Genomic DNA, 115,343 nt, shown 5'->3' with positions numbered 1-115,343 from the left:
GTATTGCGCGAATTGCTTGTTTATTGGGCGGTTGAACCGGAATCGCCTATTAAATAGGCGAACGGTGAATTTAGCTATTGCGTTTAGGTTTGGGTATCTATAACATGCGCAGCATCGGACGCGGGGTGGAGCAGTCTGGTAGCTCGTCGGGCTCATAACCCGAAGGTCGTAGGTTCAAATCCTGCCCCCGCAACCAATTTCCAATTTACTTCTAGTTCTGGGCTGTAGCCCTTCTCTCCTAAGCTTTTTAAATACTCAATCAAAATATGTTGCAGCTGATCTGGCGCACGGTAAATAATTTGCGAGCCATCAAGATTGGCAAAATTACCACCACCACTGGCGCGATAATTATTGGTAATCACCACGTAGTCTTGCTCGTCGTGAATCCCGTCAGTTGTTGAAACCCGTTGCCCAATCTTTTGAGTAGGATCAATGACATAACTTAATCCTTTAAAGGTATCAAACTGATAAGACGGCACTTCTTTATTTATCCAACTCCAGCGATTGTCGGGTTGCCCACGTTTTAATGCTTCAGCTGACTCTTCTAACCATTGTTTCAACGCCACACCCTTTATTTTAACTACTTCAAGGGTATTGGGGTAACGATAGAGATCGCCAATATCACCCAGTGTTACTGCGCCCTGTTCAATCAATGTGTAAGCATCATTGGCGTCCAAGGCTGCATGAAACGGAGCCGCTGCACTGAAGCGTGGTAAGTTATGCCAAGCTGGGTTCGCAGCATGAACATAGCGTTCGATGTACCACAGTTGTGCATCATGAATCAGTTGCATGGCTAATGTAGGTTGCAAACGGGCATATTGTTGACTCAAAGCCGCCTGCGTGGTGCCTACGGGTTGCTTCATAAAGGCTAAGGTTGCCGTGTGCGCCGATGCTAACATCTGATCGACTCGCACATCGCGCGTTACGCCAACTTGAAGTACCGATGATTGGTGCGACTCAACGTGCCATGTTTTGTGGCTTGCATCAAAGCTCAACGCAAGATCAATCACACCCAGATACTCGCCATGAACACCAGGTTGAACCGCTGGAATCCCAAAAATAGTGCCCTTTTCACTATCCACATGAGCGAGTTGATCATACACCGAGGTGCCGGGGAATAATTCGTGCTGGTGCCCAAAAATAATCGCGTCAACGCCCTCTATCTGAGCCAGTTTCCATACCGCTTGTTCGCTGTCGCTGGCTATCTCCGAATGTTTCGGCATCCCGGTATGGGCAACCAACACGATTAAATCGGCGCCGGCAGAGCGTGCTTGCTGGATTGCTCGTTCCGTAGCACCATGCATCGACTCAACCTGCACATGCTCAGCTAAATGATGGGTATCCCATTGCATGATTTGCGGCGGTAACACGCCGACCAAACCAATCTTAAGAGCAACCCTACCTTCGCCAACAGGCATATCCCTTTCAATGATTGTATAGGCGCGATGATTTAGTCGCTGTTTGGCGTAATCTGATTGTGCGATTAAGTTAGCACTGAGGATTGGCGCATCAACCCCATTATATGCTGCCGCTAAATAGTCGAGACCGTAATTAAATTCATGGTTACCCAAATTTGCGGCGTCATAGTCGAGGTAATTTAATAGCTCTGCGAGTGGAAGTTTGGCCTGCTGTTCACTTTGCGCAACCATCCAGTCAGTAAACGGCGAGCCTTGAATAAGATCGCCATTCTCAATTAAAACACTGGCATCAGCTTGTTGCCGGGCTGCGTTAATCAGCTCGGCTGTATAAGCCAGCCCTTTGTGCTCATAGCGGTCGGCAAAATAATTGAATCCAGTAAAGTGCCCATGCACGTCGCTGGTCGCAAGTATGCGCAATGTATTTGTGTGGGGGGGCGCAGCCGAGGTCATCGTTGTCATACAAAATAGACCGGTCAGAACAATGGATTTACGCCACATGAACTAAGCTTGACGCAGGTTATCTGGCTGTTGGTGCGTATCGGCAAAGGCGGATTGAAGCCGATTAGGCATCACCTTGATAACGTCATATTGATTTAAGGTTTTAATATCAGACAGCGGAAACTTATCAGCTAAAACCATGCACTCAACGAATTCACTGTCGGTCGTGCATATGGCACACAATACGTCGGCGAGTCCCGAGTTTAATCGCACCAATGTACCTACGGTTAACGCATAGTTTGGCGTTACGTCTGCAGTTTGGAAATACCAGCTTTGTGGCATCTGTGGCCGGCCAAACTTTTGGTAAATAGTGTGGTTTAACGCAGCTTCAAGTATTGTTTGCGGGCTAAGTCGATGGTGCTCATCAAGAGCGTCAAAAAAGCTCTGAAAGTTTGCTGCATCTTCTGTTGAAAACGCAGCATTTAACGCATGCAACGGCACCAATCGCGACGCCTTGTAGGGCGCTGTATGCACCAGCCCCTGATCCAGCTCAATTTGCAATTGTTGTTGGTCTGGATCATAAATCCAGCGCCATTGTTGTGTAGCGTGCACGTCATATCCTTTTCGACAGATTCTTACGATTAAAGTATCTAAATGCGTACCAATTTACAAGCTGTTGACAATATCTCTCACTAATCGCGGACCGTGATAAATAAATCCGGTATAGATTTGTACCAAACTTGCACCAGCCGCCAATTTATCTTTTGCTGCCTGCGCACTGTCAATACCGCCTACTGCAATAATCGGTAACTGCCCTTGGCTATGTTTCGCTATAACTTTCACAACGTGGGTACTGGCCTCAAACAAGACCTTACCACTTAAGCCCCCTGCTTCATCAGCGTGCGGTAAACCAGAAACAGCTTCTCGGCTAAGTGTGGTGTTGGTGGCAATTACAGCATCAATATGATGTTTCATAAGAGCATCAGTAATTGCGCAGATACCTTCATCGGTTAAGTCCGGCGCAATCTTTACTGCGATTGGAACGTAACGGCCATATTGACGATGCAGGTCAGCTTGCTCGTTCTTTAAAGCTGCTAACAGTGAGTCCAATGCACTACCATGCTGAAACTCACGCAGCCCCGGGGTGTTCGGCGATGAAATATTCACCGTTATATAAGCTGCAAACGCATACACCTTGCGCATACAGTGCAGATAATCTTGTACGGCCTCAGTTTCAGGTGTGTCTTTATTCTTGCCAATGTTAATACCTAACACACCACTGAATTTCGCCTTTCGCACCTGTTCAATAAGATGGTCAACACCTAAGTTGTTGAAGCCCATTCGATTAATGATGGCTTCTTTTTCCGTTATGCGAAACAGACGAGGCTTTGGATTTCCCGGTTGCGGGCGCGGTGTTACGGTACCCACTTCAATAAAACCAAATCCCATCTGGGCAAAAGCATCGATACACTCTGCGTTCTTATCGAGCCCAGCGGCTAAGCCTACCGGATTAGGGAACTCAATGCCCATAACGGTTACTGGATGGTGTGTCACGCGCTGTCGCCACGCCACTGAAAACGGTGTATGGGCAAACTTTTTAAGTAAATTTAAAGTCAGGTCATGTGACTGTTCAGCATCCTTACTGAACAGCCATTTACGCATGAGTGCATACATAATTATGAATTTACCGACGTGCAGTTATGATTCAGTAACATCAGTTCACGTAAAGCAACCGAGAATTTAGCAAACTCATGGGTTTTGGTGGTACGGAAATCAGACAACATGACCAACCACCGATCTACATACACTTTGTTGTCACTTATCCATGTATCGAGAACGGCCATGGCGTCTTGTTTGGTATCACCCGCCTTCAACATGCTCATGGTGAGTGAGCGCTGTTGCCAGTCAAGTTCTTCACGGAATGCAGCTCGAGCAAGCGCCTGCCAATGGTTATCAACCGGCTGGCTGTTAATTTGGTCAAGGAACCAATGCAACGAAACGCGTGAACCGAGGTTAAAGTATGCCTTCGCAACAGTACCAACTTTACGGCCCGTTTCATGTGAAATGTCGGCCAAGTCGAGTGCTGAGAACAAGGTGGTTAGAATCGCAATGTTATGGGCCAGTTTTGCTGGCACACCTTGCGCTTGTAATTTATCAATTTGCTTCTCGATTTGCACACGTTCGTCATCAACCAAGTAACTCAGTACGTTTTTGCGTAAGTCATCAAAGCTCGATTTATAGAAATCGATTTGTTCCTGAATAGTCGCCAGGCTTGGATTGCGATGGCGCAAGAACCAGCGTGTAGAACGGCGCACAACACGGCGGATTTGGAATAACATGCCATTTTGTACGTCAGCTGGAATTTTGTTGTTACACGCTTCAATTTGTTCCATTAATGCGCGTAAATCAAAGCATTCGCGAGCAACGACGTAGGCTGAAGCAACTTCAGCTTCAGTTGCGCCCGTGGCGTCTACCTTACGGTATACGAAGTTCGGGCCCATATCGTTGACAATGTTGTTCGCCAAACGGGTTGCAATGATTTGGCCGCGCAATGGATGGTTTTCCATGGCTTCAGCGTATTTTTCTTGCAGCGGTTTCGGGAACGCATTGATCAATGAGCGCGCATGGAACGGGTCTGACATGATTGCATCATCAAGCAACTGTTCTTTCAGAACCATTTTGCCATAGGCAGTTATTACCGCAAGTTCTGGGCGTGTTAGGCCTTTTCCTTGCGCCTGACGCTCAGCTAATTCATCGTCATCTGGTAAAAACTCCAGAGCACGGTTTAACTGCCCTTCGCGTTCTAAATGGTGAATAAAACGCTGTAATTCTTTGATTTGATCGGCACCACGAATTGCTGTTACTGAGATTGATTGTGACTGACGGAAACAATCTTTGATCACGATTTGTGATACTTCATCAGTCATGTCATATAACAGTTGATCGCGTTGTTTACGCGTTAAATCACCGTTTGCAACCAAGCCGTTTAACAGAATTTTGATATTAACTTCGTTATCCGAGCAGTCCACACCGCCAACGTTATCAATGGCGTCAGTGTTAATACGGCCACCTGTGCGGGCGTATTCAATACGGCCGAGTTGGGTAAAGCCTAAGTTACCGCCCTCACCCACAACTTTCGCACGTAATTCTTTACCATTGATGCGCAGTGCATCGTTGGCACGATCACCCACGTCGCTGTCGCTCTCTTTGGTGGATTTAACGTAAGTACCGATACCACCGTTCCAGAACAAATCAACGTTAAGCGTCAAAATGGCTTTGATCAATTCGTTCGGCGTGAACGTCTTCTTCTGCGTATTGAATAACTTCTTCATTTCAGGCGATAGCTCAATTGCTTTCGCGCTACGCGAGAAGATACCACCACCTTCGGAAATCAGTGATTTGTCAAAATCTTCCCAAGATGAACGTGGTAGCTTGAACAGACGTTCACGCTCAGGATAGGTTTTTTCAGCACTTGGATTCGGGTCCACAAAAATATGTAAATGGTTAAATGCACCAACTAAACGTGTGTGTTTAGATAGCAACATACCGTTACCGAATACGTCACCCGCCATGTCACCCACACCTACCGCGGTAAAGTCAGTGGTTTGACAATCAATGCCCATTTCACGGAAATGACGTTTAACCGATTCCCACGCGCCACGTGCGGTAATACCCATCTTCTTATGGTCGTAACCAACAGAACCGCCTGACGCGAATGCATCGCCCAACCAGAAGTTGTATTCTGCGGATATACCATTGGCGATGTCTGAGAAAGTTGCTGTACCTTTATCTGCTGCAACAACTAGGTAAGTGTCATCTTCATCGTGGCGTACAACGTCTTTCGGTGGCACCACTTCGCCACTCACAATGTTATCGGTAATATCTAACAGTGCACGAATAAAGGTGCGGTAGCAGTTTTTACCTTCTTCAAAAAATGCCTCGCGTTCCTCTGGTAAGTTTTTGCAGAAAAACCCGCCTTTTGCTCCAACGGGAACAATAACTGTGTTTTTAACCTGCTGCGCTTTAACCAAACCAAGCACTTCGGTGCGGAAATCTTCACGACGATCAGACCAACGCAAACCACCACGAGCAACCTTGCCGCCGCGCAGGTGAACACCTTCCACGCGTGGTGAGTAAACAAAAATCTCATACTTCGGCAATGGCAGTGGCATTTCCGGAATCATTTCCGGCATAAATTTCACCGAGATGTATGGTTTTTCATTGCCCTGCTCGTCACTTTGGAAGAAGTTGGTGCGCAAAGCAGCCAAAATGAGCTCAACATAGCGACGAATGATGCGATCATCATCCAAGTTCGCTACGTTTTCCAATTCTGAATTGATACGTGTTTCAAGCGCTTCAATTTTCTTGTCGCGGCTTTTCTCTTTCGGATCAAATTTAGAGTAGAACAGCTTCACAATAAGTTTAGCTATCAGCGGATATTTACTGAATGTGCTCTCGATATATGCCTGGCTAAACGTGGTACCAATTTGGCGCATGTATTTTGCGAACATGCGTAAAATGATTACCTGCCGGCCAGTTAACCCTGCACTTAAAACTAAACGGTTGAAGCCATCATCTTCATACAAACCATCCCAAACCTTTGCAAAGCCGTTCTGGAATAAATCGCGGCTCGCTTCAAGGTCGAGTTTGGCGTTGCTGTGCAGCATCTGGAAATCAAGTATCCAGAACAAGCTGCCATCGGTCGTTTTAATCTGGTACGGGCTTTCACCAATAATCCGCAGACCAAAGTTTTCCAGCATCGGCAATACGTCAGACAAATGAATTGGCTCGTCTTTGTGGAATAGTTTTAAACGAATTTTCTTACTGGTTTCATTTTCTTCACGCGAACGATAAAACAGCATGCCCAGTTTGTGATCGTCATCCAGCGCTTCAATTTGTGCGATATCTGCAATCGCAACCGACGGTAATACTTCTTCTTTATAAGCTCGCGGGAACGCATTGGAATAGCGCTTGTTTAAGGCGTTGGCTTTTGCTTCACCAAAGGTGCTGCTTAAAATGCGCTCAAAGTTATCTTCCCATGTGCGGGCTGCTTCAATAAGGTTTTGTTCAAGTTCTTTCACGTCAATGTCCTGTACGTGTTCGCCGAGGCGCACGGTGTAATGAGTTCGGGCTAGCGATGATTCCGAAAAGTATGTGGTGAAATCCACATCACTGGTGCCAGCTAGAGTGCGGGCGAGAATTTGCTGTGTTCTTTGTCGTAACAAGGTGTTGTAGCGCTCTTTAGGCACATACACCATGCATGATGCGAATCGACCAAAAATATCACGGCGCACAAAGACTCGGGTCATGTCGCGCTCTTGCATTTGCAGAACACCTAAACCCACTTCCAATAAGTCATCTTCCGGTGCTTGCACGATCTCATCACGTGGATAAGTTTCTAAAATGTTTAACAGTGCTTTTGCGGCGTGTGAGTTTGGAGCAAAACCAGACTCTTCCATGACCCGTCTAATTTTATCGCCAACCAGCGGCACATCGCGTGCGCTATTGTTGTAAAAGCTGCTTGAGTACAAACCAATGAAGCGGTCTTCGCCAATAACTTTACCGTTTTTATCGAACCGCTTGATACCAATGTAATCGCAGTAGGCAGGACGGTGAACGCGAGACTTGGTGTTGGTTTTTGTTAACAAGAGTAAACTGTTATCAAAGGTCAGATCGCGCGCAACTTCCGGCAACGACGACACCAAACGCTCTTTATTGTTTGCACTTTTTCGCATCAAACCAAGGCTTGAATCAGCCACTTGACGAATTACGTAGTCACCTTCTACCGGTGCTAAGTCGTAGCGGCGATAACCCATTAACGTGAAGTTATCCTTCGCCAACCAACCTAAGAAGCGCTGTGCTTCTTGCAATTGCTTCTTATCACCTGGGTAATTAATGTCACTCAGGCTTGCTGCTATTTCACTTAAACGGTCACGCATGGGTAACCAATCCGATACGGATAAGTTAATTTCATCCATGACTGAGGCAAGCTCTTTCTTCAAGGTAGCGATAGCTTCTTTGCTGGTTTGGCGATCCACTTCAATGAGGAAAACCGTATCCACTTCGTTATCTTCGTTGCGGGTACCTGCTTTAAGAAGCTCAGTAATTTGATTCTTTTCGTTTCGCTTATGGCTGATGGGTAGATGCAGAAGCAAGTGCGAAGTAATACCTAAGCGCGACAAGGCCATGCGAATTGAGTCCACCATAAACGGACTATCCGATTGAATGATCTCGATAATCGTATGGGCAGACTCCCAGCCGTGGCGAGGCACTTCTGGGTTGTAAATTTTGATGAGCGCTTTTTCGCCAGGATTGTAGTCGTTAAACGTATGCCACAAGCCCATTACCGCACCATACATGTCGCTGTCGTTTCGCAGCGAGAGATCATCCGGTGAGATATTGCGGAATAACCTCATCGCAAAATCTTTGATTAAATCGGCTCGGTCGGTAGCGCGTTGCTGAATCAGCTCAGCCACCTTCTGCAAAACAACGGGAATCTGGCCTTCGCCAAACGCATTCATGATGGTGTCCTTTTACGTGATAGGTATTACGAAGTTGTGATAGTTGCTATAGGCCGCTATCACCCAACGAAATAATTGCCATCATTGTCGGACATTTAGGTTGGTTATTCAATGCTTATTATCACGAAAAAACCAGTGTTCAGACCACGGTTTTCGGGGTCTGAACATGATTATGATGATGCTTTGCATGATTATTACAAAGCCCGCCAAATTCAGCCTAATCTGTTGCTAGACTTTGGCTTATTTTTTCATCTAAATCGGAGGCCAAATTTGGTAATTTATGCAACGCTTCAAGTATAGCTTTCATCTGTTGCTGACGTTGCTCATCGTAACGGCGCCATTGGGTTAATGGTGTCACAAGGCGCGCTGCAACTTGTGGGTTCTTCGTGTTTAAGTAGCTGATCATATCCGCCATTAACCGATATCCAGCGCCATCAGCACGGTGAAATTGCACCATGTTACGCCCAAAAGTAGCATACAAAGCGTATTGACGATTTGGATTATCGCGATTGAAGCGACTATGGTCTTTCAGCGTTGCAACGGTTTCCACAACACCAGCATGCGGCGCTCCGGCTTGAATCGCAAACCACTTATCCAGAACCAGCGGATCATTTTGCCATTGTTGCTCAAACGCATCCAACAACTGCTGCTTGCAGTCTAAGTTAAGATGCACCGCAATTTGCAGCGCACTTTGCTGTGCAGTCATGTTGTCGGCTTTTGAAAAATAATCGGCAACTTCCGCACTGAACTGCGCCGGCTCACTCAGGGCAAGATAGTAGAGTGCAGTATGCTGCAAGCTTCGATTGGCTATCGCTGAACCACTCAACTGATAGGATTCTTGCTTACGCTTTGTCCAAATCGCTGTAAATTCGTCATGTAAACAGGTTGCAATTTGTTGGCGCAAGCTATTTACGGCTTCATCAATGGCTGCCAAAGGTATATTTCGCGTGAAGTATTCAGCTATTTCCTCCACCGTTGGCGGCGTTACCACCAGTGATTTTAATGCTGCATCTAACGGTGTGGCTGCCATATCCTGCAAAGCTTTCGCCACTGATTGCGGCAGTTCGAGCGTGTGCTTATTGCTTACAGCATCGAGAATTAATTTGGTGTAAATATGTTGTGCAGCTTCCCATCGGGTCACGTCCTGTTGCGCGTTAGCAAGCAACACAATGCTGTCGGAAAAGTCTTGCTCGAATTGCAATTTCACCGGAGCACTGAAGTTCTCAAGCAGCGCCAACACTGGTGCTTCGTCGACATTTTCAATCGTGAGCTGTTCGGCCTGCTGAGTGAACTCAAATAACAAACTGCCCGACTCATGATGACGAAGCTGTGGATGTTGCATCGCCATCAGTCGACCACTTGCAGTATAGGCACTGAGTAAAATTGGAATATGCACCGCCTGCTTTTCCACTTGCCCCGGTGTTGGTGGTGTTTCCTGCGCAAATGACAAGGTTAATGTTTTAGCCTTAGCATCATAACTCTGGTTGACTTTAACGGTCGGGGTACCAGCTTGACTGTACCATCGCTGGAAAATGCTTAAGTCAGTTTCATTCGCGTCTGCCATGGCAGCCACAAAATCATCACAAGTAACAGCTTGGCCGTCATGACGTTGCACATAAAGTTTCATGCCAGCTTGAAAGCCCTGCTCGCCCAGTAAAGTGTGCAGCATACGAATAACTTCGGCACCCTTGTTATAAACCGTAACCGTATAAAAGTTATTCATTTCGATAACTTTGTCGGGACGAATCGGATGGGCCATAGGGCTGGCATCTTCATTGAACTGATGGGTGCGAATAATACGAATTGCATCAATGCGGTTAACAGCCCGCGAGCCAAGGTCTGAACTGAATTCCTGATCTCGGAATACTGTTAAGCCTTCTTTTAAACTCAGTTGAAACCAATCACGACAGGTAATTCGGTTACCTGTCCAATTATGGAAATATTCGTGCCCTATCACCGATTCAACATTTAAAAAGTCCTGGTCGGTTGCTGTTTTTGCATCGGCCAGCACATAGCGCGAGTTAAATACGTTTAGACCTTTATTTTCCATTGCCCCCATGTTGAAGAAATCAACAGCGACAATCATATAAATATCTAAATCGTATTCGAGGCCGAACCGCTGTTCATCCCAGCGCATTGATCGTTTTAACGCTGCCATGGCATAGTCAGCACGCTTTAAATTGCCGTGATCAACAAATAACTGCAATAAAACTTCACGACCACTTATTGTGGTGTAATGGTCTGTTAAAACCTCAAAATCGCCAGCAACTAAGGCAAACAAATACGCTGGCTTGGGATGCGGATCATGCCAACGCACCCAATGCGTTCCGTCTGCATTATCGCCTTGAGCTACAGCATTACCATTGCTTAATAGATAGGGATAAGTTTGTTTGTCGGCGGTAATTGTCGTCGTAAAAACAGCAAGAATATCCGGTCTATCCAGATAATAGGTAATACGCCGGAACCCTTCTGCTTCACATTGTGTGCAGAACGCCCCACCCGACTTATAAAGCCCCTCTAGGGCCGTATTGGCAGCAGGATTAATGGTATTGACGATAGTTAACTCAAACGCTTCACTTGGTACAGCCTTAAGCGTTAGTGCTTTATCGTCAATTTGGTAATCCTGTTCGGTCAAGCTCTGGCCGTTAATTTTAACGCTTTGTAACGTCATGTGCTCGCCATGTAAGCGTAACTCTGTACGCGCAGCAAGCGGCTCTACCTGCATGCGATTGGTCACATGCGTTCGAGTATCATGCAGATAAACAGTTAAATCGACCGAGGTGATACGAAACTCCGGAGCTTGATAATCGCTCCGAAGCTTTGCCAGTTGTGCAGTCATAATTACCTATAAAATTGTTTAATTAAGCGGTTTTCGGTGCTGGCAAACGCAGGATGCGGATGCCTGTATAAGCATAAACCAGTGCTATCAGCGGTGTTAACCAGTTAAAGAAGGCAAAAGGTGCATAAATCCATGGACTCACGCCTAGCGCGCCCATCATGAATGCACCGCACGTATTCCAAGGAATTAAAGCCGACGTTAATGTTGCGCTGTCTTCCAGCGTACGTGAAAGCACACGCGGATCTAATCCGCGCCGTTCGAATTCCTCGCGATACATACGCCCTGGTAAAACAATAGCCATGTATTGGTCGGCAGTCAGAATATTAGCCCCGAAACAAGTAAATAATGTCGCGCCTATCAAGCTGCCTATTGATTTCACGTACCCCAATATACCTGCGATAAGACGTTGCAATAAGCCAAGCTTTTCCATAATGGCGCCGAAGGTCATGGCGCTAAGAATCAGCCATACCGTATTGAGCATGCTTGACATACCGCCGCCGCTAAGCAGCTGGTCAAGATCTTCAGAGCCTGTTTCTACGGTTACGCCGTCTGAAAGTGCGCCCCAAATAACTTTAGCGGTACCAACAACAGACTCATCGCCACCCGCTATTTGAGCTACCATTTCTGGCTGAAATATAACGGCCCATGCGCCACCAAGCAAGGCACCAAAAAATACCGTTGGCAAGGCTGGCTTGCGCGTTGCGGCCAGATACAACAGTACCAATAATGGTACCAGCATTACCCAACCGATATTAAAGGTGTTACGCAGCTCTAATTGCATTTTCTCCAGTTCTAAAAGACTTACCGAACTGTCAGCGTTAAAGCCTAAAATCAAAAATATAACCAAGGTTATGATAAATGCTGGCCCTGCCGTGTAGGCCATGTAGCGAATATGTGAGAATAATTCCGAACCTGCAACAGCGGGTGCAAGATTGGTGGTATCGCTTAATGGCGACATTTTATCACCAAAGTATGCGCCTGAAACCACGGCACCTGCGGTAATTGCAGGCGATAAATCCATTCCCGCAGCAACGCCCATTAGCGCCACACCGATGGTTGCAGCCGTGGTCCACGAGCTACCGATAGCCAGAGAGATGATTGCACAAATCAGCGCTGATGCAGCGTAGAACCAACTTGGGTTTAGCAGTTCAAGGCCGAAATAAATCATGCTGGGTACGGTACCAGCAAGTAACCAGGTTCCGATAAGTGAGCCCACAGCAAGAATAATCAATAGTGCACCCAGAGCGACCGTAATCCCCTCTTTAATGCCGTCTTCAATTTCCGCCCATGAAAATTTATTATAAAACCCAATAGCTATCGCTACACCGGCGGCAATCCATAAAGCGATTTGATTGGGTCCATAGGATGAGTCTTCGCCAAACAAAAAAACCGACAAACCAAGCATCACGATAAGTGCGATTAGCGGCAGTGATGCTTGCAGGATTGTTGGAGTACGTTGCTCCAACGTTGTATTGTTTTGCATAATTATTCTCTAATTCAAAAAATTAAAACTGAATAATACCGATCAGTTGTAAGAAAATCAGAACAATTGCTATCGGTGCCAACCAGCGCACGATAAATTGCCATAGTTGGAATACCTTCGGGCTGGTATCAAGCTCATCACTACTATACGCCGATTTCATAACCCAGCCTGCGAAAATAGCAAGCAACAGGCCACCAAGAGGCAGTAACACGTTGGATGTGGCGTAATCTATCACATCAAACAATGACGTAAGGTGCTTGCCAGGAACGTGCCAGTCAATCTGCGTCCAACCAGCACCGCTGAAGCTATAGATGGTAACTTGACCCAGTAACCAGAGCGTGAAGCCTGCCGCCATGGTGGCTGGCCAACGACTCAGCTTAAACCGTTCTTCCATAAAGGCCACCGCAGATTCAATCATGGCGATTGCTGAGGTGAATGCTGCAATTACGAGCATAATGAAGAAAATAGTACCTAACGCATTACCCGCTGGCATTTGGCTAAACGCGACTGGTAGGGTCTGGAATATCAAGCCGGGACCCGCTTCAGGGGTAAGTTGACTGCCAAAAACAATCGGGAAAATAGCTAACCCCGCCAGCAATGCCACCAGAGTATCTGCAAGTGCCACCCATAACGAGGTTTGTACAACGGAGGTCGACTTTGACAAGTAAGCACCATACATAATCACTACGCCCGACGCGAGCCCAAGTGAAAAGAATGCATGCCCAAGCGCCAACATCACACCGTTAATCGTTAATTCGGAAAAATCTGGCGCAAACATGAAGTCTACAGCGGCTGCGAAATCACCAATATATGCAGCATAGCCCGCTAACCCGATGAGCAAAATAACCATGGCGGGAAGCAACCAGGATACAGCGCGCTCTAAGCCGTCTTTAATACCGTTACCAACAACCAATACCACGCCCGCGATAATCAGGCCGTGCCATAAGGTCAGGCGTGCTGATGAGCTGACTAAATCGCCAAATACCTGATCGATTTCAGCTACGCTAGCGCCGGCAAAGGTTCCACTTGCAGCTTCGTACACATAGGCCAGTGCCCAACCGGCAATAACCGCATAAAAGCTCAGCACCAAGAAACCTGTCGCCATACCAACCCAACCGGTTACCTGCCAAGCTTTATTTCGCCCTGATTCTTGTGCCACGTGGCGCGCCGCATAGCCTGGACTGTGCCGGCCTCGGCGACCGATAATAATTTCGGCGATCATGATTGGAATACCGATACCAGCAATACATAGCAGATAAACCAGCACAAAGGCTCCACCACCGTTTTCGCCAGTAATATAGGGGAATTTCCAGATATTCCCTAAACCAACAGCGGCAGCAGTTGAAGCTAATATAAACAGTAAACGACTCGACCAGCGACTCGCGATAGAGGGTGACTCATGCATGAATGTTGTTGTTCCGTGTTTTTTGTAATTATTATTTAGCTATGAAAAAGCCGCATAATGCGGCTTTTTTAGCTACTTCGTAGATAAGTTTAATTCATCGCAAGCTTATGTGCATCAATCAATGCGAGGCTCAAGGCTACCGTTTCTTGTAAGTACGGATCTTCCAACTCGATATCTGTTGGAATATCATCAACTTTTTCAACAGGTTCCATTCCCAGACGACTCAAGCGAGCGTTTGCGCGGTCGAGTTTTTCCTGTTCCTCGCGCACTTGTTCTGCTTTGCGTTCGTCAAGAACTAAGCTAACCCACTTACGATCTTTGTCACGCTCATAGGCTTCAATATCTTCAAATACAAACTTAAACTCTGGATTTTCTTTCACCCGAGCGTCGAGCTTTTCCTGCCACTTTTTAAACTGACTTGACGGAATTAAATCAAGTGGCTCGTAAGAAGCTGCCGGCAATTTATCCCAAGGCAACGCATTCTCTTGGCTGCTTTCACCAAACTCTTCTGCATCAATCATTGATGGTAACTGAAGGTCTGGCGTGACACCACGCATCTGCGTGCTACCGCCATTTATGCGGTAAAACTTAGCAATAGTGAACTGCACACTGCCTAACGGGTTTTCGTAATTATCAAATGGGTACATTTGCAACGCGCGGTGGTGCTGCACAGTTCCTTTACCGTAGGTGTTTTCCCCAACGATAACCGCGCGTTGATAATCCTGCATCGCCGCAGCGAAAATTTCTGAAGCCGACGCACTGTACCGATCAACCATAACGACTAATGGGCCATCGTAAAATATTTTCCCGTCACGATCGCCATTAATATCGCGACGTTTGCGGCCATCAAGTATCTGAACAACTGGTCCCTTATCAATGAACAAACCTGACAAAGAAATCGACTCAGACAATGAACCACCGCCGTTACCGCGTAAGTCAATTACGAGCGCTTCAGCTTTTTGTTGTTGCGCCTCGCTGATTAATGTTTCGACATCACCAGTTAGCCCATTGTAAAAGCCAGGAATTTCAATAACGCCAACTTTACGTCCTGCGTATTGCCCTTCCTCTGGCGACTCAATTTCTAACTTCGCAGCGCGGTCTTCCAATTTGACTTTATCGCGAACAATTGCAATTTCTTTCGGCTGGGCTCCTGCACTCTGGTTCGCTTTCAATACTTGCAGACGAACTGTCGAGCCTTTCGGGCCTTTAATGAGTTCAACAACTTCATCGAGACGCCAACCAATCACATCAACAAAATTCTCGTCGTCACCTTGCGCAACGCCAACAATTTTGTCATCAACAGCTAGCTCGCCGCCGTTATCAGCCGGACCACCCGGAACCAAGCTACGAATGACGGTGTAGTCATATTCAGCCTGTAAAACGGCGCCGATGCCTTCAAGCGACAAATTCATGTTTTGCTCAAATCGCTCCGCGTTGCTCGGCGATAAATAGCTTGTATGCGCTTCAACGCTACGCGCAAAAGCATTCATGATTGTTTGAAATACATCTTCACTATTGGTTTGCGTTAAACGCTTCAGCGCGTTGTTGTAACGCTTACCCAAGGTTTCTACAACCTCAGGCCATTCTTTACCTGTTAAGGTTAAATTTAGCGCGTCGTATTTAACGCGCTGACGCCATAATTCATCCAATTCGGATTCCGTTTTGGCCCAAGTTGCTTCTTCGCGATCGAAGTGATACTTATCGCCAGCCACGGTGAAGTCGAACGGTTGCTCTTCGTCAAGCAACGAAAGTGCGTAACTGTAACGCTCAAAACGACGATTCAACGACTTTTCATACAACGAATAAGCCGCATTAAGCTTGCCCGTCAAAATCATGTCATCGAAAAGCTGTTGATATTCTTGCGCTTGATCGACATCGTCCTGCAGCAAAAACATTTTGCTGTAGTCCAACATGTCAATATAACGGGATAAAATTTGCGATGACAGCTCATTATCGAGCTCCATTTGCTTGAAATGGTCACGCGTGAAAAACCGAGCAACACGGTGGCTTGCAACACCATGTTGTTCTTGTGGTTTAAGTTGCGGTAATTCATCCGGCGAGTGAGCCGGTGGAATGGCTAATGCTGCGGCCGAAAGGCCAGCGCTAAGCGAAACCGCAAGTGCAAATTTAGAAATCACGCGCTTGGTCATACTTCACTACTCCTATTTCGTGACAAATACGGCGTTTACATTCACTTTGACCGTCAGGCCGTTTTGAAGTTGCACATAAATGTCATCGCGATCAATTTCAGTCACTTGGCCAGCTATTGGCGACAGGCCTGCTTTAACCTGAACCTGCTGCCCTACCCGCAACTGATCACCCTTAACCGCTTGTAAATCGAGTTTTGGAGTGGCTGCAGGTTTCGCCGCCACAGGCTTTTTGGCGGGCCGTTTCGCCCGTGCCTTTCGCGCTTCCTGGTTGGCTGGTTTTGCAGCCTTAGCTTGCGCAGCTTGTTCTTTGCGCTTTGCTGCAGCACGTTCAGCTGCAACAGCCTTCGACTCGGCTAACGTTTGTTCAGCGTGCTGCTGATGTTCTTCTTCTATAATACCTGCGTCAGCACCATCGAGATCAACTCGCTGTACACCGACTTTCACACTGCGTAGATACCGCCAGCTATTGGTATAGTGCCGTAAGGCTGTTCTTAGCCGTGTTTTACTTACCGTATCATCGTCAACTAAACGTGCAGCAAGATCTTCAAAAATACCAATTTTTAGGGGCTTAGCGTCACCTTCAACGGTAAAGCATTGAGGAAATTTTTCAGCTAAATAGGTAATTACTTCTTTCGTATTCGTTAACTTTTTAACGTCAGTCGTCATCGTCATTAAATTCCTGCTGACGCACGTCAGCTAGTTGCTCCATGATATACGCTTGCATTTCTTCACTATCGAGTTCAAGAAGCTCGGGGTTTTCTATCCAATCAAATAGTGTGCGGCGTACAACTTCTTCTAATTGCTCTATGGTATCTTCGGCATCGCTAAACTCGCCAATGTAATGCAACATCTCATTCATTTGATCCGTCGCCGCTTCTTCTTCACCTTCAAAGAAGCGCATGTCGAGGTGACTTACTAAGTACGCATAAATATCAAATTCACTATACATAAAATCGCGTCTGCCTGCCCTACTGTGACCAATTAAGTTGTTCGATAAATCGGCCGATACGCGTTAAGCCTTCAGCATCCGCTTCAGAGAACCGAGCGACACTAGGGCTATCCAGGTCAAATACGCCTACAACTTCGTTATTAACAATCAATGGCACGACAACTTCAGAATTAGAAGCTGCATCACATGCAATATGACCAGCAAAGGCATGCACATCTTCAATGCGCTGGGTTTCACGCGTAGCAGCTGCCGCGCCGCAAACACCGCGACCAAAAGCAATACGTAAGCATGCCACTTTACCCTGAAATGGGCCTAACACCAAGGTTTCCGGTTCACGGGTCAGGTAAAAGCCGACCCAATTGACATCATCTAATGCTTCATACACGAGTGCGGAAATGTTGCTTAAGTTCGCAATTAAATCAGGTTCGCCGGCGGTAATTGCACGGGCTTGTTCAAGCAATAGGTCATAATTTGTGGTTTGCATGGGCGTGACTAAGATGCCTCACTTGAAGAATTCAACGGGAAACTTGCGATAGTATCTGCTGGCTTAATTTCAGCTTTCATATCGCGCTTGCTACGTGTGACGAGTTGACCGTCAGCGCCAATCCGAAATGCTTCGTCAGAGGGCGTGTAACGAGCCTGATAGGCCATCACCAGCTGTATGGAATGTTCGCGTTGTTGCTCTGTAAGCTTAACGCCGTCCGGCCATTTACCCAGCTCAACCGCTTGAACCAAACGCTCAAAAGTTTCAGGTGTTATTGATGAAAGCAAATCATCAAACTGCATTAACTACGTTTCCTTTTGATAAAAACCAATCGTACACGGTTTATGACAAACCATATTAAACCAACAATCATTAAGCCATAAGAAACTTTGGCTGGCCAGGTTTCTGGTAACGGCTGTTGAATGAAATAGTACGTAAATGCTGCAATTGCAATTAATAGCGCAAGCATAGACTGACCAACCAAGCGTTCACGCTTGCTTGCCATTACACGTTGCCATTCCCGTTCGAGTTCTTCACCCGATAAACCTGTCAGCTTAAAATCACAATGTGGGCAGTTTGTAGCTTTGTCAGACACCCGCTTACTGCATGAGGGGCATTGAATAAGCGCCATGTAAACCTCGTTTACGTTTCTGTTGAATAAGGCAATATAAGGGATTTTGCTCTAAATTCAAGCGGCCGCCCCCCTATAAGTTACAGAAAGACCCGCCGCAGCGGGTCTTTCTAAGTATTAACAATGCTTATTTTTCAGTATCTTTTTTGCTTTTTTCAGCATCAAAGTCTTGCCAGTAAGCTTTTACGGTGTCTTTCATTTCTCGCCGCAACAAGAAAATACCAAATAAGTTTGGCAGGGTCATCAGTACGATGGCCACGTACGACATGGTCCATACCAGCGTCGTATCAGCGAATGACGCAACGAAGAAGCCTGCCACGTAGATAATACGGTATGGCATAACGCCGCGTTGGCCAAAAAGATAAACTACTGCGCGGTCACCGTAGTACGACCATGCTATTGCCGTTGAGAATGCAAACAGCATCAAGCTAATCGGTACAATGTATTCACCTGCAGGACCTAAAAAGCCCATACTGAACGCTTTTGATGTTAGCGCCGCTGAGTGAATCAATGAATCACCGACAATGACAATATCTTCTTTGCGCAACTGCCCATCCTCGATACGTAACGTACCCGTGTATGGGTCTTCGCCAGCAACAATGAAGCGCACATTTTCCGCAACAGAACGCGCATGCAGCATGGTGTAACCATTGCTAACTGCTTCACCGTCTCGCACTTGGATGGCACCAGTAAACTTCTCAATGGTGTTCTCGTCAGTGTCATTTAAATAATGATACAGCGCTTCACGGTCTGTTTCTTTGGCGTCAGAATAATTACCCGCAACAATCTCGAGGTCAGTACGCGAGAAAATGTTCTCGTGTTTTTGCGACCACACGCCAGATGAAAGGATAACCAAACCGGTTAACGTACAAATGATGATGGTATCGATAAACGGCTCGAGAATTGACACCATACCTTCAGAAACCGGCTCATCTGCGCGCGCTGCAGCGTGAGCTATAGGTGCTGAACCTTGCCCTGCTTCATTTGAAAACAAGCCACGATTAACGCCACGGTTGAATGCATAAGCAAAGGTTGCCCCCAGGAAGCCACCGGTTGCAGCAGAACCCGTAAAGGCATTCGTAAATATTGATGCAAACGAAGGGCCAATCTGATCAAGGTTAAAAAAGATAACGCTCAACGAACCGAGTATGTATAACACACCCATGATTGGCACTATCTTTGACGTTACTGCAGCGATGCGCGAGATGCCGCCAATGATTACGAGCGCTAACAATATCGAAAGTACACCACCAACAATCATCGGCTCAAAACCAAAGCTCATTTCCATACTTTGAGCAATGTTGTTGATTTGCGGCATGTTGCCGGTACCAAATGAACTAATGATGGTCGCTATTGCAAAAATTACCGCCAACCATTTCATGTTCAAACGGCGGTCCATGTAATACATAGGGCCGCCAGCCATAGTGCCGTCTTCAGTTTGTACGCGGTATTTATGTGACAGCGTGACTTCCACGAACTTCGTTGTCATCCCTAAAAACGCAGTAATCCACATCCAGAATATTGCTGCCGGACCACCTAGGAATATGGCCAGCGCAACACCACCAATATTACCGGTACCGACGGTACCCGATAGTGCTGTTGACAATGCTTGGAAGTGGCTGGTGTCACCTTGTGCACCTTTTTTATCAAACTTCCCAGTTACAACTTTCCAGGCGTGGCCAAAAAATCGAATTTGTGGAAAGCCAAGGTACAAGGTAAAGAATATACCAACACCAAGCAAAATATATGGGAAGTACGCTGCAGACCCCAAATAGCCATCGAGCAGCAGTAAAAAGTTATTTATCGCTTCCAAGGTGTCCCCCTTGTCGAGTTATTATTGTTGTTGTTCACGTTCAAGCTAGCGTGCGCGACCTAGTCGCGCAAGTTATTTCCGATAGCATAGATAGCACTGACCACATCAGCGCCGAATTGTTGGCTACGATTCGCTGACCAACCGAAGTCGGCATCAGGCAAGTTGGCATTATCTTTAAACGGCATCTCTAAAGTAAATGCTAAACAGTTGAAACGCTCGCTAACTGCGTTACTTGCAACCGTTAAGTTGGCCTCACCCGGTTTATCAACCTCATAACCGTATTCAACTTGAAACTCTGGCGTAATAGACAGCAATACCTGCTTAAACTTTTCACCGAGTGCATGCGTGCGGTCGTTGTAGCTTGGTACACCTTCGCAGCCCGCTACAAAGTTATAGGGTAGTGCTTCATCGCCATGCACATCAAGGTAGAAGTCAACGCCAGTTTCCTGCATAGCATTGAGCACATAGAATACTTCAGGGCTCTTCTCGAGCGACGGTTCAGCCCATTCACGGTTTAAGTTCACGCCAACCGCATTGGTACGTAAATGCCCACGCACGCTGCCATCAGGATTCATGTTTGGCACCACATAAAACACGTTATTCTCTAATAACTTACGTGCTGCTGCATCTTCATCATCCAACAATCGGCTCAGAAAACCTTCCATAAACCATTCGGCCATGGTTTCGCCCGGATGTTGCCGCGCGGTAACCCAAATTTTAGCTTTATGTTCCGCAGGTTCACCAATCACCAATAAGTTCATGTCACGGCCGTCTAAGGTTGGCCCAAGTAGTACATGTTGGCATTCGATCGATTGCTGTGTCCACTGAATCAGGTCTTGATGGCGTTCGTATGAATACGGTGTGAAGTAAGCGTAATAAACACTTTCTTGGTCTGGCGTGTGACGAATAACAAGCTCTTTGCCGTTATATTCTGTAGGCACACGAAACCAGTTTTCGCGGTCATAAGACGCTAGTGCTGAATAGTCTTTCCAACCATCAGGATACGCAGACTGACCAGCATTAGTGATATGCATTACGTGCTCAAGGCCCGGTTCGCCGTAGAGTTTAAAATGAAACCACTGATAAAAATCAGATTGATTGTCCTGGCGAATGGCTAATTGGATTGAACTGGCCTCATTGGCCTCGATAACTTCAATATTGCCGCTATCAAATTGCGCAGTTATAAACATGAATTCCCCTATTCCTGAAAAAACAAAAGCGCCCCTAAAAGGCGCTTTTGATAACACTATTTTATTTTGGTAAGTTCAGCAACTGCTGCCCTGCCATCTGCTCAGCCACACGTACCACCTGACAACTATAACCAAACTCATTGTCATACCAAACGTATAGAACTGCGCGATCTTCATCAACGATGGTTGCTTGTGAATCGACCACACCCGCGTAACGCGAACCGACGAGGTCGGTAGAAACGATTTCGGTTGATGCGGTGTAATCAATTTGCGCTTGTAATTCGGAATGCAGCGCCTGATCACGTAAAAAAGCATTGAGCTCTTCTTTATTGGTTTGCTTATTAAGGTTTAGATTCATAATCGCCATGGATACATTTGGCGTTGGTACACGAATGGCATTGCCGGTTAGTTTACCCGCAAGCTCAGGCAACGCCTTAGCAACCGCTTTCGCTGCGCCGGTAGACGTTAACACCATGTTCAACGGCGCCGAACGACCGCGACGGTCTGCTTTATGGTAATTATCAATTAAGTTTTGGTCATTAGTGTACGAGTGTACAGTTTCAACGTGACCATTACGGATACCATATTGATCATTGATGATTTTCAATACAGGGGTAATCGCGTTGGTGGTGCAGCTTGCCGCACTGATAATTAAATCATCGGCCTTGATGTCTGCCTGATTCACACCAAATACCACGTTTTTAATGTTGCCCTTGGCTGGAGCAGTCAGAAGAACTTTTTTTACACCTTTAGATTTAAGGTGTAAACCAAGCCCTGCTTCGTCGCTCCAAATACCTGTGTTATCAATGATAATCGCGTCATTAATACCATACTGAGTGTAATCGACTTGGTCTGGCCCGTCAGAGTAAATCACTTTGATACTGGTGCCATTTGCTTTAATTGCGCTGTTTTCATGGTCAACCGTAATCGAACCATTGAATGGGCCATGAATTGAATCACGACGCAACAAACTTGCACGCTTTTCAAGGTCGCCGTCACGTCCGCCGCGCACCACAATGGCACGTAAACGCATTTTGTTGTTGCTGCCGTTACGCTCAATTAATAATCGCGCTAACAAGCGGCCAATACGCCCGAAACCATAGAGAACCACGTCTTGCGGCGCAATTTCATCGGCTTTATCAACAATATCAATCAGCTCACGTTTCAAATAAGCCTCAATGCTGTCGCCCTTGCCTGCATCTTTGTGCAAGTAATTGAACGCGAGTTTGCCTAAGTCAACGCGCGCAGGCGCAAGTTTCATTTTGCTTAGTGCTTCGATAAACGGAAAGCTCTCACGTAAGCGCAGCTTAACACCCTCATGACGGCGAATTAGACGATGCGCCTTGATGATGTTAATCGTATCGACATTAAGTAGTGAACGACCATATACCAAAATCTCGACACCGTAGTTACGGTACAGGCGGCCAATAATTGGCTGCATCATTTCGGCATATTCTTGGCGCTCCTGCCAACTAGCTAAGGTCAGATCCTGTTGCTGATCACTCATGTGGTTACCTTTATGTTACGTGAATTTGACGGTTGCATTAAATCAGGCGGGTATTGTACTGAAATACTCCCACGAGCGCCAGAATCTATGTAACTCCTGTTCAGGCATGGTATAATTTTCGACAAAACAACAGGAGTATAAATATGTTACGGCGCACTAAAATCGTTACCACACTCGGCCCTGCAACTGACGACCCACAAGTACTTGAGGCACTCATTAAAGCAGGTGCAAATGTTGTTCGACTTAATTTTTCGCATGGCGTTGCTGCGGATCACGAGCGCCGCGCTGCTCAAGTACGCGAGATTGCACAGCGTTTAGGTATTCACGTTGCTGTGCTGGGTGACCTTCAGGGGCCTAAAATTCGAGTCGCAAAATTTGAAAGTGGCGCTGTAACTCTTGATGTTGGTGATGTGTTTGTGCTCGATGCAGAACTTGAAACCAATGCCGGCAATCAACAACGCGTCGGTATTGACTACAAAGAGTTACCCCAAGACGTCAACGAAGGCGATATCCTGTTACTTGATGACGGTCGCGTACGGTTGCAAGTTGAAGACGTGAGCGGCGCGCAGATAACCACAACTGTTACGGTTGGCGGTAAACTGTCCAACAATAAAGGCATCAACCGACTTGGAGGCGGCCTTTCTGCGGCGGCCTTAACTGAGAAAGATTATCAAGACATTGTCACTGCGGCGCGAATTGGTGTTGATTATTTAGCCGTGAGTTTCCCTCGCAGCAGTGCCGACATTCATGAAGCCCGCCGTTTACTTCGAGCTGCCAATGGGCGTGGTTTGATTTGTGCCAAAATTGAACGTGCAGAAGCCGTTGCCACAGATGCGGCGCTGGACGATATCATTCGCGCATCCGATGCGGTTATGGTGGCGCGCGGTGATTTAGGTGTGGAAATTGGCGATGCACAACTGGTTGGTAAGCAAAAACGAATCATCGAACGCGCGCGTCAATGCAATAAGGTCGTGATTACCGCCACGCAAATGATGGAGTCGATGATAGAGAGCCCGATGCCAACGCGTGCAGAAGTGATGGACGTTGCCAATGCGGTGCTTGATGGTACCGATGCAGTGATGCTCTCAGCCGAAACCGCAGCTGGTAAATACCCTGTTGCCACGGTTAAAGCCATGGCCGAAATCTGTTTGGGTGCTGAAACTCACCCAAGTGTGACGATTGATAAACATGATTTGGATGAAACCTTTACCTCCATTCAAGAGGCGACCGCTATTTCAGCAATGTACGCAGCAACCCACCTGGCTGGCGTGAAGGCTATCATTGCGTTAACTGAGTCAGGCTCTACGGCCAAACTTATGTCGCGTATCAATACCAATCTGCCAATATTTTCGTTATCACGACATGATGAAAGTCGTGCGCGCTGTGCCTTGTATCGTGGTGTCTACCCCATCGCTTTTGATTCAACCAAAAGTGAGCCGCAGAAACTTGTTCACGATGCGGTGAATGAAATTAAATTACGAGGCCACGTGGTGCCGGGCGATTTGGTTATTCTTACCCACGGTGATGTGATGGAAACCGTCGGTTCCACCAATACGTGCAAAATTATTGAAGTAAAATAATCGCTTTTAATTCTCCGGCCCTTGCTGGCGAAAGTGTTCATTTAATTCCTGCATGTCTTCAATATATCCGTCCAGCTTCGCCAGAACCCGGCGACGCTGGCGGTCAGTTAACGACTGTTCAAGCTTTAATATCAACGAGAGTGTCGCATCTTGATTGGTTTGTATGCCTGCCTTCAGTTGTTCTGAACGCAATTGTTGCGGTTCAAACATGAGCCTATCAAGTTGGGCGGCAAATCGCTCTGTATCTTGGCGAATCATCAAGGTTTCCTGAAACGACGACTGCCACTTTTCATTATAATCCAGCCATAACGCCCTGGTTGGTAGCCGCTCTGAAACCCAACTACGAATCAGCCTTTCTTGCAATGGGGTAAGCTGGCCTAACCAACTCCGAGCATTCTTCTCTGCCCGCTTCCGAGTCCGCTGAACAAGCTCTGAGTCATCGTACTCAGCAAGCTCGTCACGTTCTTCTTGCTGGCGTTCGTTTAACTTTTGCATTAACTGCGTTACTTGTGCATCACTTAGCTCAGGTAATAACTCCAATGCGTAGGGCCGCAAGCCGCTGAGCATACGTTGCCAAGCCACAAACACCTGTTCATAAACCGCAATTAGACTGGCCTCATCAAGCTGTTTATCGGCCACTTGATCACGCAACTGTTGTAACTGTTCGGCGTAAAAAGGTAATTCGGAAGTCGCATGCCAATAATGAAGGGATGTTATTGCGGTATCAACGCGCTGTTCTTGTTGTTCGTTGAGCTCAACGTAGTCATCGAGTTTCCACTCAACCAAAGTATCGGCAAAACGGTAGCCGAGCTGGCTTGAGCAGGCACTCAACAACAAGACTAAAGTTACAGCGACTAGCATGACTGCATAGCGCATAAGTTCGCTCCGTTAAGAGTTTAGAATTAACTTCTTGATGCGATCTTTGTAACTGCGGCTAACTTTTAATTCTTTACCATTGCGTAAAATAATGTGGTATTCGCCGTTTTGGCGACTGCACAGCTTTTCAACATGTTCCATATTAACAATTGCCGAGCGATGAATACGTTGAAAGCGCTGTGGGTTTAATTCTTCCTCAAGCTCTTTCATGGTGCGCCGCAAAATGTGCGTTTCATTACTTGCATGAATACACATGTAATCGCCAGCTGCATCAACCCACTCTATCGAATTAATCGCTACCCGTGTTATTTCACCACTTTCTTTAATCGCGATATGTTCAGGATAACGCGCTACCCCAACATCTTCACCACTAGCCAAGCGTTTTAAAATGTCTTCGCAGTCTTCACCGGTCGCATCGGCGAGTAAGTTTAAAATACGGTCTTGTTGAACTTTTTGTTCGCGGGCCGCTAAACTTTTTTCAATCCGCAGAATGCTTTGCGCCAAGCGCTCGTTGTCTACCGGTTTTAACAGATAGTCAATGGCTCGCACTTCAAACGCCTTAATAGCATATTGATCGTAGGCAGTGACAAATACGATAAGAGGCATTTTATAGCCATGAGCTTGAACTTCCCGAAGTAGCTCAAAGCCATTCATGCCAGGCATCTGAATATCAAGGAAGACTAAATCTGGCTGTTCTTTACCTATCATCACCAAAGCTTCACGAGCACTTGGGCACTCTTGCAATAATTCAATATTTTCAAATTCTTGCAGTCGTACCACTAGCCCACGACGGGCTAACGATTCATCATCAACAACAAGAGTACGAATTTTGTGCGTCATGCCTGCTCTACCTGCTCTAACGGAATACGAATTTCAATACGAAAACCACGTGGCTTGTTAGCTGTTAATGTAAATGAGTAGTTCTTTCCATACAAGGCCTGTAATCGTTCTCGTGTATTCGCCAGCCCAACACCGCCAGCTTTAGTCAGTGTTTCAAGCGGCTTGGTGCAGCCTGGGCCGTTGTCTGCGACGGTAATTAATAAATCTTCGCTAAAGCGCTGTGCGCGGATAGTAATTTCACCACCCTCTTCTAATTTAGCAATTGCGTACTTGATTGAGTTTTCAATTAAGGGTTGCAAAAATAAGCTGGGAACCAGTGCTTTTTGCACATCTTCATCAATTTCGAAGTTCACCTGCAGGCGTTCGTCAAAGCGCACTTTCTCGATATCTAAGTAAAGCCGAAGCGCGTCGAGCTCGCGTTCTAATGGGATTTTTTTAATCGGTTCATTATCAAGACTGAAGCGTAAAAACAGGCTCAACTTCGACATCATCCGGTTGGCGAGCTCATTTTCTTTCACCAAAATAAGCGTTGAAATCGCATTTAAGGTGTTGAATAAAAAATGTGGGTTGAGTTGGTAGCGCAACATTTTTAATTGCGCCTGATGGGCCATCGACGTCGCCATCAAGGCTTTCTCTTTTTCGTCTTGCAGCATTTGGTAATATTTAATTCCGAAATACAGCCCGCTCCAACTCAGCATGATGTAGAACTTGGCAATGGTATTTTTAAAATAAAACCAGTTACTGTCAGGGCTAAATCCAAACTTATAGATTTCCCAATAGGTTGCGTTATCAACCACAGCCCATAACGCTGCCGATATATAACTTGCGGCCAACACCACGATAATCAACAACCACGGGCTTGCGTCCCAGATGCGGCGGTACAAATAGCGCAACGGAACAGTTAATAGAAAGCCCGCATAAGCGCCGAGTAAGAGTATTAACGCGTAAATATCACGCATTTCGTGCATCAACGAGCCAATATAATGCACTAACGCGTAACCGCTCCACCCAGCTGCCTGCAGCACCCAGAAGAACCGATTGCGATCATCAAGAAGTGTTTTCCAATTATTCAACATAAAGCCTCAATTGAGGTTAAATCATTGCTGTTAGTATACCGTGTTAACGCCCGTAAATAACGCTCTTCATCGCACCTGAATAGCTATATAGCGCGCCCAACGCGTGCTAAGATATTTAACAAACGCTAATACTAGGGCGAATGATTCACCCATCGTCGCTGCACGAGGAACCTTATGCTTCATTATCGAATTCGCGTCAAAAATGCTAATGCGCACATCTTTGCTGTTGCCATTGAGATTCCGATTACAAAACCGCAAGACTTCGTTAGGTTGAGTTTACCCGCTTGGATTCCTGGCAGTTATATGATTCGTGACTTTGCTAAAAACATCAGCGATCTTCGCGCGGAGCAGCAAGGTACAGCTTTAAAGGTAAACCATTGCGACAAGCAAACCTGGCAAATTGACGCACCTGAAGTGGGTATGCTGCTTATTAGCTACGAAGTTTATGCCTTTGATTTGAGTGTACGTAGCGCCTACCTTGACCAGTTTTGGGGGTTCTTCAACCACTCAAGTTTATGCATGGCCGTGGCTGGGCGCACTCAGGAAGCGTGCCGCGTTACCGTAGAAGCTCACGACGGTTGGCACATAGCAACAGGCATGCAGCGTGAACAGGGGCATCGATTCGGTCCGGGGGAATTCCGTGTCGACAGCTATGAGTCACTCATAGATTACCCGGTATTGATGGGACCACTAGATATTCACGAATTTATTGCTGGCGGCGTAAAACATGCTTTGGTATTTGCTGGCCGTCATTATGGCGATGTTGATCGTATATGTCGCGATCTTGCAGCTATCTGCGAATACCAAATCGAATTATTTGGCCACGAGCCACCTTTTAAAGAATATCTGTTTTTGACCATGGTTGTCGGCAAAGGTTTTGGGGGGCTGGAGCATCGCAACTCAACGGCGCTTGTCTGCAGCCGCAAAGATTTAGTCTTACCAGGCAAGCAAGGGAACGACAATGACTACCGCACATTTCTAAGCTTATGTAGCCATGAATACTTCCACAGCTGGAACATCAAAACGCTGAAACCAAAAACCTTTATCCCTTATCTATTGGATCAAGAACATTACACCGAACAATTGTGGTTCTATGAGGGCGTTACCTCCTACTATGACGACTATGTGCTGCATCAAGCCGGATTAATCGACTCAGGTGCTTATTTGACATTGATTGGTGAAACCATGGCGCGAGTACAGCGCGGTGCTGGTATTGACCGACAAACAGTTACAGAATCAAGTTTCCATGCCTGGACAAAGTTTTATAAACAAGATGAGAACTCACCTAACAGTATTGTCAGTTATTATGCCAAAGGCGCGCTTATTGCGTTATGTCTGGATTTAACGTTGCGATTGGAGTCTGGCCATCGAGTAACCCTTGCACAAGTCATGCATGACTTGTGGCACCGCTACGGTAAAACCCTGGAAGGCACTGACGACGACACAGTGCAGACGTTCATTCAGACAACCTATGGTATTGATGTTTCAGGTTTTTTGCAGCAGGCATTGTACACCACACAACCGCTGCCCACGATTGAATTGCTCGCCAAGTTTGGTGTGTCGGTGAAAAAAGACCAAGGTGCGGACGACAATAGTTTTGGCGGTAAACCCGCCACAGCGCGATTGCCCGTTGCTTTAGGTGCTAAATATAAAGCCTCCAGCAATGGACTGGAATTATTAGTTGTGTTCGCTGGTGAAGCTGCACAAGAGTGTGGGCTAAGTGCCACAGATCGGATTATTGCTATCGATAACTTACAGATAACCGATAGCAATATTAAAGAGATTTTCGAGCGCTATCGGCCTGGTGACCAGGTCACCGTGCACGCCTTTCGACGCGATGAACTGATAACGCTACAACTTACCTGGCACGCTCCAAAACCTACTAGCTATCTACTAAGCGTTAGCGATCCGCAGCAGGTACAGGGCTGGTTGCGGTTGCAGAAAAATGCTCGATAACCAAGGCTGGGTCTAACCGTTCATGGCGCCAGTTAATGCGCCAGTCAAGGTGAGGCCCTGTGACACGACCGGTGGCACCAATTTCGGCAATTTTTTGACCTTGTGCGACTTCATCACCAACCGCTGCATGCAACTTGTGCAGATGAATATAAGTACTGGTAACGCCATATCCATGATCGATAATTAACGTGCCACCGGAATAAAACAAATCATTTTCGGCTAGAATCACTTTACCTGACCAGGGTGCTAACACGGGGCTACCTGTCGGCGCGGCAATATCGAGGCCAAAATGTGGGTTACGCGGTGTGCCATTAAAAATACGCTGACTGCCATACACCCCACTAATTCGGCCTTGTGCCGGCATTTTTACCTGCATTAAGAAATCGGTGCGATCGCTTAGCGCGTTATTTCGTGCTGTCCACACCTGCGCAGCTTCGCGTTTGGCGCGTTGTTGCTGTTCAGGATCAGGTGTAACCGTTTGTTGCGGCACACCATCAACACGGTCAATCTTGTACTGTCGCGGTTTTATCTCAAGCGTTTTCTTGAATGCCCGCCCATGATGGTCAAATAAGGTAAGTTCTTGGGCGCCATGCTGCTCGCGACCAAAGCCAAACACCACCTGCCCCTCTGGGGTTATGCGCAGTGGTTCGCCATTAAGTTCAACCCGTTCCGCAGCGTGCACGTCACCAATTAATAAAGAGCCCGAGGTTAATGCACCGCGGATATCGATATCAGGTGTAACCGGTTGCTCGTGAGCCTGAGCCGTTGATGCAATGGCTAGCATTGCCACCAGTAGTTTACGCATAGCCAATAGCTCCCTTGCCAACCCCTTCAAAGCCGGTAACTTTTACCGAAGCGTCAGGCTGTTGGTGTTTAATTTTTTGCGCCAAGTAAGTCGCAATGCACTCCACCGTGGAATCTGTTGGAATGGTATAGTTTTCGGCTTTCGGAACAAGCAACTCGAACAAGCCTTGATCGGCCGTATAACTGTACGCCACGTGCGTGGTTGGACTTAGCTGTTGGCTATGTTCGGATAGCTGTAACACATTGAACCCCACGATATCTTCTTCGGATCCCAAGTATATATCCTGCCAAGTCGTCGCCCAAAATTGCTCAAGGGTGGTGTCTCGCTGATCATTGAGGGCAATATAAATACGCGATCGGTGGCCGTGTGCAATGCGTTGGCAGTTGCCATCGTGCTTTTTCAGACCATGGGTATAGTGATAAAACGCACCGGGAATTTCCTCAGCGCGCAGTTGCAATTCCAAACCCTGCACGTTATCTGGCAGCTCTCGTTTTATCACAGCCCGTAAATAATCGGTGATACTTGTCATGGTAACTTGCTGCGCATCGATAAACGCGAAGGCATCTGCGGGACAAAACAAGTGAATTGACCGGTTGTTCGGCCGCATGAAATCAACCCAATAGCTATTGCCATCTTCGTGATGGCTGACTTGGGTGTATTCATGTTCAGCAGGAACCGCTAATTTGTGGTCAACCGCACTATCAATAATGCGCTTGATTTGCTTTTTAACTCGGCCAAAATCAAGCACCATAGACTGCTCATTCAGTGAGCCATCTAAAACAATATCAACAATCCAACTTTCACCAACCATTCCGCGCTCTGGGCACAGGTATGAGAAGTCGATGACGGTCAAATCGTTTACAAATAACTGCATAGTTCTCTCGATTAAATGATTCTCATAGCAACATTACGTGAAAGTATACCACTACCTATCACTGGGCGATAACTTTGATAAGCACCAACCAGTCGTAAATTAGCTTCGCGCTTAACAACAGCAAAGCCAAACCCATCGCACGATCTATCCAATGACTGACGGCCCACATGCGACGATAAAACGGTGGCCAAGTGATGAGCGTGGCTAAAAAAGAGAACCACAGCCCTGTTGCAATGGCCATGTACATGCCATACCCAACTTTTACCGACGTTGGCGTAGCAGGTGCAATAACCGTGCTGAAAAGGGCTAGGAAAAAGAGCGTGGCCTTAACATTCAACCCATTGGTTAGAAAGCCAACCCGGAATGCTTTAAGTGCCGTAATACCCTGCGTAGGTGCATTTGAATTGTTTGGCAATGGGCCGCGCGGTTGAGCGCGAATTGCCTGCCAGCCCAACCAACCCAAATAGCCTGCACCAACCAAAAGGAGCAATCCGTATACCCATGTGTAGCGGTGAATAATTAACGCCACCCCAAGTACGGAATAAGCAACGTGCAAAAGTATTCCTGTGCCGATACCTAGCGCGACCCAACGCCCAATGCGCCCGCCATAACTAATGCTGTAGCGTGTGGTTACCGCGAAGTCAGGCCCGGGGCTTGCCACAGCGAGAAGGTGCAAGGTGGCGATAGTTAAAAATTCTGCCCAATAGATTGCTAAATGTTCCATTGTGATTTACTTTTAGTTAATTAAACTTGCACCAAGGTTATTCAGATGGCTAGCGAAAAATCACCTTCACTCAATGCATTACGGGTATTTGCCGTTGCGGCTCATGCCGATTCATTTAAACAAGCTGCGCAACAACTTGGCGTATCACAATCGAATATTACGCGACAAATCCAAGCGTTAGAAGAGCAATTAGGTACACGGTTATTTCAGCGCGACAACCGTGTTCATGCGTTAACCCCAGCAGGTGAAGCATTAGCACCTGATTTATTGCGCTTGTTTAAAGAGCTTGATCGCACCGTTGAGCGTACGCGTCATATTGGCGATAGTGAATTAACGACACTCCGGATTGCGCTGCCCGAGAGTTTATTACGTTGGTGGTTATCAAGCCGACTGGCAGAATTCTATGCGCTGTATCCGCATATACAGGTTCAGTTTAATACGGTACCGCTGTTTCCTGACGCCAATGAGCAAGCGAATATCTGCGCACAACTTCAGCACGAACAACTGGATATGGCCATTCATTATGGCCATTTGCGCGACAAGGCTCTAAAACAAGTCGCTCTCTATACACCGACGTATGTTCCGGTTGCGCCTACTCAAAGTGACAAAGCTTTAGCATCGCGACCTTGGTTAATTGACGTGAATGCCCCCTACTGGCGTCATTTTAAAAAAGCACAGGCGCATTTGGCGAAGCAATTGAAAACCCGTCCGGTCGGAAATAGCAATATTGCGGTGGATTTAATCCAGGGTACTGACCAAATTACGCTTATTGATCAACTATTTCTTGCTCACCCGCAACTGCGTGACTATGTCAAACATACCGAATACCAAGTAACCCTGCCTGAGCCAGTTGCCTTAACACTTAAACAGCGGCAACGGCAGCCTGTTGCGCTTGTTGCGTTTGTTAAATGGCTTGAAGCACGTTTAGCTAGTTCATTGGCGGGTAATGTTCGGCCAAGCTAACACTGATACCTGTGTGGGTAACCACCCGCGCATGACGACGGTTTAGTTTTCGCGGATCAGAGACACCGCATGAATGGGCGATAATATTCACACCATATTCCAAAAACTTATGGTAATTGGCAACCCGAACGCTCTTATCGGCAGGGTCTAAGCCCTGCTGCAGACGTTTATCATGCGTTGTTACACCTGTTGGGCAGGTGTTTTTATTACATTGCATCGCTTGAATGCAGCCGAGCGAGAACATAAAACCGCGTGCTGAAACCACGAAGTCAGCGCCAATCGCTAATGCCCAAGCTACATCAGCCGGAGTTATCATTTTTCCTGAGGCGATAACCCGAATACGATCTTTAATACCACTGGCGGCAAGTTTATCAATCAGTATCGGTAAACTTTCAGACAGCTTTAACCCAACGTAGTCCATGAGCGGTTGCGGCGCTGCACCGGTGCCACCATCCGCACTATCAAGCGTAATAAAGTCAGGCGCACTACTTGGTCCGCGGGCGTTAATGGCGGCAACGAGCTCATCAATCCAGTTGGGCTCACCCATGACAAATTTAATACCCGTAGGCTTCCCGGTTATTGTGCGTACACGCTCAATGAAATCGAGAAGCTCTTCGTTATTTTTAATCTCCGGATGCCGATTGGGTGATATCGAGTCTTTGCCTACGGGTATACCGCGAATTTCCGCAATTTCTTGATTTACTTTAATGGCTGGCAGAATACCGCCTTTACCTGGCTTAGCGCCCTGACTTAATTTAATTTCGAACATTTTTATCCGATCATCACTCGCCAGTTGCCGAAGCTTACCTTCGTGCAGTGCGCCAGAGCCAGTTCGTACGCCATACTTGGCGGTACCTATCTGAAACACGATGTCGCAATCACCCGCTAAATGATAGGGGCTTAATCCGCCCTCTCCGGTGTTTAGCCAACACCCAGCTAATTTTGCGCCCTTCGATAGTGCGGTAACAGCGACCGGTGATAATGCGCCGTAACTCATGCCGGAAATGTGGAAATAACTGGTCGGCGAATAAGGTTGCTCACAATCAGCGCCGATAGTGACCGGTTCAGGATGCGTTTTTTCTTCTTCTTGGTGTGGGTAGGCACTGTTAGCAAAGATTATCGTACCGTTTTTGGTTAAATCGCGGGTGGAGCCAAATGCAATAGTCCGGTCTGCGTTTTTTGCCGCACGGTACACCCAGCTGCGTTGTGAACGGTTAAACGGCATTTCTTCGCGGTCCATTGCGTAGAAATACTGTCTAAAAAATTCACCAAGATGTTCAAACATATATCGAAAACGCCCAATAACCGGGAAGTTTCGACGTATGGTGTGGCGTGTTTGGCGCTTATCAACCACGTACATAACAATAACAGCACCTAGCCCAACTATTAGCAGCAATACAAAAAGTGCAACCAGCCATTGTGCCAGTATTAATAATGTTCCCATCCACCCTGCTGCTTCCATAGTCGCTGCCTTGTTTGTTTGCGTTAATCGTTCAAGCTTATACTACAACATATAAAAAGCCCTCGGATTTAGCGAGGGCTTTAGTAAAAAAAAGCTTTAATTTCCGACACTATCGGGATGTTTGATCGCGTTAAAAACCTCAGCAAAAGTTGTTGCTCGCGGATATAAACGAATGGACTCACCCGTTACAGCCATTATCTTAAGAGAAACGGCGATACCACTAATACGGTTGTCGGTTGTAATTACAATAAAATCAGAACCTGCCGCTTGCATCGTTGCGGCAATGTCACCAATTTTGGCGGTTTTAATTTGTTGAGAACTTAACACCGGGATTTGGCTAATCGGGCGCATTAAGTACCCAACGGTTAACTCATGCCATGGCAGTTGCAATAAATTGGCAATCACACCACTGTGGCGGCCGTGCAGCTCGCGGGCCATGAGCACACCAACAACCTGTCTGTTGTCGTCTATTACAACGCCATAACGCTGTTCAGACGCATTAAATACCGATTCAGCTTCCAGTACAGGCATCTGTGGAGTTAACAGTACCAATGCGTTGTCATGCAGTTCATCAACAATGTAGCGTGCGCTTTGATGCCAATCTAAACGTTTCTGACGCAATTGTTCTTTGGGTAGCGGCAAAAAATGCGTGTGTGGGGACGATTCCCAATGTAATGCGTGGAATTCGGACATAACTCACCTCAATACTGATTGATTAATTTTGTACTTAAAATAATTAAATCAATCGAGAATTGGCGGAGCTCTGGCCTGGTTAGAAGAAACAATATAACTGAAGGCCGCAACCGCAGTACCAATTTCGAGTTGGTGAGAGTGAGTACTTTGGAACGGGTTCGCGTGTGTTAATAAAGCATAATCGGGCTCATCCAGCGAGTTGCGCTCGGATGAAACATTCAACTCAACGGCGGTTTGCTCCAGGTGGTAGCCGTCAACAGCACTAATCTCTGCCCGTGGCGCCAACCACAGCAAGGAAAATATGACTGAGACAATCCCAAAGCGTAACAAAGCCACGGCTAAACCGAATCTGTTTGTATGATGTAGTAAAGATATGGGTGGTTTAGATGTTTGACAAGCGTCAATAAAAAATAAATTGCAGAGGAAGTGGTGCCCGGGGCCGGACTTGAACCGGCACGCTGTTACCAGCGAGGGATTTTAAATCCCTTGTGTCTACCAATTTCACCACCCGGGCACATACTGTATTACCTGAGGTCTCTCAATGGAGGCGGGTCCCGGAGTCGAACCGAGATCCACGGATTTGCAATCCGCTGCATAGCCATTCTGCCAACCCGCCACTGAGTTTGGAGCGGGAAACGAGATTCGAACTCGCGACCCCAACCTTGGCAAGGTTGTGCTCTACCACTGAGCTATTCCCGCATCCAGTGCTGACGCATTCTACTGTCTATTTCGGCAAGGTCAACGACTTTTTCGCCTGAACACGTCTGTTTGCCTATTTTTAATCCACTTGGCTTAAATCTGACCATGCTGCGCGCAAATATTCGCCCATTGACCACAGTGTTAGAACAAAAGCTGCATAGAGCAATACAGTTGCCGTTACGATTACAAAGGTGTTGGCTTCCCAAATCAAGCCACCAATGGCCACCATTTGTGCAATCGTTTTGTATTTACCTAAATTTGATACTTTAACCTGGTCGTGTCGGCCAATCTGCGCCATCCATTCACGCAATGCTGAAATAACCAGTTCGCGGCTGATAATTGTTAATGCAGGTATACTTATCCACCACGTCGCATAGTGCTCAACAACAACTACCAGCGAGGCTGCAACCATCACTTTATCGGCAACTGGGTCTAAAAAAGCTCCGAACTTGGTAAATTGATTAAATTTACGCGCAACCCACCCATCAAGTGCATCCGTAAACCCAGCCACGGCAAACACGAAAGCGGCCCAAAAATGGGCCTCTTGGCCAGGTAAATAATAGATAATCAGAAAAACCGGAATCAATAAAATCCGGAAGCTGGTCAAGATGTTAGGAATATTCCACATCAGCACTATTGTCCTCTATTCATCACGAAATGCATGGTAGATAATTTCTGCCAGTTCGCGACTAATTCCCGGTACTGCAGTAAGTTGCTCAATACTAGCCTGTTTTACTTCCTGTAATCCACCTAGATTTTGCAATATTTTTTGTCGGCGCTTGGCGCCAATTCCAGGAATATCTTCAAGTTTTGATGAACGACGAACTTTAGCCCGACGTTGGCGGTGCCCGGTAATCGCGAAACGGTGCGATTCGTCACGAATATGCTGCACCAGATGCAATGCAGGCGCATCGCCCGCTAATGGAACTGTCGCGTGGCTGCCCGCCAAAATCAGCGTTTCCAGCCCTGGTTTGCGTGACTCGCCTTTCGCAACACCAATAAGTAATGGCGGGCGCACACCTTGCGCATCGCCCCAATCGTTAAAATAAGCTTCTGCTTGCGCCAGTTGGCCTTTGCCACCATCAATAAATAAAATATCAGGTATCGCAGCCTTCCCTTCGTCGCTTAAGAGAGCAGCGTCGAACCGTCGCTGTAAAGCTTGCGCCATGGCTGCGTAGTCATCGCCCGGCGTAATCCCCTTGATATTAAAGCGGCGATAATCTGATTTTTTCGGTCCCTGCCGGTCGAATACCACACACGAAGCAACAGTCTCTTGACCCATGGTGTGGCTAATATCAAAACATTCCATGCGCTGTATGGGGTGTTCAAGATCCAATACCTGTTCAAGCTGCTTTAGCCGCAGAACCATCGTGTTTTCTTGATTTAATTTACTTTCTATCGCATTCAGCGCGTTCTTTTGTGCCAGCACTTGATATTGCTTTCGCTCACCGCGAACGCTATGGGTCATGCGAACATTCTGCGCAAGCGCTTGCTCAAGAATCTGTAAATCGTGTTCAGGATCGAGTACCTGTGCCGCATTGGCTTCCGGTAAAATAATTTCACGTGGTAACCGCCGGCCAACTTGGTCATTCAAGTAAAATTGCAGCATAAACGCGAGCAAAATTTCAGAATCTTCAGTATTCGGCGGCACTTTGGGGAAGTAGCTACGGCTACCTTGCACCGCACCTTCGCGAATAAACAATAGATGCACTGCGGCAATTCCACCACGCCGTACAAACCCGATAACATCAAGTTCTTGTTGATTACCGGTAACAGCATTGCGTTCCTGCACTTTGCGCATCGCAGCTATCTGATCGCGGAACCGCGCTGCGCGCTCGAAATCGAGCGTTGTGCTAGCCTGCTCCATACGCGCAACTAACTGATCAATAACTTGTTGATTCTTGCCTTGCAAAAATGCTTTAGCTAAATCCACCTGCTCTTGGTATTCCCCGTCTGTGCAGTAGCCTTCCACGCACGGGGCTAAACAGCGCTTTAACTGATATTGCAGGCACGGGCGGCTGCGGGCTCGGTAATAGGAGTCTTCACACTGGCGCACGGGAAACAACTTTTGCATGAGTCGCAGGCTTTCTCGTACCGCCACACCGCTTGGGAATGGCCCAAAATAGTCACCTTTCTCTCTGCGCGTGCCGCGATGAAATGCTAAACGTGGGTGCGAATGATGGCTCACAAATATATAAGGATATGACTTATCGTCACGCAGCAACACGTTATAGCGTGGCCGGTACTTTTTAATAAAGTTGTTTTCCAGGATAAGCGCTTCGGCTTCGGTATTGGTTACCGTGACATCCATTGATGAAATTTGTTTTACCAATGTTTGCGTTTTGGGGCTGTCGACATTTTTACGAAAGTAGCTGCTAACGCGCTTTTTTAAGTCTTTGGCCTTACCCACATAAATAACAACACCCTCACCATCGTACATGCGATACACGCCAGATTGATGGGTCAGGTGTTGGATAAATGCTTTAGCATTGAATACGGAGTCAGTCATACCTTTGCGATTGGTCGATTTCAACAAGCCCTGATTGTATCGCAAGATGAGTCAATTCAACATCACCCGCTACACCTAGCTTCTGAAATATTCGATATCGAAAGGTATTTACTGTTTTACTGCTGATATTTAAATGCTTCGCAATATCAACCACACGAATGCCGCGGCCTAACATTTGCGTGACTTGAAGCTCTCGGTCACTCAGTGACTTCATTAAACGTCGGAAATTTTGCGACCGTGGGTTTTTAGCCAAATACTCAGCCACAGCACTGGCCACGTACATCTGGCCTCGGCTAGTATTCGCGCAGGCGCGTTCAAATTCCTCATAACTCGCATTCGCTAACAAAAACGCATCCACTGTGTGCGTATTGCATTGAAAATCGAGTACGTCCTGGAAGTTTTCCGCCCACAATATGAGTTGCAAGTCATTGTATCTTCGGTGCAGTCTTCGCCAACTTTCAATTGTCCCATCACCTGCGAGTCGACTGGATAAAATAACAGCTGCAAACGGATGATTTTTCACTTCATCACGTAATTCATTTATGGTCGAAACACTCGCTACTACGCGGTATTTTTTATTGCCCGAACTTAATGTTGTGTACATCCCAGATCGCAACAAGTCGCTCGGTATTGCAATGATAAAGTCGGTCATGACGACACATTCCTTGTGAGGTATCCCCTAGTGACGAATTCACTAGGTGAGTTCAGGTATGACCTATTTGTGAGCTAAAATCAATAACAAATTCATCGAATTACAGTATGATCATTAAATTTCTTACAAAATGATCAATGATTAACCAAACACCGTCACAGTCTGTCGGCTTATGGCGACTAACTTTGCTTCATCGTCCCAAATATGCGCATGCGTATGACCATATCCGTGTGCGGCATAATCGATATACGCAACATACTGCCACCAGTCGTGCGTGCTCTTTTGAGTGTCCAAAGGTTCTGGGAATTCAATTGTCCACGTTAATGAACTCGCCGGTGCTGGTTGCTGCAAATGTGGTAATACGGCTGGTGGCCAAGCATCAACCAAACCTAATAATAACCCGATAGTAATTGGCCGCTGTTCTTTGCGATAGCGCATCCAACCGCCGAATTCGCGCGATGTATTGCCTGAAAAAGGTAGTCCACCCACTGAAACAGCGTAATCATAATGCTCGGTGAACTCAGGCAGAATACTTACCTTGGGAAATTCCGCGCCCAGTTCACGGCTTGGTACATTTGCCTGAAGTGTGTCAGTCACTTGCACTGCGGAATCCCGTGATCGGCCATAGCTCGCTAAAGCAGATAGCACCACGGCGTCATCCTGAAGAATTTCAACAGCTATCTGAGTTACGTTCTTGCCTTCACGAAGAATACGCCGAACTAACGTCGCTTCACCGGGTTGCACGGGGGCAACAAAGGAAACGGTAAATGCGCGAAGGTCTTGTTCAGCACTGGCACCATAATGTGCATGTTGCCAGGCAATGGCTGCAGTAATACCGCCAAACAATGCGCGGCCCTGCCCCCATCCGTCAGGCAGTTGAATTAATTGCTCCGCGGCTGGCGTAATCTGGCTAAGTATCTCTGAAAACTGCATGTAACCTCCTTGACTGCATGATTCGGTATTCTAGCAGACGCAAAACGAAAAAAGCCCGCTCAAATGAGCGGGCTTTTCGAATGTGGCGGAGAGAGAGGGATTCGAACCCCCGGTGGGCGCGAACCCACGCCTGATTTCAAGTCAGGTGCATTAAACCGAACTCTGCCATCTCTCCGCGGTCTGTAAGGTGTGTGCCTCAAGACGAAGCGAATGATAAAGAGCTGAAACACGCTTGTAAAGGAAAAATTTAAACCAAATGGTTCGTTTGCTGTCATTTTATACAATCAGGCATGAATTTCGCTTGAAAACATTGCCTTTGGTACCCATTTATACGGTACACTCTAGGTGATTAACTTATTCGCTGAATAAGTCATTGAGAACAACACGGAGATATACATGAGTAACCAAGCTCACATTTCTACCGCTCAACGCGGTGAAACAGTTTTACAAACGAACAAAGTTTTGCGTAATACCTATATGTTGCTCGGTCTGACACTTGCATTCAGTGCATTGACTGCATTTTTGTCTGCCAGCATGGGGTTACCTCACCCAGGCTTCATCATTACGCTGGTCGGTTTTTATGGCTTATTGTTCCTCGTTCATAAAACCGCCAACAGTGCAGCAGGCTTAGTCTCCGTGTTTGCCTTAACAGGGTTCATGGGATATACCTTAGGCCCAATTCTTGGTTCAATCAGTGCCATTGGTCCGGCTGGTGATCAAATCATTATGACCGCACTTGGTGGCACCGCATTAACCTTTTTTGCCTTGTCAGCCTATGTGTTAACAACCAAAAAAGACATGTCATTTCTGGGTGGCATGATGACCGCGTTGTTCGTTGTGGTGTTGGTTGCCTTTGTTGCGAATATCTTTATGAACGTGCCGGCATTGAGCTTAACCCTGTCAGCCCTGTTTATTTTGTTTTCAGCAGGCGCCATTCTGATGCAAACCAGCGCCATCATTCATGGTGGTGAGCGCAACTACGTGTTGGCGACAGTAACCCTGTACGTTTCTATTTATAATATTTTCGTAAGCCTACTGCATATTTTAACTGCGTTCGGCGGCGACGAGTAAAGGTAACGTTGTGGCACGGATAGTTATTGCATTACATGCCGCACCTGCGGCTGACGTTCCGGCCCAAAATCGCAGCCTGTTAGCGTATCACTACGCACAGGCTGCGCTTGTTTCCGGCCATCACATTGATATGGTGTTTTTTTATAGCGCCGCTGTTGTGCACGCGCAGCAACCCGCCGAAACCCAAGCCGTTGCGCTATGGCAGGCATTTGCACACGAGCACAATATCCCTCTGGTGATTTGTAATACCGTTGCCGAAACAGGGTATAACATGAATGTCGATGAGCTTGTGGCACCCTTTCAAAACGGTGGTCTCAGCGAGTTCTCGATGGCTGCGGCTGCAGCAGATCATGTGATTCAGTTTTAACCTCGCGGACCCTAACCATCATGACACTCGCTGTAATTCAAACCCAAGCAAGTGATAGCCAAACAGCCTGGCATGGTCAGGATATGTTATTGGCACTTGCTAGCATGGATTTAAACCCGCAACTTATACTTACCGGTCATGGTATTGATTTATGGCTGCACAACGGTGATAACCAGCAGAATAAGCGTTCATTACACAAGCGCTACGCCATGTTGGAGCTATTCGATTGCCCGGCACCATGGGTTCATGAAGATGAACTGTCAGCGCGCGGCTTATCAGAAGATGATTTTATTGCTGCAATCAACGTGCTTGACGCCGATACCTGGCAGGCAAAAATCGCGCAATTAACCAAAGTACTTACCTACTGAGCGCCTATTATGATTGATTCTGTACCTGATACCCAGCCAGCGCCGGTGATGCTTGTGAGAACTTGGCCTAACCAAGAATGGCTTCAACGTTGGCTACTGCCAAACACCACATTGATTTTAAGCGAGCACGCATTATTGAATGTTGTTGCTAAGCCAGAATTGGTTGAACAATTGCCGGTTACGCCGTATGCCCTGCATGCAGAGCTGCAGTTACTTAATATTGACGAGTTACCTGCTACGATTGTTCAACTTGGCTCTGCACGTTGGGTTGAAATGACGCTTGAGGCAAGCAGTTACATGGTTTGGGATGAGCTTTGCAATGTTTAAGTTTAACGGTCGCGAGTATCAAACGGATAAGCACGAATATCTGGCTCATTTCGATGAATGGTCGCCCGAATTGGCGGAATATATCGCGAGCCTGGAAAACATCGAGCTGACTGCTGCGCATTGGGAAGTGGTCAATTTTGTCCGCGAGTTTTACCAAACTTACGATACCAGCCCCGCCATGCGGGTATTAGTAAAAGCCATTGGAAAAAGCTTAGGGCCGGATAAAGCCAACAGCATTTATTTGTACAAATTATTCCCTAAGGGGCCAGCCAAGCAAGCGACACGTATAGCGGGCCTGCCCAAGCCCGCCAAATGCATTTAGACAGCCCCGAAAGCTCGCAGCGACGTTATTCCGCTGCGATTCGAGTAACCCCGCCCATGTATGGCTGCAAGGCCACCGGCACGGTCACAGAGCCATCTTCTTGTTGATTATTTTCCAATAGTGCAACCAAGGTACGGCCAACCGCTAAACCCGAACCGTTCAACGTATGCATCAGTTCTGGCTTGTTTGCACCTTTACGACGGAAACGTGCCTGCATGCGACGGGCCTGGAAATCCTGCATATTTGAGCAAGAGCTGATTTCCCGATACTTTTCCTGGGTTGGCAACCACACTTCTAAATCATACGTTTTCGCAGCGCCGAAGCCCATGTCACCCGTACACAACAGCATTTTTCGGTAAGGTAGCTCCAATAACTGCAGTACTTTTTCGGCATGCCCTGTTAGCTGTTCCAACGCGTCCATTGAGTCTTCTGGCTTCACCAACCACACCAATTCCACTTTATCGAACTGATGCTGACGAATTAAACCGCGGGTATCACGACCGTGCGAGCCAGCTTCGCTACGAAAACATGGAGTATGCGCGGCATACTGCAGGGGAAGCTGGTCTTCATCAGCTATTTCGTCGCGCCAAAGATTAGTTAATGGCACTTCTGCTGTGGGGATTAGCGACAGCGCGACCTGATTTTCTGTAGCGCCCTGCACATGAAATAAATCCTCACCAAACTTCGGCAACTGCCCTGTTCCGAATAACGTGTCATGATTCACCAAGTACGGCACGTAAGTTTCTTGATACCCGTGTTCTGTGATGTGTAAATCAAGCATAAATTGGGTTAGCGCACGGTGTAGCCGCGCTATTTGCCCTTGCAAAACAACAAAGCGCGCACCCGCCAACTTAGAACCCAGCTCGAAATTCATACCGTCGTTAATGGCACTTGCCACGTCAACATGATCGCTTGGCGCGAAATCAAAACGGCGTGGCTCACCCCAACGGCTTACTTCCTGATTATGATCTTCATTTGGCCCCAAAGGCACTGATACATCAGGAAGGTTAGGCACACCAGCGATAATTTGCTGCAGCGCATCCTGCACCGTTGCTAACTCTGCTTTCGCCGAGTCAAGTTGGGCACCTAAATCATCAACAGCGGCCAACAATGGCGCAATATCTTCGCCTTTCGCTTTCGCTTGACCAATTGATTTCGAACGGGAATTGCGTTCAGCCTGCAAGGTTTCAGTACGAACTTGCAAGTCTTTGCGCTGCTGCTCTAAGGTTTCTAAGCGTGATACATCCAGTTCATAACCACGTGTGGTTTTGAGGCGTTCTGCCGTTTCAGCGAGTTCACTACGAAATAACTTAGCGTCTAACATGAGTTTCCCAATCGATTAAATTTATGACTTCAGCCACAGCGCCAACAGCACCGCAGCAATACATCCAAAAGCATTTAAGCAGGCATAGACCAGCGCTTTTATATAATCGCCTTGCTGCGCAAGTAATACCACGTCCAGCGAAAAGGTTGAAAAGGTTGTAAAAGCACCTAAAACACCAACACCTAAAAAGAGCCAAAGTTGTTGGTTTGGCTCTGCTTGTTGGTATTGCGTAGCAAATAACAAGGCCAACAAAAATGAGCCCGTTATGTTAACGATTAGCGTCGCGAAAGGAAATATTTTGCTGAGATTAATTAACCACATTCCCATGCCGTAACGTGCCACGGCGCCAATCGCCCCGCCCGCAGCAACCCAGAATAAGTTAATCATCATCGCCTCGCTGCCAATCACTGTTTTGATGTTGTTGCTGCATCCACTTTAATTTTTCGTGCAGTTGCTTTTCTAGCCCGCGCTCAGTTGGAACATAGAGCTGTGTGTCTGCAATTGCACTTGGTAAATAGCGCTCGCCAGCCACAAAGGCGCCCGGATAATCGTGCGCATACCGATAGTCTTTACCATAGCCATCCGCCTTGTGCAGCGCGGTTGGGGCGTTGGTTAAGTGTTTGGGTACTGGTAAATCTGGATAATCTTCTGCGAGGCGTTTCGCGTGATTAAACGCTTGATACACTGCGTTGCTTTTGGGTGCCATTGCACAGAATATAATGGCCTGCGCAATCGCCCGCTCGCCCTCGGCTGGCCCTACCCGTGTAAAGGTGTCCCATGCATTAAGCGCCAGTTGCATGGCTCTCGGATCGGCATTGCCGATGTCTTCCGAAGCGATAGCCAGTACACGACGCGCCACAATCAATGGGTCACCACCGCCATGCAGAATGCGTGCGTACCAGTACAAGGCACCGTCGGGTGACGACCCACGCACTGACTTATGCAACGCCGACAGCAGTTCATAATAGGCATCGCCCTGCTTATCAAACAACGCCTGCCTTGAACCAACGGCTGCTTGTGCCAGTTCTAATGAAATCACGTTATCGGTGGCTGCATCCGCACATATTTCTAAAAAGTTCAAAACACGCCGGGCATCACCTGCCGCCGCATGAATCAGAAAATTCCGTGCGTTATCACTAAGCTGCAACGGGCGTTTGCCGAGCCCTCGTTCTTGATCAGTTAATGCTTGCGATAAAACCTGTTCAATTTCTATATCGGCAAGCAGTTGCAAGCGATAAACACGGGTTCGGGACAACAAAGCATTATTGAGCTCAAATGCCGGATTTTCTGTGGTTGCACCAACAAAAATGATGGTGCCGTTTTCAATATGAGGAAGAAACGCATCTTGCTGGCTTTTATTAAACCGATGCACCTCATCAACAAACAACACTGTGCGCTGTTGATGGCTTGATGCTCTCTGCTTTGCGGCGTCAATGGCAGCGCGAATGTCTTTTACACCTGCCGTAACAGCACTAATTCTGTCGAGTACTGCAGCGCCGCTCATGGCCACCAGTTCTGCGAGCGTGGTTTTTCCAGTTCCTGGTGGGCCCCAAAGAATCATTGAATGCAAAAGCCCCCGGCTAATTGCTTCATAAAGCGGTTTGCCAGGGGCCAATATATGTTGTTGCCCAATATATTCGTTTAGTGCTGTTGGCCGCATGCGTGCGGCCAACGGCCTAAAGTCAGGCTCCAATTCGAATTCGCCGTTAGCGTTGGTCATCCAGATCAATCCCTTCCGGCATGTCGAATTTAAAGAGTTTACCGTCAAGTGCTTTATTGAGATGAACCTGCTCTAAATCAATGGTGCTAATCTGACCTTGCCCATCATCAAGAATAATGCGCTGCAACTGAGCCGGTGCGCCCTGCTCGGCAAACACCAACTGCAAACTTTGGGCGCTTGCTGCGCCTGCTTTAGGCTGCAGTGAAAAGCTGTTGGCTTCGCTCTTTACATCGTAGTCGCGCCAAGCTTGACTATCGCCATCCAGTAACAGCAGCAAGGGGCTCTGCGCCACTGCTTCAGACTGGTTGTATACCGTAACTTGCTCCACAAATGGATTGTAATACCATAGGTTCTGGCCATCGGCGACCATCAAGGTTTCGTCGGGTGCGTCAGTTTGCCAATACAATAGATTGGGGCGAGCAATTGCCATGCGCCCATGCAACTGCTGCACTAATTCGCCATTTATATCCGTCACCTGTTGACTAAAATCGGCTTCTAACGTGGTTAAACCTTCCAGACGCTGCAATAATGCCTGGCGGTCGGCTTCACCGGCTTCGGCCGGAAACCAAGTTGCCGTAACCAGCGTTGTTACCGTAACGCCAACAGCTGCTAACAATTTCAATGCGTTCATGTTGTGTATTCCATTAACTTCAAATTAATCGCGCGGTGGACGCGGCGCGAGTACTTCGCGTTGACCGTTATTACCGGCACTACTAACGACACCGCTGGCTTCCATTTGTTCCACAATGCGTGCTGCGCGGTTGTAACCAATTCTAAATTTGCGTTGCACGCTGGACACTGAAACGCGACGCGCTTCAGTAATAAAGGCAACGGCCTCGTCGTACAATGGATCGCTTTCTTCGTCGCCCAGATCAAGTTGCTCGCCTGGCAGCAAACTGTCTTCGTCAACACCGCCTTTGAGAATTTCATCTAAGTAATTCGGCTTACCGCGTTTTTTCCAGTCCGCAACCACGGCATGTACTTCGTGATCATCCACAAAAGCGCCATGCACCCGCGTCGGCACGCCGCTTCCCGGTGGTAAGTACAGCATATCGCCCTGCCCTAACAACTGGTCAGCACCGGGTTGGTCCAAAATGGTGCGTGAATCAATTTTTGATTGCACCTGAAACGCGATACGCGTTGGAATGTTGGCTTTAATTAACCCGGTAATCACATCAACTGAAGGCCGCTGCGTAGCCAAAATTAAATGAATACCAGCTGCCCGAGCTTTCTGAGCGATACGTGCTATCAATTCTTCTACTTTTTTACCGACAATCATCATCATGTCGGCAAACTCGTCGATAACAACGACAATGCTTGGTAATTTCTCTAAGTACGGGGGTAATTCGTCCATCGAATCACCCGGTTTCCAGATTGGATCGCGCAGCGGCTCGCCCGCTTCTTTGGCGTCCATAACTTTCTGGTTGTAGCCTTTTAGATTACGAACCCCAAGCGCAGACATGAGTTTATAGCGACGTTCCATTTCGCCCACACACCAACGCAAGGCGTTGGCCGCGTCTTTCATATCGGTGACGACTTCGGTTAATAGGTGCGGAATACCCTCATAAACCGATAGCTCAAGCATCTTAGGGTCAATCATGATAAGGCGAACATCTTCAGGTGAGCTCTTATAGAGTAAGCTCAAAATCATCACGTTCACCCCAACCGATTTACCTGAACCTGTGGTACCCGCCACCAGCAAATGCGGCATTTTAGCTAAATCGACCACTACCGGTGCACCAGAAATGCCCTTCCCTAGTACCATCGTCAGTGGCGATTGGCTTTGCTGGAACACGTCACATGCAATAACCTCACTGAAAAACACGGTTTCACGGGATTTATTCGGCAGCTCAAGGCCCACGTATGACTTACCTGGAATAACTTCAACCACGCGCACCGAGATTGCACTCAGCGAGCGCGCGATGTCTTTGTCTAAGTTCGAAATCTTAGAAACCTTTACACCCGGCGCTAAATCAAGCTCAAAGCGGGTAATAACGGGGCCTGGCTGAACGTTGGCAACCTTCACTTCCACGCCAAAGTCTTGCAAGACGGCCTCAACGGTTTCACTGATCTGCGCAAGTTCTTCTGGTGTCAGCGGATTACCGGTTTTATTGGGCCGATCTAACAGCTCGATTGACGGTAAAGGGTCAACTGATAATTTGATCGGTCCATCAGTATCTTCGTCGTCATCGTCGCTAACATCTGCGGCAGGTTTTTTAGCCGCAGTTGGTTTTGGTGCAAAGCGCTCTTCATTTTTGCCTTTGGCCTTTGGCGCAGGCGCACTATCGACAAAGAAATCTGGGTCATCATCGTCCAGTGCATTAATAGACAAATCCAGATCCAGCTCCGGCTCTTGCCGAATGGTGGTCGCTGGCAGCGTTTTCTGACTAGGTGACAGTGCTGCTGGCTTCTGTGCTTTGATATCTGGCGAGTGTGGCTGTTCACGCGAGCTATTGTACGACTTCATGCGGCTGACCAAACGCTTGGTTAGTTGAATCAGGCCCAGCGTGCCAGCAATGGTTACTTCGCCAAGTTTATCGGCTAGCCAAATCCAGGAAATGCCCGTAACTAAGGTTAACCCGGTACATAAAAACGTTAGCAATAATAAGGTGGTGCCAATGACATTAAAATACGGCAACAACGACGTACTGATAACATCACCAACCACGCCGCCGGCAGAAAATGAATAAATGTCATTGAAGTTTAACGAGGCCAGCGCCGAACTGCCAACCAGAGTGAGTACTAAACCAATAAGGCGTAGCCCTACCGCTAGATAGTCAAGTTCCAGCAACCGATGCGGCTGGCGAAACATCATGTAGCCCATCGCAGCGAGACCAAAAGGGATTAAATACGCAACAAAACCAAATGCAAACAGCAACGCGTCAGCAAACCACGCGCCAATTGAGCCCGCAGCATTATGGATGGTGCCTTCGTAAGCCGTTTGCGACCAGCTTGGATCAGCTGGATTGAAGCTAGCCAGCGCTAAAAATAGAAAAATTGCAAACGCGCCACATAGAATCAGGCCAACTTCGAGTACCCGTTGGACTCCGCTCATGCGCTTCTCCAGCTTGGTGATTGAATGACCATATGGTTGCGTATTCCCTAATGTTCTGATGTTACGATATTTGTTTTTGTTAGTGCTAAGCATTGTAACGTGGTTAGCAGGGTTATTCAGCTATTTATACCACCTTTTCTTAACCTTTAATGAGAACCTTATTATCATCTTTTACCTCTTCCATCACCACATAGGTGCGCGACTCGTTTACGCCTGGCATGGTAAGAATAGTTTCGCCAAGTAATTTCCGATAGGCAGGCATGTCGGGCACCCGCGCTTTAATCAGAAAGTCGAAATCACCCGCGACTAAGTGGCACTCCAGAATTGCCGGTGTGCGCCGCACCGCTTCACTAAACTCAGCAAATGCGTCTGATGACGTTCGGGTCAGTGTGATTTCAACAAATACCATCAAATTTGCACCGAGTTTGGCAGGGTTAATTCGCGCATGGTAACTGTCAATCACTCCTTCACGCTCAAGCTTGCGTACACGCTCATTACACGCTGTTGGGCTTAAGCCTACGCGCTGCGCCAGATTAACGTTACTGATACGCCCGTCGTCCTGCAAAATTCGTAAGATCTTCCGGTCTATTCTGTCAATAGTTATTTCTACGGGTTCTTCGGCATTAAACATTGTTTTTCTCTATTACGAGGCTTTGTAACCTATTTATAGACTATAAATTGATATAAAAAAAGTACGAAACACACCTAGCTTATCATCTATAATTGCCGCCGTTAACTTATCGTGTCTTGCTGACTCGGTATCATTGATTACCACACGTAAAATTGGAGAAGCACAACCATGCTGATTGGTGTACCTAAAGAAATTAAAAACCACGAGTATCGCATCGGCCTAACCCCTGCCGCGGTTCGCGAATACGTTGCACACGGTCACCAAGTCATGATTGAACAAAATGGCGGTCTGGCTATCGGCTTCACCAATGAAGATTATGAGCAAGCCGGCGCAACCATTATTGCTGACGCCAAAGAAATTTTCGCTAAAGCGGAAATGATCATTAAGGTAAAAGAGCCGCAGCCACATGAGTGTGAGCAATTGCGCGAAGGCCAAATTCTTTATACCTACTTGCATTTAGCACCAGACCCAGTGCAAACCGAGTTACTTGCGAAAGCTGGCGTAACCGCAATTGCCTATGAAACGGTAACTGACCGTAACGGCGGTTTACCACTATTAGCACCGATGAGCGAAGTTGCTGGGCGTATGTCCATTCAAGCGGGCGCGCATCATTTAGAAAAAGCTAACGGCGGCAGCGGTACGTTGCTTGGTGGTGTGCCTGGCGTTGCACCTGCGAAAGTTTTAGTTATTGGCGGCGGTGTTGTGGGTACTCAAGCTGCGAAAATGGCAGTTGGCATGGGCGCTGAGGTGACGATTTTGGATCGTTCGCTGCCGCGTTTACGCCAAATCGATGACATTTTCGCGGGGCGTGTAAAAACCATTTACTCTACCGTTGATGCAATTGATGTGTTCTCGCGTGAAGCCGACCTTGTTATCGGGGCCGTACTGATTCCTGGCGCAGCAGCGCCAAAATTGCTGACCCGTGAACATTTGCAAAACATGAAGCCGGGTTCTGTTGTGGTTGACGTAGCTATCGACCAAGGCGGTTGTTTTGAAACCTCAAAAGCAACCACCCATCAAGATCCAACCTACGTTGTTGAAGACGTTATTCACTACTGTGTTGCAAACATGCCAGGTGGTGTTGCACGTACCTCCACCATTGCACTTAATAACGCAACGTTGCCATTTGGTCTTGCGTTAGCAAACAAAGGCTTAAAAGCAATGGCAGATGACCCGCACCTGTTAAACGGCTTGAACATGCATAAAGGTAAAATTACTTATAAAGCAATTCATGACGATTTAGGCGCGCAGCTTGGGCTTGACTATATTGACCCAATGCAAGCAATCAAAGCGTAGTCAGTTCGCGCAAACGTAAGCCGGATTGATTTATTGACAAGACCCGTGGAGGATTTCCTCCGCGGGTCTCTTGTTTCAAAGGCTTGTAATCCATACAATCACCCCCATAGTCAATCTACGCTAGCGTAAAAATAAAGAACAACGGAGTATTACACTTATGGCTGAAGCCAAACATTGCCGTCTGCTCATCTTGGGTTCAGGTCCGGCCGGATATACCGCAGCCGTTTATGCTGCGCGCGCAAACCTTAATCCTGTCATGGTGACCGGTATGCAACAAGGCGGTCAATTGACCACCACCACCGACGTTGAAAATTGGCCAGGTGATCCTGAAGGGTTAACCGGCCCTGACTTGATGGTTCGCATGCAGAAGCACGCTGAAAAATTTAATACAGAGATTATCTTCGATCACATTAATCGCGTTGATTTCTCCAGCAAACCGCTCAAACTTTTTGGTGACTCTGGCGAATACACCGCTGATTCAGTGGTTATTGCAACTGGTGCGTCGGCAAAATATTTAGGCTTGGATTCAGAAGAAGCATTTATGGGCCGCGGTGTTTCGGCCTGTGCAACCTGCGATGGCTTTTTCTATCGTAATCAGAAAGTGGCTGTTGTCGGTGGCGGTAATACCGCTGTTGAAGAAGCTCTTTATCTTGCTAATATTGCCAGCGAGGTTCACGTCATTCACCGTCGTGATACATTCCGTGCTGAAAAGATTTTGGTTGATCGTTTGCACGACAAAGCGAAAAACGGCAACGTAACATTGCATTTAAATAAGACACTCGACGAAGTGCTCGGCGATGACGCCGGAGTAACTGGCATTCGTATTAAAGATACCCAAAATGGCGCATTATCAGAACTCGATGTGATGGGTTGTTTTATCGCAATTGGGCATCAGCCAAATACTGGCATTTTCGCTGACCAGCTCGAAATGCAAGATGGTTATATTGTGGTTAGCTCAGGCTTACACGGTAATGCCACAGCAACCAGCGTACCCGGTGTATTTGCTGCAGGCGACGTAATGGACCACATTTACCGTCAGGCGATTACATCAGCAGGCACAGGCTGTATGGCCGCGCTTGATGCTGAACGCTATCTTGATGGTTTAACCAAGGCGTAAACCAACGCGCCCAAGGAGCTCTGGTGCTGTTCGAACTGAATCCGGATTCGGTAAAGTTTCCATCACCAGAGCTTGCTCTTGCTGAACCCAATGGGTTGCTCGCCTTTGGCGGCGATTTATCGGTAGCACGTTTGGTTGAAGCCTACCATCAAGGCATTTTCCCTTGGTATGGCGATCACGATCCTATTCTGTGGTGGAGCCCTAACCCACGCACCGTGATCACCCCATCAAGTTTACATGTCAGCCGTTCAATGCAACGGTTTTTAAAACGCACCCCCTTCACCGTGACTCTTAATCACGCCTTTGAACAGGTGATTCATGCGTGCGCTAAAGTGCATGGTGAGGCTGGACGCGGCATCTGGATTCATCCTGAAATGATGCAAGCTTATATAAACCTCCACCACCATAAGCACGCGCACTCGGTAGAGATTTGGTCAGGCAAGGAACTGGTCGGCGGGCTTTATGGGGTATCCGCGGGCTCGGTTTTCTGTGCCGAAAGCATGTTTCACACGCAAACAAACGCCAGTAAAACCGCACTGATTTGCTTTGCCAGGTATTTTTTTGAGGCCGGCGGTGCACTTATCGATGCACAAATTAGCAATTCACATACGGTGAGCATGGGCGCCCATGACTTACCGCGTACCGAGTATTTACGGCGTTTGCAGCAGCACGAAGGCGCTCTGCGTAAGAATTTGTGGACACCGGCAACGCTTAAAGCCTGATGAAAGGCGATAAGCAGTGGCAATTATCTGCAAAAACGGCTAAAATTCTGGCCACTTTTAGCGCGACACCTCCGTTTGATGTGTCGGGCACACTATAAATTTGCGAATTATTCGCACAACCAGAAAATTTATCGAGGATTTGAATGGCAAAAGAAGACAGCATTGAAATGCAAGGCACGGTTTTAGATACCCTGCCAAACACAATGTTTCGCGTTGAACTAGAAAACGGTCACGTGGTGACTGCTCATATTTCTGGCAAAATGCGCAAGCACTATATTCGCATTTTAACCGGTGACACTGTGACTGTGCAGCTCACCCCATACGACCTAACGAAGGGTCGAATCGTCTTCCGCGCGCGTTAATTCAGATAAGCTCGCGGTTCAACCCGTTGTTGAACCGCGCACTTCTCGCTCTTCCACTTCAAGCGCCAATTCATCGTTTACAACGCTTACGTTTACTGAACCACCTTGAGCTAACTTGCCAAATAATATCTCATTGGCCAGTGGTTTTTTCAGGTGTTCTTGAATAACGCGGGCCATTGGCCGTGCGCCCATGGTTTTGTCATAGCCTTTCGCCGCCAACCAACTAATTGCTGCTGGCTCAAGCTCCAGTGACACATGCTTTTTATCCAGTTGCGCTTGCAGTTCACAGATAAACTTATCAACCACCTGCTCTATCACGCTTTGATTCAAGTGATTAAACCAAACAATGCTGTCTAAACGATTTCGAAACTCTGGTGAGAAGGTTCGATTAATCTCCACCATTGCGTCAGGCGCATGGTCTTGTTGCTGAAAGCCAATCGACTGCCGCACAGTTTCCTGCACGCCCGCATTGGTTGTCATCACTAAAATCACATTACGGAAATCGGCTTTACGCCCATTGTTATCCGTTAACGTGCCGTGATCCATGACCTGCAACAGAATGTTATAGATATCGCTATGCGCTTTCTCGATTTCATCCAGTAGCAACACACAATGTGGGTGTTTAATAATAGCTTCAGTGAGTAAACCGCCTTGCTCAAATCCGACATACCCTGGAGGGGCACCAATAAGGCGACTCACCGCATGCCGTTCCATGTATTCGGACATATCGAAGCGTTGAAACTCAATACCGAGTACTTTAGCCAACTGTTGTGTGATCTCGGTTTTACCGACACCGGTTGGGCCTGCAAATAAAAACGAACCAATTGGCTTATGCTCCTGGCTTAACCCCGAACGCGACAAACGAATTGCAGCGGTCAGTTGATCGATTGCCTGATCTTGACCAAACACGACCAATTTCAAATTACGGTCTAAGTTCTTAAGTATTTGCTGATCACTACGCGACACCGACTGCTCAGGAATCCGCGCAATCTTGGCGATGATTGTTTCAATGTCCTGAACACCAATGGTTTTCTTACGCTTTGACGGTGGCAGCAACCGCTGACTTGCGCCCGCCTCGTCCAATACATCAATGGCTTTATCGGGCAAATGGCGTTCGTTAATGTAACGCGCAGACAGTTCAGCGGCAGCCCGAATAGCCGGTTGCGTGTAGCGAATGCCGTGGTGTGCTTCGTAGCGGTCTTTCAGGCCTTGCAAAATTCGTGTGGTGTCATCAACTGATGGCTCAGCCACATCAACTTTTTGAAAGCGCCGAACCAGCGCTCTATCTTTCTCGAAAATATTTTTAAACTCGGTGTACGTGGTGGAGCCGATGCATTTCAAATCGCCACTGCTGAGCAACGGTTTGAGAAGGTTCGATGCATCCAATACACCGCCGCTAGCCGCACCAGCGCCAATAATGGTGTGAATTTCATCAATAAACAAAATGCCCTCAGGTTGCTCGGACAATTCCTTCAGCAATTGCTTAAACCGTTTCTCAAAATCACCACGGTATTTCGTGCCAGCCAATAACCCACCCATGTCTAAAGAGTAAATAATGGCATTCTCCATAACTTCGGGCACTTCTTTATGCACGATACGATAAGCTAAGCCTTCGGCGATAGCTGTTTTACCCACACCGGCTTCACCAACTAATAATGGATTATTTTTCCGCCGCCGGCACAATATTTGAATGCAGCGTTCTAATTCATTGTCACGGCCAATTAAAGGGTCAATTCGCCCTTCTCGTGCACGTGCATTTAAATTGGTACAAAAGCGTTTTAAGAAGCTTTGCTGCTCTTCGGTTTGGGACTCTATAGTCTCTGCATCGCTGCTATCTGATTGGGACGATTCGTCATCAATTTTGGTCAAGCCATGTGAAAGATAATGCACCACATCTAACCGAGTAATGTCATGCTTATTTAACAAATATACCGCATGTGATTCTTGTTCGCCGAAAATGGCAACCAACACATTGGCACCAGTCACTTCACTGTTACCGGACGATTGCACGTGAAACACCGCGCGCTGCAACACCCGTTGAAAACCTAAGGTTGGCTGTGTATCGGTATCAGCGCTTTCATCATCAAAACTCGGTGTGCTGCGCTCAACGTAGCTCAGCAGCTCTTGTTTTAATTGCGTAAATTCAAGCCCACACGCGCGCAGCGCTTTTGCAGCCTCAGGGTTATCCAGTAAAGCTAATAGGAGATGCTCAACAGTCATTAACTCATGACGGTGATCACGAGCCAGACGGAACGCATCGTTCAGTGTTATTTCTAGCGCTTTATTTAACATGAGCTACCTCTTAAATGGCCCAGTTTACAGCTGCAAAGCATTAGGCTTTCTCCATAGAACATAACAATGGATGGTCATGTTCCCTTGCATACTGGTTCACCTGCACAACTTTAGTTTCTGCAACTTCAGCAGAGTAGACGCCACAAATTGCGCGCCCTTTGTAATGAATCATTAGCATCGTATCCGTTGCACGCTCTTGATCCATCCGAAAAAATTTAATCAACACTTCAATGACAAAGTCCATTGGTGTGTAGTCATCGTTGTTTAAAATCACCTTGTACATTGGCGGCGGCTGTAACTTTTGCTTTTCAGCAACACGTTCACTGCCTTGCTGGTGACGATCTGTCATGCTCATGATGACCCTTTACTTATATATAGTAGTTATTTAAATATTTGGCTTAAAAATTTGTGAGTTCTGTGAAAAAGCCCTCAAAAAAACCGCAATTTGGTCACAAAACAAACAAAAAACGCCTTGACTCTCACCAGAACTCACCTAGAGTAAAACATGGTGTTAACAAGGCGACATTTCAAGTGCACAAACACCGTCGTTTTCGTTAGCAACCATTCTAACAATAACTAAATTTTAAATGCAGAATAAAGGATGTAGAAGTATGGCAACCGGTAAAGTGAAATGGTTCAATAACTCGAAGGGTTTTGGCTTTATCGAGGCAGAAGATCGCGAAGGTGATATTTTTGCACATTACTCAACCATTGATATGGAAGGCTATCGCACACTGAAAGCTGGACAAGATGTTGAGTTTCAACTCGAAGAAGGCCCAAAAGGTCTTCATGCAACCAACATTATTCCGGTGCAAGGTAGTAAATAAACCACCCTCCGCACCAAATAAAAACGCCGATTATACTTTAGGGTACAGTCGGCGTTTTTTGTTGATCAGCTGTCAATGCCAAAATAACGACGCAATTGTTCACGTAAGTTAGGCGGCGTGCCATGCACCGTGAGTTTGTCTGTGTGCGGATCATACTCAACGCGACCGCCCAATAATTCCTGGTCAAACCCCAAACTAAGCCCACCACCCTGGCCTTGAAACTTCACCAATTTACGTAATGTGGTTCTATCGGTACGAATTTCGTCGGGTAACGGTTGTGCTTGTGCCGCACTAAAATCAGCAAAGCTGCGCTCGGCAGGTACCGCCTCATGCAATTGCTCAGATAAGTCTTTAACGCGCACCGGTTCATTGTTTTGCCATGAGTTGTCACAGATGTCATACACTGATTTACGTAATGCCGTTGCTTGCTCAGTGGGCATTTCAGCCTCTTTTACGTACTGATGAAGGCTATCCACCAACTGCTGCGATTGTTTCTTGGCATTCAGGCCTTCGGCGCAGCCAAGAAAATCGAGAAAGAAGTCAGAAACTTTACGCCCCACGCGCCCCTTAATAAATGAAATGTACGTGGCCGAATCTGGGTCTTCTTTCCACTCAGTCAAATTAATTGTTGCAGCCAGTTGTACTTTGCTGATGTCCAGCTGAGAAGAGCGATCGACCGATAAGTCAGGTGCAATAGAAACGCCATCTTTACTCGGCAAAAACGCAACCACGAGATAGTCTTGGCCAAGCTCTGTATAGCTCGCAATAACCAAAAATCCATCTTCCAAAATACCGTAGTGTTGCAATTGCTGATGCAATATTTTCGCGGCTTGTTGCGAGAATGCGACAAACTCTTCGCTGCCCGAACGCCATGCTTGCAAACAGTTGGGAAACTCACTGATTTGATGGCTTTCTGCATCGTCATTTTGCGGGTCAATAAAACGCGCATACCCTTTACTCGGCTTCGCGTTATAAACGTCGGTTAACTCACTAAGTAGTAACCCAACCTCATCATTAATCGCTAGCGTCGCAGGCGCCACGCGCAGTCCTATCTGCCCATCATTGGTGTAAAATTGATGAATAATGCTATGTTTCACATCAGCTTGCATGTTATCTCGGTGTCCTCTGTCAATCCCTGTGGTACTATGGCGGCTAGTTTAACATGTTGAGAATTAAAACCATGCCGATTGTTTCTAAATACGATGCGAAAACCCAGCAGCAGCTACTTGACGAAGTTATGGATGTATTGAGTCAACACAATACGCCAAAAGATTTAGCCTTAATGACCCTCGGAAATGCCGTGACCAATATCATTAGCGCGAACTATCAGCCGGAAGATGCTTACAAGGTTGCTGAACAATTTGGTAAAGTGCTGCTACAATCGATGGAAAAACAAGCATAAAGGTTCACACAACGCATGAAACAACGTAAGCAACGCCGCGATAAAATTGCCCGTTTAATCAGTTGGGGACACTGGTTTACGTTTTTTAATATCTTGCTTGTACTGGCCATCGGCACTTTATACATTGAAGCAACCGAAGCTCCCGGTAGCGCATTAGGTGTTATTTACTTAATACTGAACTGGATTGGCCACTTCGCGTTTCTACCCTTTATTGTTTTCATTATTCTGATTTTCCCATTCTGCCTGATGGTGCCTTTTTCGCGCATACTTCGCGGTATTGCAACACTGGTCGCTTCATTTGGGCTAATCGCGCTGGTTGCAGATGCACTGTTTTATCGTCAATACGGGTACCATTTAAACACCTACTCGCTTTCGCAACTCGCCACCGACGCCGAAACAGCATTCGCCGGAGCAAGTTTCCTAATCCTCATTGGTATGCTTCTAATATTTGTGGTGTTGCTGATCTTTGAATTAGGTTTAGCCAATATCGCCTGGAAGCGTCTTGACCGGTTGCAGGAGAAACACTGGGGCAATGCCTTCAGCGCAGTATTTGTGTTGTGCTTTCTAGCGAGCCATAGCATTCACGTTTGGGCTGATGCGGTGTTCTATACCCCTATCACCAAACAAGACGACATGTTTCCATTAAGCTACCCAACCACGGCTAAAACCTTAATGAGTAAGCATGGTTTGCTGGTTGAGCAGCGGCTTGAAGCCACTGAAAGTCTAATTCGCACCGGCACCTCCATTGACCTGATGTATCCAACACGTGCATTACAGTGTGCACGCGTGTCAGAAGCACCGAACACGCTTCTGGTTGCTTTAAACAAGTTGGATACCGATACGCTACGGGCATTGCAGGCAGAGTTTCCTGCGCTGCGCGAATATACATCTACGGTAATCGGGCACCCGAATAGTCAAAGTGCCTTGTTTGAATTGATTTATGCGCTGCCCGATTTGTATCAACAGCCTATTCATGAAGCAAATAAGCAACCCGTTTACTTCTCTACATTACGTGATTATCGGGTTGAGTTTACCCTTCAAAATTATTCAGAAACTCAGCTATTGCCCGCACCTATCGCTGAGTTCAATGCATTTAACTTGCCTGAGCCCGCTGCCTTTATCGGCTTAGCGGTTGACGACACGTTAAGCGAGGATGTTACGCGCGTTATTCGTCGCCAATTGCAACAAAATAGCCAGGTTATTGTTGTTGGACTACAGCCTGACGCGACAGCACAAAAAGAAAGCTTCGCCACTGATGCTATGAAGGTTACCTTACTTCACACCGACAATTTGGCCTTACACGCGCAACCATTAGTATTACTCACCGACCTCATGCCAACCGTGTTGAGCGGTTATATGAATTGCGTCGATAACGCCGATGCCTATTCAATCGGTATCAACCTGACCGATGAACAGCGTCGTATGCCAGTTATGACCAGTTTTGGCCATGACTTGGTGGTTTATGACGAGCAAATGACGTCAATTATTAAAGCCGACGCAAGTATCCGTACCTTTGATAACGTCGAATTGAAGTTACTTCCAGGGGTATCACCGGCCACCCCAGTTTTGGTTGACGGAATTCGCAAGCTCAAGCGCTTTAGTCGAGATAAGGACAACGAGTAAGTTGCACAATAAAGCAACAGTCAGTGCGGCGCGGGCTTGCCTATTTCGCATTAATCAGTAATATAGCGGGCTCGGTCGGCGTGTGGCGCAGCTTGGTAGCGCACTGTCATGGGGTGTCAGGGGTCGGAGGTTCAAATCCTCTCACGCCGACCAATTCATACAAAAAAGGGCTCGATACTAAGTATCGAGCCCTTTTTATTTGCCGCATATGCCAACAACTATTCCGCTAACCATAAACCATTTTAACTTTGGCTCCAGAAGCCTCGGCATAACTCGGTTACGTCGCGTACACAAGCCTGCCGCTGTGCGTCACGCACGAAGCTACGCTGGTTTAAACTTGACCACTGCGGATTGCGGCGTGCCAATTTTAAGCGTGTCGATAACGCTCTTAAAAATTGCTCTCGCAGCTTCGACGACTGAGTAACCATTAACAGCGCTTGCGAACCGTGGCCGCGGGTTGCCAGTTGTTGCAATAAGTTCATTTGCCGCAAGGTAAGCAATTTAAGAATTTCATCGTCAACAATCAGTTCGCGTTCACCTTTAAAATGTCCGACGAGTTTTTTGCCATAGTGCGTCCACCCCTGCCAGGCACCACCAATAGCCGCACCTATAGCTGTTCCGGCACCTAAGCTTGCCCCACCAACCATTAAGTCCAGGCCGGCACCTATTGCGGCGCCACTGCCTAAGCCAACACCTGCTTTAATGCCGAATTCTTTTAGTGTATCAATTTCAAATAGGTCATCTTTCCACTGCCCCTCGTTCAGCCGCAGTTGTTGCAACCGTACGTGTTCCAGCCGAAATGCATAAAGCGCCAGCATTTCCGTTACGCAATTGCGTTCACGCCGTTTCACCAGATTTTGCATCGATTCAATAATCGGTTTCAGTTGCGCATCGTCGGTTTTTGGCTTTACCTGTTCATGAAAAGCTGCAACATCAACCAACAGTTCAGCTATTTGCGTTAAGCCTGTATCTAATCGTCTTTCGCGTTGCAGCTGGCGATAATCCGCGAGCTGCTCAAGTTGTTGGTGAAAGCCCGGTACAATGGCGCTTAGACGGTTGAATAAAATCGATTCGCCACCGTCGGGCGGGCTCACCGCATCAAATTCAATATAAGCGTGCAAATTCACCTTCGTCAGCGCCAGCTTCCATTGGTTAACATGATTAGGCTTTTGCGCGGTGAAATTTAGAATCGGTAAAATAGGTTTACCACAACGTGCAAGCACGCTTAGCTCATCTTGATACTTCGGTAAAACCGGATCGCGCACATCAATGACATACAGTGCTGCATGGCATTTTAATAACTGACGTAATACTTTAGACTCTTGCTCAAATTCATGCCCAGCAGCCATTGTATTCAAAAAGTGGCGAACCTGAGCCGGGCCATCGTGACGGAAGTTTGACTCACTTTGTACCAAGTGTTCGTACAAATCAGAGCCGGCTTCCAATCCTGGCGTGTCAAATAAACGAATCAAGGTTTGCCCATCAGCCTCAACGTCAATACTGGTTACTTCACGGGTTGTGCTGGGGCGCGAATCAACCTCACCAAACTGACTGTCATGCAGCAAGGTGCGCATTAACGATGTTTTACCCGTATTGGTATGCCCAACAACGGCAAGCATGAGTGCGTTTATTGATTCCATACAACGCCCTCCTCTGTTAGGCCATCTTGCCAATGTTTAATGCGCTGTTCATCGGCGCGTTCCGTAGTAACCAATTGTGCATCAACATCCGTACAATACTGGCGCAGCAAGGCGATAAATCGCAATGCGGCGCGATCGGGGGTCAATTGGCCATTCACGCGAACTGTTAACTTCGCAACCGGATGCTCCGAAAGCCGCTCGAGTAATTGTTGCTTTTCTTCCGTGCGTGCAATCACACCACCAAACCACGGTTCCGCCTGGTGTTTACGCAACCAGTGTTGGTCCGCTTCATGATCAAGACTAATAACCAGCTCACCATGGCCCGGTTCTGGCGTGCGCTGCTGTACATTGTACATACCGGAAACATCACTATCGGCGTCCACCAGTTCGGTTGCCGCTGAAATGGTTAGTTTTCGTATAATAGGTGCGTAACCGGGCAACGTCAGATCAATTTTCATACGTCGCACACGGGCTAATAGCAGGATAATTGCCCCCACTAAGAAAATCGCTCGCCAAACGACGCCATAAATAATCACACAGCTGAGTAGCCAACGCCCTGCCGATAGTTGCGCGGAGGCTTCGGGACTATCCCACAATGCCTGTACTGAGGGGGCATCAATGCCAAACATCGACGGTAGAAAGCCGATTACACTCACCCAAGTTTGCAAGGTGTCCGCTGGCCAAATTGTTGTAGCCCACGTAAACACATACGCACTGGTGCTAAGGTGGAAAAACAACACGAACCAAACCATTAACATGAATAAGGTCCAGTAGCCGTGCGTTAGCGCTGCGCCTGCCGGTTTGGTTAATCGATATTGGTTTGCAATAGTCAGCAAGGTGTTGTTGAACTGTTGGTTGTAATCGCGCTGACCAATGTGTTCTAAACCCCACAATGAAATGCGCCCGACCCAGCCAAAGCTATCTTTAATCAACAAAGAAACACACCATAGGAAGAACAAAATCACGTGCAAGCCCAATAACATCATTAGGGCGTAACTTAATGAGATGGGTTCGGCGACGGTTAGGGTACCACGCACCAAAGCAACAGCACCAAGCACAGCCAGTAACGACAGTACAATAGCGATAAGGCGGCGGAAATGATCCCAAAGTCTGAGTTGATGGACGAGCCCAAGTCGTGCTGCCAAGAGCTCAGCCCGTTTGAAAACCCGCTGTTCCATAGTTGGAAGCTGCCGAGCTTGCTGTTCTATTGCGTCGGCGCGTTGAAAGCCATTTTGCAATTCATGACGACGGACAAGCTCCGCCATCCAAACTGAACGAAATCGAGAGAATAATTTAAGCATTGAACCGCTGTCTACTTAGCTAATGTGTGGTTTTATTAATTATTATATTGTGTTTATTTAACCTGAGAAGCAGCAGTAATACAACGGCTGATTAAGTCTCTTTGCGAACCAAGCGATCAAAGTTGCGTGCGCTGACGGCAACTTGCTTCAGACAAGTCATGGTTAACGCTGACATAGTGATCATCAGGACACACGAGTTTCTTGGTACCCTTCTTCTTGGAGGGTGACATTTGCGTGAGCTTCACCGCCCAGTCTGAAAGGTTCACCTCTGGCGTGATGTCTATCTGCTGGTCGCGGTTATAATATTGGAACGCAACACCGGCAAAAATAAGAAGCAACAATAATCTGCGCATGGCTATTTCCACCTATTTTACTGGGCTCACTCGAGCCTCGAGGCTATACAACGGACAAAACGTAGCATTGAGTCTAATTAATTCTCGCAGTTTGCACCGTAAATTTACCGTAAATTCCGTGTAAATAATCGCCAACAAGCCCTTGCCACCTCGGGTTTCGGGCTATTCAGTCAGAAACCCTCCGGATTGCCGCGCCCAAAGTGACGCATACAAGCCACCGGCTGCCAGCAATTCTTCATGGGTACCCTGCTCTACAATGCGCCCCTCGTCCATGACCACCAGCCGGTCCATTGCTGCAATTGTTGATAACCGGTGGGCAATGGCGATAACAGTTTTACCTTCCATGAGCCGATAAAGGTTTTCCTGAATTGCTGCTTCGACTTCCGAGTCAAGCGCAGAGGTTGCTTCATCGAGGATTAAAATCGGGGCATCTTTGAGCATAACACGGGCAATCGCAATACGTTGACGCTGCCCACCCGAAAGCTTAACACCGCGCTCGCCAACATGTGCATCAAGGCCGTGACGGCCTTGCGAGTCTTCCAAATCGGCAATAAATAAATCGGCCTCGGCTTTATGCGCCGCGTGTGCAATCATCGCTTCTGTCGCGTCAGGGCGGCCGTACGCTATGTTACCGCGTACAGAACGGTGCAGTAGTGATGTGTCTTGCGTTACCATACCAATATGCTGGCGCAGACTTTCTTGCGTAACGCTGGCAATGTCTTGGCCATCAATAGTAATCCGGCCGTCATTCACTTCATAAAAACGTAACAGTAGGTTGACCAACGTTGATTTACCGGCACCCGAGCGCCCTACCAGGCCGATTTTTTCACCGGCACGAATATGCAAATCAAGGTCACGCAATACGGGTTTATCTGCGCTGTAATAAAAGTTGACGTGTTCAAACGCAATATGACCTTCACGAACAACCAGCGGCTTTGCGTCTGGCTTGTCTTGAATATCTTGCGGCACTGACACGGTCTTAATGCCGTCTTGCACCGTACCAATATTTTCAAACAAAGAAGAAATTTCCCACATAATCCATTGGCTCATCCCCCACAGGCGTAACACTAAGCTAAGCGCCACAGCAATTGCACCCACAGTAATCAAGCTTTCCACCCACAAGTAAATAGCCAGAAAACCAACGCCAAACAGCAGCGCTGAATTCAGCAAATACAAGCAGGTATAAAGCTTCGTCACCAAGCGCATTTGACGATGCACGGTGCCTAGAAATTCGCCCATCCCTTCTTTAGCGAAGGTTAATTCGCGTTGGGCGTGAGAAAACAATTTCACCGTTTGAATATTGGTATAGCTATCGACAATTCGCCCAGTCATGATAGAGCGCGCATCGGCTTGATCCGCCGCCACCTTCCCCAAACGCGGCACAAAATAACGCAATAACACAATGTATATTGCCAACCAAACTAATAATGGTATCGCTAAGCGCCAGTCAGCTGCGCCGACAATAACCACAGTGCCAATGAAATACACGGTCACGTAGTTCAAAACATCAAACAGTTTGATAACGCACTCGCGCACGGCAAGCGCTGTTTGCATGACTTTGGTTGCTATACGACCAGCAAATTCATCTTGATAGAAAGTGACCGATTGATTCAGCAGATATTTATGCACCAACCAGCGAATGCGCATCGGGTAATTGCCCAGCAGCGACTGATACGTAATAAGTGAGTGCAAGATAACCAGCGTTGGCAAACCAACCAACACCACCACAGCCATGCCGGTTAAACTCCAAAATTGTTCCTGTACAAAGGTTTCACGGTTCTGTTCAGAGAGCCAGTCAACGATGCTGCCGATAAAACTAAACAGCCACACTTCCGTGACCGCAATAAGCATCATCAGCGCGCCGGCCGACAGAATATAGGGCCACGCCCCACGGCTATAATGCAGGCAAAAGGCCACCAATGTTTTAGGTGGTTGCTGCGGCGTGCCCTCTGGGAAAGACTCTAAACGTTGTTCAAACCAACGAAACATGGAATATCCTTAATTGCAGGTTAAACGTAAGAAGCTAGACTTTGGTCGTATGTCGGTATTAACTGACATTGAAGTACCATTATGCAGTTATTGTTGTACCAATAATAAACTAAAAAGGGTAAAGCCATGAATGCAATTATGCTGATGTTACTCGGTTTAGGTGCGATGTTTTTAGGTTATGTGTTTTATTCAAAATATGTTGCCGAAAAAATATACAAACTTGACCCGAACTTTCGAACGCCTGCACACGAGTTTGAAGACGGTGTAGATTTTGTTCCGACTAATAAATACGTTCTATGGGGCCATCACTTCACCTCTGTAGCAGGCGCCGCGCCAATTATCGGCCCCGCTATTGCCGTTATTTGGGGTTGGGTGCCAGCCTTTTTATGGGTGATTTTCGGTACAATCTTCTTTGCTGGGGTGCATGATGCAGGCGCTATTTGGGCATCGAACCGCAATAAAGCACGCTCTATCGGTGCATTAACTGGTGACGTAGTCGGCAAACGCTCACAAAGCTTATTCATGATTGTCATTTTCCTTGTGTTGCTGATGGTAAACGCAGTATTCGCAACCGCAATCTCTGGCTTGCTCATTAACTTCCCAAGTTCTGTTGTGCCGGTTTGGGGCGCTATTTTTGTTGCCTTAATTATCGGTCAGTTTATTTTCCGCAAATGGATGAACCTGGGCACGGTTTCAATTATCGGTGTTATTGCCTTGTATGCCCTGATTTATGCGGGCCCTGCAATGCCAATTTCACTGCCGGAAACAGTTTTTGGTATTTCTGATAATGCGCAGTGGATTTTGGTTTTGTTCATTTATGCTGCAATTGCATCGTTACTTCCGGTATGGATGCTGTTACAGCCGCGCGACTACATTAATGGTTTGCAGTTATTTATCGGTTTGATTTTGGTGTACGGCGCGGTGCTATTGAGCGGGCCTGAGCTGGTTGCGCCAGCGTTTAATACCAACACACCGGAAGGCACACCGAGTTTAGTACCCTTGTTATTTGTGACAATTGCGTGCGGCGCTATTTCAGGTTTCCATGGACTCGTAGCCTCAGGCACCACATCTAAACAACTTGATAAAGAAACTGATGCACGATTTGTTGGCTATTTTGGTGCTATCGGCGAAGGTTCCCTGTCATTAGCCACCATCATTGCCGCAACGGCAGGTTTCGCAACCCTTGCCGATTGGCAGGCGGTTTATCACAGTTTTGGACAAGGCGGTGTTGCCGCGTTTGTGCAAGGCGGTGCAAACATTTTGCAAAACGGTATTGGTCTCGATGTCGACATAGCACAAACATTACTGACGGTAATGGCTGTTTTGTTTGCTGGAACGACCATGGACACCGGCCTGCGTTTACAGCGCTATATTTTCCAGGAATGGGGGAATATCTATAACATTCGCTGGATGGAAAAGGCGGCACCGGCCACTCTTCTCGCTGTTGCGTCGTGCTTACTGTTAGCCTTCGGTGCTGGTGGCGCAGATGGTTCAGGTGGCCTGTTGATCTGGCCGTTGTTCGGCACCACCAATCAACTATTAGCTGGATTGACCTTACTGGTTATAACCACCATGCTGGTGAAGTTGGGTCGCCCAATGTACGTGACGTTATTACCACTCCTGTTTTTATTGGTAATGACGATTTACGCGTTGTTGATTCAACTTATGGGCTTCTACCAGAAATCTGATTGGTTCTTGTTTAGCCTTGATTTAATTGTGCTGATTGCGGCAATCTGGATTGCATTAGAGGCTGCTAGCACACTCACGCGTTTACGTCGTGAGAACAAAGCTAACGCTGTTGAAGAGCAATAAGGTAACGTTTGATATGAAGATACGTGCAATTACTGAGTGGTTAAAAAAGGCAAATGACTACGCGACCAACGTGTATAACGCGCCCTATCGTTCAGCCATTGCACGCGCTAAGCGGGATGAGGATGACCTGTTCATGTTATTGGTTTTCTCCGAACTTATGGGCGTACCGAATCCCGCTTCTTATTACACGCTTGAGTTGCAACCTTTGCTACTTGAGCGCTTTCACGACTGGCATTTACGCATGGGTATGGAACACTCCCCGCTTGATGGCTTTCGCTGCTGCTAAAAGAAGTACCGTTCATGTTTAATTTACAGAGCAAGAATATTGTGTTCGTTGGCGGTAAAGGCGGTGTTGGTAAAACCACAATTTCGTCGGCTATTGCTTTGCAGCAAGCAGACTGCGGCAGACGCGTACTGCTTGTGTCGACCGACCCGGCCCATAGCTTAGCTGATGCCTTCGACCAAAAAATTGGCGACACCGTAACCCGTGTCGCTGCGGGCGTCGACGCATTGGAAATTGACCCCGACCGGGAGGTCGAGGCCCATATCGCCCGTGTAATGCGCACTATGAAACGTTTCAGCAAGCCGGATATGTTTCCTGAAATTGAACGCCAAATGCGCCTCACCCAGCAGTCTCCCGGCGCGCAAGAAGCCGCATTATTAGAACGCATTGCGCGCCTGATTGATGAAGCGCCTGCAACCTACGACATCGTTATTTTTGATACTGCACCAACGGGGCATACCCTGCGTTTATTAGCGCTGCCCGAAGCGATGGCGGCGTGGACACAGGGGCTATTGCGGCAAAGCCAAAAAGCGAAACAACTCGAAGGAGTGCTCGATCACCTGTCGCCCAAAGCAGGCAAAGATATTGCGAATCCAATGGCAGACCCTGCCAAACACGAAACCGCTAACATGGACGATCGCACAGCAGAAATTACCGAGACCTTACTTCAGCGTCAGCGCCTGTTTCATCGCACGCGTCATGTGCTCACCGACACCGAAAAAACTGCACTGGTTTTCGTACTGACCCCAGAAAAGTTACCCATTCTTGAAACTGGGCGAGCTGTGACTGCATTAAAAGCAGAAAAATTGCCAATTGCCGGGTTAGTGATTAATCGGAATTTACCGGCGGAAGTCGACAGTGCGTTTTTTGCACAGCGGCGCCAGCAAGAAGGTATTTACCGCGCCGAAATCGAACAGCAATTTGCCGACTTGCCGCGCGTTTATTTGCCGTTATTCCCAACCGATTTGCACGGCCTTGATGCCTTGCAAAAGATAGCGGCTGAATTACCTGACAAATAAAAAAGCGCGCTAACTATACGTCAGCGCGCTTGTTTCTGGTTACAGATAGCGACAACGATTACTCGCCGAATGCTCCTGCAGCCCCTGGATAGACAACTGGGCTTTCAAAGCCATCCTGGCTTACACTTGCGACGCCGAAGAAATAGTTATCAATAACCACATTCTCTAAAGTGAACTCGGTTACATCACCCGCATAACGGCTAAATTCCCAGTTCGGTGCATCGGTATGGCGCCAATAGACACGATATCCTTTAATTAAGTCTTTTTCTGCCGCACTCGGTGCAGCCCAACTTAAGGTTGTATTCGGGCTAACAGCACCAGCAATTTTAACTTGCGCTGGTGGGCTTGGTGCCCATGCCATTCCGGCTAATGATACGGCGTTTAGCGCGGTCAGCTTTGCTGCATAATCAAAATTTACCCCGTCGATGGTGTCGCCATAAGCAATACCATCTTCAACCCGTATATCCTGGTGCTGACGATTGTAGTTCTCATTGGTTTCCATGATCCGCACACCTGGATAGCCCAAGTCATTGAATGGACGATGATGTCCGCCACGTGCAAAGCGATCAAGGCGATAAATCACCATGGTGTCCAAATTTGGAATGTAACGATCAGCCATCCAATCAATATAACGGGCGACATTACGACTAGGCGAATCAACTTCGCCACCCATGAAACGTCGACGACGAACATCTTCAGGAGTTTCGTCCTGACGGGTGCCTTCGGCAAAAATACGCGCGGTGGTGTTATTAATAACGCCATTAATCCCTTCAATATTGCCAATCATGTCATTGTTTAAGACCGCTTTTATACGCCAGCCGTCTTTTTGCGCCTGCTCGGCCATGATCTTGCCGCCGAATAAGCCTTGTTCTTCACCAGCCAGAGCGGCGTAAACGATGCTACCGGCAAAATCATATTTACTTAAAACGCGAGCCGCTTCCAACGTGCCAGCAACGCCTGAGGCATTGTCGTTGGCGCCCGGAGCATCTGAGGTATAGTTCATAATGTCGGTAACGCGCGAGTCGATATCACCCGACATGATGACGTAGCGTCCGGGGTCTACTGTGCCCTTCTGTACAGCAATAACGCTAACCACTTCAACAGGATCAGGAATACGCGGTTCGCCAGAAATGACACGCGACTGATAATACACCTCTAAGCAGCCTCCGCATTCGGCTGAAATTCGATCAAATTCCGCCTTAATCCAGCGCCGCGCGGCACCAATCCCGCGGGTATCTGATTCAGTTTCAGACAATGTATGGCGGGTACCGAAACTGACAAGTTTCTTAATATCGTGTTCAATGCGCTCTGCCGAAACGGCCGCTTGAATGTCATGTAAAGCCTGTTGATCAACATAATCAACATCAGCGTGCGCAGAGCCAATAAACAAGGCTGCTGCTGCCGAAGGCAATAACGCCCATGGAGTGAACTTCATGAATACTTCCTCTAGTTGGTCAAGCCTGAATAACGTACTATACCTTTATACGTCACTCATTCATGAGGAAGCAACCATGAAAGCTGTAGGTTACGAGCACTGTGGGACAATTGACGCAAAAAATGCGTTAGTTGACGCCGTAGTTCCAGACCCGGAAATCGGGCCCAATGATATTTTAGTCGCAGTCTATGGTATTGGGGTGAACCCCGTTGATACCAAAATACGTTCGCGACGCGAGCCAAGCGCGGAACAGCTTGCAATTTTAGGCTGGGATGCAAGCGGAACGATCTTAAGTGTTGGTGAAAATGTTTTCGACTTTAAAGAAGGCGATGATGTTTGGTATGCAGGCGCGTTGACGCGACAAGGTAGCAATGCACAGTATCAAGTTGTTGATGCGCGTATTGTCAGTAAAAAGCCGCAAACCCTAAACTTCGCCGAAGCCGCGGCCATGCCACTAACTTTCTTAACGGCATGGGAATTACTCTTTGACCGCTTTCGTTTAAACCGCGATAGCTCGGCGACACTGCTGATAACGGGCGCGGCCGGTGGCGTTGGTTCTGCAATGCTGCAATTGGCTAAGCTGTGCACTAATATCACCGCAATTGCGACAGCTTCACGTGCCGAATCGCAGCAATGGGCGACCGACATGGGCGCTGACATTGTCATTGATCATACGCAGCCCCTCACTGATCAACTTCGTCAGCACGGTATTGAACAGGTGACGCACGTAGCAAGCCTGACCCATACCGATCAGCATTTTGCCGCACTGGTTGAGTTGCTTGCGCCGCAAGGTCACTTTGCGTTGATTGATGACCCGGAACAGCCGCTTGATATCAAACTCATGAAGCAAAAGAGTTTGGCGTTGCACTGGGAGTTTATGTTCACACGGTCGTTGTTCGAAACGCCTGACATGCACCGCCAAGGGCAAATTTTACATGAAGTGGCCGAGCTAACTGATGCCGGTAAGTTGGTAACCACCATGACCTCGCATTTTGGCGAGCTCAATGCGGAGAACCTACTACGCGCTCATCGTCAACTCGAATCCCATAGCACTATCGGCAAAATAGTATTAGACGGTTATAACCTGCCCTACGATTAACAACGTTGGGTTATTTGCAGTCGTCAGTGGTGAAGCGAAGTTCAAATAACTTCGCTTCATTACGATCTAAATAACGAATCTCCAAAAAATCTGCATTTTCGCGGTAGTAGCGCAATGAATCGCTGCTGCAAAACGCACTTCGCATGGGGGTTTCAAGCTGTTCACGAATGCTCTCTATGTCATGTTGATAACGATCGACACCAACCAAGCTGTAAATAAAGCGCATTCCGTAATTGCTCACCTCAGCCCGCTCGAATCGGGTTTGCCGATCAAGCAATTTAGGTAAATCACGATTCAGCTGGCCAGAGCGTTCCAGAAGCTCCTGATACAAATGGTTACGATTCTTTGTTGAATTGGCAGCCCCCCATTGCACCGCAATAATTATCGCGATGCTAACGACTACCAAGGCCGAAAAACCTATGAGTAACTGGCGTTTAGTCGAGATTGTCATAAACTTAGATCCATTATCTGCACCATTTTTATTGATTGCACGTATCGAAAATATCGTCGTTACTCACTTACAAACATACATGAATGTATGTATAATTATCGCCATCAAAAATCATTAACAAAGCACGAGGTATTTCCATGCAACAACGTTTTCGTAAGCCGTTGTTCGTATCTGTTTTAGCAAGTTCTATATTACTTGCTAGTTGTGGCGATGCTGAGCAGGCCGATTCTGGCGCCGCCCAGCAACAACAAATGACCGTGGGCGTCGTAACCATTGCCAGCCGTAGTGTTGATTTAACCACTACTCTTCCGGGTCGCGCAAGTGCGTTCCGTGTGGCCGAAGTTCGCCCGCAAGTAAACGGCATCATGAAAGAGCGCCTGTTTGAAGAAGGCTCAATGGTTACTGCTGGTCAGCAGCTGTACCAAATTGATGCCGCAATGTACGAAGCTGAGCTGGCCAGTGCTGAGGCTGAAATTGCCCGTGCCAAAGCTGCCGTTAAAGCGAGCAAGTCGCGTTTTGAACGCAGCAAAGGCCTTTTGACTGATAAAGCCATTAGCCAACAAGATTTTGATGAGGCCGAAGCGGCCTACTTACAAGCTGAGGCGCAGTTAAAAGTTGCGGAAGCAAACCTGTCACGCGCCCAACTTAATCTTGAATATACCCGCGTTAAAGCGCCGATATCTGGGCGTATCGGGCGTTCACAGCTTACCGAAGGGGCGTTGCTCAGTGTTGGTCAGGCACAAGCTTTAACCACCATCACCCAACTTGATCCTATTTATGTCGACATTGCACAAAGCACCAGCGATTACCTTAAGTTGCAGGCAGCAATAACTGATGGGCGCATCGTTACTGATGACGACAACCGCGCTGAAGTTACAGTTCGCGTTGGTGAAGACGGTAACTATAGTACGACCGGCGAACTCCTGTTCAACGAAGTAACCGTTGATCCGCAAACCAGCGCGATTACGCTACGTGCACGTTTAGAAAATGCGAATCACGCTATTCTGCCGGGCATGTATGTGCGTGCAGAAGTTGGAACCGGTGCTTTACAGAATGCTATTTTGGCACCGCAAACGGGTGTAACCCGTGACCCACGCGGCCGCGCCATTGCTTTTATCGTTAACGAAAAAGGCGAAGTGGAGCAACGATACTTAACCGTCGAGCGCACCGTCGGCAGTGATTGGGTTGTTACGGACGGTTTACGTGTTGGTGACCAAGTTATTGTAGAGGGCCTGCAAAAAATTCAGCCCGGTATGCCTGTCAAAACTGAAGAAGTGAAGTAAATCATGGCAAAGTTTTTTATTGATCGCCCAATATTTGCTTGGGTAATCGCGATTGTGATCATGCTTGCAGGTGGGCTTGCGGTAACGCAGCTCCCTATAGAGCAATATCCTGAAATCGCGCCACCTTCTGTGCAAATTAACGCCAGTTACCCAGGTGCCACTGCGGCCACCTTGGAAGAAAGTGTTACACAGGTTATTGAACAGAATATGAATGGTATTGATAACCTGAAGTATTTCTCTTCAACCAGTGATTCTGCAGGTAATGCCAGCATCACCCTGACCTTTGAAGCTGGCACCGACGCAGATATTGCGCAGGTTCAGGTGCAAAACAAACTGCAACTTGCCCTGCCCTTGTTACCACAAGCCGTGCAAGACCAAGGCTTAGTTGTCGCCAAGTCAAACAACTCGTTTTTGCTGGTTGCCGCATTAATATCTGATAACCCGGACATCGACCAAATTGACTTGGGCGATTACATTGCCAGCAATATGCAAGACCCGATTAGCCGCACCAAAGGTGTTGGTAATGTGCGCTTGTTTGGCGCGCCTTATGCAATGCGTATTTGGTTAGATCCGGATAAGCTTGTGCGATACAACATGAGTACGACGGATGTCGTGCTGGCGTTGCGTGAACAAAACAACCAAGTGGCAGCTGGCCAAATTGGTGGCACCCCGGCGGTTGAGAATCAACGCTTAACGGCGTCAATTATTGCGCAAACGCGCCTTGAAACCGTGCAGCAGTTCAACGATATCTTATTACGTGTAAACCCAGACGGCTCAAAGGTTACCGTTGCCGATGTCGCGGAAGTTGAACTCGGCGGCCAAAGCTATGGCACAGTTGCGCGCTACAACCGACAACCAGCCAGTGGCCTTGCGGTAAACTTAGCTACTGGCGCGAACGCACTAGATACCGCTGAAGCGGTGAAAGCAAAGTTGGCTGAGCTGCAACAGTTCTTCCCAGAAGGCGTAGAGATGGTGATTCCCTATGACACCACGCCTTTTGTAGAGATATCGATTCAGGAAGTGGTCAAGATTCTGTTTGAAGCGGTTATCTTGGTATTTATCCTGATGTTTATTTTCTTACAGAATTTACGCGCCACGATTATTCCATCATTGGCGATTCCAGTGGTGTTACTCGGTACCTTTGGCATCATGTCGGTGCTTGGGTTCTCAATCAACACCCTGACCATGTTTGGTTTGGTACTCGCCATCGGCTTATTGGTGGATGATGCCATTGTTGTCGTGGAAAACGTTGAACGCTTAATGAGCGAGGAGAAACTCTCACCACGCCAAGCCACCATTAAATCAATGCAACAAATAACCGGTGCCTTGGTTGCTATCGGTCTGGTTATGGCAGCTGTATTCGTGCCCATGGCATTCTTTGGTGGCTCAACCGGTGCGGTGTACCGTCAGTTCTCAATTACCATCATCTCTGCCATGTCGTTATCGGTGTTGGTCGCGATAATCTTTACGCCGTCGCTGTGTGCAACCATTCTTAAGCCTCTCGATCATAACCATGAACCTAAAGGGCTATTAGGCTGGTTTAACCGCATACTGGAACGCGCAACCAACAAATACACCAACTCAGTGCAATCAATCATAAAACGCAGCGTACGCTTTGTGGTGATTTACTTGGCACTTGTGGTTGTTGTGGGCTTCCTGTTTACGCGTATGCCAAGCTCATTCATCCCGAATGAAGACCGCGGCGTATTTTTAACGCAAATGCAATTGCCATCCGGTGCCACGCAAGAGCAATCGCGCGAAACTATGACGAAAATAGAGGACTACCTTCTTGATCAAGCCGAAGGCGTTCGCTCAGTCTTTTCCGTTGTGGGTTTCAGCTTTAGCGGCCAAGGTCAAAACTCAGGGTTAGCGTTCGTGCGTTTAACCGATTGGGATGAGCGCACCTCACCTGAGCTACAAATTGATGCAATTATTGGCAGTGCATTTGGCTACTTTAGTCAAATTCGTGAAGCCATGATATTCGCATTTAATTTACCATCCATTCCGGAGCTCGGCACCGCCAGTGGTTTTAACCTGTACCTGCAGGACCGTGGTGGACTTGGTCATGAAAGTTTATTAGAAGCACGCAATCAGTTGCTGGGCATGGCTGCTCAAGAGCCGATGCTGGCGGGTGTGCGTCCGAATGGCTTAGAAGACACCTCGCAGCTGCGTATTAATGTGGACTATGAAAAAGCAAAAGCACTTGGCTTGAGTATTAGCGACATCAATGCAACCTTGTCGAACGCCTTTGGTACCACCTACGTGAACGATTTTGTGGACCGTGGCCGCGTTAAAAAGGTTTACATGCAAGGTGTTCCAGAAGCCCGCATGACCCCCGATGACATCGGAAAATGGTATGTACGCAATGCCAGCGGTGACATGGTGTCGTTTGCATCATTCGCTGACACCGAGTGGGACTTTGGCCCACAACGGCTCGAACGCTATAACGGTGTTCCGGCTATGAATATTCAAGGCGAAGCAGCGCCAGGCTATTCATCGGGTGATGCCATGTTAAAAATGGAGCAGCTTATTGGTCAGTTACCTACTGGCATTGGGTATGAATGGACAGGTATTTCCTTAGAAGAGCGCACGTCGGGCGATCAAGCGCCATTGCTATATGCTCTGTCGCTACTCATTGTGTTCTTGTGCTTGGCAGCACTTTATGAAAGCTGGTCGATTCCGTTCGCAGTTATGCTGGTAGTACCGCTCGGTATTTTAGGTGCGGTTATTGCAGCTACCCTGCGCGGCTTGGAAAACGACGTGTATTTTCAGGTTGGGCTATTAACTACTGTTGGGGTTTCAGCCCGTAACGCGATTCTCATTGTTGAATTTGCGAAAGATTTACAAGCCCAAGGTAAAGAGTTGCTGCAAGCAACCTTGGAGGCCGTGCGCTTACGCTTGCGTCCTATCCTGATGACCTCATTGGCGTTCACCTTTGGCGTGTTGCCACTGGCGCTATCTACCGGTGCTGGTGCTGTGAGTCGTCAAGCGATAGGTACGGGCGTCATCGGTGGTATGCTAGGCGGTACGATACTGGCCATCTTCTTCGTACCTTTGCTGTTTTATATTGTGCGGCGTAATTTCCCACCGAAGCCGCCGTACGAAGACTAGCGGCTTTCAATAGGAACGTGCTAAGGTTGAGTGGTGTTTCATCACTCAACCTTTTTTATGCTGCATCGTTATTTTGTGATTATGTTGGCGCTCGCAGCTGTGCTGCTTGGCGTGCAACTGCCCAACTTCATTACCCAATATCAACAGCGCTTAGATGCGCAGTTGACTGAAGCTATGGTCTACTACAAAGAATATCAGCGCATTGCTGATACCTACCTAAACGGCGACATGAATGCTTTGATAAAAATGCATGAGCAGAGTGATAATCCCGTATTCAAAGAAGAAGCCACACCTATTCGCGAACTCATTCGACGCGTTGACCTCTACCGTCACGAGCAGCAACAATTGTCTCAGGGGTATTTAAAGCAGATTTGGTTTATTGCTACGGCAGCAAACCCAGAAATGCGCGACAACACTTGGCGGATGTATAGCTTTAACGTGCCGCTAACACGTCAGGCGGTGTTTACTGGGATTATTGCGGCACTGGTAGCTGTATTGGCTTTTGATGGCTGCTGGGGCGGTTGTAAACTTGCCTATCGACGCTGGGCCCGGCGACGTGAGAAACGCCACCTCCACCGACACTCCCGTTAACGGCGCTTACGTGTGGCGTCATCTTTAACTTCGTATTCACCTTCAATAACACCGTCGTCTTGACGATTACGTTGGTGTTCACGTTGTTGCTGATAATGCTGCTGAGCTTGTTTTTGTGCTTCGCGGGTCGCTTTGGTGAACTGCCACATTTGTTTCATTTGGCGGCGCTTACGCCACATCAGCGGTAATAATAATATCCAGCCGAACAACAGCAGTATTAAACCCATCGCTAAACCGACAAGCAATAACATACCGAACAGCAACCAACTGAGAATAACCATGAGCGGATTCGCCCCAGGTTGCGGCTTAACTTTTTGCTGCCATTGTTTAATGTAGATCAACATAGATAACCACTTTGTTCGTTAAAAGACCACGCCTATGAGTACTATATTGGGATCATTTAGGCTCAGACAAGCGTTCACTGCGTCGATCTTGTAACAATTTGAGAATGATGCTGGTTAGATTGACAATATTGAATACAGTTCCCGAAACACTCCCAACAACTATCGCGTAAGCTAAGCCGAGTAGTTCTGCAAGTAAGAACCAGCGGCGAATGCGGGTTGGATCATTTAATACAATGGAGCCAACGGTAAAGATAATCGAAGATATATAAGCTAATAGCAGCGGTATAAGCGGTTCTTGATTGCTCAACTCCCAACCAAAAAAAATGATATTTATTGCAACGAAGCCCCACAAAACAATGGGCCCACGCCAACGCAGTGCAATCACGTTACGCACCACCGCCATTGCCGTCACTACGCCGCCTGCTACCGCACCCAGCATAAAGAAATGCACAGACAAAGCGCCTAAAGCGCAGGCACTGACCATGCGATACCGATTCGCGGTGGTCTGCCGGTAGGCGATAAAATTAGCGATTAACGCAAGTAATCCAAAAAATTCAGCTATAGATATCACAGTTCACCATAAAAAAACGGTAATGAAAGCGTGTTGCCTCCATTACCGCCAGAATTACACGAATAATTACTTACGGTCTTCTGCACTCGCGTCACGAATGCCGCGAAACTCATTGCCCGAATACCAATTTGGCCAGTCGTCGCTATTCGCTAACTCGTTCCCTACCCAGTAATAAAGCCATAAGTCTTGCTGCACACCGCGCAAATCCCACTCCGGATCGAACTCATCAGCGGGTTTGTGATAAGCCACTTGCACATATTCGGCGCGCTTCTGCTTACCATATTCTTCACCAAACTCAATGTGGTCGTTGCCGCCTTTCGCATACAGCATAGGCACACCACGTTTCGCCAGGTTAAAATGATCTGAGCGATAAAATGAACCGGCTTCTGGTGTTGGCTCAGGTGCAATATAACGGTCCTGGTGCTCAACGTATTTGGCCAGATACTCTTCCATTTCAGAGTTACCATGCCCGACTACAACCATGTCTTTCATTGGGCCGTATACGTTAAGCACATCCGTATTGATACCACCAACAGCTTTACTTAGTGGCAACATTGGGTTGTCCGCGTACCAATCCGAACCCAATAAGCCACGTTCTTCGGCAGTTACCAAAACAAACACCACTGAACGCTCAGGTTGCGGCTGGCTTGCAAAAAATTCAGCTAAAGCCATAACCCCAGCGGTTCCGCTTGCGTTATCTTGCGCGCCATTAAAAATGCCATCATCAGGGTTTACCGGGTCAACGCCCATGTGATCCCAATGCGCCATGTAAATAACGTGTTCTTCCGGTTGTGACTTACCTTCGATATAACCAATTAAATTCGGTGAATCGAGGTAATCAAATTTGGTCGTAACACTTAACGACATACCCGTTTCTAACGGAACTGGCGCGAAGTCAGGTTGTTGCGCGGCGGTACGCATCTCATCGTAGCTGCTGCCAAGGCGCGCAAACAATGCGTCAGCACTTTCCTCGGTAATCCAACCTTCGATAGCAACGCGGTCCATGTTTTTGTTGTCACGCGCTAAATCGAAGCGCATCGGCGAACCACCAGCAATAACGCCCCAACCGTAGCCTGCCGGACCCGTTTCATGAATCACAATTGCGCCAGCTGCACCTTGACGGGCCGCCTCTTCAAACTTGTATGTCCAACGCCCGTAATAGGTCATGGCATTGCCATTAAATACTTCAGGATCTTGCGTGTCATAGCCAGGATCGTTTACCAGCATCACTACCGTTTTGCCTTCAACATCGAGGCCTTCATAGTCATTCCAGCCAAACTCTGGTGCCACAATACCGTAGCCAACGAAAACCATTTCGCTATCCGTAAGTTCAATCTCTTCTTGAACACGTGGGCTCCAGGCCATCATTTCTGTACGGTAATCAAAGGCTTCTAAATCGTCGGTATTAAAGTTCATTGCCGACACTTGCGTTGGCAGCATGCGTACTAAAGGTACCGGTTGCTGGTACGAATTATTTTCAGCATCGTAGGGTTTCAGCCCCCACTCGCGAAATTTTCCTTCCACAAATGCAACGGTTTTCTTCTCGCCTTCTGAAGCTGGCGCCCGCCCTTCAAATTCGTCAGAACTTAGAGTTTGTAAATAGTCGGTATAGTTTTCATTAAAGCTATACGGGTCGACATTTGCGTGCGGCTGCTCGGTTATCTGATTTGTTTGTTCTGCTGGGCTGCACCCAGCAAGTATAAATCCTGCTGCAGCCAACACCGAAAGGTGTTTTGTCATGTTATTCCCCTTATTCACAGCGTTTAAATTTACGCCCTAGATTTATGTTATAGCGTTCAAAATAGCCTTTGTTTAGCTCAACCGCACTGTAATACGGCACGCCTGGACGGTAGGCTGGACACAAATTCGGATCAATACTCGGGCAAGGCTCCATCGTAATAATGGAGACAATTTCCATATCTTTGTTTAAATATGCGATATCTAACGGAATCCGAGTGTTGTACATCCAGAAGCCAGCGCTGCCTGGGCGTTCATCCTGGTAACGAAACCACATACCGGCGTGGGCCGCTAACTCATCTCGCGCCATTAAACCACGCGCGCGACTGTCAAATGTGTCAGCAATTTCAACCTGAATACGATGATCATGCCCTTCGATACACAGCTCGGTCGTTGCCGCTGCGTGAGCAAACCAAGGTAACAGCAGTATTCCTATCCAAAATGGTTTCATAGGTCACCTACGTAATGACTATCTTATTAGCAGACTTAGTATCGCCTGAATGGCGCCAGAAAAAAAGGCAAAAAAAAGCCTCCAACTAAGGAGGCTTAACGGGAGCGACGATCACTTACTCAATAGTTACGATGGTTACCGTACCATCAGCGTTTACCGTCACATTTTGCGCACTGACAAAATTAATGGTGTCATCAACTTCAGGATCATCTGAAGTGTCGCAGGTCCAAGCTACCGTATAATCACCAGTAGCAACGAAACCGATTTCAAAGTTATAAGTGGTTGCGCCATCAAAGGTCACCCCAGTTGCAGTATAAGGTTCTGCTGCTTCGCTACCGCCAAAGTCCGCCATGGTGTCAAGCGCAACGTCGGCACCTGAATAAAGGTACACTGCCGCAACTGACTCGCTGGTATCCGCCGGTGCTACTGTGCACTGGTTATCAATCAGGAGCGCTTCAGCCAAAGTGCCTTCAATATGCCCAACTTCCATGTTATCAACTAAACGTACACCACGTGGCTTAAGAAAATAGCCTTCTTGCCCTACTGGATTAACCAACGCCTGGCGCAAATCAAATTCAATGGTGTAAGCAACATTGCTGCCCGCATCAAGCGTAAAGCTATCGAACTTCAATTCGTTTGAAGGTACTGACAATGGAATGCGCGTATCACCTACCAGTACATATGAGCCTTCAGCCATTTCTAAGCGCAATTGACCATAGTTACCAGCAGGTACTTCAACGCCAGCAAGCAAGTCTTCGGAATCAGAACCAGTGAACTCAAATAAGTTAATGCCGCGGGTATTCGGAATCACATCGCCGTTAGCATCCAGACAGGCATCGTTCGCCTCAATGGTGTTGTTATCTTCGCCAATGGTAAAGGTTTGCGGCCCTTGCGCATTCCCTACTAGCTCGACACTGTGAAAGCATGCCCAAACTTCATCAGCGGCATCCACAGGCGCATCACTAATCGCCAAACTAAACATTGCTGTATTTGAGTCGTCTGAATCTGAGCCACATGCAGCAACCAAAGTTGATGCTGCAATCACCGCAGCCAATGCCGTAAGTTTTCGATTTGTTAACATAAATCACCTCTTTGATTACGAAAGTTGCATTAGGTATAGCATAACGCGACGCGCTAGATAAGACTTTTACTTGCCCTTTACCTGCTTTGATGGCGAAACGTGCATTCATGTTAAATTCGATGTACGAGCTACCAGAATCATTGATTGTGTTCGGAATCCAGCTTAAAGTAGCCCAATTGATAAAGCCAACATGAAGACAACATGACCCAACAAAACGCAGAGCTTACGTCGCTGCGCCCTGCTCCACATGCTATATCGAAATTGCGTTGCGTAACTGCTATTGGCGGTGGTCACGGGCTTGGCCGCGTATTGTCCACGCTCGCTTTTTTAGAGCGCCGATTAATTGGCATCGTGGCCACAACGGATGATGGTGGTGCCAGCGGTATGTTACGCCGTAGTCACGAATGTATCGCCTGGGGTGACATTCGAAACTGCCTGTCCCAACTGGCTCAGCACCCTTTGGCGGCAGACGTGCTCAATTATCGTTTTTCCTCAGAACATGAGTTACACGGCCACAACTTGGGCAATCTATTGCTGTACACGCTTGATCAAGTGAGTGCGCGGCCGTTAGACGGAATTCAATTGCTGAGTCGGTTGTTGAATATCAATACCCGCTTGTTACCCATGTCAGAAATGCCGGTAGATTTGGTCGCAGCGACACATGACGGGCTGGAATGTTTTGGTGAATTACATGTTGATGGGTTGCTGCATATGCCCCAAAAACTCGCCTTGTCGCACCCCGTAACCGCAACACCCGAGGCGCTAGCCCACATTCGCCGCAGCGAACTTATCATTTTAGGCCCAGGTAGTTTTCTAACTTCAGTAATGCCGCCGCTGTTGGTGGACGAATTCGCGCAAACCATCGCAGATAGCAAAGCACCGGTCATATTTATTGATAATCTGGCTGCGGAAAATAGTCCGGCGGGCGAACTATCTGTCAGTCAGCGCTTGCAGTGGATGACGGAACAGCTCGGCATGCCGTTAGTTGATGCGGTGATAACAAATCACCCCGACCAACAACTCAATATGCCGGTGTTTAACCACGTAAATGCTGCTACCGAAGCACCGCAACGCCATGAACCGAATTCATTACTTGCAGCGCTCAATGCTGCAGTAACGCACTTTAGTTAAGGAATCTCTATGCGTTTTAAACAGTTAATTGCTGCCTCTTGTGTTTTGGCAGCCCTACAACTCCCGGCTCAAGCACAGTCGCTCGGGCTTGATGTCATTTACGACAAAACCGTACCTACCTTAGAACAGGCGCTCGGATATCCTGCGGGTTCACGTATCAGTAGCCCCGATGCCATTGAAGGCTATTTTAAACAATTAGCACAAAGCTACCCCGATCGCGTAAAGCTTGAATACTATGGCAAATCATGGGAAGGCCGTAACCTCTACTATGTCGTGATTTCAAACCCAACCCACATTGCCAATTTTGCAGAATATCAGCAAGGCATGAAACAACTGAGCGCTGCTGACTCAACCAAAGCATCAACCGCACAGAATCTCATTAAAACCCTGCCAGCAAGCGTTTGGCTGTCTTATGGCGTGCATGGTAACGAAATATCTTCGCCTGAAGCCGCTATGTTAACTGCATACCACTTGGTTGCTGCCACCGACGAAGCGACCAGAAGTTATCTCGATAACGCCATGGTGTTCATTGATCCTGTGCAAAACCCTGATGGCCGCTCGCGTTTTGTGTCGCGCTATTACATGACGACTGGGCTTGAGCACAGTGCTGATCGCAACTCAGCTGAACACAACGAGCCATGGCCTAGCGGTCGCTCAAACCACTACTTATTTGATCTTAACCGTGATTGGCTAGCGTTAACGCAACCGGAAATCAGTGGTCAAGTAGATGCGTTACTCGAAAACATGCCACTGGTCTTTGTTGATTTACACGAGATGGGTGGTGATACCAGTTACTACTTCACACCTGAAGCAGACCCGTACAACCCATTAATAACGCCGAAACAACGTGAAACTTTATGGGCCATTGGCGAAAACAATGGGCGTTGGTTCGATCAACGCGGCTATGACTATTTCACCCGTGAAATTTTTGATGCATTTTATCCTGGCTATGGCGCCAGTTGGCCACTTTATCACGGCAGCATTTCCATGACTTACGAAATGGCTTCTGCCCGTGGTCACGTATTTCGTACCAAAGACGGCGAAATCTTAACCTACGGTGATGGTGTTCAACGTCACTTCGTTGCTTCCATGGCAACCATTGAAAGTGTTGCACAGCAACGTCAACAATTGCTGCAAAACTTCTGGAACTACCGCGAGCAAGGCATCGAATTAGGCAAAGAAAGCAAAAAGCGTGTTTATCTGTTCTCTGGTCAAAACGATGCAGCGGGTACCCAACGGCTTTCAGGCTTGTTAACCCGCCACGGCGTTGAAGTTCAACAGGCCACCGAAGCCTTTAATGTGTGTGGGGTTGACTACCCTGCTGGTAGTTTCTGGGTCGATTCCGCGCAACCAGCTCACTATATGGTTCGCACGTTATTAGACCAGGAAATTGCTATGGACGACGATTTTATTGCTGAGCAAGAGCGTCGCCGCGCCAATAACTTACCCGATGAAATATACGATGTAACGGCTTGGTCGTTACCGCTCATGTTTAATCTTGAATACCAAACGTGTAACCGGGTTCCTCGCGCCGACAGTATGGTGGCTTCACGCGACCTAATTAAGCCGGGTAAAGTTATCAATAAAGACGCGCAAGTCGCGTACATTGTGCCATGGGGCGACATGAACGCTGGCCGTTTCCTGACTGCCGCTTTGCGTGCTGGCAATACCGTAAAACGTGCCGACATGGCGTTCACCCATAAAAGTGGACAACGCTACCCTGCCGGTAGCTTGGTTCTGACTCTTGCCGAGAACCCAGAGCTGGCGTCCAACATTGAACAAATGGCGGCCACCACTGGTGCAACCGTAATTGGTGTCGACAGCAGTTGGGTAACAGACGGCCCAAGTTTCGGTTCAAACAATACCAAGCGTGTTCACGCGCCGAATATTGCGATGCTGTGGGACGAACCGGTATCGAGCCTCAACGCTGGACACACCCGTTTTGTACTTGAGCAACAATTCGGTTATCCAGTCACCGCAATGCGGGCGAAGCAGCTCTCTGCAGCCGACCTCTCGCATTACCAAGTACTGATTGTACCGAGTGTGTACGGTAAATTGGATGCGGCATTTGGTGAGCAAGGTAACGAGAACATCACCAAATGGGTTGAACGCGGCGGTGTGTTAATCACGCTTGGTAATGCAACCCAGTGGGCCGTTGAAGGTGACTTGTTAAGCAGCGCACTTGAGCGTGTCATTAGCGAAGACCCTCAAGGGCACGGTACCGAAAAGCGTGTTGATGGTTTGGTTATTGAGTCCAAAGAACAACTCATGCACTACATTACGCCAGATGCTGCTGATCCGTACTGGACATCAGGTGTTCTGACCAATCTCGATGTGGACCAAGAACATTGGTTGAGCGCTGGTGTGAAACCAAACTTAGTGAGCATTACGGTTGGCAATCAAATCTATCGCCCGCTCAGCATTGAGCATGGACGTAACATTGTGAGCTATTCAGAAGACGTTTTAGCCAGTGGCTACTTGTGGGCCGAGAACAAGAAGCAGTTGCAATATAAGCCTTACTTAATGTGGCAACCGCGTCAGAAAGGTATGGTCATTAGCTTTACCCAAGAACCAACTTATCGCGCATATTTGGATGGTTTAAATGTGTTGCTGTTGAACGCAATATTCGGTGGTGCCGCTCACGCGACACCACTGCGTTAATCGTGTTTTAGGTTAGGTTTCTTTGTCGGCGCCAATGCGCGATGCAACGGCGCCGCGCTGATCTTTATATTTTGCGTCTTTACGCTTGCTGTAAGGGCGCAAACAATCTTTATCAAGTAATTCAAAGCTCAACGCACCAATTTTCATGAGTGGGCGCAATGCTAATGGTAACTTTCCGCTATTAAAGAACTCCAATACCACCTGCCCTGACCAGCCCGGATCAATCCGGTGCGCTGTTACGTGTACCATCAAGCCCAGACGTGCCAACGATGACCGACCATCGAGCCAACCCACCATATTCGCTGGTAGGGTTACCGACTCGTGCGTTACTGCCAAAGCAAATTCACCAGGATGAATGAAGAAGGCTTGATCAGGGGTTAAAACAATCGCATCACTCATAACCGATTTAATCGCGCTATCAATTTCTTCGCGAGGCCCGCTGATATCAATGAAGGCCGCCGCATGGTCCTGCAGCACCCTAAACTCATTTCCTAAATGGATATCAACCGTTACCCCGCTAATATCTTCCGACAGCGGTCGAGGCTCTAACCCGATGCGACCATCGTCGAGGTATTCTTCTATTTGACCATCCGTTAAACGCATGAGGACAAATTCTCCTTGTTATTATTCTAAGCTGTGCGCTTTTTGTAGGCTTGGCGATAAAGCTCTACTGCCAATTTATAGGCACTGTCTTTCATCAACTTGCTTAATGGCGCATCGGGTTGCGCGGCAACGAGTGGCTTACCTTCGTCAAGACCAGCACGTATGCGTGCATCTAAAGGCCACTGCCCTAACAACGGCACGTGCTCACGCTCAGCAACGCGAACGCCACCATCAACACCGAAGATAGCATCTTGATGTCCGCATTGACTACACTGATAGTAACTCATATTTTCCAACAAACCGGTAATTGGCACTCCAACTTTACGGAACATGGTAATGCCCTTTTCAGCATCAGCCAGCGCGACCGTTTGCGGGGTGGTGACAATTACTGCGCCAGTAATCGGAAGTTTTTGTGCAAAAGTAAGCTGAATATCACCGGTACCTGGTGGCATATCAACAATCAGGTAGTCGAGTCGCGGCCACTTGGTGTCGCGGAATAATTGTTGTAACGCAGCGCTCGCCATCGGACCACGCCAAATTGCTGCGTCTTTGGTATCCGTGAGGTAGCCTAACGAGCTTGCCCAAATACCGTGCCGCTGATGCGGGATCATTTTTTGCTGGGCGTTAATTTCCAACTTTTGCTCTTGCCCGCCCAGCATAGTGGGCAGCGACGGACCGTAAACATCCGCGTCCAAAATACCGACATTGGCACCAAGCTGTTGCAACGCCAGCGCCAACTGCACGCTGACAGACGACTTACCCACACCACCTTTTCCGGAAGAGATCACAATCACGTTTCCGAAGGTCATCGGCAACTCGGGTTGGGAATTCGGAAGTTTTTCGATTGCTAATTTTAGCTGCCATTTGAACTGGCCTAAATCGGCATCGGCACGCAACGGTTCGAGCACACGCTCATCCGCTGCGAAGGGTAAGGTTAACGTCGCATTTTCGGCGTCGATACTCACCCAGCTAGCTGGAATAGGTGCTGTCCATTCAGGCAGATGCACACGTTCCAGTGCAGCAGTAAGTGCCTGTTCCGTAATTTGGGGCGCGTTCGACTTCGGTGTAGCGGTGTCGGGGCTTTTGGATTTTTTGAAACGACCAAACATTAATTTCTCCCGCAACTGGCATGAACCCCGCATGATACGGCTAGTTCGGCTGGATTGCCAGCGCTGATTCAGGTACACTTCAAGGCTTTCAGCAACTCGGAATTAATGGATAAATTCATGCCGACAGCAACCCGCAAAATACTGGTGACTAACGCACTGCCATACGCCAATGGCCCGATTCATATCGGCCATATGTTGGGCTATATACAAGCTGACATTTGGGTGCGCTTCCAAAAACTTCGTGGCCATGAATGCCACTATGTGTGTGCTGATGATGCACACGGCACCCCTATTATGCTTAAAGCGCAGCAACTTGGTATTGCGCCGGAGCAAATGATTGCCGAAATGAACGCTGCTCACCAAGCGGACTTTGCTGACTTCCATGTTGCGTTTGATCACTACCATTCAACGCACAGTGATGAAAATCGCGAGCTGGCTGAACTCATCTACACCCGCTTGCGTGATCATGGTTACATTAAAACCAAAACCATCGAACAGCTATTCGACCCAGAAAAAGAGATGTTTCTGCCTGATCGTTTCGTAAAAGGCAGCTGTCCGAAATGTGGTGCTGAAGACCAATACGGCGACAACTGTGACGTGTGCGGCGCGACTTATGCACCAACCGAACTAAAGAACCCTAAATCTGCTGTGTCGGGTGCCACACCCGAGCTGCGCCAGTCTGAACATTACTTTTTTGATTTGCCAGCATTTGAACAAATGCTCAAAGAATGGACCCGCTCCGGTTCATTGCAAGACGAAATGGCAAACAAACTTAATGAATGGTTTGAATCAGGTTTGCAAATGTGGGACATCAGCCGTGATGCGCCTTATTTTGGCTTTGAAATTCCCGATGCACCCGGCAAATATTTTTACGTCTGGTTAGACGCGCCGATTGGCTACATGGGCAGCTTCAAGCACTATTGCAACACCACAGGCAAAGCTGATTTCGACAGTTACTGGCAGGTTGGTAGTGATGCAGAGCTTTATCATTTTATTGGTAAAGACATCATCTATTTCCACAGCCTATTTTGGCCAGCCATGCTCAAGGGCGCTGACTTCCGTCAGCCAACCAATGTATGGGCGCATGGGTTTATTACCGTGAACGGCACCAAAATGTCGAAATCGAAAGGCACCTTCGTTATGGCTCGCACCTATCTGGATCATCTTGATCCCGATTATCTGCGTTACTATTTTGCAGCCAAGCTGACCAATCGTATCGACGACCTTGATCTTAATCTCACCGACTTTGCCCAGCGCGTGAACGCTGATTTGGTGGGTAAAGTGGTCAATATCGCCAGCCGTTGTGCTGGATTTATTAGTAAAAAATTCGATGGCAAACTGGCGGATACAATTACCGACACGAGCCTGATTGATGAATTCAAAGCTGCCGGCGAAGGTTTTGCCCAAGCTTACGAAAAACGTGAATTTTCAAAAGCCATGCGCGACATTATGGCGCTTGCAGATAAAGCGAACTTCTATATTGCCGAAAAAGAACCATGGCAATTGATTAAAGACCCAACCAAAGCTGCGGAAGTACATGAGATTTGTTCAATTGGCATCAATTTATTCCGCCTGCTCATGATTTACCTCACCCCAGTGGTGCCAGCCTTAGCTGAGCGCGTTCAAACATTTTTGAATGACTCATTCACCTGGGAAAGCCATCAGGAAACTTTATTGGGCCACAGTATTAGCCCATTTAAAGCGCTCTTACAACGTATTGAAATGGATAAAGTAAACGCTATGATTGATGACTCAAAAGCACAAAACGAGACAGCTCCAGCCGTTACCAGCAACGGCGAACTAGAGCGCGACCCAATCAGCGCCGAAATCAGCTTTGACGATTTCGCTAAAATTGACTTGCGCATTGCACGTATTGCCAACGCTGAACACGTTGAAGGCGCCGATAAACTGCTAAAATTAACGCTCGATATAGGTGGGGAAACACGCCAAGTGTTTGCTGGCATCAAGTCTGCCTATGATCCAGACAAGCTTATTGGCCAACACACCGTCATGGTTGCCAACCTCGCCCCGCGCAAAATGCGTTTTGGCATGTCAGAAGGCATGGTGCTTGCAGCTGGCCCTGGCGGCGAAGAGCTCTATATTCTCAACCCGCACGATGGTGCTAAACCAGGGATGCGTGTCAAATAATGGTTGCCACCGTTCACCTGCATGCAGGAAAAGAAAAATCGCTACGTCGCTTGCACCCGTGGGTGTTTAGCGGCGCAATCGCTCGCGTAAAAGGCCAACCGAATGCCGGTGAAACGGTATCCATTCATAGTGCAGAAGGTGATTGGTTAGGCTATGCCGCCTGGTCGCCACAATCGCAAATCCGGGCGCGCGTATGGAGCTTTAATCAAGGCGAAACCATCAATGCGGACTTTTTCAATAAGCGCATCGCCGGTGCAAAAGCATTACGTGATGGCCTGCAAATAAATAGCAACGCCTATCGTGTAGTCGCCGCCGAAGCCGACGAACTGCCAGGTGTCACAATCGATAAGTACGACAACTGGTTGGTGTGTCAGTTATTGAGTACTGGCGCTGAGTATTGGCGCGATGCCATCGTTGCAGCGTTGCGTGCTCACTTTCCGCAATGCAATATTTATGAACGCTCTGATGTTGACGTGCGCCGCAAAGAAGGCTTAGAGCCGCTGGTTCAGGTTTTGTATAGCGCCGATGGTGAACTTCCCCCTGCTACGTTGTGGATAGAAGAAAACGGCTTACAGCTCGGTGTCGACATTCAATCCGGTCACAAAACCGGCTACTACCTTGATCAACGCGACAGTCGTGCTGCCATTCAAAAGTATGTGCAGGGCAAACGCGTGCTCAATGCTTTTAGTTATACCGGCGGCTTTGGTTTGTATGCGGCTGCAGCGGGTGCAGAAGAAGTCGTTAACCTTGACGTTTCAGCACCGGCACTTGCGCAAGCAACACTCAATCATGAGCGCAATAACTTGCCTGTGGCAAACTTGGTTAACCGCCAGGAAGATGTATTTGAGGCACTACGCAGCTTTCATCAGTCTGGTCAGAAATTTGATGTTATCGTGCTTGACCCACCAAAATTTGTTGATAGCAAAGCGAACTTAACCCGCGCATGTCGTGGCTACAAAGACATTAATCGGCTTGCTTGTATGATCCTGAAGCCTGGTGGCACCCTCTTCACGTTTTCATGCTCAGGCCTGTTATCCGGTGATTTATTTCAAAAAGTAGTGGCTGACGCAGCGCTGGATGCCAAGCGTCCGTTGCATATTATTGAGCATTTATTTCAGGGTGCTGACCACCCTGTGCGTACCAACTTTCCCGAATCGCTTTATTTAAAGGGTTTGGTACTTCGCGGCTGAGTCCGTTAGTATTGTTTGTATATAATGACTCACGAAATATCTCGCAATAAGGTGGTTTAGCATGAGCACAGCAACAATCTTCGATAAAATCATCGCGAAAGAAATTCCGGCTGAGATTGTTTATGAAGACGAACTCAGCTTGGCGTTCAAAGACATTAACCCGCAAGCACCCGTGCATTTGCTGATTATTCCCAAGCAACGCATTGCAACCATCAATGATCTTGAAGAACATGATCGTGAGCTGGTTGGCCACCTGTATATCGTTGCCGCGCGTTTAGCGCAGCAATTTGGGTTTGCCAAAGACGGCTATCGTGTCGTTATGAACTGCAACGAAGACGGTGGGCAATCGGTGTACCATATTCACCTCCACTTGCTGGCTGGTGTAACAATGGGCTGGCCGCCGTTCGCCAATAACCGCCCTAAACAATTAGGTTAGCCATTATGGCACGTCCACCATTCAAAAAGCCTAGTGCGGCGGAATTAAAGCAACGTCTTTCTGAAATGCAGTACTATGTTACGCAGCAGGATGGCACCGAACCGCCTTTCCAAAATGCTTACTGGAACGAACATCGGCGCGGAATTTATGTTGATGTGGTTAGCGGTGAGCCGCTCTACTCGTCTAACGACAAATTTGATTCAAGTTGCGGCTGGCCGAGTTTCACCAAAACCATTAGTGAGAACGCAGTTGCTACGAAAGATGATCGGAAGTTCGGCATGGTTCGTACGGAAATTCGCAGTGCTCAGGCTGATTCTCATTTAGGGCATGTGTTTGACGACGGCCCACTCCCTTTGGGTACACGGCATTGCGTGAATTCCGCTGCAGTAGAATTCATTCCACTTGAAGAGATGGAAGCGCGCGGTTATGGCGACTGGATCGCTCACATTCAGTGAACGATCCTGCCTTAGTTTACTTATTGCCGGCAGCAATACCTTCCCGACGCGGGTCGGCGCCACCATACAAGCGCCCATCGGACAGCAAGCTAATGCCATGCAGGCCGCTATTTAAGTCTTGTACGCGCACCTGATGCCCTCGCTGGCGCAATGCTTCGGCTAACCCCTCTATTTCAGTATTGCGCTCCAAGCTGGTCGCCCCGTTTAAATTCGTCGCGTGCGGTAAATCGATAGCTGCCTGCATATCGAGATTCCAGTCTAATAGTGCAACCAATGTCTGCGCAACATAATCGATGATGCGCGCTCCGCCGGGTGAACCTAAAGCGTGTAGCGGTTGCCCTTCGTCATTAAACACGATCATTGGCGACATTGAACTGCGTGGCCGCTTGCCTGATTCAACCCGATTTGCGACGGGTTTTCCGTCAACTTCAGGAACAATTGAAAAGTCAGTGAGTTGGTTATTCAGTAAAAAACCGGCCGCCATCACACCTGAACCAAAGCCCATTTCAATACTGGCTGTCATTGAAAAAACGTTGCCATCCGCATCCACAATACTCACGTGGGTGGTATTCGGTAACTCGGGCGATTGATCGTCGGCGTAAGTGTGTTCTGTGAACACGCCTGCTTCAGCCGCGCCCATATCACGCGTGCTAATTAGCTGCGCACGTTCACTCAAGTAGCGCTTGTCGAGCATCGCGTTAATCGGTACATCAACGAAATCGTTATCGGCAATGTACCGATTACGATCGGCGAATGCCAAGCGTGAAGCTTGGGTAAAATGATGCACCGCATTTTCAGAGTTAACCGCCCATTGCCCTACTGGGAAGTTTTCTAAGATGCCGAGAATCTGCAGCACGGTAATGCCGCCCGAGCTCGGTGGCCCCATACCGCAAACCTCATACACGCGATACTCAGCACAGACTGGTTCACGCAACTTCGCGCGATATTGCATGAGATCATCGTGCGTTAATTTACCGGGGTTTAATGGCGCGTTCTGTACCGCATCAACGATTGCATCCGCAACGGGGCCCTGATAAAAACCATCCGCGCCATTGGCCGCAATCAAGCGAAGCGTATGCGCATATTCCGGGTTCTTCTTAATAGTTCCAGCCACTAAGGGCTCACCATTTGGATAAAAATAGTCTTTACCTGGTGCCATCGCCAGCAGACCCGGACTAAGTTCCAACTCAAGCAAACGTTGCAGTCGTTGCGATACAACAAATCCATTCTCGGCAGCATCAATAGAGCTGGCGAATAGGTTCTGCCAAGGTAATTTACCCCATTGCGCATGCGCCAACTCAAGCCCACGAACAATCCCTGGGGTACCCACAGAGCGCCCGCCAGTTACCGCATCCATAAAACTTTCTGGCGGTTGGCCTTGTGCATCTAAAAACAACGCAGGGGTTGCACTTAAAGGTGCCGTTTCGCGCGCATCAATAGTATAAAGTTTCTGATCAGCAGCATGCCAATACAAAATAAACCCACCACCGCCTAGCCCCGACGATTGCGGTTCAGTTAGCCCAAGCATCGCTTGCACAGCAACGCCCGCATCAATAGCGCTACCACCTGCCGCAAGTATCTGCTCACCCGCTTTAGCGGCGGCAGGCGTGGCTGCAGCGGCCATATGTTGGGTTGCATACACGCCGGACTTCTCGGTAAAGCCAGTGGCAGCCTCTGGGTCAGTTGCAGTATTTTCTGTTTCTGATTTGAATTCTGTTTTTGGTTCGGGGTGCGCTGCTTGTTCAGTGCACCCAAAGAGTGCAGTAGAAAGCACGAACAAAACGAAAAACAACATGTAGCGCATTGTTATTATCCTTATACACGGCAAAATATAACGCGAACGTTTACAGCGAAAGTCATAACCATCTATCATACGTAGACTCACGCTATTGAACAACGATAAATCCCAGAGGATACGCATGTCAGAACGCCTTCAAGTTATTATTTGTGCGCTGGTTATCGCCACAATTGCACTGTGGTTGCCCTACTACCAACTTGAAGCTGGCTCGCTATTGAACCAGTATGACTATGCACGCTCAGAGGTCTGGCAGCAGCCATGGAGAATTCTCACCGCACATGTGTTTCATCTCGACGCAACGCACGCCATTTACAATGCAGTGGGGTTACTCATTGTCACGGGTTTATTTGCCCAGCATTTTACTGTGCGCACTTGGTTCAATGCTCTCGCCATCATTGCGTTGGTCTGTGTTGTCACCGTTTGGCTTGTTGGTGTACCGGAGCACTTTGTTGGCCTATCGGGGCTGATTCACGGGTTATTATTAACGAGCTTGCTGTTGGAATGGTCAAAACAAGGTTACGCCAAAACTGATTGGCTGCCACCGTTAGCAATCGGCCTATTGAGCCTCAAGGTTCTATTGGAAATATTTAATCTCATGCACAGCAGCGTACTGTTAAGCGCAGGCGACGAATTTGGGTATATTCATTTAGGTGGCTTACTCGGAGGTATTATTGCATGGCGCTTACATAGAAAACGCCTGGCTTCAATTGCAGCACAACCGAAACCAGACGCGTCAACACCACCCAACGACTAAAAACCTGGTTACAGCACAATACGCTCTTTGTTTAAATCAAGCATACGCGGACCAATTCCTTTCACTTGCATCAATTGGTTGATGTCAGTGAATTGACCCAATTGATTGCGCAACTCGATAATGTCTTTGGCACGCTTAATGCCAACGCCTGTTAACCCATAAGCCAGCTGTTCAGCATCGGCTGTATTGATGTTTATTGGGTTAACTTGGCTTACCGACTGCACAGGAGCGGCAATTAAAGGGGCTGCTTGTAATGGTGAAATCAGTACCAGCGGCGATAACATTGAAGCAAAAATTAATGTCTTCCGTAACATAACACTCTCCTAATTAACTAAAATGTTGCGGCGCTTATAGCGCCACATACCATGCAAGATCAATAAGTTCGTGCATGGTTAGGAGTGTATCTGCTGGTACAAAATGTAGCTAAGAAATATTACGGATTAAGCCGTCAGCGATTGATTAATCGCATGTAGTGCTGCTACTGGGTTATCTGCCTGCGTTATTGGCCGGCCAATAACCAATACTTCAATACCTAACGCAGCCGCTTCAGGTGGCGTCATGATGCGACGTTGATCGCCCTGCGCAGCACCCACCGGACGAATACCTGGTGTAACCCGAATGAAGTCATGACCACATGCATCAGCAATAGCTTCCGCTTCCCATGCTGAACAAACCACGCCGTCAAGCCCGGCCGACTTCGCCAACTTAGCCAAATGCAATACATGTTGTTTGGCGGAACTGTTAATGCCGATTTCTAGTAGGTCGTCTTCGGTCATGCTGGTCAATACCGTCACGGCAATCACCAACGGTGGATTCGGCATATCGGCGACGGCTTCGCGCGCAGCTTCAAGCATGCGTTTACCGCCGCTGGCATGCACGTTAACCATCCAAACACCGAGCTCAGCTGCGGCACGCACCGCCTTTTTCACCGTGGTTGGAATATCGTGGAATTTCAAATCCAAAAATACTTTAAACCCGCGCTTTACCAGCTCGCGAACAAAATCAGGGCCTGCGCTGGTAAACAACTCTTTACCTACCTTTAAACCACATTCTTGCGGTGACAATTTATCAATCAAGGGCCAGGCTGATTCTGCATCGGCATAATCAAGTGCCACAAATACGGTTGTTTGCGTTGTCATTTACTCTCCATCTAAACCAATAATAGGCTTAATCTCACCCCACGTACGGCACGACGGGCAATGCCAATACAAGGTACTTCCTGAAAACCCACAATGCCGACAACGGTACTTCGGCCGCTGTTTCATTTGCTGTTGCACCATGCGTTGTAGCATTTTTAAACTATCACGGGCTTTACCTATGTCTGCCGCGCGAATATGAAAGTCCATCAGTTTATGGAAACCCTTCATGGTTGGGTTTTCCATCAAGGTGTTCTGCACAAATTGCTCGGCCGCTTCAATGCCGTTTTCACGTGCAATCATTTCCGACAACATCACTGCCGCAGAGGTTGAATGGGCACTTTTTATACACTTATGCAGAAACTGAATCAAACCACCAACGTCGTCCAGTTCATCGTAACAAGCTTTTATAAGCGGCAAGGCTTCACTAATAAATTCAGGATCTTCATCTAAAATACCAACCAATAATTTTTGTGCCTTGCGATACGCACCTTGGTTGTACCACATACGCCCTAAGGCCAATGCTGCGCGAACACAATCAGGGTCATGTTGGCGGGCTTTAAGGTAGTATTTTTCCGCGTGTTCAGTGTCATTTTGACGTTCGGCAAGCTCACAATACAATTGCGCAACCAACACTTCGGCACTGCGATCGTAACGCATTAATTTCAGCGCAACTTTTATCGCTTTATCCCACTCATGAGTCGACTCATACAATTCCAGCAAGTGACGTTGGCATGCCTCACGAAATTGTTTATCGCTCTGCAAAGCCAGCAGCATTTCTTCAGCACGGTCATAAATGCCCGCAGCTAAATAATCCAAGCCAAGTTCGAACATCGCCTGACGTCGCTCTTGCTCACTAATCGCCGGACGCGAGGTTAAGTTTTGATGAATTTTTATGGCGCGATCAAGCTCACCGCGGCGCCGGAATAACTTGCCGAGGGCCCAATGTGTTTCCAACGTATCGGAATCGACATCAAGTAACTCGATGAATAAATCGACTGCTTTATCGGGTTGATCAGAGAGGAGTAAATGAAGACCCGTAACATACTGACGCGAGAACTGTTCTTGCTCTTGACGGTTTTCATTGCGAACGCTGTTACGCCCCATGAACCAACCATAGGCAGCTGCAACCGGAAGCAGAAGAAACAGTAGCTCTAACATTACGGCGCGCTCTTAGAACTCACCAATTGTTTTTTCACCTTGCGCAGATCACGTCGTAACATGAGTTGCGCACCGAGCATGCTTAATAAACCAATAATAAAGCCTAGCGCTAAAAATATCGCAGCCAAGGCAGCTACGCTTACTTGCTGCTGTACCACAATAAAATCAACGTCAATTACGTGCTTATTGAGCGCGCCAAATGCCACTGCAATCAGAAATAGTACAATCAAAGGAAGGCTAACAAAAACGAATCGAATCATATTCTTTCCTGTCTCGCGCATATAAAAAAACGGCATGCTTACTATAGCATGCCGTTCTCGTTAACTCGACGTTAAAATTATCCGATATTATCGACCCGCTCTCGCAGTTCTTTGCCCGGTTTAAAGTGCGGCACGTATTTACCATCAAGCTGCACTTTTTCACCAGTTTTCGGATTACGCCCTTCACGTGGTGCCCGATAATGCAGTGAGAAACTTCCGAATCCACGTATTTCGATACGCCCACCAGAGGCCATATACTGCGCCATCTGTTCGATAAGCTCCTTCACCGCATCTTCAACCTGACGCGGAGAAAGCTCTGGGTACAACTTCGTTAACTGGGAAATCAGTTCCGATTTTGTCATCACATGCTCCTCTACTAATGCGTCAATGCCTTCAGGTTCACATAAAGCGTGTATTAATCGTCGCTTTTAGCCGCCTTGAAAGCTTCAGCCATTGCGTTAGTGAAGTCAGCATCGTCTGACTGCTTGCTGTTCACTGTATCAAGAGCTTCTTTCTCTTCAACTTCGTCTTTAGCACGAATTGACAGGCTTAAGGTACGGTTCTTACGGTCAACGCCCATGAAACGAGCTTCAACTTCGTCACCAACTTTCAATTCAGTGGTTGCATCTTCAATGCGCTCACGTGAAATATCAGCAACTCGAACATAACCTTCAACGCTATCACCTAGCTCAACTTTGGCACCTTTGGCATCAACTTCGATGACCTTACCTTTAACAATAGCACCTTTTTTGTTGGCCGCTAGGTAATTGTTGAACGGATCTTCTTCTAATTGCTTAATACCTAACGAGATACGCTCACGCTCAGCGTCAACTTGTAGAACTACAGCAGTAACTTCTTCGCCTTTTTTGAAGTCGCGAACCGCTTCTTCGCCAGTAGCGTTCCAGCTGATGTCTGACAAGTGAACCAAACCATCAATACCGCCATCAAGACCGATGAAGATACCGAAGTCAGTGATTGACTTGATCTTGCCTGAAACTTTGTCGCCCTTGTTGAAGTTCTTCGCGAACTCTTCCCACGGGTTAGCTTTACACTGTTTCAAACCAAGTGAAATACGACGACGTTCTTCGTCGATTTCAAGAACCATAACTTCAACAACGTCATCCAAGTTAACAACTTTAGAAGGATGTACGTTTTTGTTGGTCCAATCCATTTCAGATACGTGAACCAAACCTTCAACGCCTTCTTCGATTTCAACGAAGCAACCGTAGTCAGTTAAGTTGGTCACACGACCTGTCAAACGATGCCCTTCAGGGTAACGTGCTGCGATATCAGCCCATGGATCAGCGCCTAATTGCTTCAGGCCGAGTGATACACGAGTACGTTCGCGATCGAATTTCAATACTTTTACATTGATTTCGTCGCCAACATTTACCACTTCGCTTGGGTGCTTAACGCGCTTCCAAGCCATATCAGTGATGTGCAACAAGCCGTCAACGCCGCCTAAATCTACGAATGCGCCGTAATCAGTCAGGTTCTTAACGATACCCTTAACTTCTTGGCCTTCTTGCAGATTTTCAAGCAGTTCATCACGCTCTGCACTGTTCTCAGTTTCAATCACTGCACGACGTGAAACAACAACGTTGTTGCGCTTCTGGTCAAGCTTGATAACTTTGAACTCTAATTCTTTGTTTTCCAGGTGTGTCGTTTCACGAACTGGACGAACGTCTACCAATGAACCTGGTAAGAACGCACGAACGCCACCTAAATCAACAGTGAAGCCACCTTTAACTTTACCGCTAATTAAACCGGTAACAGTTTCTTGGTCTTCATAAGCTTTTTCCAGCTGTAACCAAGCTTCGTAACGCTTCGCTTTCTCGCGTGACAAGATTGTTTCGCCGAAACCATCTTCAACCGCGTCAAGAGCTACATCAATCTGGTCGCCAACTTGAACTTCTACAACGCCTTCAGCGTTACGGAATTGTTCAACAGGGATAGCGCTTTCAGATTTCAGGCCTGCGTCTACAAGTACTACGTCGCGGTTAATCGCAACGATGGTGCCTTTAACAATTGAACCCGGGCGAGTTTCGACCGTCTTTAGGCTTTCTTCAAACAGCTGTGCAAAATTTTCTGTCATATGTGTTAACTACTTTCAGTTAAGTACGTCCACCAAGCACTCCCGAATGGCGGGGTTGTTCAAATTAATCTGTTCGCATTCCTTGCTACAGACGCCTAAGCTGGCAACTACTATTAGCTGCCGGTCTCAGATTTGGAGAGCTTGCCGTGGGCAAACTCGAGAATTTGATCCACCACATCATCGATGCTCAAATTCGTTGAATCTATAAATAGCGAACCCTCAGCAGCACGCATTGGTGCAACCGAGCGGTTGGTATCCCGATCATCGCGTTCGCGAATTTCGGTGATTAATTGGTCAATTTTAGCATCTATTCCCTTTTCCTGCAATTGCTCAAAGCGGCGCCTTGCACGCTCTTCGGCGCTAGCAGTTAAGAAAATTTTTGCCGCAGCATCTTTAAACACCACAGTGCCCATATCGCGGCCGTCTGCAACTAAGCCAGGTAACTCTTTAAAAGCTCGCTGACGACGCAATAACGCCTCACGGACGCGCGGTAAAGCTGCTACTTTAGAGGCCATATTCGCCACATCCTGCGTACGAATAGTCATGGTGACGTCTTCGCCTTCCAGAATAATGTGCGTTAGCTCCGGATCTTCTTCGACATCAAATTTCACATCCAATGAACCAGCTAATGCTACAAGGCTTTCTTCATCATCCGGTGCAAAGCCATGATGCAAAGCAGCCAATGCTAAAACGCGATAAATTGCGCCGCTGTCGAGCAGGTGCCAACCGAGTTTATCCGCAAGAATGCGACTGACAGTTCCTTTGCCAGAGCCACTCGGGCCATCAATCGTGATAACGGGTGTGTTTTTGGTCATGCGATCCTCTACCAAATAAAAGCGCGGCAATTATACGGAACTGGCAGAAAATTGCATCCTAAATTGGTGATACTTCGGTGAAATGTTCATGAACTTTGCGTGATTTGGCAAAATTCAGTAAAGAAATTTGGATAGGTTTTACGGCAACAATTCGGGTCCAAAATGGTCACTCCCACCTCGCTAAAACCCAATAATGCGAAACTCATGGCCATTCTATGATCGTTATAAGTTTCAATAATTCCATGTTGCAAGTGAGCCGGTGGCGTAATTGAAATTGCGTCTTCGGTTTCGACAACATGCGCGCCTACCTTACGCAGTTCTGCAGCCATCGCTTGCAAACGGTCGGTTTCTTTAATGCGCCAATTGGCAATATTACGAATGTGGGTCGTCCCCTGCGCAAACAATGCGAGTGTGGCAAACGTCATTGCGGCATCAGGAATCGCATTTAGGTCGGCATCAAGCGCACGCAAAACACCCTTTTTGACGGTAATAGAATGTTCTTCAATGGTTACTTGGGCGCCCATTTGAGCTAAATAATCAGCGAACTTTACATCGCCTTGAATACTATGTCGTCCCACGCCATGAACCGTCAGTGGTCCGCCGCCAAGAGCACCCGCTGCGAGCCAGTAAGATGCTGCGCTGGCATCGCCTTCTACCCAGTAAACACCAGGGCTTTGGTAAACCTGCTGCCCTGGAATCATAAATTCCTGGCGGCAAATTTGGTGCACAACAATGCCAAAGCGTTCAAGCATTGACAACGTTAGCTCAATATATGGCCATGAAACCACGGTACCCGTTAATTTGAGTACGCTGTCGGTTTTCAGTAACGGCAACGCCATTAATAGGGCTGAAATATATTGACTGGACTCGGTGCCATCAATTTCAATCATGCCACTGGTTAAGCCACCGGAAATCTCCAGCGGTGGGTAACCTTCCTGCTGCATGCAGTCAATGTGTGCACCGCCGGCGCGCAACGATTCAATCAGCGCCGCAATGGGGCGTTCTTGCATGCGTGCATCGCCCGTGAGTATGCAACGATTACCATGCAAGGTTGCACTCAGCACCGCTAGTAGCGGCCGCATAGCGGTACCCGCGTTACCTAAATCTAATGCTTCAGGATGCTGTGGCCAATTTCCACCACAGCCAGACACGGTGATGTGCGTTGGATCATGCTCAGCAATTGCAACAGCAACCCCCAACTCGCCCAAGGCTTCTAACATGCGCTGGGTGTCATCGCTTCGTAACACGTTGGTGAGCACCGTGTTTTGCCCTGACGCGCATAGCGCAGCCATCAGCAGCGCACGGTTCGCAATACTTTTGGAACCCGGCAAGGTCACGTTACCATGACATTGCCGTAGTTTTTTGAGGGTAATTGAACCTGTATCAGCCATGCAATAGGGTCGTCATGGCATCAATAAATGCCTGATTTTCTGCTGGCAGACCAATGCTTACGCGCAAATGGCGCGGCAACTGATAACCGGCAACTGGGCGTACAATCACTCCGGCATGCAACAGCTTTTGATAAAAATCTGCCGCTGCATCACCCACTTCAATGGTCAAGAAGTTGCCGTGAGAAGGAATATAATTTAAGCCGCTCTGCTCGCAAAACGCCACCAACTGTTTCATACCTTCTTGATTAACGCGAATGGACTCATCAAGGTAGGCTTGGTCATCGAGCACCACTTCGGCTGCGCGCAGGCTTAAACTGTTCATATTGAACGGTTGACGAATGCGGTTCATTAAATCAGCCACTTCAGGATGCGAAATTGCATACCCTGCCCGCAGCCCGGCAAGCCCATAAGCTTTAGAAAATGTACGGCTAACGATTAAATTCGGATACTGTGCCACCCACTCTACTGATGGCGCGCGCTCTGAGGCTTCAACATATTCATAATACGCTTCGTCCAGCACCACCAATACATTGGAAGGAACCTTTGCAATAAAGTCTGCCAGTTCTTCTTTACTGAGAAACGTGCCGGTTGGGTTGTTTGGGTTGGCAATAAAAATCATCCGCGTATTCGGCGTAATCGCCTTCAACATTGCTGGCAAGTCATGGCCATAGTCTTTCGCAGGCACCGCAATGCCTTTGGCACCAATAGCTTGAGTGACGAGAGGATAAACGACGAAAGCGTGTTGCGCGAAGATAACTTCGTGGCTGGCGTTCACAAACGTGCGGGCCAACAGCTCCAGCACGTCGTTCGAGCCATTACCCAAAGTGATTTGGTTGGTATTTACACCGAGTTTTTCGGCCAATTTAGTCTTTAGATAAAACCCATTTGCATCAGGGTAACGGGCTAGACCTTGCAAAGCATCCTGCAATGCCTGCTTCACCTTCTCACTCAAACCCAGCGGGTTCTCATTAGAGGCCAATTTAATAATATTCTTAATCCCAATCTCACGTTCAACCTCTTCAATCGGTTTTCCCGCTTGATATGGGCTTAGCGTACGAACCCCAGGGTTCGCCAGTTCTTTTGCGTTAAAATCAGTCATATAATTGGTTACTCGTTGTTCGTTATTCGTTATTGGTTTTCGCCACTCGAACAACGATTAACGAACAACCAATAACGCTTTTATGTTTTTAGGCCTTACGCTCAAATTCGCGCATAAATTCAACCAACGCATCAACGCCTGCCATCGGCATCGCATTATAAATGCTCGCGCGCATGCCGCCGACAAACCGATGGCCTTTTAATCCTAACAACCCAGCGTGTTGGGCTTGCTGCAAAAATTCACCGTCGAGGCGTTCATCCGCTAGCAAGAATGGTACGTTCATTATTGAACGATAGTTAGGGTTAACTGGATTACTATAGAAGTCAGAACTGTCAATAAAGTCATACAGTTTGGCCGCTTTCGCATGATTCATTTGCCCCATGGCAGCAATGCCACCTTGGCGTTTGAGCCATTGAAATACAAGCGCTGACAAGTACCAGGCGAAGGTGTTCGGCGTGTTATACATCGAACGTTCCTTGGCTTGCACTGTATAATCCATGATGGTTGAGGTATTGCCCTGCGGATGCCCGAGCAAGTCATCACGCACAATCGCAATAGCAAAACCTGATGGCCCGATATTTTTTTGTGCGCCCGCATAAATGACACCAAAACGGCTGACATCAAGCGGTTCAGAGAGAATATTCGAGGACATATCAGCAACCAGCGGCGCTGCTACATCGGGTATTTCATGCACTGCAATGCCATCAACTGTCTCGTTCGGACAATAATGAAAGTAGGCAGCGTTTTCTGAAAGTTGCCACGCATCGGCTGACGCAATCGCTTTGCCCTGGTCGGTTTGAACTGCAGCACCCACCACGTTGACATGGTGCACATACTTTTTGGCTTCACGAATGGCAAACTCAGACCAAATGCCACAATTCAAATAATCCACCGTAGCGTTTGGCCCGGCAATATTCTGTGGCACAGCACTGAATTGTCCACGCCCGCCACCATGCATAAATAACACGCGGTAATTGTCGGGAATAGCCATTAAGTCGCGCAAATCCTGCTCGGCCTGCTCGGCAAGCCGAACAAACGCAGGATCACGATGACTAATTTCGAGTACTGAAATGCCCAAGTCGTTCCAGTTAAGGAATTCCTCTTGGGCTTGTTTCATAACTTCTGCCGGCAGCATTGCCGGCCCCGCAGAAAAGTTAAACGGGGCACCCATGCAATTATTCCTCAGTTACTGCGCCATCGTCCGCATCATCGTCTAATGGTTCGCTGCTATCTTCGCCTTCTACTGGCTCGTTCAGCAACGCATCGGTTTCATCATCTTCGTCAACTTCATCAATACGCTGCATGCCGACAACTTGTTCATCTGCACCGGTACGAATTAAGCGAACACCCTGCGTGTTACGCCCTACTACCGACACTTCAACAACGCGCGTTCGTACCAACGTGCCCTTGTTGCTGATAAGCATAATCTGGTTGGCTTCAACCACTTCCATGGCACCAACAACCAGGCCATTCCGTTCACTGACTTTAATTGAAACGACACCTTTGGTGGCGCGGCTCTTCGCCGGGTAATCGGTAATCGGTGTACGTTTACCAAACCCGTTTTCAGTTACAGTAAGAATGCTTGGCACTTCGTCTTCAATGGTTCGTGGCACGATGAGTGATACCACGCTTTGCCCTTCAGCAAGGCGAATACCGCGTACACCTGTTGCTGTACGACCCATTGAGCGTACTTGATCTTCACTAAAGCGCACCACTTTACCACCATCAGAAAACAACATGATCTCGTCACCGGCCGTGGTCACGTCAACACCAATCAGCTCATCGCCTTCATTCAAGTTCAGGGCAATGATACCGCCACTGCGCGGACGCGAATACGCTTCCATTGGCGTCTTTTTGACCGTACCCTTGCGAGTGGCCATAACAATATATTTGTCGTCCGGATAATCACGCGTTGGCAGAATAGCGGTAATACGCTCATCAGCTTCTAGCGGCAACAAGTTTACAATTGGACGGCCGCGCGCAGTGCGTGTTGCCAGCGGCAATTGATAAACCTTCATCCAGTAAATACGACCCCGCGTTGAGAAACACAGAATCGTGTCATGTGTATTGGCAACCCATAACCGTTCAATGAAGTCTTCGTCTTTCATCTTCGTGGCAGACTTACCTTTACCACCGCGACGTTGCGCTTCATATTCAGTTAATGGTTGATACTTCACATAACCGTGATGTGACAACGTCACCACCACGTCTTCTTCATTAATCAGGTCTTCCATGCTGATATCGTGGGCAGCGGCAGTAATTTCTGTGCGGCGCGCGTCACCATATTCAGCTTTAATCTTTTCTAACTCTTCACGGATAACTTCCATCAAACGTTCTGAGTTATTCAAGATGTACAGCAACTCTTCAATCTGTTGCAGCAACGATTTGTATTCTTCAAGAATTTTCTCGTGCTCAAGGCCTGTTAACTTGTGTAGGCGCAAGTCCAAAATCGCTTGGGCTTGTTCTTCAGTTAAGTAATATTGGCCATCGCGAATACCGAATTCAGCACTAAGGTGATCAGGGCGCGCCGCGTCAACACCAGCGCGTTCAAGCATTGCTGCTACATCGCCAAGGTTCCAAGCACGGCCGCTTAATCCAGCTTTTGCATCAGCGGCAGTTTGTGAACGGCGAATCAATTCGATAATTTCATCAATGTTAGCCAGCGCAATCGCTAACCCTTCAAGGATGTGTGCCCGCTCACGCGCTTTACGCAACTCGTATACCGAGCGACGGGTAACCACTTCACGACGGTGCAGAATGAAGCATTCAAGCATGTCGCGCAGGTTAAACAGGCGTGGCTGGTTTTTATCCAAAGCAACCATGTTAATACCGAATACCACTTGCATTTGGGTATTGGCATACAGGTGATTCAGAACAACTTCAGCCACTTCACCACGTTTTAGTTCGATAACAATGCGCATGCCGTCTTTGTCAGACTCATCGCGTAAACCGCTGATACCTTCTAAGCGTTTCTCTTTAACCAACTCAGCAATTTTCTCAATCAACCGGGCTTTGTTCACCTGGTACGGAATTTCCGTAACGATGATGGCTTCACGGTTATTGCTGTCGGTTTCAACTTCGGCGGTTGCACGCAAATGAATGCGGCCACGCCCAGTTTTGTAGGCTTCAATAATACCTGCACGACCTGAAATACTTGCCGCAGTTGGGAAGTCAGGGCCAGGTATATAATCCATCAATTCTTCAATTTGAATATCCGGATTATCGATCATTGCCAAACAGCCATTTACAACTTCGGTTAAGTTGTGCGGCGGAATATTGGTCGCCATACCTACCGCAATACCGGACGAGCCGTTTACTAATAGGTTGGGAACACGGGTTGGCAATACATCTGGAATTTGTTCTGTGCCGTCATAGTTTGGCACAAAGTCGACCGTTTCCTTGTCGAGATCGGAGAGCAGTTCGCTGGCAATTTTAGCCATACGAATTTCGGTATAACGCATTGCTGCTGCCGAGTCACCGTCTACAGAACCAAAGTTACCCTGGCCATCGACCAACATGTAACGTAACGAGAACGGCTGTGCCATCCGTACAATCGTGTCGTAAACAGCACTATCACCGTGCGGGTGATACTTACCAATTACGTCACCGACAATACGCGCTGACTTTTTATACGGCTTGTTAAAATCATTGCGCAATTCGTTCATCGCGAATAAAACGCGACGGTGAACTGGCTTGAGACCATCACGAACGTCCGGCAATGCACGGCCTACAATTACACTCATGGCATAATCGAGGTAAGAACTTTTTAATTCATCTTCAATATTGACCGGAACGACTTCTCTGGCGAGATCACTCATAGTAGTTATATCCCTAAACGATCTGTCTTCTTTCTTATAATTCGTAAGATTACGCATTGTACCCGTAGAGGGCTGCTATCGCATCTTTTTTTATCCCTGTAGGTTGAGTACACTGTACCGACTTTTAAGCCTTAGCAGAAGCCCTATGAAAGCAAATTCGAACGTTGATCCTGCAGAAATTGAAAAATTTAGTGCCATCGCTTCACGTTGGTGGGACCCCGAAGGCGAGTTTAAGCCGCTTCACTTAATCAATCCGCTGCGCCTTGATTACATCATGCAGCATTGCGATGGTGTCTTTGCAAAGCAGGTGCTTGATATTGGCTGCGGTGGCGGCTTGCTTGCTGAAGGCTTAGCGCGCGCCGGCGGCAAAGTTACTGGCATAGATTTAGCCGAGCAATCCCTACAGGTTGCCCGTTTACACGCCTTGGAAAGCAAATTATCAATTGATTACCAGTGTATCGCTGCAGAGCAGTTTGCCGCCGAGCATCCACAGCAATTCGACGTGGTCACGTGCCTGGAGATGCTTGAGCATGTTCCCGACCCGAGCGCTATCGTGCAAGCGGCAGCCGATGCAGTAAAACCCGGTGGTTACGTGTTTTTCTCGACCTTAAATCGCAACGTGAAATCCTGGTTACTTGGTATCGTCGCAGCCGAATACGTACTTGGCTGGGTTCCGAAAGGCACCCATCAGCACCAAAAGTTTATTCAACCTTCTGAACTGCTGCGCATGTCGGATGCAGCCGGTCTCGACCCGCTTTCCATGACGGGCATGCACTATTTGCCCTGGCGTGGCTTTTATCTTGATCAAAGCAATGTGGATGTGAATTATATCGTATGCCTGCGCAAACCCAACTCAATATGAAACGCGCAACAGCGCCTACAGCTGTCTTATTCGACCTGGATGGTACTCTGCTGGACACCGCACCAGACTTGGGCGCTGCACTAAATGCAGTACTTCAGGCAGAACAACGCCCGCTGGTGTCAGCTGCAGACTATACGCCTTTAGCATCGCACGGTTCTGCCGGTTTATTGCGTTATGCCTATGGCGATGAATTCGAGCGCCGCCGCGATGAGTTACGTGACGCGTTTTTAACCGCATATGCCCGTAATATTGCTGCGAATACGCAGTTATTCGATGGCGTCACACAGCTCTTACTGCAACTTCAAGCCCAAGATATCGCAGTGGCTATTGTCACCAATAAACCCCATGCCTTAACTGCCCAGCTGGTTCCGCACTATCCTGAACTTGCGGCGATCAAGGTGATTATTAGTGGCGATACGCTAACTGTTGCGAAGCCTGATCCGGCGCCGTTATTGCACGCAGCCCAGTTACTTGGCGTGCCAAAGCACCAATGTTGGTACGTGGGTGACGCACAACGCGATATTGAAGCAGGTCGTCGCGCCGATATGTTCACCGTATTGGCACGATATGGCTATATTAGTGCGGATGATGAGCCGCATAGTTGGGGCGCAGATGCGCACATTGATCACCCCACAGAACTAACTAACTTGTGGTTGAAATAACGCTCAACCACAACATCTTGTGGATTGTCGGTAAAAACGCCCAAAATCTTGTAAAAGCCTTGTTATACGTGGCTTATAAATTTGTTATCTGAACATAGGTGTTAACAGACAAAAAAATAATAAGAAATAAATTTTTATATCTTGATTTTCCTAAGTCGCTTTATTGACAAGCGTTTTAGCGAAAGCCCCCACTAATCCCGATCGAAATCAGTCATTTCACCACAGTAAATTCACTTGATCAGTGTGCGATAAGTGCTAGGATACTGATCATTCAATCAACCCAAGATATTGTGTAAAAAACGCACGAACAACCTCCTAAAACACCATATCTTGTGGCTAGACTAACAAATCATAACAACAACGAATATGGATGCGCCTCATGAATCAACAGCTCTTCGTAACTAAACGTAGCGGCGAACGTGAACCCCTGAATCTGGACAAAATCCACCGCGTTATCAGTTGGGCTGCCGAAGGGCTCAATAACGTGTCAGTTTCACAAGTTGAAATCAAATCTCATATTCAGTTTTACGACGGCATTAAAACTGAAGACATTCATGAAACCATTATCAAGGCAGCTGCCGATTTGATTTCTGAAGAAGCGCCTGATTACCAATATTTGGCGGCTCGCCTCGCAATATTCCATTTGCGTAAATTAGCCTATGGCAAATTTGAGCCACCGCATTTGTATGACCAAGTTACAAAAATGGTTGCTGGCGGTCGCTATGACAAGCATTTGCTGGATGACTACAGCAAAGAAGAATTCGAACAGATGAATGATTTCATCGACCATGCCCGCGACTTAAATTTCTCTTACGCCGCAGTAAAGCAGCTTGAGGGCAAGTATTTGGTGCAAAACCGTGTCAGCGGCGAAATCTACGAGAGCGCTCAGTTCTTGTATTTGTTGGTTGCTGCTTGCTTGTTTGCAAACTACCCGAAAGAAACGCGTCTGAGCTACGTAAAACGTTTTTATGACGCAACATCGTTGTTCAAAATTTCGTTGCCAACGCCCATCATGTCTGGCGTACGCACACCAACGCGTCAATTCAGTTCGTGCGTATTGATTGAAGCTGGCGACAGCCTCGATTCAATTAACGCAACGGCTAGCGCTATCGTGAAATACGTGTCACAACGCGCCGGTATTGGTATCAATGCAGGTCGCATCCGCGCACTGGGTAGCCCTATTCGCAGCGGCGAAGCCTTCCATACAGGCTGTATCCCATTTTATAAATACTTCCAAACAGCCGTTAAAAGCTGCTCGCAAGGTGGTGTTCGTGGCGGCGCAGCCACCCTGTTCTACCCACTTTGGCATCTTGAAGTTGAAAGCCTGTTAGTACTGAAAAACAACCGCGGTGTTGAAGAGAACCGCGTGCGTCACTTGGATTACGGTGTGCAATTTAACCGGGTTATGTACCAGCGCTTAATCAAAGACGATTACATCACACTGTTTAGCCCGTCTGACGTGCCTGGTCTGTACGATGCATTCTTCGCCGATCAAGACGAGTTTGAACGCTTATACAAACAGTACGAAGCAGACGAGTCGATTCGTAAGAAGCGTATTAAAGCGATTGAATTATTTAGCTTATTTATGCAAGAACGCGCCAGTACCGGCCGTATTTATTTGCAAAACGTAGACCATTGCAACACCCATAGCCCGTTTGATCCGAAAGTGGCGCCGATTCGCCAGAGCAACTTATGTCTGGAAATCGCCCTGCCAACCAAGCCGTTGGCGCACGTGAACGATGAAGAAGGTGAAATTGCCCTTTGCACGCTGTCCGCCTTTAATCTGGGCGCGATCAAATCACTGGATGACTTAGAAGAGATGGCTGAATTAGCCGTGCGCGCGCTCGACAGCCTACTCGACTACCAAGAATATCCAGTGCCGGCAGCGCGTAATGCCACCATGGGGCGTCGTACCTTAGGTATCGGTGTTATTAACTACGCATACTACCTCGCGAAGCACGGTGTACGTTACTCAGACGGTTCGGCCAACGCACTCACGCATCGTACATTTGAAGCCATTCAGTTCTACCTTATGAAGGCTTCTATGAATTTAGCGAAAGAGCTTGGCGCGTGCCCTAAATTTAACGAAACCACGTATTCGAAAGGCATTATGCCTACCGATACCTATAAAAAAGATCTCGACGCGGTTTGCAGCGAAGCGTTGCATTTAGATTGGGATGGCTTGCGTGCTGGCATTAAAAAATACGGCATGCGTAATTCAACGTTGTCAGCATTGATGCCGTCAGAAACCTCATCACAAATCTCGAATGCAACCAACGGCATTGAACCGCCGCGCGGACACATCAGTATTAAAGCATCGAAAGATGGCATCACCAAGCAAGTGGTGCCGGAATACGAAACACTTAAAGACGCTTACGAATTGCTGTGGCAAATTCCGAGCAATAAAGGGTACATCGAGCTTGTCGGTATTATGCAAAAATTCGTCGACCAGACGATTTCGGCAAATACCAACTACGACCCAAGCAAATTTGAGGGTGGCAAGGTTCCTATGCGCCAGTTGCTGCAGGATTTGTTGTATGCGTACAAACTGGGTGTGAAAACCTTGTATTACCACAATACCCGAGACGGCGCTTCTGACAATCAAGTTGATTTGCGTGACAAAGTAGATGCCAAAACGCGCGAACAAGAGAATCAACAAGCAACCGTGGCAATAATAGAAGAAGACGATGATTGCGCCGGCGGAGCCTGCAAAATTTAACGTTCGAGAAGAACAGTAAAAGGTGCGCTAAACTATGAGTTATTCGACGTTTAATAAAAATCAAATTAACCCGCTATTGGAGCCGATGTTTTTTGGTAATTCGGTGAACGTAGCGCGTTATGACCAACAAAAGCACAGCATTTTTGAAAAGCTTATCGAAAAGCAAATCAGTTTCTTTTGGCGTCCTGAAGAAATTGATGTTAGTCGTGATCGCGTTGACTTCAATGCGCTAACTGAAAGTGAAAAGCATATTTTCATTTCAAACTTAAAATACCAAACGTTGCTTGATTCTGTGCAAGGTCGTAGCCCTAATATCGCGCTGCTGCCGATTGTTTCCATACCAGAACTCGAAACATGGGTAGAAACCTGGTCGTTCTTTGAAACCATTCATTCACGTTCATACACGCACATATTGCGTAACCTGTTTACTGACCCAAGTGAAGTATTTGAAGACATCGTCATCAACGAAGAAATTCAAAAACGCGCCAACGACATTTCTCAGTACTACGATGACCTGATCTTCTATACGCAAATGTGGCAAACGCATGGCGAAGGTCAATGGGAAGTAGACGGCGAAGTACATAATGTCACGATTCGCGAACTCAAGAAGAAGTTGTTCTTGTGCATTAACTCAGTGAATGCATTAGAAGCGGTACGCTTTTATGTCAGCTTTGCCTGTACCTTTGCTTTTGCAGAACGCGATTTGATGGAAGGTAACTCAAAAATCATTCGCCTTATTGCCCGCGATGAAAACCTCCACTTGGTTTCCACTCAGCAAATTATAAACTTATGGCAGTACGGTAAAGACGACCCTGAAATGAAAGAGATATCTGAAGAGCTACGCGAAGAAGCCCTACAGATTTTCATGAAAGCTGTCGAACAAGAAAAGCAATGGGCGCATTATTTATTCCGTAATGGCTCAATGATTGGTTTGAATGAAGAAATGTTATGCCAATACGTTGAATACATTGCCAACATGCGCATGGAGGCCATTGGTTTCGATGCGCCATTCAAGCAACGCAGCAACCCGCTGCCTTGGATGAACAAGTATTTGGTATCAGACAACGTGCAAGTTGCGCCACAAGAGTCTGAAATCACTTCATATTTAGTGGGCCAAATTGACAGTGAAGTCAGTGCTGCAGACTTGGGAGACTTCGAACTCTAATCGTCCTATGAGCCAGCTCTATAAGGTTAAAGTCAACGGTCAGCATGAGCTGACCGTTGACGCTTCAAAAGGTACGACCCTGCTCGAAGCTATGGAACAAGCTGGGTTAGACCCCCACTATCATTGCCGCAATGGTTTTTGTGGTGCCTGCCGCGTGCAGCTTGTCTCCGGCGATGTGAATTACGTCAACGACCCACTCGCTTTTATCCGTCCGGGCGACTGTTTAGCATGTTGTTGCGTACCTGCCACCGATATTGAAATCAATCAATAGCCAACTATCGAACTTTTCGATAGCCCAAATCAACTAAAGTCATTGGAATCAGACCCTAATTTGTAGGACAATCAGCAGCAATTATTGCTTTCGAAATGAGGAGTAGCGAATGTTTACTGTAATCTTTGGCCGTCCAGGCTGTCCGTTTTGCGTACGCGCAAAGCAAATCGCTGAAAAGCTGGAAGAAAATCGTGATGATTTCGAGTTTAATTACATCGATATGCAGGCCGAAGGAATCAGCAAAGCCGACTTAGAGAAAACGGTTGGTAAACCAGTACTCACCGTGCCACAAATCTTTGTCGATGAAAAACACATTGGTGGCTGTGATGAATTTGAGGTTTATGCCCGCGAGCATTTAGGTTTGTACGCTCGTTAAAGCCTGACGCACCCGTTTTTCTGAGACAGGGAAACGGGTGCCTAAAGTCTGCGCGAAAAAGCTCACTCGCAGCTCTTCTATCATCCAACGAATATCTCGTACACCTTCCGGTAACTTCTGACCTTTTGGAAATTTACTCAGCAATGCCTGATAATCTTGCTGTAAATCCGTAATGGTTATGGTGTGCAACCTATCTTTATTTGGGTCAACCGGTAACTTCTCTAAGCGCCGTTCAATGGCCTTTAAGTAGCGCGGAATATCCGCCAGTCGCTCTACCCCAACATCACTAACAAAACCTTTATAAACAAGGTGATCAAGCTGATCTTTAATGTCACCGTGGGCTTGAATTTGGTCCAGACTCACTTTGCCCTTTAAACGCTTACGAATCGCCTGACTTTGCATCAAGCACGGCTCAACGGCCTGCGCAATCGCGCTCACGCGTTCATTTAGCTCTGCCCTGGCCACCTCATATAATACTTTAAACGCATCGGCATCTCTTGCCGGGTGGGCATCAATCATTGCGTCCAGCGCAGCGACAATACAGTCCTGAATCAAATCATCCACTTTACCCCAAGGGTTGTAGTACATCGCCAACTTGGCCTTATTTGACAACGATTGTTGCAAATAGCGTACCGGGGAAGGCAATTGAGCCAGTAGCAGTTGACGCAGGCCTTGCTTGTGCGCTTGCTCAGCCTGCGCGAGCGTGTCAAACAACTCCTGACGCACGCCGTCACCATCAGGAACCAGTGCAGGGTAAGCCTTAATCGCATAGCCTCGCTGTTGTTGCTCCAGCGTTTCTGGCAACGCGCCGAACACCCATTCAGTGGCGGCACGCGGTTGATTTTCCTGTGGCTGCGCAACGGCTTGCTTTAATGCGTCTTTCACCTGCCCCTGCATGTTCTGCTGTAACTGAACGAGATCTCGGCTCTGCCGTAACGTGTTACCTTGTTCATCAACCACCGCAAAGTTCATCTTCAAATGACGCGGTATCTGCGCGGCATCCCATGCGTCAGCCGGTATCGTCACGCCAGTCATGCGCCGCAATTTAGCCGCTAGTGCATCCACGAGCGTATGCGTTGCGATAAGCTCAGCGCTGCAATCGGCAATAAAAGCTTGCGCATAATTTGGTGCTGGCACAAAGTTGCGTCGCAATACTTTTGGCAGCGACTTTATCCAGGCGACTACAAGATCGGTACGTAATGCTGGAATAAGCCAGTCAAAACCCTCGGGCTTCACTTGATTCAGCAGCGCCACTGGCACTTCAACCGTCACCCCATCGTCCTCGGCGTTGGGGTCAAACACATAACGTACATGCAGCTTTAAGTTACCCTGTTGCCATGTATCCGGATAATCCTGCGACGTTACGTGGCTTGCCTCTTGTGCCATCAAGTCGTCACGCTCAAACTGCAGCAACTTCGGTTGCTGTTTCACAGCCGTATGCCACCAACCCGCCAGCAGTTGTTCATTATAAATGCCCGCTGGAATATCCTGATCATAGGCTGTAAATAGCGCTTCATCGTCTATCAAAATATCTCGTCTACGTGACTTCTCTTCAAGTTCACGCACTTGCGAAATTAACGCTAAGTTATGTGCAACAAACGGCAATGGACGCTTCAACTGACCTTGAACCAGCCCTTCACGGATAAAAATCTCGCGAGCAGCAACGGCGTCTATCGGCCCGAACTGCACCTTGCGACGTGGCACAATGATTAAACCAAACAAAGTCACCTGTTCATCGGCAACTACCGAGCCCTGCTTCTTGGAAAAATGCGGTTCAAAATAGTTACGCTTTACCAAATGCTCAGCAGCCGGTTCAATCCATTCGGGCTCAATGCGCGCATTCATCCGCGCAAATAGACGGGAAGTTTCAACTAACTCAGCGGTCATGACCCATTTAGGTGCCTTTTTGAATAACCCAGAGCCCGGGAAAATATAGAATTTACGATTACGCGCGCCGAGGTATTCATGCCCCTCTTGCTTCTGCCCTAATTGCGACAGCATACCGGTTAACAAAGCACGATGAATTGCTTCATAGCTAGCCGGTTCTTGATTGATACGAAACCCTAATCCACGTACAGTTTGCCGCACCTGGGTATAGACATCCTGCCATTCACGCACGCGCAGTACATGCAGAAACTCTTGCTTCATGCGCTTTCTGAATTGCGTTTTAGATAATTCATGTTGCAGTTCTGATAAATACTGCCAGAGCTTCAAGAAGCCCATAAAGTCAGAGTCTTTATCGTGAAACCGCTGGTGGAACTCATCCGCCTTCTGCGCTCCCTGTTGTGGGCGCTCGCGCGGATCTTGAATGCTCAACGCAGAAACCATCACCATTACTTCTTGCATGCAACCGAAGTCATTCGCCGCAAGCACCATACGCGCCAAACGCGGATCCAATGGTAATTGCGCCAGTTGCCGCCCAACAGCCGTTAAGCGTGGTCCTTGGTAACCGCGCTTATTCTTCTTCGGGCGCGCAGTTGAAGCTAAGGCATGCAACTCTTGTAAGAGGTTTAAGCCGTCATTGATATACCGTTCATCTGGGCGCTCAATAAACGGAAATTTCCGAATATCGCCCAACTTGGCTGACGTCATTTGCAAAATAACAGCCGCTAGATTGGTTCTCAGAATTTCAGGATCGGTATAAGCCGGGCGGGCCAACAGATCTTCTTCGCTGTATAGGCGAATACATACGCCAGGTGCCACCCGGCCACAACGGCCCGCGCGCTGATTTGCACTCGCTTGTGAAATTTTCTCTATGGGGAGTCGTTGTACTTTGGTTCGGTAACTGTAACGGCTTATCCTTGCGGTACCCGGATCAATCACGTAGCGAATTCCCGGCACCGTCAACGAGGTTTCGGCAACGTTGGTTGCAATCACAACCCGTCGACCGCTATGCGATTGAAAGATTCTATTTTGCTCAGCTGCAGATAACCGCGCGAACAATGGCAATATCTCGGTATTCGCCAGTTTCAACTCGCCAATCGCTTCAGCAAAATCACGAATTTCGCGCTCGCCACTGGCAAATAGCAATACGTCCCCTGCGGCTTCGCGCTGCAGTTCTAATAGCGCATCACACACGCCCTGCACCACATCAGCGTCATCATCACTTGTGTCAGCGTCTTGCAGCGGCCGATAGCGCACTTCTACCGGATAGGTGCGCCCACTGACTGTAATAATTGGTGCTTGATTAAAATGTTTGGAAAATCGCTCTGTTTCTATCGTGGCTGACGTAACAATCAGTTTTAATTCAGGGCGTTTGGGTAAAATGGTGGCTAATACACCAAGCAGAAAATCAATGTTCAAACTGCGTTCGTGCGCTTCATCAATAATGATTGCATCGTACTTAGACAGCAGGCGATCATTTTGCAGCTCGGCCAACAACATACCGTCAGTAACGAGTTTTATACGTGTGCCTGGTGCCGTTTGGTCATGAAAACGGACCTTATAACCCACCACCGCACCAAGCTCAGTCTCGAGTTCTTGCGCAATACGTGCCGCTACGCTTCGAGCCGCTAGCCGCCGTGGCTGCGTGTGACCAATCATGCGCCCTTCATCGGCGTTACCATAGCCCAATTCAAGCAGCATTTTCGGTAACTGAGTGGTTTTCCCTGAACCTGTTTCACCCGCGATAATCACCACTTGATGTTTCTCAATGGCGGCTTGAATCGTTTGTTTTTCTTGTACAACGGGTAAGTCAGCTGGAAATTGAATGGCGCGCACGTCTGTCCTAAATCATTAAAAAGGCTGACGCTAGTTTACCAGCGTCAGCCTTTAATGTTAACGATGCGTGTAGCCATCACGTAAATGAAGGTCTATTGCACGCAATATATCCGTGCGGGTTATCACCCCAACCAACTGCCTGTCGGTGTTGATTACCGGATACATCTTCGGTTTGTTGGCTGTCATTTGCTGCGCCAAATCGGTTACCGACGTGTTTGCATCCACGGTCACAACTTCGCCTTGATACATGCAATCACTAACCGTAGCGCTTTGCTCATTGTGGTAGGTGTCACGCAGCATCGCGGCTAAACAGTCTTGCTCGGACAAAAAGCCCACCAGTTTGTTCTGTTTATCAACTACCGGGCCGCCACGCTGACTGCTTTGCAACAATATCGACACCGCAGCCTCAATTGACATGTCAGGCGCAAAACGAACCGGATGCCGATTCATATAGTCCACAACTTTTAATGAATGCATGGTATACCTCTCACTATTTACCAACCATGCATTCAGTATAGTCAATCGTTGTAGATGGCAACCTCAACCGGTTGATTTGCAACGCGCTTAGCACGGTACATACCTTCCGTATTAAACGGCATATGCACATTACCGTCTTTATCGACAATAATAACGCCCCCAGTGCCACCTGCTGGCAACAACACATCATGAATTACCGTATCGCCGGCAGTCACCACATCGAGTTGCTGGTATTTCATTCGCGAACAAATATCTGCGGCAACTTGATAGCGAATAAAATATTCACCATGCCCGGTTGCAGAAACCGCGCAACTGGTATTGTCGGCCCATGTACCCGCACCAATAATGGGTGAATCACCAACACGACCATAGCGCTTACCGGTCATGCCGCCAGTTGAGGTCGCGGCGGCCAAGTTGCCATGTTTATCCAGCGCAACAGCACCAACGGTGCCGTATTTAAAGTTATCATCCATAGTCGCCCAAGCTTGTTTGTCTTGGGGATTGCCAACTTGTTTCTTCATGCGTTGCAACGACTCATAACGCCATTCGGTATTGAAGTAGCTGTTGTCAACGAGCTCTAAGCCCTGCTCTTGCGCAAAGGTTTCAGCGCCTTCGCCGCTGAGCATAACGTGTACCGACTCTTCCATTATTTTACGCGCCAAAGCAATAGGGCTTTTCACGGTTTTCACACTGGCTACAGCCCCAGCTTCGCGAGTGGCGCCATTCATGATTGAAGCATCTAACTCATGAATCCCATCCCAATTGTATACAGCACCGCGACCCGAGTTAAAAAGTGGCGAGTCTTCCATGATTTGTACAGCAGCCACCACTGCATCCATACTGGTGCCGCCATTGGCAAGAACCGCGTGCCCAGCGTTAATGGCTTCGGTGAGCTTTGCCGTATAGGCGCGCTCACGCTCAGGCGTCATACTCTCACGCGTGATGGTTCCCGCACCACCGTGAATAGCAATTGAAAACTTAGCATTATCATCAGCGTTTTGAGCGAGTGCATTTGGTGCAAGCAAAGCCGCACCAGATACCAACACCGCAGATACGAACAGCGAGCGTGCAGCTGTAGGGAGTTTCAGTTGTTTCATAGTTGCCTCAACGTTTAAAAACTATAGCCTTCAACTCTAACTTGCTGCTGCCACCTGAGCAAGAGACACCGACCCCGAAATAGCGGCCATTTAACGCGGGTTGCTGGTTCACATACCACCTTGTGGAATCGAATAGGTGTCTGAGCGCGTTGTTAATCTTTGTCATTAAAAGGTGCATAAGGTAGTCTTATTGATATTCGTAAATGCTGCAAAGTAACAGGAAAACGATGACTCAGCCGACCTTCTATTGGCACGATTATGAAACTTGGGGTGCGAATCCACAAACCGACCGGCCAGCACAATTTGCGGGTTTGCGAACCACTGTAGATTTCGAACCCGTTGGCCGCCCCCTAACCATTTATTGTCAACCAACCCCTGACTTTTTGCCGCACCCTCAGGCCGTTTTAATTACAGGTATAACGCCCCAACATGCGTTGGCTCAAGGCATGTGCGAATCAGCTTTTGCTGAAAAAATTGCTGCGCAAATGAGCGAACCCAACACCACCATTATCGGCTACAACAATATCGCCTTTGATGATGAGGTTACGCGCAACTTATTTTACCGAAACTTCATTGATCCCTATGCGCATACTTGGCAGGACAATAATTCGCGGTGGGACTTAATTGATCTGATGCGTGCGTGTTATGCACTGCGCCCTGAAGGTATCGAATGGCCGTACCATGATGATGGCCGTGTAAGCATGAAGCTTGAAGATCTTACCCGTGCCAATAACATTGAACATGGCCAGGCTCATGACGCAATGGCTGATGTGCATGCCACCATCGCCATTGCCAAAAAGGTGAAAGCTGCTCAACCACGCTTGTTCGATTATGCCTATGGCTTGCGCCGCAAGCAGGCAGTAAAAGAACTCGTGCAGCTGACAACTTTTACTCCGTTGGCACATATCAGCGGCTTTTATGGCGCAAATAATGGCTATTTAAGCGTCATAATGCCGCTGGCGTTCCATCCAGAGCAACCGAATACGGTTATCTATTGGGATTTGCGCTGCAATCCAGACAACATCGCAACACTGTCCGAGAGCGAACTGGTTGAGCGTCGATTTAGCCGCCGAGCCGACCTTTTTGA

At 47.7% G+C, this 115,343-nt stretch carries 102 protein-coding genes, 6 tRNA genes and 2 pseudogenes; 39 read left to right on the top strand and 71 right to left on the bottom strand.

Annotated features, from left to right (window positions below):
* Nucleotides 1-119 precede the first annotated feature (119 nt).
* Nucleotides 120-196 (top strand) — tRNA-Met (locus ACN0UN_RS01005).
* On the opposite strand, the gene ACN0UN_RS01000 is transcribed toward ACN0UN_RS01005, so the two are convergent.
* The gene (locus ACN0UN_RS01000; protein WP_417658640.1) at nt 153-863 is read right to left on the bottom strand and encodes a 5'-nucleotidase C-terminal domain-containing protein; all 711 of its coding nucleotides are present in this window, start codon (nt 861-863) and stop codon (nt 153-155) included. The two genes, ACN0UN_RS01005 and ACN0UN_RS01000, sit on opposite strands and share 44 nt — an antisense overlap.
* A gap of 26 nt (nt 864-889) precedes the next feature.
* On the opposite strand from ACN0UN_RS01000, the gene ACN0UN_RS00995 reads away from it, so the two are divergent.
* Nucleotides 890-1,063 (top strand): hypothetical protein, encoded by a 174-nt coding sequence (locus ACN0UN_RS00995; RefSeq protein ID WP_417658315.1) that lies wholly within the window; start codon nt 890-892, stop codon nt 1,061-1,063.
* A 70-nt stretch (nt 1,064-1,133) separates the two neighbouring features.
* Here ACN0UN_RS00995 and ACN0UN_RS00990 read toward each other — a convergent pair.
* The 16 genes and pseudogenes from ACN0UN_RS00990 to ACN0UN_RS00915 form a co-directional block, all read right to left on the bottom strand.
* A pseudogene (locus ACN0UN_RS00990) lies at nt 1,134-1,868 on the bottom strand (metallophosphoesterase); the annotation flags it as partial.
* A gap of 51 nt (nt 1,869-1,919) precedes the next feature.
* Nucleotides 1,920-2,468, bottom strand: a complete 549-nt coding sequence (locus ACN0UN_RS00985; protein ID WP_417658314.1) for a cell division protein ZapC domain-containing protein — start codon at nt 2,466-2,468, stop codon at nt 1,920-1,922.
* Nucleotides 2,469-2,522: 54 nt separating this feature from the next.
* Entirely contained in the window at nt 2,523-3,533 is a 1,011-nt protein-coding gene (gene pyrD, locus ACN0UN_RS00980; RefSeq protein ID WP_417658639.1) for a quinone-dependent dihydroorotate dehydrogenase, read from the bottom strand.
* Nucleotides 3,533-8,377, bottom strand: coding sequence for an NAD-glutamate dehydrogenase (locus ACN0UN_RS00975; RefSeq protein WP_417658313.1), 4,845 nt, complete (start codon nt 8,375-8,377; stop codon nt 3,533-3,535). Before ACN0UN_RS00975 ends, pyrD begins: the two co-directional genes overlap by 1 nt.
* 217 nt (nt 8,378-8,594) lie before the next feature.
* Complete coding sequence (gene pepN, locus ACN0UN_RS00970) at nt 8,595-11,216, bottom strand: aminopeptidase N (protein WP_417658312.1); 2,622 nt, start codon at nt 11,214-11,216, stop codon at nt 8,595-8,597.
* A 22-nt stretch (nt 11,217-11,238) separates the two neighbouring features.
* On the bottom strand, nt 11,239-12,699 hold the full coding sequence (gene nhaC / locus ACN0UN_RS00965; protein WP_417658311.1) for a Na+/H+ antiporter NhaC: 1,461 nt from the start codon (nt 12,697-12,699) through the stop codon (nt 11,239-11,241).
* Between the two features lie 22 nt (nt 12,700-12,721).
* Nucleotides 12,722-14,104, bottom strand: a complete 1,383-nt coding sequence (locus ACN0UN_RS00960) for a sodium-dependent transporter (RefSeq protein ID WP_417658310.1) — start codon at nt 14,102-14,104, stop codon at nt 12,722-12,724.
* 89 nt (nt 14,105-14,193) lie between these two features.
* Nucleotides 14,194-16,254 (bottom strand): carboxy terminal-processing peptidase, encoded by a 2,061-nt coding sequence (prc, locus tag ACN0UN_RS00955; RefSeq protein ID WP_417658309.1) that lies wholly within the window; start codon nt 16,252-16,254, stop codon nt 14,194-14,196.
* A 12-nt stretch (nt 16,255-16,266) separates the two neighbouring features.
* Nucleotides 16,267-16,920 (bottom strand): RNA chaperone ProQ, encoded by a 654-nt coding sequence (gene proQ, locus ACN0UN_RS00950; protein WP_417658638.1) that lies wholly within the window; start codon nt 16,918-16,920, stop codon nt 16,267-16,269.
* Nucleotides 16,910-17,203, bottom strand: a complete 294-nt coding sequence (locus ACN0UN_RS00945; protein ID WP_417658308.1) for a hypothetical protein — start codon at nt 17,201-17,203, stop codon at nt 16,910-16,912. Before ACN0UN_RS00945 ends, proQ begins: the two co-directional genes overlap by 11 nt.
* A gap of 19 nt (nt 17,204-17,222) precedes the next feature.
* Nucleotides 17,223-17,687, bottom strand: coding sequence for a GAF domain-containing protein (locus ACN0UN_RS00940; RefSeq protein WP_417658307.1), 465 nt, complete (start codon nt 17,685-17,687; stop codon nt 17,223-17,225).
* Nucleotides 17,688-17,695: 8 nt separating this feature from the next.
* Nucleotides 17,696-17,989 carry a YeaC family protein gene (locus ACN0UN_RS00935; RefSeq protein ID WP_417658306.1) on the bottom strand — a complete coding sequence of 98 codons (294 nt, stop codon included), beginning with the start codon at nt 17,987-17,989 and terminating at the stop codon, nt 17,696-17,698.
* Complete coding sequence (locus tag ACN0UN_RS00930) at nt 17,989-18,318, bottom strand: hypothetical protein (protein ID WP_417658305.1); 330 nt, start codon at nt 18,316-18,318, stop codon at nt 17,989-17,991. Before ACN0UN_RS00930 ends, ACN0UN_RS00935 begins: the two co-directional genes overlap by 1 nt.
* Nucleotides 18,319-18,445: 127 nt before the next feature.
* The gene (locus ACN0UN_RS00925) at nt 18,446-20,131 is read right to left on the bottom strand and encodes an alanine/glycine:cation symporter family protein (RefSeq protein ID WP_417658304.1); all 1,686 of its coding nucleotides are present in this window, start codon (nt 20,129-20,131) and stop codon (nt 18,446-18,448) included.
* Between the two features lie 59 nt (nt 20,132-20,190).
* Nucleotides 20,191-21,321 carry a M14-type cytosolic carboxypeptidase gene (locus tag ACN0UN_RS00920; protein ID WP_417658303.1) on the bottom strand — a complete coding sequence of 377 codons (1,131 nt, stop codon included), beginning with the start codon at nt 21,319-21,321 and terminating at the stop codon, nt 20,191-20,193.
* A 61-nt stretch (nt 21,322-21,382) separates the two neighbouring features.
* Nucleotides 21,383-22,828 (bottom strand): glyceraldehyde-3-phosphate dehydrogenase, encoded by a 1,446-nt coding sequence (locus ACN0UN_RS00915; protein ID WP_417658302.1) that lies wholly within the window; start codon nt 22,826-22,828, stop codon nt 21,383-21,385.
* 143 nt (nt 22,829-22,971) lie between these two features.
* On the opposite strand from ACN0UN_RS00915, the gene pyk reads away from it, so the two are divergent.
* Nucleotides 22,972-24,408 (top strand): pyruvate kinase, encoded by a 1,437-nt coding sequence (pyk, locus tag ACN0UN_RS00910; RefSeq protein WP_417658301.1) that lies wholly within the window; start codon nt 22,972-22,974, stop codon nt 24,406-24,408.
* 6 nt (nt 24,409-24,414) lie between these two features.
* On the opposite strand, the gene ACN0UN_RS00905 is transcribed toward pyk, so the two are convergent.
* Genes ACN0UN_RS00905 through ACN0UN_RS00895 form a run of 3 tightly spaced genes read right to left on the bottom strand, consistent with a single transcriptional unit; the run spans nt 24,415 to nt 27,200 of the window.
* Complete coding sequence (locus ACN0UN_RS00905) at nt 24,415-25,284, bottom strand: DUF6279 family lipoprotein (RefSeq protein WP_417658300.1); 870 nt, start codon at nt 25,282-25,284, stop codon at nt 24,415-24,417.
* 12 nt (nt 25,285-25,296) lie between these two features.
* Entirely contained in the window at nt 25,297-26,124 is an 828-nt protein-coding gene (locus ACN0UN_RS00900; RefSeq protein WP_417658299.1) for a LytR/AlgR family response regulator transcription factor, read from the bottom strand.
* The gene (locus ACN0UN_RS00895) at nt 26,121-27,200 is read right to left on the bottom strand and encodes a sensor histidine kinase (RefSeq protein WP_417658298.1); all 1,080 of its coding nucleotides are present in this window, start codon (nt 27,198-27,200) and stop codon (nt 26,121-26,123) included. The genes ACN0UN_RS00900 and ACN0UN_RS00895 overlap by 4 nt, the downstream gene beginning before the upstream one ends.
* 174 nt (nt 27,201-27,374) lie before the next feature.
* Here ACN0UN_RS00895 and ACN0UN_RS00890 point away from each other — a divergent pair, with 174 nt between their 5' ends.
* The gene (locus ACN0UN_RS00890; protein ID WP_417658297.1) at nt 27,375-29,156 is read left to right on the top strand and encodes a M61 family metallopeptidase; all 1,782 of its coding nucleotides are present in this window, start codon (nt 27,375-27,377) and stop codon (nt 29,154-29,156) included.
* Here ACN0UN_RS00890 and ACN0UN_RS00885 read toward each other — a convergent pair.
* Genes ACN0UN_RS00885 through ACN0UN_RS00875 form a run of 3 tightly spaced genes read right to left on the bottom strand, consistent with a single transcriptional unit; the run spans nt 29,101 to nt 31,559 of the window.
* Nucleotides 29,101-29,961 carry a M23 family metallopeptidase gene (locus ACN0UN_RS00885; protein WP_417658296.1) on the bottom strand — a complete coding sequence of 287 codons (861 nt, stop codon included), beginning with the start codon at nt 29,959-29,961 and terminating at the stop codon, nt 29,101-29,103. The genes ACN0UN_RS00890 and ACN0UN_RS00885 overlap by 56 nt on opposite strands.
* Nucleotides 29,954-30,835 (bottom strand): 6-carboxytetrahydropterin synthase, encoded by an 882-nt coding sequence (locus ACN0UN_RS00880; protein WP_417658295.1) that lies wholly within the window; start codon nt 30,833-30,835, stop codon nt 29,954-29,956. The genes ACN0UN_RS00885 and ACN0UN_RS00880 overlap by 8 nt, the downstream gene beginning before the upstream one ends.
* A 58-nt stretch (nt 30,836-30,893) precedes the next feature.
* On the bottom strand, nt 30,894-31,559 hold the full coding sequence (locus ACN0UN_RS00875; protein ID WP_417658294.1) for a LysE family translocator: 666 nt from the start codon (nt 31,557-31,559) through the stop codon (nt 30,894-30,896).
* Between the two features lie 45 nt (nt 31,560-31,604).
* Here ACN0UN_RS00875 and ACN0UN_RS00870 point away from each other — a divergent pair, with 45 nt between their 5' ends.
* Entirely contained in the window at nt 31,605-32,522 is a 918-nt protein-coding gene (locus tag ACN0UN_RS00870; protein ID WP_339879875.1) for a LysR family transcriptional regulator, read from the top strand.
* Here ACN0UN_RS00870 and ACN0UN_RS00865 read toward each other — a convergent pair.
* The 11 genes from ACN0UN_RS00865 to ACN0UN_RS00815 all read right to left on the bottom strand — a co-directional run bounded on the left by ACN0UN_RS00865 (nt 32,488) and on the right by ACN0UN_RS00815 (nt 39,645).
* The gene (locus tag ACN0UN_RS00865; protein WP_417658293.1) at nt 32,488-33,984 is read right to left on the bottom strand and encodes an FMN-binding glutamate synthase family protein; all 1,497 of its coding nucleotides are present in this window, start codon (nt 33,982-33,984) and stop codon (nt 32,488-32,490) included. The two genes, ACN0UN_RS00870 and ACN0UN_RS00865, sit on opposite strands and share 35 nt — an antisense overlap.
* 96 nt (nt 33,985-34,080) lie before the next feature.
* Entirely contained in the window at nt 34,081-34,677 is a 597-nt protein-coding gene (locus tag ACN0UN_RS00860) for a hypothetical protein (protein WP_417658292.1), read from the bottom strand.
* 48 nt (nt 34,678-34,725) lie between these two features.
* A complete protein-coding gene (locus tag ACN0UN_RS00855) occupies nt 34,726-35,013 on the bottom strand; it encodes a hypothetical protein (protein ID WP_417658291.1) in 288 nt (95 codons plus the stop codon).
* 91 nt (nt 35,014-35,104) lie between these two features.
* Nucleotides 35,105-35,191 (bottom strand) — tRNA-Leu (locus ACN0UN_RS00850).
* A 28-nt stretch (nt 35,192-35,219) separates the two neighbouring features.
* Nucleotides 35,220-35,293: transfer RNA gene (locus tag ACN0UN_RS00845), tRNA-Cys, on the bottom strand.
* Between the two features lie 8 nt (nt 35,294-35,301).
* A tRNA-Gly gene (locus ACN0UN_RS00840) sits at nt 35,302-35,376 on the bottom strand.
* A 79-nt stretch (nt 35,377-35,455) separates the two neighbouring features.
* Complete coding sequence (gene pgsA, locus ACN0UN_RS00835) at nt 35,456-36,004, bottom strand: CDP-diacylglycerol--glycerol-3-phosphate 3-phosphatidyltransferase (RefSeq protein WP_417658290.1); 549 nt, start codon at nt 36,002-36,004, stop codon at nt 35,456-35,458.
* Nucleotides 36,005-36,019: 15 nt separating this feature from the next.
* Entirely contained in the window at nt 36,020-37,885 is a 1,866-nt protein-coding gene (gene uvrC, locus ACN0UN_RS00830) for an excinuclease ABC subunit UvrC (protein WP_417658289.1), read from the bottom strand.
* Complete coding sequence (locus ACN0UN_RS00825; RefSeq protein WP_128351505.1) at nt 37,878-38,537, bottom strand: LuxR C-terminal-related transcriptional regulator; 660 nt, start codon at nt 38,535-38,537, stop codon at nt 37,878-37,880. The genes uvrC and ACN0UN_RS00825 overlap by 8 nt, the downstream gene beginning before the upstream one ends.
* Before the next feature lie 141 nt (nt 38,538-38,678).
* Nucleotides 38,679-39,470, bottom strand: a complete 792-nt coding sequence (locus ACN0UN_RS00820) for a thioesterase family protein (protein ID WP_417658288.1) — start codon at nt 39,468-39,470, stop codon at nt 38,679-38,681.
* Between the two features lie 83 nt (nt 39,471-39,553).
* Nucleotides 39,554-39,645 (bottom strand) — tRNA-Ser (locus ACN0UN_RS00815).
* Nucleotides 39,646-39,866: 221 nt separating this feature from the next.
* Between ACN0UN_RS00815 and ACN0UN_RS00810 the strand changes: the two genes are divergently transcribed.
* From ACN0UN_RS00810 to ACN0UN_RS00790, 5 genes are read left to right on the top strand one after another with little or no spacing between them, the layout of a single operon-like run.
* A complete protein-coding gene (locus ACN0UN_RS00810; protein WP_417658287.1) occupies nt 39,867-40,541 on the top strand; it encodes a Bax inhibitor-1/YccA family protein in 675 nt (224 codons plus the stop codon).
* Between the two features lie 10 nt (nt 40,542-40,551).
* Complete coding sequence (locus ACN0UN_RS00805) at nt 40,552-40,908, top strand: DsrE/DsrF/TusD sulfur relay family protein (RefSeq protein ID WP_417658286.1); 357 nt, start codon at nt 40,552-40,554, stop codon at nt 40,906-40,908.
* 20 nt (nt 40,909-40,928) lie between these two features.
* Entirely contained in the window at nt 40,929-41,276 is a 348-nt protein-coding gene (locus tag ACN0UN_RS00800) for a DsrE family protein (protein WP_417658285.1), read from the top strand.
* 9 nt (nt 41,277-41,285) lie between these two features.
* Nucleotides 41,286-41,603: a hypothetical protein gene (locus tag ACN0UN_RS00795; protein ID WP_417658284.1), complete on the top strand. Its 318-nt coding sequence runs from the start codon at nt 41,286-41,288 to the stop codon at nt 41,601-41,603.
* Complete coding sequence (locus ACN0UN_RS00790) at nt 41,596-41,925, top strand: TusE/DsrC/DsvC family sulfur relay protein (RefSeq protein ID WP_417658283.1); 330 nt, start codon at nt 41,596-41,598, stop codon at nt 41,923-41,925. Before ACN0UN_RS00795 ends, ACN0UN_RS00790 begins: the two co-directional genes overlap by 8 nt.
* Before the next feature lie 25 nt (nt 41,926-41,950).
* On the opposite strand, the gene serS is transcribed toward ACN0UN_RS00790, so the two are convergent.
* From serS to lrp, 6 genes are all read right to left on the bottom strand, one after another.
* Nucleotides 41,951-43,249 (bottom strand): serine--tRNA ligase, encoded by a 1,299-nt coding sequence (gene serS / locus ACN0UN_RS00785; RefSeq protein ID WP_417658282.1) that lies wholly within the window; start codon nt 43,247-43,249, stop codon nt 41,951-41,953.
* A gap of 21 nt (nt 43,250-43,270) precedes the next feature.
* Nucleotides 43,271-43,639: a fluoride efflux transporter CrcB gene (gene crcB / locus ACN0UN_RS00780; protein ID WP_417658281.1), complete on the bottom strand. Its 369-nt coding sequence runs from the start codon at nt 43,637-43,639 to the stop codon at nt 43,271-43,273.
* Complete coding sequence (locus ACN0UN_RS00775; protein WP_417658280.1) at nt 43,629-44,969, bottom strand: replication-associated recombination protein A; 1,341 nt, start codon at nt 44,967-44,969, stop codon at nt 43,629-43,631. The genes crcB and ACN0UN_RS00775 overlap by 11 nt, the downstream gene beginning before the upstream one ends.
* Complete coding sequence (gene lolA, locus ACN0UN_RS00770) at nt 44,956-45,600, bottom strand: outer membrane lipoprotein chaperone LolA (RefSeq protein WP_417658279.1); 645 nt, start codon at nt 45,598-45,600, stop codon at nt 44,956-44,958. Before lolA ends, ACN0UN_RS00775 begins: the two co-directional genes overlap by 14 nt.
* 24 nt (nt 45,601-45,624) lie before the next feature.
* The gene (locus ACN0UN_RS00765) at nt 45,625-48,024 is read right to left on the bottom strand and encodes a DNA translocase FtsK (protein ID WP_417658278.1); all 2,400 of its coding nucleotides are present in this window, start codon (nt 48,022-48,024) and stop codon (nt 45,625-45,627) included.
* 139 nt (nt 48,025-48,163) lie between these two features.
* On the bottom strand, nt 48,164-48,655 hold the full coding sequence (lrp, locus tag ACN0UN_RS00760; protein WP_339880160.1) for a leucine-responsive transcriptional regulator Lrp: 492 nt from the start codon (nt 48,653-48,655) through the stop codon (nt 48,164-48,166).
* Between the two features lie 168 nt (nt 48,656-48,823).
* Between lrp and ald the strand changes: the two genes are divergently transcribed.
* The 4 genes from ald (at nt 48,824) to infA (ending at nt 52,152) form a co-directional block, all read left to right on the top strand.
* The gene (gene ald, locus ACN0UN_RS00755; RefSeq protein WP_417658277.1) at nt 48,824-49,951 is read left to right on the top strand and encodes an alanine dehydrogenase; all 1,128 of its coding nucleotides are present in this window, start codon (nt 48,824-48,826) and stop codon (nt 49,949-49,951) included.
* Between the two features lie 157 nt (nt 49,952-50,108).
* The gene (gene trxB / locus ACN0UN_RS00750; protein WP_417658276.1) at nt 50,109-51,068 is read left to right on the top strand and encodes a thioredoxin-disulfide reductase; all 960 of its coding nucleotides are present in this window, start codon (nt 50,109-50,111) and stop codon (nt 51,066-51,068) included.
* 23 nt (nt 51,069-51,091) lie between these two features.
* Complete coding sequence (gene aat, locus ACN0UN_RS00745; protein ID WP_417658275.1) at nt 51,092-51,790, top strand: leucyl/phenylalanyl-tRNA--protein transferase; 699 nt, start codon at nt 51,092-51,094, stop codon at nt 51,788-51,790.
* Nucleotides 51,791-51,933: 143 nt separating this feature from the next.
* The gene (infA, locus tag ACN0UN_RS00740) at nt 51,934-52,152 is read left to right on the top strand and encodes a translation initiation factor IF-1 (RefSeq protein ID WP_008489926.1); all 219 of its coding nucleotides are present in this window, start codon (nt 51,934-51,936) and stop codon (nt 52,150-52,152) included.
* Nucleotides 52,153-52,170: 18 nt separating this feature from the next.
* On the opposite strand, the gene clpA is transcribed toward infA, so the two are convergent.
* A complete protein-coding gene (gene clpA, locus ACN0UN_RS00735) occupies nt 52,171-54,444 on the bottom strand; it encodes an ATP-dependent Clp protease ATP-binding subunit ClpA (protein ID WP_417658274.1) in 2,274 nt (757 codons plus the stop codon).
* Nucleotides 54,445-54,484: 40 nt separating this feature from the next.
* The gene (gene clpS, locus ACN0UN_RS00730) at nt 54,485-54,799 is read right to left on the bottom strand and encodes an ATP-dependent Clp protease adapter ClpS (protein WP_417658273.1); all 315 of its coding nucleotides are present in this window, start codon (nt 54,797-54,799) and stop codon (nt 54,485-54,487) included.
* 256 nt (nt 54,800-55,055) lie between these two features.
* Here clpS and cspD point away from each other — a divergent pair, with 256 nt between their 5' ends.
* The gene (gene cspD, locus ACN0UN_RS00725; protein ID WP_092854897.1) at nt 55,056-55,271 is read left to right on the top strand and encodes a cold shock domain-containing protein CspD; all 216 of its coding nucleotides are present in this window, start codon (nt 55,056-55,058) and stop codon (nt 55,269-55,271) included.
* A 65-nt stretch (nt 55,272-55,336) separates the two neighbouring features.
* On the opposite strand, the gene yejK is transcribed toward cspD, so the two are convergent.
* A complete protein-coding gene (gene yejK / locus ACN0UN_RS00720; RefSeq protein WP_417658272.1) occupies nt 55,337-56,380 on the bottom strand; it encodes a nucleoid-associated protein YejK in 1,044 nt (347 codons plus the stop codon).
* Nucleotides 56,381-56,433: 53 nt separating this feature from the next.
* Here yejK and ACN0UN_RS00715 point away from each other — a divergent pair, with 53 nt between their 5' ends.
* The 3 genes from ACN0UN_RS00715 (at nt 56,434) to ACN0UN_RS00705 (ending at nt 58,449) form a co-directional block, all read left to right on the top strand.
* Nucleotides 56,434-56,673 carry a DUF1414 domain-containing protein gene (locus ACN0UN_RS00715; RefSeq protein ID WP_417658271.1) on the top strand — a complete coding sequence of 80 codons (240 nt, stop codon included), beginning with the start codon at nt 56,434-56,436 and terminating at the stop codon, nt 56,671-56,673.
* A 15-nt stretch (nt 56,674-56,688) separates the two neighbouring features.
* On the top strand, nt 56,689-58,296 hold the full coding sequence (locus ACN0UN_RS00710) for a DUF3413 domain-containing protein (RefSeq protein ID WP_417658270.1): 1,608 nt from the start codon (nt 56,689-56,691) through the stop codon (nt 58,294-58,296).
* Nucleotides 58,297-58,372: 76 nt separating this feature from the next.
* Nucleotides 58,373-58,449, top strand: a tRNA-Pro gene (locus ACN0UN_RS00705).
* An 89-nt stretch (nt 58,450-58,538) separates the two neighbouring features.
* Here ACN0UN_RS00705 and ACN0UN_RS00700 read toward each other — a convergent pair.
* From ACN0UN_RS00700 to ACN0UN_RS00685, 4 genes are all read right to left on the bottom strand, one after another.
* Nucleotides 58,539-59,936, bottom strand: coding sequence for a GTPase/DUF3482 domain-containing protein (locus ACN0UN_RS00700; RefSeq protein WP_417658269.1), 1,398 nt, complete (start codon nt 59,934-59,936; stop codon nt 58,539-58,541).
* Nucleotides 59,924-61,237: a DUF2868 domain-containing protein gene (locus tag ACN0UN_RS00695; protein ID WP_417658268.1), complete on the bottom strand. Its 1,314-nt coding sequence runs from the start codon at nt 61,235-61,237 to the stop codon at nt 59,924-59,926. The genes ACN0UN_RS00700 and ACN0UN_RS00695 overlap by 13 nt, the downstream gene beginning before the upstream one ends.
* Nucleotides 61,238-61,353: 116 nt before the next feature.
* Nucleotides 61,354-61,590 carry a hypothetical protein gene (locus tag ACN0UN_RS00690; RefSeq protein ID WP_417658267.1) on the bottom strand — a complete coding sequence of 79 codons (237 nt, stop codon included), beginning with the start codon at nt 61,588-61,590 and terminating at the stop codon, nt 61,354-61,356.
* Between the two features lie 162 nt (nt 61,591-61,752).
* A complete protein-coding gene (locus tag ACN0UN_RS00685) occupies nt 61,753-63,579 on the bottom strand; it encodes an ABC transporter ATP-binding protein (RefSeq protein ID WP_417658266.1) in 1,827 nt (608 codons plus the stop codon).
* A gap of 126 nt (nt 63,580-63,705) precedes the next feature.
* On the opposite strand from ACN0UN_RS00685, the gene ACN0UN_RS00680 reads away from it, so the two are divergent.
* From ACN0UN_RS00680 to ACN0UN_RS00670, 3 genes are read left to right on the top strand one after another with little or no spacing between them, the layout of a single operon-like run.
* Nucleotides 63,706-65,391 carry a carbon starvation protein A gene (locus tag ACN0UN_RS00680; protein WP_417658265.1) on the top strand — a complete coding sequence of 562 codons (1,686 nt, stop codon included), beginning with the start codon at nt 63,706-63,708 and terminating at the stop codon, nt 65,389-65,391.
* Nucleotides 65,392-65,404: 13 nt separating this feature from the next.
* Nucleotides 65,405-65,677 (top strand): cory-CC-star protein, encoded by a 273-nt coding sequence (locus tag ACN0UN_RS00675; protein ID WP_128351479.1) that lies wholly within the window; start codon nt 65,405-65,407, stop codon nt 65,675-65,677.
* A 14-nt stretch (nt 65,678-65,691) separates the two neighbouring features.
* Nucleotides 65,692-66,693 carry an ArsA family ATPase gene (locus ACN0UN_RS00670; RefSeq protein ID WP_417658264.1) on the top strand — a complete coding sequence of 334 codons (1,002 nt, stop codon included), beginning with the start codon at nt 65,692-65,694 and terminating at the stop codon, nt 66,691-66,693.
* A 58-nt stretch (nt 66,694-66,751) separates the two neighbouring features.
* Here the strand turns inward: ACN0UN_RS00670 and ACN0UN_RS00665 are convergent, their stop codons facing one another.
* Nucleotides 66,752-68,128, bottom strand: coding sequence for a M28 family metallopeptidase (locus ACN0UN_RS00665; RefSeq protein ID WP_417658263.1), 1,377 nt, complete (start codon nt 68,126-68,128; stop codon nt 66,752-66,754).
* 76 nt (nt 68,129-68,204) lie between these two features.
* Here ACN0UN_RS00665 and ACN0UN_RS00660 point away from each other — a divergent pair, with 76 nt between their 5' ends.
* Entirely contained in the window at nt 68,205-69,227 is a 1,023-nt protein-coding gene (locus ACN0UN_RS00660; protein ID WP_417658637.1) for a zinc-binding alcohol dehydrogenase family protein, read from the top strand.
* Between the two features lie 10 nt (nt 69,228-69,237).
* Here the strand turns inward: ACN0UN_RS00660 and ACN0UN_RS00655 are convergent, their stop codons facing one another.
* Entirely contained in the window at nt 69,238-69,678 is a 441-nt protein-coding gene (locus ACN0UN_RS00655; protein ID WP_417658262.1) for a hypothetical protein, read from the bottom strand.
* A gap of 137 nt (nt 69,679-69,815) precedes the next feature.
* Here ACN0UN_RS00655 and ACN0UN_RS00650 point away from each other — a divergent pair, with 137 nt between their 5' ends.
* From ACN0UN_RS00650 to ACN0UN_RS00640, 3 genes are read left to right on the top strand one after another with little or no spacing between them, the layout of a single operon-like run.
* Nucleotides 69,816-70,961: an efflux RND transporter periplasmic adaptor subunit gene (locus ACN0UN_RS00650; RefSeq protein WP_417658261.1), complete on the top strand. Its 1,146-nt coding sequence runs from the start codon at nt 69,816-69,818 to the stop codon at nt 70,959-70,961.
* Between the two features lie 3 nt (nt 70,962-70,964).
* Nucleotides 70,965-74,072, top strand: coding sequence for an efflux RND transporter permease subunit (locus ACN0UN_RS00645; protein WP_417658260.1), 3,108 nt, complete (start codon nt 70,965-70,967; stop codon nt 74,070-74,072).
* Nucleotides 74,073-74,105: 33 nt separating this feature from the next.
* Nucleotides 74,106-74,663: a DUF2937 family protein gene (locus ACN0UN_RS00640; RefSeq protein ID WP_417658259.1), complete on the top strand. Its 558-nt coding sequence runs from the start codon at nt 74,106-74,108 to the stop codon at nt 74,661-74,663.
* Here ACN0UN_RS00640 and ACN0UN_RS00635 read toward each other — a convergent pair.
* From ACN0UN_RS00635 to ACN0UN_RS00615, 5 genes are all read right to left on the bottom strand, one after another.
* Nucleotides 74,660-75,007 carry a hypothetical protein gene (locus ACN0UN_RS00635; RefSeq protein WP_417658258.1) on the bottom strand — a complete coding sequence of 116 codons (348 nt, stop codon included), beginning with the start codon at nt 75,005-75,007 and terminating at the stop codon, nt 74,660-74,662. The genes ACN0UN_RS00640 and ACN0UN_RS00635 overlap by 4 nt on opposite strands.
* Nucleotides 75,008-75,059: 52 nt before the next feature.
* The gene (locus tag ACN0UN_RS00630; protein ID WP_417658257.1) at nt 75,060-75,578 is read right to left on the bottom strand and encodes a YgjV family protein; all 519 of its coding nucleotides are present in this window, start codon (nt 75,576-75,578) and stop codon (nt 75,060-75,062) included.
* 66 nt (nt 75,579-75,644) lie between these two features.
* The gene (locus ACN0UN_RS00625; RefSeq protein WP_417658256.1) at nt 75,645-77,318 is read right to left on the bottom strand and encodes a M28 family metallopeptidase; all 1,674 of its coding nucleotides are present in this window, start codon (nt 77,316-77,318) and stop codon (nt 75,645-75,647) included.
* A gap of 10 nt (nt 77,319-77,328) precedes the next feature.
* Nucleotides 77,329-77,766 carry a DUF192 domain-containing protein gene (locus ACN0UN_RS00620; RefSeq protein WP_417658255.1) on the bottom strand — a complete coding sequence of 146 codons (438 nt, stop codon included), beginning with the start codon at nt 77,764-77,766 and terminating at the stop codon, nt 77,329-77,331.
* A 115-nt stretch (nt 77,767-77,881) separates the two neighbouring features.
* Nucleotides 77,882-78,847: a DUF4382 domain-containing protein gene (locus ACN0UN_RS00615; protein WP_417658254.1), complete on the bottom strand. Its 966-nt coding sequence runs from the start codon at nt 78,845-78,847 to the stop codon at nt 77,882-77,884.
* A gap of 201 nt (nt 78,848-79,048) precedes the next feature.
* Between ACN0UN_RS00615 and ACN0UN_RS00610 the strand changes: the two genes are divergently transcribed.
* Together ACN0UN_RS00610 and ACN0UN_RS00605 are read left to right on the top strand one after the other, a co-directional pair.
* Nucleotides 79,049-79,978 carry a gluconeogenesis factor YvcK family protein gene (locus ACN0UN_RS00610; protein WP_417658253.1) on the top strand — a complete coding sequence of 310 codons (930 nt, stop codon included), beginning with the start codon at nt 79,049-79,051 and terminating at the stop codon, nt 79,976-79,978.
* 9 nt (nt 79,979-79,987) lie between these two features.
* The gene (locus tag ACN0UN_RS00605) at nt 79,988-82,639 is read left to right on the top strand and encodes a M14 family metallopeptidase (RefSeq protein ID WP_417658252.1); all 2,652 of its coding nucleotides are present in this window, start codon (nt 79,988-79,990) and stop codon (nt 82,637-82,639) included.
* Between the two features lie 12 nt (nt 82,640-82,651).
* On the opposite strand, the gene dcd is transcribed toward ACN0UN_RS00605, so the two are convergent.
* Together dcd and apbC are read right to left on the bottom strand one after the other, a co-directional pair.
* Complete coding sequence (dcd, locus tag ACN0UN_RS00600) at nt 82,652-83,242, bottom strand: dCTP deaminase (RefSeq protein ID WP_417658251.1); 591 nt, start codon at nt 83,240-83,242, stop codon at nt 82,652-82,654.
* A 26-nt stretch (nt 83,243-83,268) separates the two neighbouring features.
* A complete protein-coding gene (apbC, locus tag ACN0UN_RS00595) occupies nt 83,269-84,351 on the bottom strand; it encodes an iron-sulfur cluster carrier protein ApbC (protein WP_417658250.1) in 1,083 nt (360 codons plus the stop codon).
* Nucleotides 84,352-84,468: 117 nt separating this feature from the next.
* On the opposite strand from apbC, the gene metG reads away from it, so the two are divergent.
* The 4 genes and pseudogenes from metG to msrB form a co-directional block, all read left to right on the top strand.
* Nucleotides 84,469-86,499 carry a methionine--tRNA ligase gene (gene metG, locus ACN0UN_RS00590; protein ID WP_417658249.1) on the top strand — a complete coding sequence of 677 codons (2,031 nt, stop codon included), beginning with the start codon at nt 84,469-84,471 and terminating at the stop codon, nt 86,497-86,499.
* Complete coding sequence (locus ACN0UN_RS00585; RefSeq protein ID WP_417658248.1) at nt 86,499-87,689, top strand: class I SAM-dependent rRNA methyltransferase; 1,191 nt, start codon at nt 86,499-86,501, stop codon at nt 87,687-87,689. Before metG ends, ACN0UN_RS00585 begins: the two co-directional genes overlap by 1 nt.
* 61 nt (nt 87,690-87,750) lie before the next feature.
* Nucleotides 87,751-88,125, top strand: coding sequence for a histidine triad nucleotide-binding protein (locus tag ACN0UN_RS00580; RefSeq protein ID WP_417658247.1), 375 nt, complete (start codon nt 87,751-87,753; stop codon nt 88,123-88,125).
* 38 nt (nt 88,126-88,163) lie between these two features.
* Nucleotides 88,164-88,580 (top strand): annotated as a pseudogene (msrB, locus tag ACN0UN_RS00575) (peptide-methionine (R)-S-oxide reductase MsrB); the annotation flags it as partial.
* Between the two features lie 16 nt (nt 88,581-88,596).
* On the opposite strand, the gene ggt reads toward msrB, so the two are convergent.
* Complete coding sequence (gene ggt / locus ACN0UN_RS00570) at nt 88,597-90,384, bottom strand: gamma-glutamyltransferase (RefSeq protein WP_417658246.1); 1,788 nt, start codon at nt 90,382-90,384, stop codon at nt 88,597-88,599.
* A gap of 115 nt (nt 90,385-90,499) precedes the next feature.
* On the opposite strand from ggt, the gene ACN0UN_RS00565 reads away from it, so the two are divergent.
* Nucleotides 90,500-91,132 (top strand): rhomboid family intramembrane serine protease, encoded by a 633-nt coding sequence (locus ACN0UN_RS00565; RefSeq protein ID WP_417658245.1) that lies wholly within the window; start codon nt 90,500-90,502, stop codon nt 91,130-91,132.
* 8 nt (nt 91,133-91,140) lie between these two features.
* Here the strand turns inward: ACN0UN_RS00565 and ACN0UN_RS00560 are convergent, their stop codons facing one another.
* The 11 genes from ACN0UN_RS00560 to gyrA form a co-directional block, all read right to left on the bottom strand.
* The gene (locus ACN0UN_RS00560) at nt 91,141-91,446 is read right to left on the bottom strand and encodes a ComEA family DNA-binding protein (RefSeq protein ID WP_128351458.1); all 306 of its coding nucleotides are present in this window, start codon (nt 91,444-91,446) and stop codon (nt 91,141-91,143) included.
* Between the two features lie 126 nt (nt 91,447-91,572).
* On the bottom strand, nt 91,573-92,271 hold the full coding sequence (gene pyrF, locus ACN0UN_RS00555) for an orotidine-5'-phosphate decarboxylase (protein WP_417658244.1): 699 nt from the start codon (nt 92,269-92,271) through the stop codon (nt 91,573-91,575).
* Nucleotides 92,272-93,429 (bottom strand): lipopolysaccharide assembly protein LapB, encoded by a 1,158-nt coding sequence (gene lapB / locus ACN0UN_RS00550; protein ID WP_128351456.1) that lies wholly within the window; start codon nt 93,427-93,429, stop codon nt 92,272-92,274.
* Nucleotides 93,429-93,689 (bottom strand): lipopolysaccharide assembly protein LapA domain-containing protein, encoded by a 261-nt coding sequence (locus tag ACN0UN_RS00545; RefSeq protein WP_417658243.1) that lies wholly within the window; start codon nt 93,687-93,689, stop codon nt 93,429-93,431. Before ACN0UN_RS00545 ends, lapB begins: the two co-directional genes overlap by 1 nt.
* Nucleotides 93,690-93,766: 77 nt before the next feature.
* Nucleotides 93,767-94,051 carry an integration host factor subunit beta gene (gene ihfB / locus ACN0UN_RS00540; protein WP_128351454.1) on the bottom strand — a complete coding sequence of 95 codons (285 nt, stop codon included), beginning with the start codon at nt 94,049-94,051 and terminating at the stop codon, nt 93,767-93,769.
* Between the two features lie 53 nt (nt 94,052-94,104).
* Nucleotides 94,105-95,784: a 30S ribosomal protein S1 gene (rpsA, locus tag ACN0UN_RS00535; protein ID WP_417658242.1), complete on the bottom strand. Its 1,680-nt coding sequence runs from the start codon at nt 95,782-95,784 to the stop codon at nt 94,105-94,107.
* Nucleotides 95,785-95,897: 113 nt separating this feature from the next.
* Nucleotides 95,898-96,599, bottom strand: coding sequence for a (d)CMP kinase (gene cmk / locus ACN0UN_RS00530; protein ID WP_128351452.1), 702 nt, complete (start codon nt 96,597-96,599; stop codon nt 95,898-95,900).
* Nucleotides 96,600-96,685: 86 nt separating this feature from the next.
* Nucleotides 96,686-97,990, bottom strand: a complete 1,305-nt coding sequence (aroA, locus tag ACN0UN_RS00525) for a 3-phosphoshikimate 1-carboxyvinyltransferase (protein WP_417658241.1) — start codon at nt 97,988-97,990, stop codon at nt 96,686-96,688.
* On the bottom strand, nt 97,983-99,089 hold the full coding sequence (hisC, locus tag ACN0UN_RS00520) for a histidinol-phosphate transaminase (protein WP_417658240.1): 1,107 nt from the start codon (nt 99,087-99,089) through the stop codon (nt 97,983-97,985). Before hisC ends, aroA begins: the two co-directional genes overlap by 8 nt.
* An 88-nt stretch (nt 99,090-99,177) precedes the next feature.
* Nucleotides 99,178-100,260 (bottom strand): 3-phosphoserine/phosphohydroxythreonine transaminase, encoded by a 1,083-nt coding sequence (serC, locus tag ACN0UN_RS00515; protein ID WP_417658239.1) that lies wholly within the window; start codon nt 100,258-100,260, stop codon nt 99,178-99,180.
* Between the two features lie 4 nt (nt 100,261-100,264).
* On the bottom strand, nt 100,265-102,907 hold the full coding sequence (gene gyrA / locus ACN0UN_RS00510; RefSeq protein WP_417658238.1) for a DNA topoisomerase (ATP-hydrolyzing) subunit A: 2,643 nt from the start codon (nt 102,905-102,907) through the stop codon (nt 100,265-100,267).
* A 145-nt stretch (nt 102,908-103,052) separates the two neighbouring features.
* On the opposite strand from gyrA, the gene ubiG reads away from it, so the two are divergent.
* The 6 genes from ubiG to ACN0UN_RS00480 all read left to right on the top strand — a co-directional run bounded on the left by ubiG (nt 103,053) and on the right by ACN0UN_RS00480 (nt 108,962).
* On the top strand, nt 103,053-103,769 hold the full coding sequence (ubiG, locus tag ACN0UN_RS00505; protein ID WP_417658237.1) for a bifunctional 2-polyprenyl-6-hydroxyphenol methylase/3-demethylubiquinol 3-O-methyltransferase UbiG: 717 nt from the start codon (nt 103,053-103,055) through the stop codon (nt 103,767-103,769).
* Nucleotides 103,766-104,431, top strand: a complete 666-nt coding sequence (locus ACN0UN_RS00500) for an HAD family hydrolase (protein ID WP_417658236.1) — start codon at nt 103,766-103,768, stop codon at nt 104,429-104,431. Before ubiG ends, ACN0UN_RS00500 begins: the two co-directional genes overlap by 4 nt.
* 379 nt (nt 104,432-104,810) lie before the next feature.
* Nucleotides 104,811-107,150, top strand: a complete 2,340-nt coding sequence (gene nrdA / locus ACN0UN_RS00495; protein WP_417658235.1) for a class 1a ribonucleoside-diphosphate reductase subunit alpha — start codon at nt 104,811-104,813, stop codon at nt 107,148-107,150.
* Between the two features lie 34 nt (nt 107,151-107,184).
* Nucleotides 107,185-108,315: a class Ia ribonucleoside-diphosphate reductase subunit beta gene (gene nrdB, locus ACN0UN_RS00490; RefSeq protein ID WP_417658234.1), complete on the top strand. Its 1,131-nt coding sequence runs from the start codon at nt 107,185-107,187 to the stop codon at nt 108,313-108,315.
* Nucleotides 108,316-108,322: 7 nt separating this feature from the next.
* The gene (yfaE, locus tag ACN0UN_RS00485; RefSeq protein ID WP_128351443.1) at nt 108,323-108,586 is read left to right on the top strand and encodes a class I ribonucleotide reductase maintenance protein YfaE; all 264 of its coding nucleotides are present in this window, start codon (nt 108,323-108,325) and stop codon (nt 108,584-108,586) included.
* A gap of 109 nt (nt 108,587-108,695) precedes the next feature.
* Nucleotides 108,696-108,962: a GrxA family glutaredoxin gene (locus tag ACN0UN_RS00480; protein ID WP_417658233.1), complete on the top strand. Its 267-nt coding sequence runs from the start codon at nt 108,696-108,698 to the stop codon at nt 108,960-108,962.
* Here ACN0UN_RS00480 and hrpA read toward each other — a convergent pair.
* Genes hrpA through ACN0UN_RS00465 form a run of 3 tightly spaced genes read right to left on the bottom strand, consistent with a single transcriptional unit; the run spans nt 108,942 to nt 114,256 of the window.
* Nucleotides 108,942-112,682, bottom strand: coding sequence for an ATP-dependent RNA helicase HrpA (gene hrpA, locus ACN0UN_RS00475; protein ID WP_417658232.1), 3,741 nt, complete (start codon nt 112,680-112,682; stop codon nt 108,942-108,944). The two genes, ACN0UN_RS00480 and hrpA, sit on opposite strands and share 21 nt — an antisense overlap.
* Nucleotides 112,683-112,739: 57 nt before the next feature.
* On the bottom strand, nt 112,740-113,159 hold the full coding sequence (locus ACN0UN_RS00470; protein WP_417658231.1) for a CBS domain-containing protein: 420 nt from the start codon (nt 113,157-113,159) through the stop codon (nt 112,740-112,742).
* Nucleotides 113,160-113,200: 41 nt separating this feature from the next.
* Nucleotides 113,201-114,256 carry an isoaspartyl peptidase/L-asparaginase family protein gene (locus ACN0UN_RS00465; RefSeq protein ID WP_417658230.1) on the bottom strand — a complete coding sequence of 352 codons (1,056 nt, stop codon included), beginning with the start codon at nt 114,254-114,256 and terminating at the stop codon, nt 113,201-113,203.
* A gap of 227 nt (nt 114,257-114,483) precedes the next feature.
* Here ACN0UN_RS00465 and sbcB point away from each other — a divergent pair.
* A partial coding sequence (gene sbcB, locus ACN0UN_RS00460) for an exodeoxyribonuclease I (protein WP_417658229.1) occupies nt 114,484-115,343 on the top strand: 860 nt, incomplete at its 3' end.

It is taken from the genome of Pseudidiomarina sp. (assembly GCF_048267825.1).
In the GTDB taxonomy this organism is placed as follows: Bacteria; Pseudomonadota; Gammaproteobacteria; order Enterobacterales; family Alteromonadaceae; genus Pseudidiomarina.
Note: the sequence above shows the minus strand (reverse complement) of the source record. Positions and strands in the feature narration are given on the sequence as shown.

Excerpts from the sequence above, each read along its gene's own strand:
- ACN0UN_RS01000 (WP_417658640.1), bottom strand. The coding sequence starts at position 863 with ATGAAGCAACCCGTAGGCACCACGCAGGCGGCTTTGAGTCAACAATAT.
- ACN0UN_RS00995 (WP_417658315.1), top strand. The coding sequence starts at position 890 with ATGCTAACATCTGATCGACTCGCACATCGCGCGTTACGCCAACTTGAA.
- ACN0UN_RS00975 (WP_417658313.1), bottom strand. The coding sequence starts at position 8,377 with ATGAATGCGTTTGGCGAAGGCCAGATTCCCGTTGTTTTGCAGAAGGTG.
- pepN (WP_417658312.1), bottom strand. The coding sequence starts at position 11,216 with ATGACTGCACAACTGGCAAAGCTTCGGAGCGATTATCAAGCTCCGGAG.
- nhaC (WP_417658311.1), bottom strand. The coding sequence starts at position 12,699 with ATGCAAAACAATACAACGTTGGAGCAACGTACTCCAACAATCCTGCAA.
- ACN0UN_RS00960 (WP_417658310.1), bottom strand. The coding sequence starts at position 14,104 with ATGCATGAGTCACCCTCTATCGCGAGTCGCTGGTCGAGTCGTTTACTG.
- prc (WP_417658309.1), bottom strand. The coding sequence starts at position 16,254 with ATGACCAAGCGCGTGATTTCTAAATTTGCACTTGCGGTTTCGCTTAGC.
- proQ (WP_417658638.1), bottom strand. The coding sequence starts at position 16,920 with ATGACGACTGACGTTAAAAAGTTAACGAATACGAAAGAAGTAATTACC.
- ACN0UN_RS00945 (WP_417658308.1), bottom strand. The coding sequence starts at position 17,203 with ATGTATAGTGAATTTGATATTTATGCGTACTTAGTAAGTCACCTCGAC.
- ACN0UN_RS00940 (WP_417658307.1), bottom strand. The coding sequence starts at position 17,687 with ATGCAAACCACAAATTATGACCTATTGCTTGAACAAGCCCGTGCAATT.
- ACN0UN_RS00935 (WP_417658306.1), bottom strand. The coding sequence starts at position 17,989 with ATGCAGTTTGATGATTTGCTTTCATCAATAACACCTGAAACTTTTGAG.
- ACN0UN_RS00930 (WP_417658305.1), bottom strand. The coding sequence starts at position 18,318 with ATGGCGCTTATTCAATGCCCCTCATGCAGTAAGCGGGTGTCTGACAAA.
- ACN0UN_RS00920 (WP_417658303.1), bottom strand. The coding sequence starts at position 21,321 with ATGTTTATAACTGCGCAATTTGATAGCGGCAATATTGAAGTTATCGAG.
- ACN0UN_RS00915 (WP_417658302.1), bottom strand. The coding sequence starts at position 22,828 with ATGAGTGATCAGCAACAGGATCTGACCTTAGCTAGTTGGCAGGAGCGC.
- pyk (WP_417658301.1), top strand. The coding sequence starts at position 22,972 with ATGTTACGGCGCACTAAAATCGTTACCACACTCGGCCCTGCAACTGAC.
- ACN0UN_RS00905 (WP_417658300.1), bottom strand. The coding sequence starts at position 25,284 with ATGCGCTATGCAGTCATGCTAGTCGCTGTAACTTTAGTCTTGTTGTTG.
- ACN0UN_RS00900 (WP_417658299.1), bottom strand. The coding sequence starts at position 26,124 with ATGACGCACAAAATTCGTACTCTTGTTGTTGATGATGAATCGTTAGCC.
- ACN0UN_RS00895 (WP_417658298.1), bottom strand. The coding sequence starts at position 27,200 with ATGTTGAATAATTGGAAAACACTTCTTGATGATCGCAATCGGTTCTTC.
- ACN0UN_RS00890 (WP_417658297.1), top strand. The coding sequence starts at position 27,375 with ATGCTTCATTATCGAATTCGCGTCAAAAATGCTAATGCGCACATCTTT.
- ACN0UN_RS00885 (WP_417658296.1), bottom strand. The coding sequence starts at position 29,961 with ATGCGTAAACTACTGGTGGCAATGCTAGCCATTGCATCAACGGCTCAG.
- ACN0UN_RS00880 (WP_417658295.1), bottom strand. The coding sequence starts at position 30,835 with ATGCAGTTATTTGTAAACGATTTGACCGTCATCGACTTCTCATACCTG.
- ACN0UN_RS00875 (WP_417658294.1), bottom strand. The coding sequence starts at position 31,559 with ATGGAACATTTAGCAATCTATTGGGCAGAATTTTTAACTATCGCCACC.
- ACN0UN_RS00870 (WP_339879875.1), top strand. The coding sequence starts at position 31,605 with ATGGCTAGCGAAAAATCACCTTCACTCAATGCATTACGGGTATTTGCC.
- ACN0UN_RS00865 (WP_417658293.1), bottom strand. The coding sequence starts at position 33,984 with ATGGAAGCAGCAGGGTGGATGGGAACATTATTAATACTGGCACAATGG.
- ACN0UN_RS00860 (WP_417658292.1), bottom strand. The coding sequence starts at position 34,677 with ATGTCCGAATTCCACGCATTACATTGGGAATCGTCCCCACACACGCAT.
- pgsA (WP_417658290.1), bottom strand. The coding sequence starts at position 36,004 with ATGTGGAATATTCCTAACATCTTGACCAGCTTCCGGATTTTATTGATT.
- uvrC (WP_417658289.1), bottom strand. The coding sequence starts at position 37,885 with ATGACTGACTCCGTATTCAATGCTAAAGCATTTATCCAACACCTGACC.
- ACN0UN_RS00825 (WP_128351505.1), bottom strand. The coding sequence starts at position 38,537 with ATGACCGACTTTATCATTGCAATACCGAGCGACTTGTTGCGATCTGGG.
- ACN0UN_RS00820 (WP_417658288.1), bottom strand. The coding sequence starts at position 39,470 with ATGCAGTTTTCAGAGATACTTAGCCAGATTACGCCAGCCGCGGAGCAA.
- ACN0UN_RS00810 (WP_417658287.1), top strand. The coding sequence starts at position 39,867 with ATGAGTAACCAAGCTCACATTTCTACCGCTCAACGCGGTGAAACAGTT.
- ACN0UN_RS00800 (WP_417658285.1), top strand. The coding sequence starts at position 40,929 with ATGACACTCGCTGTAATTCAAACCCAAGCAAGTGATAGCCAAACAGCC.
- ACN0UN_RS00795 (WP_417658284.1), top strand. The coding sequence starts at position 41,286 with ATGATTGATTCTGTACCTGATACCCAGCCAGCGCCGGTGATGCTTGTG.
- ACN0UN_RS00790 (WP_417658283.1), top strand. The coding sequence starts at position 41,596 with ATGTTTAAGTTTAACGGTCGCGAGTATCAAACGGATAAGCACGAATAT.
- serS (WP_417658282.1), bottom strand. The coding sequence starts at position 43,249 with ATGTTAGACGCTAAGTTATTTCGTAGTGAACTCGCTGAAACGGCAGAA.
- crcB (WP_417658281.1), bottom strand. The coding sequence starts at position 43,639 with ATGATGATTAACTTATTCTGGGTTGCTGCGGGCGGGGCGATTGGCGCC.
- ACN0UN_RS00775 (WP_417658280.1), bottom strand. The coding sequence starts at position 44,969 with ATGACCAACGCTAACGGCGAATTCGAATTGGAGCCTGACTTTAGGCCG.
- lolA (WP_417658279.1), bottom strand. The coding sequence starts at position 45,600 with ATGAACGCATTGAAATTGTTAGCAGCTGTTGGCGTTACGGTAACAACG.
- ACN0UN_RS00765 (WP_417658278.1), bottom strand. The coding sequence starts at position 48,024 with ATGAGCGGAGTCCAACGGGTACTCGAAGTTGGCCTGATTCTATGTGGC.
- lrp (WP_339880160.1), bottom strand. The coding sequence starts at position 48,655 with ATGTTTAATGCCGAAGAACCCGTAGAAATAACTATTGACAGAATAGAC.
- ald (WP_417658277.1), top strand. The coding sequence starts at position 48,824 with ATGCTGATTGGTGTACCTAAAGAAATTAAAAACCACGAGTATCGCATC.
- trxB (WP_417658276.1), top strand. The coding sequence starts at position 50,109 with ATGGCTGAAGCCAAACATTGCCGTCTGCTCATCTTGGGTTCAGGTCCG.
- infA (WP_008489926.1), top strand. The coding sequence starts at position 51,934 with ATGGCAAAAGAAGACAGCATTGAAATGCAAGGCACGGTTTTAGATACC.
- clpA (WP_417658274.1), bottom strand. The coding sequence starts at position 54,444 with ATGTTAAATAAAGCGCTAGAAATAACACTGAACGATGCGTTCCGTCTG.
- clpS (WP_417658273.1), bottom strand. The coding sequence starts at position 54,799 with ATGAGCATGACAGATCGTCACCAGCAAGGCAGTGAACGTGTTGCTGAA.
- cspD (WP_092854897.1), top strand. The coding sequence starts at position 55,056 with ATGGCAACCGGTAAAGTGAAATGGTTCAATAACTCGAAGGGTTTTGGC.
- yejK (WP_417658272.1), bottom strand. The coding sequence starts at position 56,380 with ATGCAAGCTGATGTGAAACATAGCATTATTCATCAATTTTACACCAAT.
- ACN0UN_RS00715 (WP_417658271.1), top strand. The coding sequence starts at position 56,434 with ATGTTGAGAATTAAAACCATGCCGATTGTTTCTAAATACGATGCGAAA.
- ACN0UN_RS00710 (WP_417658270.1), top strand. The coding sequence starts at position 56,689 with ATGAAACAACGTAAGCAACGCCGCGATAAAATTGCCCGTTTAATCAGT.
- ACN0UN_RS00700 (WP_417658269.1), bottom strand. The coding sequence starts at position 59,936 with ATGGAATCAATAAACGCACTCATGCTTGCCGTTGTTGGGCATACCAAT.
- ACN0UN_RS00695 (WP_417658268.1), bottom strand. The coding sequence starts at position 61,237 with ATGCTTAAATTATTCTCTCGATTTCGTTCAGTTTGGATGGCGGAGCTT.
- ACN0UN_RS00690 (WP_417658267.1), bottom strand. The coding sequence starts at position 61,590 with ATGCGCAGATTATTGTTGCTTCTTATTTTTGCCGGTGTTGCGTTCCAA.
- ACN0UN_RS00685 (WP_417658266.1), bottom strand. The coding sequence starts at position 63,579 with ATGTTTCGTTGGTTTGAACAACGTTTAGAGTCTTTCCCAGAGGGCACG.
- ACN0UN_RS00680 (WP_417658265.1), top strand. The coding sequence starts at position 63,706 with ATGAATGCAATTATGCTGATGTTACTCGGTTTAGGTGCGATGTTTTTA.
- ACN0UN_RS00675 (WP_128351479.1), top strand. The coding sequence starts at position 65,405 with ATGAAGATACGTGCAATTACTGAGTGGTTAAAAAAGGCAAATGACTAC.
- ACN0UN_RS00670 (WP_417658264.1), top strand. The coding sequence starts at position 65,692 with ATGTTTAATTTACAGAGCAAGAATATTGTGTTCGTTGGCGGTAAAGGC.
- ACN0UN_RS00665 (WP_417658263.1), bottom strand. The coding sequence starts at position 68,128 with ATGAAGTTCACTCCATGGGCGTTATTGCCTTCGGCAGCAGCAGCCTTG.
- ACN0UN_RS00660 (WP_417658637.1), top strand. The coding sequence starts at position 68,205 with ATGAAAGCTGTAGGTTACGAGCACTGTGGGACAATTGACGCAAAAAAT.
- ACN0UN_RS00655 (WP_417658262.1), bottom strand. The coding sequence starts at position 69,678 with ATGACAATCTCGACTAAACGCCAGTTACTCATAGGTTTTTCGGCCTTG.
- ACN0UN_RS00650 (WP_417658261.1), top strand. The coding sequence starts at position 69,816 with ATGCAACAACGTTTTCGTAAGCCGTTGTTCGTATCTGTTTTAGCAAGT.
- ACN0UN_RS00645 (WP_417658260.1), top strand. The coding sequence starts at position 70,965 with ATGGCAAAGTTTTTTATTGATCGCCCAATATTTGCTTGGGTAATCGCG.
- ACN0UN_RS00635 (WP_417658258.1), bottom strand. The coding sequence starts at position 75,007 with ATGTTGATCTACATTAAACAATGGCAGCAAAAAGTTAAGCCGCAACCT.
- ACN0UN_RS00625 (WP_417658256.1), bottom strand. The coding sequence starts at position 77,318 with ATGACAAAACACCTTTCGGTGTTGGCTGCAGCAGGATTTATACTTGCT.
- ACN0UN_RS00620 (WP_417658255.1), bottom strand. The coding sequence starts at position 77,766 with ATGAAACCATTTTGGATAGGAATACTGCTGTTACCTTGGTTTGCTCAC.
- ACN0UN_RS00615 (WP_417658254.1), bottom strand. The coding sequence starts at position 78,847 with ATGTTAACAAATCGAAAACTTACGGCATTGGCTGCGGTGATTGCAGCA.
- ACN0UN_RS00610 (WP_417658253.1), top strand. The coding sequence starts at position 79,049 with ATGACCCAACAAAACGCAGAGCTTACGTCGCTGCGCCCTGCTCCACAT.
- ACN0UN_RS00605 (WP_417658252.1), top strand. The coding sequence starts at position 79,988 with ATGCGTTTTAAACAGTTAATTGCTGCCTCTTGTGTTTTGGCAGCCCTA.
- dcd (WP_417658251.1), bottom strand. The coding sequence starts at position 83,242 with ATGCGTTTAACGGATGGTCAAATAGAAGAATACCTCGACGATGGTCGC.
- apbC (WP_417658250.1), bottom strand. The coding sequence starts at position 84,351 with ATGTTTGGTCGTTTCAAAAAATCCAAAAGCCCCGACACCGCTACACCG.
- metG (WP_417658249.1), top strand. The coding sequence starts at position 84,469 with ATGCCGACAGCAACCCGCAAAATACTGGTGACTAACGCACTGCCATAC.
- ACN0UN_RS00585 (WP_417658248.1), top strand. The coding sequence starts at position 86,499 with ATGGTTGCCACCGTTCACCTGCATGCAGGAAAAGAAAAATCGCTACGT.
- ACN0UN_RS00580 (WP_417658247.1), top strand. The coding sequence starts at position 87,751 with ATGAGCACAGCAACAATCTTCGATAAAATCATCGCGAAAGAAATTCCG.
- ggt (WP_417658246.1), bottom strand. The coding sequence starts at position 90,384 with ATGCGCTACATGTTGTTTTTCGTTTTGTTCGTGCTTTCTACTGCACTC.
- ACN0UN_RS00565 (WP_417658245.1), top strand. The coding sequence starts at position 90,500 with ATGTCAGAACGCCTTCAAGTTATTATTTGTGCGCTGGTTATCGCCACA.
- ACN0UN_RS00560 (WP_128351458.1), bottom strand. The coding sequence starts at position 91,446 with ATGTTACGGAAGACATTAATTTTTGCTTCAATGTTATCGCCGCTGGTA.
- pyrF (WP_417658244.1), bottom strand. The coding sequence starts at position 92,271 with ATGACAACGCAAACAACCGTATTTGTGGCACTTGATTATGCCGATGCA.
- lapB (WP_128351456.1), bottom strand. The coding sequence starts at position 93,429 with ATGTTAGAGCTACTGTTTCTTCTGCTTCCGGTTGCAGCTGCCTATGGT.
- ACN0UN_RS00545 (WP_417658243.1), bottom strand. The coding sequence starts at position 93,689 with ATGATTCGATTCGTTTTTGTTAGCCTTCCTTTGATTGTACTATTTCTG.
- ihfB (WP_128351454.1), bottom strand. The coding sequence starts at position 94,051 with ATGACAAAATCGGAACTGATTTCCCAGTTAACGAAGTTGTACCCAGAG.
- rpsA (WP_417658242.1), bottom strand. The coding sequence starts at position 95,784 with ATGACAGAAAATTTTGCACAGCTGTTTGAAGAAAGCCTAAAGACGGTC.
- cmk (WP_128351452.1), bottom strand. The coding sequence starts at position 96,599 with ATGACCAAAAACACACCCGTTATCACGATTGATGGCCCGAGTGGCTCT.
- aroA (WP_417658241.1), bottom strand. The coding sequence starts at position 97,990 with ATGGCTGATACAGGTTCAATTACCCTCAAAAAACTACGGCAATGTCAT.
- hisC (WP_417658240.1), bottom strand. The coding sequence starts at position 99,089 with ATGACTGATTTTAACGCAAAAGAACTGGCGAACCCTGGGGTTCGTACG.
- serC (WP_417658239.1), bottom strand. The coding sequence starts at position 100,260 with ATGGGTGCCCCGTTTAACTTTTCTGCGGGGCCGGCAATGCTGCCGGCA.
- gyrA (WP_417658238.1), bottom strand. The coding sequence starts at position 102,907 with ATGAGTGATCTCGCCAGAGAAGTCGTTCCGGTCAATATTGAAGATGAA.
- ubiG (WP_417658237.1), top strand. The coding sequence starts at position 103,053 with ATGAAAGCAAATTCGAACGTTGATCCTGCAGAAATTGAAAAATTTAGT.
- ACN0UN_RS00500 (WP_417658236.1), top strand. The coding sequence starts at position 103,766 with ATGAAACGCGCAACAGCGCCTACAGCTGTCTTATTCGACCTGGATGGT.
- nrdA (WP_417658235.1), top strand. The coding sequence starts at position 104,811 with ATGAATCAACAGCTCTTCGTAACTAAACGTAGCGGCGAACGTGAACCC.
- nrdB (WP_417658234.1), top strand. The coding sequence starts at position 107,185 with ATGAGTTATTCGACGTTTAATAAAAATCAAATTAACCCGCTATTGGAG.
- yfaE (WP_128351443.1), top strand. The coding sequence starts at position 108,323 with ATGAGCCAGCTCTATAAGGTTAAAGTCAACGGTCAGCATGAGCTGACC.
- ACN0UN_RS00480 (WP_417658233.1), top strand. The coding sequence starts at position 108,696 with ATGTTTACTGTAATCTTTGGCCGTCCAGGCTGTCCGTTTTGCGTACGC.
- ACN0UN_RS00470 (WP_417658231.1), bottom strand. The coding sequence starts at position 113,159 with ATGCATTCATTAAAAGTTGTGGACTATATGAATCGGCATCCGGTTCGT.
- ACN0UN_RS00465 (WP_417658230.1), bottom strand. The coding sequence starts at position 114,256 with ATGAAACAACTGAAACTCCCTACAGCTGCACGCTCGCTGTTCGTATCT.